Origin of the sequence: Citrifermentans bemidjiense Bem (assembly GCF_000020725.1) — a bacterium.
Lineage (GTDB): Bacteria > Desulfobacterota > Desulfuromonadia > Geobacterales > Geobacteraceae > Geomonas > Geomonas bemidjiensis.
Genome location: NC_011146.1, coordinates 3,818,625 through 3,905,000, shown reverse-complemented (window position 1 = coordinate 3,905,000; position 86,376 = coordinate 3,818,625). Strand labels below are relative to the sequence as shown.

Genomic DNA, 86,376 nt, shown 5'->3' with positions numbered 1-86,376 from the left:
GAAACCGTATGCCTACAAGCAGTGGGAGCACTATGGAGCAATCCAGTGTGACCGCGTGCCTTTTGCATAATGAGTCAGCGAGTTACCCTCAGCAGCGAGGTTAAGTTCATAGAACGGAGCCGCAGCGAAAGCGAGTCTTAATAGGGCGAATTAGTTGCTGGGGGTAGACCCGAAACCGGGTGATCTATCCATGTCCAGGGTGAAAGGAAGGTAACACTTCGTGGAGGCCCGAACCCACTGGCGTTGAAAAGCCAGGGGATGAGGTGTGGATAGGAGTGAAAGGCTAATCAAACTCGGAGATAGCTGGTTCTCCCCGAAATATATTTAGGTATAGCCTCGCAAAGTAAGTAACGGGGGTAGAGCACTGGATGGGCTAGGGGTCTTACCGGATTACCAAACCTAACCAAACTCCGAATACCGTTAACTGTTATTGCGGGAGTCAGACTGCGGGTGATAAGATCCGCGGTCGAAAGGGAAAGAGCCCAGACCGCCAGCTAAGGTCCCAAAATCTACGCTAAGTGGAAAACGATGTGGAAATGCCCAGACAACCAGGAGGTTGGCTTAGAAGCAGCCACCCTTTAAAGAAAGCGTAATAGCTCACTGGTCGAGTGGGTCTGCGCGGAAAATGTAACGGGGCTAAGCGTAGTACCGAAGCTGCGGATTGGATCCTTAAGGATCCAGTGGTAGGGGAGCATTGTGTAAGCCTGCGAAGGTCGACCGTGAGGACGGCTGGAGGTATCACAAGAGATTATGCTGACATGAGTAGCGAAAAACAAGGTGAGAAACCTTGTCACCGAAAACCCAAGGTTTCCTACGTAAAGGTAATCTGCGTAGGGTTAGTCGGTCCCTAAGGCGAGGCCGAAAGGCGTAGTTGATGGGAAACGGGTTAATATTCCCGTACCACCTGTTGTTGCGATGGGGGGACGGAGTAGGGTAGACGATCCAGGCGCTGGTAGTCCTGGTTTAAGGTCGTAGGCGGGAGAAGGAGGCAAATCCCTTTCTCCATTCAACGCTGAGAGCTGATGACGAGGGGGTATCCCCATAAAGTCGTTGATCCCATGCTTCCAAGAAAAGCCTCTAAGCTTCAGACAGCAGGTGACCGTACCGTAAACCGACTCAGGTGGGTGAGGATAAATGTCCTAAGGTGCTTGAGAGAACACTGGTTAAGGAACTCGGCAAAATGATACCGTAACTTCGGGAGAAGGTATGCCCTTTTGGGTGAAGAGACTTGCTCTCTTAGCTTGGGAGGGTCGCAGAGAAATGGCGGTAGCGACTGTTTACTAAAAACATAGGACTCTGCAAAGTCGCAAGACGACGTATAGGGTCTGACGCCTGCCCGGTGCCGGAAGGTTAAGGGGATTTGTTAGCCGCAAGGTGAAGCTTTGAACCGAAGCCCCGGTAAACGGCGGCCGTAACTATAACGGTCCTAAGGTGGCGAAATTCCTTGTCGGGTAAGTTCCGACCTGCACGAATGGCGTAACGATTTCCGCGCTGTCTCAACCAGTGGCTCAGCGAAATTGAATTCTCGGTGAAGATGCCGAGTACCCGCAGAAAGACGGAAAGACCCCGTGCACCTTTACTACAGTTTGACAGTGACATTCGAATAAGCTTGTGTAGGATAGGTGGGAGACTTTGAAGCTGGGACGCTAGTCTCGGTGGAGTCATCCTTGAAATACCACCCTGGTTTGTTTGGATGTCTAACCCAGGTCCGTCATCCGGATCGGGGACACTGTCTGATGGGTAGTTTGACTGGGGCGGTCGCCTCCCAAAGAGTAACGGAGGCGCGCGAAGGTTCCCTCAGGCTGATTGGAAACCAGCCGTAGAGTGTAAAGGCATAAGGGAGCTTGACTGCGAGACCAACAAGTCGAGCAGGTACGAAAGTAGGTCTTAGTGATCCGGCGGTTCTGTATGGAAGGGCCGTCGCTCAACGGATAAAAGGTACGCCGGGGATAACAGGCTGATCTCCCCCAAGAGTTCACATCGACGGGGAGGTTTGGCACCTCGATGTCGGCTCATCGCATCCTGGGGCTGAAGTAGGTCCCAAGGGTTTGGCTGTTCGCCAATTAAAGCGGTACGCGAGCTGGGTTTAAAACGTCGTGAGACAGTTTGGTCCCTATCTTCTGTGGGCGTAGGATACTTGAGAAGAGTTGACCTTAGTACGAGAGGACCGGGTTGAACGTACCTCTGGTGTTCCAGTTGTTCCGCCAGGAGCAGTCGCTGGGTAGCTATGTACGGAAAGGATAACCGCTGAAAGCATCTAAGCGGGAAGCCTCCTTCAAGATTAGGTATCCCTGGGAGCAATCCCCTAAAGGCCCGTTGTAGACCACAACGTTGATAGGCCGGGTGTGTAAGTGCAGTAATGCATTCAGCTTACCGGTACTAATCGGCCGTGAGGCTTGACCATGAAAAATTCTTAGAGAGGGGGGTGGGTCTCCCACCCCCCGATCATAAACTGCTAGCAACCAAAACCTACAAATCACGAAGATGCAATTGTGGAGAAATATATTGCTAGAGCCGTAAAGGTTCGAGCTAAGAGTTTCTCTGTGGCTATGCCGAGAGGGTCACACCCGTTCCCATCCCGAACACGGAAGTTAAGCCTCTCTGGGCCGATGGTACTGCACTGGTAACGGTGTGGGAGAGTAGGTCGCCGCAGGGAATTTAATAGAAAAGCCCCGTCAGAATTTCCTGACGGGGCTTTTTCGCGTCTGCTGCTCCCCAGCCGCTAACAGTCCTCTTCCTCCCGTTACTTCTGTCTGCGTTTTTCGAACCATACCAGTAACGACCGACTAGCACTACATATTGGATTGACACAATTTCATATTTAATGTACTCATAGGCATATTTATATGTATTGAGGCAATCAATCTATGTTTTTCCGAAAGTATCTTTCTTCACTGCGCAGTACGTATATCTTCATGGTCTGCTTCGGGCTTCTGATGGGAGTCGTTTTCCCTTTCTATTCCTGGCTGTTCTTTGGCGGTAACGCATTCGCGCCGCTGTACGTCTTTGGCTGCATCGCCGCGGGTTTCATCGTTGGCAGTTTTTGCTACCAGATCATAAAGGAAGCGCTGAGGGTATACGTCGAGCATCAGCTGCAAACACTTTATAAAATTACCAACGATGCGTCCGCAAAGGTCGATCTCGGCAAGGGAGACGAGCTAAAGCGACTGATGGAGTGTAACGAGGCACTGATGAACAGGGTGCTGGTAATGGTGGAAAACGTGTCATGCCTCGCTGCCGACATATCGGACAGACAGGGGCGCCTTACTTCCGACTTCAGCAGGACCGTGGACAACAACGTCCAGCAAGCCGCCAAAGAGAAAGAGACGATCAGAGCCATCGATGACATGAACGCCTTCTTTAAGGACCTGCTTCGGGAAATCAGAGACATCGCCTCCCGGACCGATGAACGCGCTTCCATTTCAACTCAAATGAGTGCAGCCACGGACGCCATTGCCCTCAGCATCCAGGAGTATTCCGCATCGGTCATGGAAACTTCAGGTTCGATCGAAGAAATGGCGGCAAGCATCAAAGGTACTTCCGCAAACATAGAGGCTCTCACTACATCGACAGAGCAGACCTTTAACTCAATCAATGGGATTGGCGACTCCATTGTGGGTATTCGTGACAGCGCCCGTCGCACTTCTGACTGCTCGGACAAGGTTCGTGTCCAGGCCGTTGAAGGCATGGCTGCCATGGCTGCTACCATTGCGGCAATGGGTGAGATTGAGGACCATAGCGACCGATCCGTGAATGCGATCAAACGGCTCTCCTCTCATTCATTGCGGGTGGGCGAGTTCCTTGATGTGATTAAGGAAGTCGTCTCACAGACGAACCTTCTGTCCTTAAATGCATCTATCATCGCAGCTCAGGCTGGCGACCGTGGCAAGGCGTTCGCGGTGGTAGCCGAGGAAGTGCGCGGTCTTGCACAGAGAACCTCTGCTTCGACTGAGGAAATCGAAGAACTGGTCCTCAACATTCAGAAAGAGACAGTGGCGGCGGAATCAGCGGCGCGATTGGGCAAGGAAAAAGTAGCCGAAGGTGTCAAGGTATCGGAAAAGGCCGATGCAGCTTTGCACAGGATAGAAGAAAGTGCGGCGGAGGCTTCGAGAATGGTGCAGCAGATTGCCGCGGCCACCGATGAGCAGGCGTCCGGAAGCAGGTTGATTACCGAGGAGGCCGAGAAGAACCTTTCGCGCGTGAAGCAGTTCAGTCGCGCCATTCAAGAGGAGGAGGCCGGCGCCCAGCTCATCGTTCGCAGCCTGGACCGGATGCGTGGCTTGTCTGAGAAGATTACCCTCTCTACCGACGAGCAGGCACGCGGCAACCGGCTCTATCTGATGAGCGTGCAGGACGACAATGACAAGGTCAAAAGGTTGAAAGAGACTTGCATGGAACAGATTGCCATAGGCGAGATGCTGCGCAATGAAGTAGCAGAGGTCGACCAACTCATAGAGGGCACCGCTGAAGAAGCCAAGCAAATGCTTGGAGAAATCGAGACGATCAACAACCTGATAAACGACATGCATCGTGAAATGGAGAGCTTCAGGAAGTTGTAATCCTCGCACCTGTTCCCAATCGATTTGGACGCCCCGTCAGACATCTCTGGCGGGGCTTTTTCGTCTGCTTCTGGCAGGGACAATGGGGCGTACTGTGTCTTGCAATACGGCTCGACTACTTCCCCGTGTGCCTTGACAAAGAAGCCGGTTCTTGTAGATTATTGAGTGTTAATAATCTAACCAGCCAGTCTCAATTCCCACTCTTTTTAGATTCCAGCCAAAATCAGCTATCTTGCAACAAGGCACAGTAGTCATTGTCGTGAGTGGAGGCGTTATGAATGCCAGGCGCCGAAATAGCGCAGCAAGCTGGCTTGCTGGGACAGTGTTGATCCTGTTGTCGCATATGCCTGTAACGGTAAGCGCAGCTACTGGCGATGTGGCTGATGCTGTAACAAAAATTGGCGGCATGGAGGGGAACTCCTTGTTTCTTTGGCGCGAACCTCAGTTCAAGTCTGAAATTCAGCTGGCACAGTTGTTAGGAGCGGATGCGTCGGAACCAAAAGGACAATTGAAGCCGGTGCTGTCCTGGGAAACGGGGGAGGGCAAAAGCTATCTTATTCCCGCGCTGGAGGTTCCTGGGTTCATCGTGCTGCTGAATGGATTCGATCGTCTGATCCTCAATGACAGCGAGAAGGATGGCAAAAAAGTTTATTCCACCAACTTCTCCACTATCTGGGATCACCTGCACCGACAGAACTGGAACTTCGACCAGGACTCTTTCAAGGTGAACCAGTTCGGCCACCCTTACGAGGGAGCCACAATGTACGGGCTGGCGCGCTCATCCGGCCTTAACTTCTGGCAATCGCTTGTGTACAGCAACGTTGGAAGCTTTCTGTGGGAGATGGCCGGGGAAACATCGCGCCCGTCGATCAACGACCAGATCACTACCGGCAACGCAGGGAGCCTTCTGGGGGAGGCGCTATTCCGCATGGCCGGGCTGGTGCTGGAGGATGCCGGTCCCAACCCGCCGCTGGGACATAAGCTTGCCGCGGCAGTCATATCGCCTTCGACGGCTTTCAACCGCATCGCTTTTGGAGACAGGTTCAAGGAGGTCTATCCCAATCACCAGCCGGCGACGCTCTGGCGCTGCATGGTTGGGGCGAGCGCCAACGTGCACTCACACAACCTCAGCCCCCTGGTTCGTCCATCGAGCCGGGACGGCAACGCCATTGCCGAGTTCGCCATGTCCTATGGTCTGCCGGGTAAACCCGGGTACACCTACAACCGTCCGCTTGATTACTTCGACTTCCAAATCTCCACTCGGGCAAGAACTCACAACCTGGTCGAGTCGCTTACTATCAGGGGGCTGCTCAAGGGGACCGATTACCACGTAGGTGATGACTACCGCGGAATCTGGGGCCTCTATGGAAGCTACGACTATATTTCGCCGTACCTGTTCCGCGTCTCCACCACTGCGTTGTCTCTGGGCACGACAGGGCAATATTGGGCCGCTCCAGGTATTGCCGTCCAAGGGACGGTGATGGGCGGAGTAGGCTTCGGAGCAACCGGCGTTGAGACGGACGTCGCCGAGGAAAGGGGATATCACTTTGGCGCCACTCCGCAGGTGCTGCTCGCGTTGAGCGTACTGTTTGGAGACAAAACGATCCTCGATGTCACCAGTCGAGGGTATTATGTGAGCGCGCTTGGGCCTGACAGATCAAAGGGGTCCGAGTTCGTATTCAGTGGGGACGCGGCATTAACGGTAAGAATATATGGTCACCATGCCATAGGCTTGCACTATTCGGAGTCGATCCGTGATACAAACTATGTTAATATTCCCGAGAAGTATCGGTCCGAAGGTACAGTCAGTCTTGTCTACACCTTCCTTAGTGACATTAATCTTGGCGCGGTTGAGTGGCGGGATGCCTCTCAGCGCTGACATAGAGTCTTCCACATCAATCCAAGAAGTGAGGTAACCCAGATGAAATTCCTAAAGTCATTCCTCATCGCTATCCTTATCACAGTGCCGCTGGTTTCAGGCTGCGCCATCAACAAGTCTTCAGTGGGCGGATTCAACCTTGTTTCGGTGGAAGAAGAGAAACAGCTGGGTGACAAGTTTGCAGTCGAGATAGAAAAACAGCACAAGGTGGTAAACGACCCGCAACTGCAGAGCTACATCGAAGGCGTTGGGCAAAAGCTGCTGACTGGGGTGCGGAAGGTTGAATTCCCTTACACCTTTCAGGTGGTGCAGGATGAGACTATCAACGCCTTTGCCATCCCCGGGGGGCACACCTACGTGAATACCGGCCTCATCAAGGCTGCCGGCAGTGAGACCGAATTGGCCGCAGTCATCGCGCACGAGATAAACCACGTGGTGGCAAGGCATTCCACGAAGCAGATGACGCAGCAGTACGGTTATCAGCTCATCGCCACCCTGCTGCTGGGCGGAAATCAGGGCGAGCTCTCCAAACTGGCCGCAGACATGTTCGGTAAAGCCGGCACCATGTACTACAGCCGTGAGATGGAGAGCCAGGCAGACTACCTGGGCGTAGAGACCATGTACAAGGCCGGGTACAACCCGAACGGGATGGTGACCTTCTTCCAGAAACTGGCTGCCGCAGGGGAGAAAAATCCAGGCAGCATAGCGCGCTTCTTCTCCTCCCACCCGGAGACGGTGGATAGGATAAAGGCGATCGAGGAGGAAATCTCGAAGCTGCCGCCTAAAACGTACCTGCCTGATTCGGCCGCGGCGTTCAGCCAGGCAAAGGCGAAAGCGCAGAAGTACTAGCCTGCCGCTGCTCGCTCACTTAAGCTCCAAAGATCCCCTGTAGAAGCTTGCGGGGGATTTGTTTTAGCCGCGTAGGCGGACTTTCACCGTGAACGGGAGACCAAATGTCTGATGCAATAAGTGGGTTGGAACCTGAATCGTTTTGGCGCTGTTTTGCAGAAATTGCCGGCATTCCGAGACCGTCGGGTCATGAGGCAAGAATAGGCGCTTTCATCCTGGACCGGGCGAAGCAACTGGGCCTGCAAGGGGCGCAGGACGCCTGCGGGAACATCGTGGTCAGGAAACCAGCGTCACCGGGTAAAGAGCGCGTAGCCGGCATCTGCCTGCAGTCCCACCTCGATATGGTGTGCGAGAAGAATGCGGACAAGGTGCACGATTTCCTCAACGACCCCATCGAATTGGTGCGCAGGGATCAGGTGGTGACCGCAAACGGCACCACCTTGGGGGCGGATAACGGAGTCGGTGTCGCCGCTTCCCTCGCGTTGATGGAATACCGGTCCCTTTCACACGGGCCGCTGGAATTCCTGTTCACGGTAGAGGAGGAGACTGGGCTGACCGGCGCCAAGAACCTGAGCCCAAGCCTGGTGCAAAGCAGAACCCTCCTCAACCTGGACTCGGAGGAAGAAGGGGCGCTCTACATCGGGTGTGCGGGCGGCAAGGATACGGTGGGATGCTGGAACTACGCAACTGAAGCGGCACCGGCGGACGCCGTTGCGCTCGTTGTAGCGGTCAAGGGGCTCAAGGGCGGGCATTCTGGCCTGGAGATAGACAAGGGTTTGGGAAACGCCATCAAGCTGTTGAACCGCGCGCTCTGCAGGCTGTCCGGAATCGGGGCTAGGGTTGCAGGTATCGACGGGGGAAACATGCGGAACGCTATCCCCCGTGAGGCGACTGCGCAGTTCTATCTGCCGGCAGCGAAGCTGACTGAGGCCGAGGCGCTGGTGCCGGAACTGGACCTGGTATTCAGGGCGGAATTGGGGAATGTCGACTCCGGCGTCGTGCTGGCTATGAGCCGGGATGATGCGGGGAGTGGCAAGGTGATGGATGCGACGGTTCAGGAGAAGCTTCTTAAGGCCATCTCCGCGCTTCCCAGCGGCGTCCAGCGCATGAGCCACGACATTACCGGACTGGTCGAGACCTCCACCAACGTTTCTGTCATCAGCACCAGCGAGAGTGGCGTCACCCTGGTCACCAGCCAGCGCAGTTCCTCCGCTTCGCGCCTCGGGGAAGTGGTCGAGGGCGTCGAGTCGATATTCCAACTGGGTGGTGCGGTGGTGGAAGTGAGCGAGGGGTATCCAGGGTGGCAGCCCAACGTCGATTCGGCCATCCTGAAGCTGGCGCTGCAGTGCTACCGTGCGCTTTATGACCGCGATGCGGAAGTGAAGGCAATTCACGCCGGACTCGAATGCGGCATCATCGGGGAGCGCATTCCCGGTATGGACATGATTTCGCTGGGGCCCAACATGGAAAAGGTGCACTCCCCGGAAGAGAAGGTGTACATAGACAGCGTCGCAAATTTCTGGAACTTCCTGCTGGAGATTTTAAAGACTGCACAGTGAAACTTTAATGACGTTTCTGGTCCGATCCGTCCCGGACCTCGCAGACGAACCCGATTACCAGTGGGACGATGGCGTTGGTCCCGGATATAAGCACACGTTGTGTCATCTCCCGGCATTTCTGCCCGATCTTACATTCTAAAGAAACGTCATGCAGACCGGCGCGGCACTGGAAAACCTTCAGTGTCCCGCCGGTTTTGTTTTCCCCCTGGTACAGTCCGTCGACTGAGACTCTTCCCTTGCGCAGACAGGAGACGGTGAAGAACTCCATGGTCACTCCCTTGAGCAGTGTGTTGGAAAAAATTAAGCTTCCAGTATTGCCTTGTGGGGCAAGAGTGCAAGGGGAGAAACCGGGGGCTGGGCTGGGCTGGCTGCTGCAACTACAGAATCTCGACCTTCAATCCTTCTCCGGGGGCTGAGCGATAGATGAAGGTGAGCTCTACCGCGGCTTTGCCCCAAGGGATGCTGCGATAATCCCTGGCGAACCTGCGCCGGTAGTACCTGACTCGTTCGGCGGGCTTGGCGGCGAGCCCGGCTGGCGCTCCTTGCTCGCTCTTTTCGACGTTGGCTGTGAAGAAACTGGGACACTGGCCACCGGGATAGCCGGTCATGCAGTGGTCGAAGCAAAGGGCGTCACGGAACAGCTCCAACTCTTCTCCCGCAAGCCGGCTGCAGGCAAAACGCCATACGGATTCGAACAAAAGTTGCAGCGAGACATTGGCCATGAGACCTTCGCTTTCGAAGAAGTCGGCGGCATCGGCGAAGACCTGCGCCAGTTCCTTGCCGTTGCCGAGCTGCCGCAGCGAGGCGGCAAACCTGCCGCTGTTGTAAATGAGGTCCAGGAGACGGCTGATGGTCTCTATGCGGCGGAGGTCCGGGAAGCTGAGCCAAGGGGTCTGCAGCACCTTGTAGGGCGCCGCTTCGGCATAGGCGTAACCTTCCTTGCGGGCGATGCCGCGCATGGCGGTCCCCTTTAGAACCTTGAGCGGTTCGACTTGGATGTGATTTCCCCCCAGCTCGAAAAGCCCCTGCAGTGAAGCCAGGAAACCCTCCAGCGATTCCCCGGGAAGACCCGCGACAAGATCCAGGTGGACCGTCACCTTGGTCCTCTCAATGACTGCCCTCACATTTTGATACAGCTTGTCCAGGCTCGACTTCCGCTGCACCTTGGCGAGCGTCTTTTCGCCGCCTGACTGGACGCCGATCTCGAAGCGGAACATCCCGGCCGGGACCTCCGCAAGCAGCGCCAGGTTCTCCTCGGTAAGAAGCTCGGCGGCAATCTCGAAGTGGAACTTGCTCGACTTGTTCTCCGTCAGGATCAAGCGCCAGATGGCGTTGGCCCTTTGTGTGTCGAAGTTGAAGGTCCGGTCCGCCAGCTTCACGGTCTTTACTCCCCTATCCATGAGCAGGCGCAGGTCGGCTTCGATCCGTTCCATGGAAAAGGAGCGGACGCCGTTTTCCAGAGAGGACATGCAGAAGGCGCAGGAGAAGGGGCAGCCGCGGGAAGTCTCGTAGTAGACAAGCGGCTTGTCGAGGTCCACCAGGCCTGCGGCAAAGGGGGAGGGAATGCTGTCCAGCTTTGTTATCGCTCCGCGCTCCGGATTGGCGACGACCTCGTCGTGGTCCCGGTAGGTGATGCCAGGTATATCGTCGAGGGGGACTCCGCCTGCCAGGGCCTGCAGCAACTCCCGGCAGGTCTCCTCTCCCTCTCCCCGCACGATGCAGTCGATGGCGGCGTTTCGCCCCATCATTTCGAAAGATCCGTATGAGACCTCCGGGCCGCCAAGGACGATGAAGGTGCCGGGAAGGAGCTGCTTCAGGTCGGAGGCAATCTTCAGGGTGAGATCGGTATTCCAGATGTAGCAGGAGAAGAGCAGGACGTCCGGCGCCTCGGCGAACAGTTTGCCGAGGAGTTGGTCCTGCTGCTCGTTCACCGTCAGTTCCAGGATGCGGAACTCCAACCCGGGCAAGTCGGCGCAGGCTGAGGCGAGATAGGGAAGGGCCAGTGAGGCATGGACGTACTTTGCGTGCAGCGTGGAAAGCAGGATCTTCATGGGCGGGATTGTAGCCGATACTGGAGATATTTGCCACGGAAAGTACGAAGAGAAAAGCGGCGCCCCCTTCTTCTTGCCGGGATAGGCGTTTTTTGCTACTGTGCCTGCTTGCACCAGATAAAAGACAACGGCGGTGTCAGCGCACTTCCATCGGGATAGAGATATGAAAACAAAACGACTTCCTAAACTCCTCTACGCAGACAGCCAGGGGAACATTTACGACCACCCGTACCTGACCATGGCCGGGATGAGCGCCAACGAGGCGGTGCTCCCGGAATCGGTGGAGCTGATTCCCCTGCCGGAAGACAGCCGCCTCTTCACTATCCCGGAGACCCCCCCTATCGCCTGGGACGAGCGCCAGGGTAGCTTCGTCACCGTGAGCCGAGTCAAGGAGGGAAGGCGCAGTATTCCCGTTCAGGCCGTATCCGCCTTCATGGCGCCGGGTTACATGCGGACGCTCTTGCCCGCCTGCGACTACAGCCAGAAGAAGGTACACCTGCCGCTTTGGTCCTACACCGCGGTCGGCTGGGATGAGGAGACCGAGCGCTTCGTGGTGGCAGCGACGCGGGTGGACGACAACGAGAACTGGCTTCCCAAAAACTACGACGACCGGAAGCTCGATCCCCTGGTCCGCCGCATGCTGGCGGAGTTCCCCGAGAACAGGCTCATCGAGCAGCTCTCCCGCTGTGCCGTGGACTACCACTGCTTTGCAGCCAAAAACCTCTTCTTCCGGAGATGGGAAGCGCCGATTCCGACCTCGCCGGTCTGCAATTCCAACTGCCTTGGCTGCATCAGCCTCCAGCCCTCCGACTGCTGCCCGTCGAACCACGAGCGGATTCCTTTCGTCCCGACGCCCGAGGAGATCGTGCAGTTGATGCTGCCGCACCTTATGGAGGCGCCCGACCCTATCGTTTCTTACGGGCAGGGGTGCGAGGGGGATCCCATCATGCAGGCGGATACGGTTGCCGAGGCGACCAGGAGGCTCAAGGCGGGGACGTCGCGGGGGACGGTGAACTTCAACTCCAACGGTTCCATGCCGGAGCGGGTCCGGATGCTCTGCGACGCCGGGATGGACTCCATGCGGTTTTCCATGAACTCGGTTCAGGAGAATTTTTATAACGGCTACTACCGCCCCAAGGGGTACCGGTTCGCAGACGTGGTCGAGTCGGTGAAGGCCGCCAAGCAGAAGGGGCTTTTCACTATGATCAACTACCTGGTCTCCCCTGGCGTGACCGACAGTCCTTCAGAGGTGGAGGCGTTGCTGAAATTCATCGAAGCGACCGGCGTAGACATGCTGCAGATGAGGAACCTCTCCATCGACCCCGCCTTTTACAACGAGCGCATGGGAGTGGAAGAGCGGGGGATCGGCATGTACCGCATGCTGCAGCAGGTGAAAAAGGCGTTCCCGAAGATCCAGTACGGCTATTTCAACAGGACCCGCGAGAACTTCTTCCCGGAGGGGTATGAGAAGGGGTGGCCTATTAAAGGCAATTGACAATTGACAATGGATAATTGACAACTAAAACCTGCCTGAATCTGTTCACTGGAGCCGCGGCTATTTCAGCAGCGGCTCCAGTTTTTTCAGGTCGAAGCCTTCTATGATCCTGCCGTAGATGACAAAGGTGGGGGTTGAGGTCATCTTGTTGGCACGGGCGATCTCTTCGTGCTCTTTTTGCAGTTTCTTCCCTTTGGCCGTGATCTGCGACAGCTTCTTGGTGTCGAAATCGTCGGACGTTACTTCACACATCGCTTTGACCTTGTCGCTTGCGGAAAGTATGTACTGCACCTTGCCCTTGGACGCGGGGTGCTTTGCCAGGGGTATGAAGAAGATGTAACGGGTGACGTCGTTTCTCTTCTGGAAGTACGCTTCGGCTTTCCTGCAGAAGGGACAGTCGGGATCGGTGAACTCTATCACCATGGTCTTTCCGGTCCCCACCTTCACTGCCTTGTCCAGATCCAGGTCGCTTTGAGCTAAAGCCGCGGTCGAAAAAAACGTCGCCACTGCCAGTACTGCCACTCCGGCCAATTGCTTAAGACTTTGCAAAATTCCCTTATTCATCGTCGCCCCTTATTTCGAAACCGGTGAACTCCCCGGCGTACTCCCCTTTCTGCTCGCTCAGTTCGTCGACCCGGGCCGACTCGGGCCCCCTGCGGCACCACTCAACCATCGCCTCGACGTCGTCCGCCTCGCCCTCGAAACATGCCTTGACGGAGCCGTCGGAGAGATTGGCAACCCACCCTGAAACCTGGTTGCGGGCTGCTGCGCGCGTTGTGTGGTAACGAAAGGAGACACCCTGAACCCTCCCCCGCACTATGACGGTCGACCTGGTTCTCACTTTTGCCCCAGTTCCTTCGATTTGGCCACGCAGACGTCGACGGCGTTGATGGTGGCGGCGCGGAAACCGTCCTGGTCGAGGGAGTGCATGGCGGCAATGGTGGTCCCGCCCGGGGAGGCTACGTTGCTCTTCAGCACCGCTGGATGCTCGTGCGTCTCAAGAAGAAGCTTCGCCGTACCGTACACGGTCTGGGTCGCCAACTGGGTCGCCACTTCCCGCGTCAGCCCGTGCTTCACCCCTGCGTCGCTTAGCGCCTCGATGAAGGTGAGGACGTAGGCGGGGCCGCTGCCGGAGACGCCGGTTACGGCATCGAGCAGCTTCTCGTCCACCACACAGGTGGTACCGATCAGGTCGAAGATCCTGCGTGCAAGGGTGAGGTCGTCTTCGGTGGCATTGTCGCCGCGGGATAGGGCGGATGCACCGCTTAGGACCAAGGCGGGGGTGTTCGGCATCACCCGGACCACCCGGGCGCCGGAACCGAGAATGCCCTCTATGGCGGCGCTCTTAACGCCGGCCATGATGGAGATGAACAGCTTGTCGACGAACCCGGTCCCTATCGCTCCCAGCACCTGGCCTGCTACCTGCGGCTTGACGGCGAGGACGATGGTGTCGCTCATCTGGATCAGTGCCTTGTTGTCGTTGATGGCCTTGACCCCGTACCTCTCGGCCAGCAGCTTCCTGCGCGGCTCCGAAGGTTCGGACACGGTCAATTCTCCTGCCGGGACTCCTCCGGCGACTAGGCCCTTGATGATCGCCTCGGCCATATTGCCGCCCCCGATGAAACCTGTTCTCTTGTCCATGCCAGTGCCTCCAGTTACTCAATAATTTCAGATCAGCGACTGTCTCCTGCGGCAGAGGATCTCTAACTCCTCTCGGGGGAGACCATTGCCGGACTATCTCCTGCTGCGGAATTCTTTTATCCCCTCACTGGGAAACGATAAAGGACTATCTCTCTGCCGCAGAGGTCCTCAATCCCCTCTCCCTCTGGGAGAGGGTTAGGGTGAGGGAAGATTTAGCTCAAAAGATAGGTAATAAATCCGGTACCAAATGTCAATAAAATTGATCTGTTCTAATTATATCTGTCCTGACGTTTGAAGTTGTCAGTGTGATTCCATCGGCTAGACTCAAAGCCTGGGGGGCACCATGTTCAAAGGCATTACCGGCAACGTTCTGATACTAGGGCTGGTCAGTTTCTTCACCGATGTCTCCAGCGAGATGATTTACCCGCTGCTACCCCTGTTTCTGACCGGGGTGCTGGGCGCGGGGCCTGCTTTTCTGGGCGCCATCGAAGGGGTCGCGGAGTCGACCTCCTCGCTTTTGAAGCTCCTCTCCGGTATTGTCTCCGACCGTGTCAGAAGGCGCAAACGGCTGGTGCTTATCGGGTACACTGTCTCTTCCTTCATGCGCCCGCTGATCGGCAGCGCCGGCTCAGCCTTAACTGTGCTGCTGATCCGTACCGGCGATCGGGTGGGCAAGGGAATCCGCACCTCCCCCAGGGATGCGCTCATTGCCGATTCCGTCGACCCCTCCTTGCGCGGCAAGGCCTACGGTTTCCACCGCTCCATGGACCATGCCGGTGCCCTGGTCGGCCCCCTGGTCGCGACGCTCCTCTTGAGTTACTTCGTCACCGATCTTAGGGTCGTCTTTTGGCTTGCCGCCATCCCAGGCCTTTTGGCTGTGCTCCTGATCGTTTGGAAAGTGAGGGATACCGAAAGGGTCCCGCTTGACAAGGAACGGTTGCAGCTCGCCCTGATTCCCGCCGGTCCGCTCCGCAGATACCTGCTGATCCTCTTCCTGTTCACCCTTGGCAACTCTTCCGACGCCTTTTTGTTGCTGAAGGCCGGTACCCTCGGCGTTCCGCCCCATAGGATCCCGCTCTTGTGGGCGTTTTTTCACCTGGTGAAGATGATGTCCAGCATGCCCTTCGGAGCGCTGTCGGATCGCATCGGCAGGAAATCGGTGATCGTGGCGGGGTGGTGCGTTTACTCGCTGGCCTACATCGGCTTCGGCCTGGCCGCGAACGAGATGCAGGTCTGGCTGCTCTTCGCCTTCTACGGCCTGTTTTTCGGCCTCACCGAGGGGGCGGAGAAGGCGTACCTGGTTGACATGTCCGATGCCACGATGCGCGGCGCCGCCTTTGGTTGGTACAACTTCGCCATCGGCGCCGGTGCGCTCCCTGCCAGCCTCTTGTTCGGCCTCATCTGGCAGCACGCAGGTCCCGTCGCCCCCTTCATCTTCGGAGCCGCGCTGTCGGCGCTGGCCATGCTGTTGCTGCTGGTGCTGGTGCGCCCCCCTATGGAACACGCACCGAAACTGCAACACTGACCCATCGTGACAAAGTTTGCCCCACAGTTCATTCCCCCCGCTCCAGCCATCCTTCCTCATCTTTCTTCCTGCTCCGCTCTCAGCTTTCGCATCTCAAGACACCAGTATGAGCTTTACAGTCATAAGTCCCGAAGAAAATGACATAAAATGGTCCCTATGCCAGTCATGATGGAGTCCTCTGTCTTTGAAAATCGTTCCGTGTCTAGCAGATACTTGGGATAAAAAAATGATCTTAGTCAAATTTTTCCTAAAGCTGTCACTGTGCTTGCCGAAGAAACAGACTATGACTTAGAACCAAACTAAATATGTCAATAAAACGGCTCGGATCGGTCAAAATATCAAGACTAATATGGTTTTTTTACTATGTATTGAGATCTATATATTGCCTACATTCAACACATTGTGAGTTTGGTCAGGAACTTGCTGTAGTGATAGGTGGTTACCACCGTTAGATGACCGCATATACAGAAGTTAAGCATTTCGAACTCCAATTAAATAGTATTAATTTTAAACCCTTCTGCTTTAAAAAATGAAATTGCTCTAATAGGCAAAATTTATTTGTACAAAAAATGTATCAAAATGGGGGACGCACTTGCACTACCAGATCTCTGTTGTACCTTTACCATGTCGTAACCAATTCAGTGCCATATCGTTACCATGTGTTGGCACTAATCTTTCCCTAGTTAAAGCGACTCTCACCGTGAATTTTCAAAAATAAACGCAGCTTAGTTAGGGGTGGGACACTCTTCTTCTAACGAGCTGCCGTAAGAATAATTCAAGCATAGCATTTTGACAGTGTAGAAAAATATTAATAGAACAGGCCGGCAGTTTCGTGCCCACAATCCAGATGTTCACAATATCTACGAGGAGGTCCAACCGCTTTTATGAAAGAAAAGAAGTCGAACGGTAGTAGATGCGATATCGAATAGAAAGGAGGTTGAATTAATGGGGATCAAACAGGTTCCACTATTGCTTCTGTGTCTCTCCATGCTCCCGGCCACCGCTGGCTGGGGCGCCGAGATCCATGGTAGAAGTTCCACCCAGTTCCAATCGTTCAACAATGAGTTGTTGGGTGACGAACGTCAGATCGAGCTGTCCGAATATCTGCGGTTATCGGTCACCAACATCGACAAGGCTGGAAAGTTCTCGATTCATGGCTACGGCAGGGGATCGCAGGATTTCACCAACGGTGAAGGGCTGAACGGCAGGCTCTACTACCTCTACGGCGACTACCGCGACCTGTTCGACAAGATCGATTTCAAGTTCGGTCGGCAGTTCGTGAACCTCGCAGCAGGCAGTGCCATCGTAGACGGCATCCAGGCAGACTTGAAAAACGTTGGGCCGGTTGCCTTCACTGTCATGGGGGGGCACGACGTCATCTTTGGCCTCAACGGGGAGACGGGGGACGCCGGCAATGCCGTAATCGGCATGAGCGCATACCTGGTAGGCCAGAAGGCAACTGATCTTGAGCTGAGCTGGTTCCGCAAGTACGACGGCGGCAATATCACGCGTGACATCGTCGGCGGGTCGTTCAAGCAGTACCTGCTCAACAGCCTCAAGGTGTACGGCAATGCCAAGTACGACACGACCGCCGAAGCTTTCAACGAGTTGCTGGGCGGGGTGAAATACTTCCCTAGATCGGATCTTGTCTTCACGGGCGAGTACTACAAGAGCTATGCGACCTTCGACACCACCTCGATCTACTCGGTCTTTGCCGTCAACGACTACACCGAAGGGGTGTTCAGGGTCGACTACAACCTGAACAACATGGTTTCGCTGAAGCTGGGCTATAACCGGCAGTGGTACGGCGACGATGGCCATGCCAACGTCTACGAGGCAGGCGCCTCGTTCCGCCCGATCGAACCGCTCAAGGTGAATGTCGAGTACGACAACCGCAACGGGTACTACGGCAACACCAACGGGTTTATCATCGATGCCAACTACGACCTCAATAAGGTTTCCCAGATAGGCGCTGGTTTCACCTACGACGTCTATCAACGCGACTCGCTTACGGGCGAAGAAACCGCACGCAGGTACTGGTTGGGGGGCAAGTACAAAGTTGCCAAAAACATCGCTGTCTCCGGCCGCATCCAGGACGATGTTAACGCACGATACGATAACAATGTCTCGGGCCGGCTTGCGTTCGATTACGACTTCTAGAAAGGGGGTGCTACTGTGAGGAATATGTTGTTTATCTGCATGCTGTGCTTGATGTCAGCCTTGTATGCCCAACAGGCGTTGGCCGAGAAACAGCAGCACAAGGAATACGCGGAGATGAAGATCTCCGAGTGCAACGACTGCCACAAAGGCGAGGGCGTTGCACTTAACCATGACGGTGACTGGACGCGCAATCACCGCACAGTGGCCAGCAAGGCCAACAATAACTGCGGCCAGTGCCACACCCAGTCTTTCTGCCTTGACTGCCACCAGGGCGGCGGCATCAATGCCGACCTTTCCCGGTCTAACTTCGGCCGCGACTATGTGCCCAAGAGCCACCGTAGCGACTTTGTCAATCTCCACCCGCTCAAGGCGCAGGACAACCCGCAGACCTGCTACCGCTGCCACGACCAGAAGTACTGCAACTCCTGCCATGCGCGCTTCCCTAAAGGGAGCCTGAGGATCAAGTCCCACCTGATGCTCGGCCCCAACAACCAGCAGTACGCACCGGCGCTTGGTGAGCATGCCATCGAGGCAAGGCGCAACCTGCAGTCTTGCCAGACCTGCCACCCGGAAGGGGACGTCTGCATCCAGTGCCATTCCAGCGGCAAGACCAATCCGCACCCGCGCAACTGGAAGGGGATCAGCTCGAACTACAAGGACAAGGCCGGCAGCAAGGTGTGCCTCAAGTGCCACGTGCCGGGAACTTTTTAACTGCTAGTTGGCCATCAACTAAGGAGGATTGAAAATGAGTAAAAAGGTATTTAAGTATTCGGCCGTAATCGCTTCACTACTGATGACCGCCGTCTTTGCCGGCTGCGGTACCAGTCACAAAGAGGGGAATCTCACGGCCGGCAACGTTGCCAAAGTAGACGAGACCCTCTGCGCCCAGTGCCACGGCAGCGCCCGCGAAAAGCTGACTGGCCGTGTCATCTATGACGACTACGCGCAATCCGTTCACGCCCTGCAGAACGTCGGCTGTCAGGACTGCCACGGCGGCGGCGCACAGCACAACGGCGTAGGCCCCATGCCCTACCCGAAACCGGGTCCGGACCAGTGCAAGACCTGCCACGACAGCAACAAGCTGGTGACCAATTACAAGGCATCTATTCACTTCAACGCCGTCACCGAAAACGGCGAAGAGAAGTGCAACCGCTGCCACACCCACGAAGGCGCAGTTCTTGCCGCGCAGTTCGGCTTCACCGGCGACAAGACGGTCATGGATGCTCTCGTCAACGCCCCGGGCACGGTAGCCAACGCCAGGGCTATCATGTGCAACACCTGCCACGTTACCCATAAACCGCAAGACCTGCGCTTCGACGCGAACTGGAACCCGAGCGTCACCTTAGGCGCACAGGTCCAGACCGGCAGCGATCAGTACAAGCTCTGCACCCAGTGCCACACTTATCTGAACCCGAACGGCACCCTGGTTGCCAGCGGCAGCAACGGCACCGCCAAGTTCTTCCACAACACCGCGTGGAACAGGGTTATTGCCTCCACCCACTTCGACGACCCGCTTACCGCGAAGGTGGAAGGCTACAACATCCGCACCAACAGCGCCGATCCGTGCTTTGACTGCCATGGCCACGAGTCCAAGACCAACACCAGCATCCTGTCGCGTACCGCAACCGGCACCTATGTCCGCACCACGCCTGAAGCCACTATCTACACCGACTGGGCTAAGTCCGGCCATGCGGGCGGACTGCTCGCCGTGAAGTACGCTGCTGTCGACGCATACCCGAAAAAAGCAGACGGCACCTACGACCGTTCGCAGGGGATGACCGATGCAGTCATGGCCGCCGGCATCACCGATACCGAGGCACAGGCCTGGACCCACTACAACTGGGATAAGACCAACGACACCGTCGCCGGCGACAGGACCGGCCGCGCGGCCTGCCAGAAATGCCATACTTCCACCGGTACTGCCAACTACATGACAGCCCCGACCACCTACAACCCGGCAAACAACGACTTCTCGCACCTGAGCGGTTGGACTGCAACCACGGGGTCCGTACAAAACGAGGTCCTCTACTGCTGGGGCTGCCACAAGAATGCGGGCACCGGCGAGCTGCGCGCACCGGGCGCCATCAAGGCCGACTACAACTTCCAGGGCGCAGTTGCTACCTATCCTGACGTGAAGGCTTCAAACGTCTGCATCGTCTGCCACGTCGGCCAGGCCAGCGGTAATTCCATCACAGACCTCACCGCCGCAGCCAACCCCTTCAACAACGTTAGCTTCGTGAACTCCCACTACATGGCAGCCGCAGGCCTCATGTACGTGAAGATCGGGTACACCAACTTCGTACCTGCCAACACCCAGGTTCCTGGCACCACCGGCACCGCCATCGTTTCCTACGGCCAGACCCTTACTTCTGACGCCGACAACACTGTCGATGTCAACAGCGCCGCCGTCAAGGGCAAGCTGACCTCTACCCACCGCAAACTCGGCACCAGCGCCATCAACGGCGACAGCCACAACACTGCCTTCTTCGTCGCCGGCAACCTCGACTCCGACGGCCCCTGCGTGACCTGCCACTATGCTGCCGGCGATCACACGCTTGTGTTGGGGCAGAAGACTATCGACAACGTTTGCTCCAAGTGTCACGATGTCAAAACCCCGGCCGACCTTGAGGCATTCATCGACGATGAAGGTGCTCTTCCGTTCGAGAACGCAATCGCTCTTGCACTGAAGTCGCTGAAGACCAACTACAACATCAGCTACAACCAGGCAGCCTACCCGTACTTCTACGACGACAACCTTGCCGCGGGAACCGCGGTGAAAGACTGGACCCGCGGTGGTGCTCTTACCGCTGCCGAGGCTGAGAAGCTGATGGGGGCCTGCTTCAACATCAACGTGCTGAAGCGCGATCCGGCGGCGCATGCCCACGCTCGCACCTACGCCCGCAGGCTGCTCTACGACAGCATCGACTTCCTCGACAACAAAACCATGGACCTCTCCACCGGAGCCACCGCGCTTGCCTCCGGCATGAAGGACGCCGCCGGCGCAGACATCTACACCAAGGGCGCCAACTCCAACACCGGGACTACGGAGAGCTTCAAGTACCTTGCCGGCTACAACCGCACCACCTTCGTATGGAACGCATCTGAACGTCCGTAAACCGGGCTTTCATGCAGCAACCTAAGCAGGACCTGCCCCGCCTCGTAAGAGGCGGGGCTTTTCACTTGGATGGCGGCGCCGCGCTCGGCATTGCCCAACACGAGGCTAAGGAAGCAAATTATGGTGCTCCCTCTCCACAAAAATCGCATCGGATCGTCCTGCATCGCCTTTTCGGTGCTGGTGCACCTGGCCTTTCTGTTCCCTGTCTGGAAGTACGGCAGGTATGACTTCGGGAACGCGGTTCTCCCGCTGCAGGCAGTTATGGTCGACTTGGCCCAGGCAACTCCCCCCGCCGTGCCGGTTACGAAACCAAAACTGCCGGAGGTAGCGAAGCCCATGCCGGTACGGTTGAAGGCACGGAGGAATGTGGTCGCAGCTGAGCCGACCACGCCCCCCCTCCCGCCACAGATCGGGAACAATGCCATCGAACCGGCGCGTCCCGCCGAGCCTGCGACGCCTCTTGTTCCTGAAACCGTCACAAAGAAGGAAAAGGAGGCGCCCAAGGCCTCCGCCTCACCCCTCCCGAAAAAGGGCACGATTCCCTTGGTCCACCCGCCGCTACGGCAGGCAGGCGAGTTCCTGGCGACGGCAAAGGAGCACCTCACCTACCAGATCAGCATGTTCAACCTGCCAGTGGGGAGCGCCGAACTTGAGGCGAAAAACGAGCAAGGGGAGGTGCGCATCTCCCTGAAGGTGAAGTCGGCTCCGGCTGTTTCCGGGATCTATCCGGTCGACGACCTGGTGGAGACACGCCACATCGGGGGCAACTTCATCCTGACCCGGATACGGCAGCAGGAAGGAAACTTCAGAAGCGACAGGGCCTTCACCCTGATGCTTCGCGACAAGAAGGTGTTTTGGATCGACCGACTCACCAACCGCAGCCTGAATGAAACCGTCCCCAATAGCGACGTCACCGACATCATCTCCGGGCTTTATTACCTGCGCAACCGCCCGCTGGAGCTGGGCAGGACGGAGACGCTCCACGTCTACGACAGCGACACCTACGCCGACCTCCCGATCGAGGTCCTGCGGCGCGAGCGGATCACACTGCCCGGCTTCAGGAAGGCGGACACCATCGTGATCAAGCCGGTGCTGAAGACCGATGGTATTTTCAAGAGGACGGGAGAGGTGACCATCTGGCTCACCGACGACGCTCATAAGGTGCCGGTGAAGGTGGAAACTCAAATCTCCCTGGGGAAGGTAACGGTCGAACTCATAGCGGCTGACACGGATACGGACAGCGCTCCCAGAGAGAGTGTCTCGGCCAAGGCTGAGACAGAATAATTAGATATTATCCGTGAACCTCCCACGCCTTTTTGCTACACTGTCGGCATGAGAGCCCCTCTAGCTGCCCTTCTGACAGTCATCCTTTTCGCAACTCCGTTACATGGAGCAGGCCACGGCACGCCGAAACTCTCCAGTCCGCTCGACTCACCGACCCTTTCCGAACCGTTGGCGACCGCCAATTTCTTCGATACCACACGTTTTCTGACCAATGCGGGTTTGAGCTATTCGGCCTCTTCGGCCCTGTCGCTGGAACCCGAACTCGGGGTGGACTACCGGGGCACCGGCGAGGAACTGCATGGCGGCTTCGAACAGTCGACCCACCGTCTGCACGCCCAGGCCGGGTGGCGGCTGTCGCTTGCCGAAAGCTTTTATCTCTCGGCTGGGGCCAAGCTTCCCATGGTGACCGTAGAGCAGAAGGGAGTTGTTGCCGGCGAGGAACTGGGCGTACGCCCCGAGGTCGGCTCGCACACCGGCTACGATTTCATCCGCCCCGGGCGCACCTCGGTACGTTGGACCGGGGAAGTCGGCATCCGCCTGTTGCCGCGGGCAGACCTCATGCTGTATTACGACCAGAACCCGCTTGACGGCTCTCCCTTCATGCGTCAGCACGAGGAGGAGCGGATCGGGACCAGGTTTATCATCAGGTTCCAATAGCCTGAAGGAGGAGATGTGGAATACCTCTTGTCCATAGATCAGGGGACCACCAGCAGCAGGGCGACCCTCTACGCCGCCTCGGGGGAATCGCTGGCGACGGCGTCCCGGCCGCTGGCGCAGCACTACCCGAACCCGGGATGGGTGGAACACGACCCGCAGGAGATCTGGGAAGGGCAACTGGCCTGCATCACCGAGGCCGTCGCCAAGGCTGGCATCGCGCCCTCCCAAATAGCCGGTGTCGGCATCACCAACCAGCGCGAGACCACCGTGGTCTGGGAGCGGGAAACGGGCCTGCCGTTGCACCGCGCCATCGTCTGGCAGGACCGCCGCACGGCTGAGCTGACCGAGTCCCTAAAAGAGCAGGGGCTGGAGGCGATGGTGCGCGAGCGGACCGGGCTCTTGCTCGACCCTTACTTCTCGGCGAGCAAGCTTTGCTGGCTTCTGGACCGGGTGGACGGGCTGCGCCAGCGTGCCGAGCGGGGGGAGGTCTGCTTCGGCACGGTCGACAGTTGGCTCATGTTCAAGCTGAGCGGCGGCAAAAGCCACCTGACCGACATCTCCAACGCAAGCCGCACCATGCTCTTCAACATCAACACCCTTGAGTGGGACGAAGAACTGCTGCGGCTTTTCCGCATCCCGCGCGGGATGCTTCCCGAGGTCAGGGGGAGTGCTGCGGGGTTTGGCCACACCTCGGGCGAGGTCGCCGGCGCCGAGATCCACATTGCCGGGGTAGCCGGCGACCAGCAGGCGGCGCTCTTCGGGCAGGGGTGCTTCGCCCCCGGCATGGCCAAGGCCACCTTCGGTACCGGGGCGTTCGTGGTCATGAACAGCGGGGCGCGCCCCGGCGTTGGCGACGGAGCTCTCTCCACCATCGCCTGGCAGCTCCCCGGCGAGGCCGTGCAGTACGCCCTGGAGGGCTCCATCTTCATCGCCGGTGCGGCGGTGCAGTGGCTGCAGGAAGGGCTGGGGCTGATCGGGAATGCGCGGGAGGTGGAGGTGCTCGCCGCGAGCGTACCGGACTCGGGCGGGGTTTATTTCGTTCCGGCGCTCTCCGGCCTTGGGACCCCCTACTGGGACCCCTACGCCAGGGGTGTGGTCGCCGGGCTAACCAGGGGGAGCACCAAGGCGCACCTGGCGCGTGCCGCGCTGGAGGCGATCGCCTTCCAGACGCTCGACGCCATCCGCGCCATGGAGCAGGCGAGCGGTATCGCGCTCAAAGAGCTGCGCGTGGACGGGGGGGCTGCTGCCAACAACCTGCTGTTGCAGATTCAGGCGGACCTTTTGGGTGTCCCGGTGCTTCGTCCGCGTTGTACCGAGAGCACCTCGCTCGGGGCGGCGTTTTTGGCCGGTATCGGGGCCGGAGTGCTGGATACCTCCGCCATAGCGGCGCAGTGGGCGCTGGACCGCCGCTTCGAGCCGCAGATGGAGCGAGAGCGGCGCGAGGAATTGCACCGGGGATGGCAGAAGTGCGTGCGGCTTTCGCTTGGATGGGAAAAGAACTAAAGGCGCTCACCACAGAGGAACACTGAGGGACACAGAGGAAAACAAAACCCTTTTAAACGTTGCACAGGGATGAAGGGGATACAGGGGATAACTGCAAAAACAAAGAACATATTGGTTAAACCAGAAGCTTTTGCATGGTTTTATCCCTTTCATCCGTTTTTATCCCTGTTAAACGCCTTTGCAGTTATGGTTTTCCTCTGTGAGCCTCTGTGTCCTCTGTGGTGCATGACTTTAATGTTTTGGAGGTTTAGGTGACTGACAGAAAAGAGCGTCTGGACAGGCTGAAATCGGGGGAGATCTTTGATCTTCTCGTGGTAGGCGGAGGCGCTACCGGCTGCGGTATCGCGCTCGACGCGGCAAGTCGGGGCCTCAAGGTGGCGCTGGCCGAGCGGCGGGATTTCGCCGGCGGCACCAGCGGCAGGAGCACGAAGCTTTTGCACGGAGGTGTGCGCTACCTGGAGGCTGCGGTCCTGCACCGGGACAGGGTTCAGTTCAACCTGGTGCGCGACGCGCTGCACGAACGCGGCGTGCTGTTGAAGATCGCGCCCCACCTGTGCCAGCGATTGACCCTGGTCACGCCGCTGTACCGGCTGGCACAAGTCCCGTACATGTGGGCCGGGCTCAAGTTTTACGACCTTTTGGCGCGCGGGGCGGGCCTCGGGCACAGCCGTTACCTTTCCCCTTCCGAGATGCTGCGGCGTTTTCCCCAGATCAAAGGGAAGGGGCTCAAAGGGGGAGTCCTCTACTACGACGGGCAGTTCAACGACGCCCGCATGAACGTCGCGCTGGCGCTGACCGCACTTAGGGAGGGAGCCGCCCTCAGCAATTATCTGGAGGTGGTCGGGCTGGTCCGGGAAAAGGGGAGGGTAGCCGGCGCACTGGTGCGGGACCCCTTGGGGGGGGCTTCCTGGCAGATCCGGGCCCGATGCGTGGTGAACGCCTGCGGCCCTTCCGCTGACCTCCTGCGCCGGATGGACGACCCTACGGCCGCGCCGCTTTTGCGGTTGAGCCGCGGCAGCCATATCGTGCTCCCAGGGAAGTTCGCCCCGGCAGACACCGGGATCATGATCCCCAAGACCGAGGACGGGCGCGTCGTCTTCATCCTCCCCTGGCAGGGGATGTGCCTGGTCGGCACCACGGAGGAACCTGCAACGGCCGGCACTACGCCGGTTGCCGACGACAAGGACGTTGATTACCTGCTGCGCCACCTGCGGCGCTATTTCAACCTCACCGTGGATGAGGGGGACATCATGGCGCGCTGGGCCGGGTTGAGGCCGCTGGTGCATGATCCTTACACGGCGGATACGGCGGAGCTTGCGCGCGACCACGTCATCAGCTGCTCCCCCACCGGGCTCATCACCATCGTCGGCGGGAAGTGGACCACCTACCGCAAGATGGCGCTCGACACGGTCGATTTTGCTGTCGCCAATATGGGACTCGCCCCCAGCGGGGCATGCCGCACCGACCGTATCATGCTGCATGGCGGCAAGGGGTTCGAGGCGCAGGGGGCTACCGTGTTGGCGAAGCGCTTTGCGCTTCCACCCGACGTCGCCCTGCATCTGCACGGCTCCTACGGGACATTGGCAACAGATGTGGCGCAGCTTTGCCAGGGAGAGCTGGGGGAGAGGCTGGTGCCGCCGCACCCCTACCTTAAGGGCGAGGTGCTTTACGCGGTACGGAACGAGATGGCGCTCTCTCCCTCGGATTTCCTGGAGCGGCGCATTCCTTTGGCGCTTTTGGACCAGAGGGGGGCGCAGATTGCGGCTCCGGTGGTGCTGGAGATGATGGCGCAGGAGTTGGGATGGAGTCAGGTGCGGGTGGCGCACGAGCGATCGGAACTGTCAAACCTGCTGGAACAGGGGTGATCACAGCAAAGGGGCTGAGGGAAAAAGGCCTTGGCTGCAAAAAGAGGGGGGCTCCCGGATCGGATCCGGGGCCCCCTTTTTGCTTGCTTCAGGAGTGCCGTGGCGTCAGAAATGGCACGCCGCGCAGGAGCGTCCCGTGTTGGCGACCTGGACCCTTGCGGTCCCTGTGGTGAACATGGCAAAGCCGGTGAATCCGGTCTGGCCGAAGTTCGGCGTGGTGAGCGTGGTCCCCGTTATCCTGGTGCTACCGGCGCCTACGTGTATGGTCTCGGGTGTGCCGGTACCGTGGCAGATAGGTATCGAGCACTCGGCGGGGCCGTAGGTCTCGACGTACACGCCGTGGGCAGGAAGGATGGTCGGGACGGGGAATCCTACCCTGGTGGTGAGTCTGGGCGGCAGCCAGCTTATCGGGTGGACCGAGAAGGCGTTGCCGATGTGGCAGCTGGAATCGACTACCCCCGGTTGGTCATCGAAGCAGGACGGGCCGGAATTTGCCACACCCCGGTAGTTGCTGCCGTGGCAGAAGGCGGTGGCGCAACTAGCAGTCACCTGGGTGGCCGGACCGATGAGCGTGGTGCCGAGGGTGCCGGACCCCAGGGTGCCGATATCCCCCAGTGTGCGCCCTGTTTGCAGCACTTGCTGCCGGATCCACTCGCCGTGCCGTGCGTAATCGTGCGCCCCCCACTCAAGCGGGTGCACGTCCGTTGGGCTGCCCAGATGGCAACCCGTGCAGGCGACCTTGGAGATGCCGCCGGTCAGATCCGTGCCGTGGCACGGGGTACAGTCCTGCAGGTGCCCGAAGGCGGCTGTCGCATGCCGGGCTGGAAGCCAGTCGTCGGGATGGGCACCCAGGTCGGGGTCGTAACTTGAGTGCGAGTTGTTGTCCCCGCAACCGGCGACTAGCAGGACCAAAAGGCACCAAAGCATGACAGCTTGAGCTGGTCTGGTTATCGATGGCATGTCTTGCACCTCTCGTTGTTTTCTCTCCCGTGGCACTTAACGCAGGAGGCGGGATTGATCCTGCCGTCGATCCTGTGCCGGCTGAGGTAATCGCCGCGGTGAGGCAGATTCAGCTCGGGCCTCTCCTTGTACTTGTCGTTGGGCTTGATTTCCTCTTTATGTGCATGGCAGTCGACACAGAAGGATTCCTTGTGGCAGGTTGAGCAGGCGGCCCGCTGCTGGGCGGCGTAGAATTTGTGCTTCAGGTAGAAGTCCTGTGCCTGGTGGTTCAGCGCGGTCCAGGTGTCGGTATGGCATTCCGCGCATCTGGGAAGTCCCTTTACCTCCTCGGGGTGCACCCGGGCTATGCTGCTGGTGTTGGCACAGGCGTAAAGAAACGACAGTGTCACTCCCATCAGGACCATCAACGATATCTTTTTCACTATTTCCCCTCCTTTCCGAAGCCAAATGCATAACTCAGCTTCACCAATCCGCGCAGCTCGTTGTCGAAGTCGGTGCTCCTCTGGTAGTCGATGTCCGCTGTGACTCTCAGGCTTCGGTTGAAGTTGTATCCCGCGGCCGCGGCCAGGGAGTAGGTGTTGGTTCTCCCGGTGATGCTGCTGTCGAAATCAACATCGAAGAAATCGAGGGTCAGGTCGGCCGGTCCGAATTTCTGAGTAGCCCAGGCCCGGTATTGGTTGTAGCGCAAAGGTCCAGTGTCGCCGTCCATGCGGTGGAAGGAGGCACCGGCGGTCAGGGCGGTAGGGGTCGTAAAGCTGGCGGTGACGCCGTAGTAGTCGGCGTCGCCGGCGATCTCGTACTCGTAGCGGTTGTACTCCAGCGCGACGTTCACGTTCTTCGTGGGGAGAAAACCGATGCTCCCCCCGACGTTCCAGAGTTCCTCGTTGGGATCGAGGATACCGTTGGTGAGGCTGAGGGCGCTGGTCGTGACATGGTAGAAGTAGTCCTTATAGTCGATGCGCTGCATCGATGCGCTCAGCCTCAACGCGTCCATCGGGGTCACACTGAGGGTGTAGGCGTGTTCGGCCCAGCCTTTACTGAGCGAGTTGTAGCTGGAGCGGCCGCTTATATCCAGCTGCGGTATCGGGTGCAGCCAGAGGTCCACCCCTTCCTCTTCGCGCAGGCCTTCAGCGTCGGTCTCGTTTCTTAGAGCCGAGAGGCCGATGGAATAGTACTTGGGCATTGTGTGGGCGATCCTGCCGCCGTAGATCAGCTCTCCCCCTTCGAAGTTGGGGTTGGTAGTGACGGGGGTGCCGACGAAGGTCGCCGCGGTAAAGCCGGCGACGAGATCGGTTCTCAGGTACAGGCCGTCCAGCCTCTCGGTGGCGACCCCCTCGACTACCCACTGGCGTCCGGCGTTGAACTGGAGGTTGTTCTTGTTGGCCCGGTAGCTCAGGAAGCCATACTGGATGTCTCCGTCGCTCCTTCTTTGGCTGCTTCTGTCCCCCAGGTCGATGCGTCCCCAGCCGCCCAACTGAACCGATATGGTCCCTTGGCTGCCGGTGTCGCTCGCTGAGAGGTTCAGGTACTCGTATAGCGGGAACAGTTGGTCATCCCGCTTGTTCTCCCTCAGGCGCAGGATGGTCAGGGAATCTCCGGAAATCGAGGTTGCGTAAGCCGCCGGGTGGTCGAAGGCAAGCAGGGAACAGGTAATCAATGCGGTTCCCGCTAGCTTCAAAACACAGGGACGGACGGCTCCCGTTATTTTCTTTTGGATTTTCAAGACATTTCCTCCTTTCTTGGTTCCGTCTCTGTTTGCTGGTGGGGAAATGCAGTTGCAAATAAAACCGGGGGCAGATGGGCCCCCGGTTCTGCAGGTGTTTTCGAGGAGCGATGGGCCGGGGCACGGTTATCGTGCCCCGGCTGGTTGTGGCGCTTATTGTTACCTCTGGTGAACCACTACGACGTCGGCTACCCGCCCTTCGCCGTGGCAGAGCGCGCATTGCTCGGTTGCGGACGGCAGGGTCGAGCGCGGGACGCCCATGTTGGTGTAGGACGGCCCTGCCAGGGCGGCGCCAAGCTGCGCGCCGTTGGCCTGCATGTGCGCCTTGGCCAGTGCGCTGTCGTGGCAGCTGACGCAGGAGGCGGTGATGGGGGCCACCACCAGGTCCTCGGGGTTGGGGACCGTGGTGCGTGCCGCGGTGATGTTGGCGGTGGTCGCGCCGGCCACGACGGCGGCGTTCCTAGTCACCTGGGTCGACGGCAGCACGTTGGGCGGCAGGTTCGCCTTGTAGGTCTGGCGGTTGGTGCCGGCGGGGGCGCTCAGGTGGCAGGCGTCGCAGTTGGAGAGCAGATTCGGGAAGGTGATCTCTTCGCCGGCGATGAGGGTGATGTTGGTGCCCGGGCCGTTACGTACGTCGCGGATGGGGTTGGTGCGGATACCGCCCTCTGCCGCGCTCCCGGCATGGATGCCGTGGATCAAGTCCTTGAAGTTGTTGGAGAACTCAGCGAAGCTGAGGGCGTATCCAGGGGTGGCCTTGTTGAAGGCCGGGTCCCAGGTGGTAAGGATGCCGAGCTGGATCGGCGTGAAGGCAAAGCCGGCGAGCTTGGCGTCGGAGATGGCACGGCCGCTGGTGCTCAGGTTGGGGTTATGGCAGGTTACGCAGAGCTGGGTCTGGTACACCCGCTGCCCGCCGTGGGCTTCGAAGAACTCGTGGCACCTGGCGCACTTGTCGGGATCGACTACCGTGCGGCGCGCTGTGTCGCCCGTGACAGGTATGATGACCGCCTTGGTGTGGCGGCCGGCGATCGAGGCGTCAAAACCGGTCTGGGTGAAGTAGCTCTGCATCCCGACTGCGCGCATACTCGCCCCTACCGGGAAGGCTGCCGCTGATTTGATGGTCGCCGTGTAGAAGCCGTTGCTGTCCGGGCCAGCGATGCTGCCAACAGCTGCGTTAGTCGTCGTATTGAGCAGCGCGGCGATGGATACCAAGGCAGGTTGCGCCTCCGCTTTGCCGAGGTTGTTGTAATCGGCCGGAACTGCTGTGCCGGTCTCCAACTGAGGGCTTGCGTAGGCCAGCAGGAAGGACGGGCTGCCGGTGAAGCCGGCAAGCGGCGCGGTGAGGCCGGGCGCGGCTGTGGCCAGCGTGATGGGGGTGCCATTGCCAAGGATGCGGAAGACGATGGTCAAGTCGTTGCTGGTCCCGTTGATGGTCGCGCTCTGCAGCTGGTATTCGAAGTTGGTCAGCCCTGCGATCGGCTGCGGGTTGAGTGGGCTGGCGAGCGCCCTTGCGTGCGAAGTCTGGATAGCCGTCGGGGTATGGCAGCCGGTGCAGGCCGTGTCGTTCGCCTGTGGCAGATTGCCGTCGTGGTTTAGGCCGGTCGAGAAGTGGACGTTGTCGTGGCAGGAGCCGCAGGCCTTGCGGCTGGGCATGGTGTTCCAGTTGTTACCCTGCGGCGTGACCGCCAGTTGCTGCGGCGTGTCGCCCCTGTGGCACTTGCGGCAAAGGGCGGGATCCTGGCTGTAGGCAATGGTGTTGAACGTGACACCGGCGTAGTTGTAGCCGGTTTCGGTCAGTCTGTTCCCCATGTGGATCTTGTGCACCATGGTCACGAACTCGCCCAACACCTGCACGTCGTCGGTATTCACGTCCGCGGTGGTGGTTTCGGCCGTGACGAAAGTGCCGTCGGTGAAGGCGCCGTTGGTGGCCACGGAGATGGCGTGTCCGTAGGCACGCTGGCTCGTATGGCAGATCGCGCAGTAGCGGGTGTCGACGCGGCCGGAATGAGGCGTGGTGATGCCCAAGCCGAAGCCCAGGTCGTTGAGGTTATTGGGATCGCCTGGGCTTCCGTGACACTCGTTGCAATACTTGGTGAACACGATGTTGCGCTCCTGTGCGTTAGAGGTCGAGGAGGTCACCACTTGGCCGGTAGCCGGGATGAAATCGTAGACGATGTTGAGTGCATTTTTGAAGGGAATCGACGGGGAGGTGTTCAGGATGGTCCCGCCGTACTGGATCACCAGGCGGTGGGTAAGGCTCGGCTGATAGGTCAAATCGCCCAGGTCGCTTCTGCGGTTGTTGCCGGTGAAGGTCATGGCGTTCACCTGGGTCTGGATCTGGGTGATGTCGCGGGCGAAGGTGTACTGGTAGGTGCCATCGCCGTTGTCTATCAAGGTCCCCTCACGGTCGCGCTCGGGTGGCCTGGCTGCAGCCGGTGTGCTGGAGCCCGGGGCAGGAACGGTGGTCACTAAGTAGTTCACCCAGTGAGACGGGCTGCCGTTGGTGCCGGGAACGAGTTTCGCGAGGGTGAAGCCGAGGTTTTGCAGCTGCCCAGTCGAGTTCCTGGCGCCGATGCCGATCACGGGGTTGCCGTTGCTGTCGAGGATCTTGAACTTGACGACCGGCGGACTGCTGATGGAGACGCTGGTAACCGTGCTGTTGGTCTGGTCGAAGGTGAGATTTGCCTGCTGTTGCGGGGTAAGGGAGCTTATATTGGTGAATGAGGTGGCGTTCTTGCCAGGTTCACCCCGATCACCCTTGTCCCCTTCGCAGCCGCCCAGAAACAGTGCGGCTGCAGCAGTTGAGGCAATCAAGAAAGTTGAAAACTTTTTCCATAGCGTGCCTTGCATAAATCCTCCTTGTCTCTGGTCAGATGCCTGTGTTGCCATTAAGGCTGCTGCTGAACTGGGAAGAGAGAGCCGTAGCGAGCGCTGCTTCAGGGGGGGACCTTGGGGAGGGGACGCTTTATGAGCTATCGTACTTTACGTCAATCATGTGACCACCTCCTGTTTTTATTAGACATTTCAAACATGGTACAGTAACTTAACAGTTATTCATGAAATGGCAAGGGTGATAACTTAGTTTTTTGGCCATTCTTAATGTGTAAGGTTAAGGTACTTTTTGGCTGTGCGAAGCGACGGTGGAGGGGGGACGCAGGATGGTTTGACTGGTTAGATCGCTGCTGCCGATAACTCGTATGGTTTTGACCAATATTGTCTTGAGCTAAGAGCGGAGCTAGGCTAGAATCGGCTTGATGGCTAGGCATGAGTTTTGAAACGGAGGTGAGTCCAAACTGGAAAGCAGCAGACAAGAGGTGAGTTTAGATGGGAATTCCGGTTATTTTCAATAACGGCGAAGAAAAGAACGTGCCGTCATATATGCTTGACTACCTGATCCGGGAAAAGAAGATTGTCGCTTTTCTGAGATCTTCGGGGTGGGTTCAGATCGGGCGCGATCCTATACGCAAGGCGCAGCAACCGCTGACCAGGTCCGGCGAGAGATGGAGTGATTTCCTTTTCAAGAGGAACCAGGCCTAGCAAAAGTAATTTCCTATCTGATTTAAAATCCTTTACACATAGGGCATCAGGCCAATGGTCACGTTACTATCGGCGCCGCGCTGGGAAGTTTCAGGCGAGTTTGACATTCAGGGGATGCTGCATAGAATCGTAAAGGGTTTTCATTGTAAGATAGAGATGACAGACAAGTCAGAGGACTGGGCGCTGTAGTAATTGAACGCGCAGGGGCTCTGTCGGCAACCCGCCCATACGCGAAGTCTCTTTGACTCTTTGGTGCGTTAGGGCGGCAGGAGGATGTCATGGGGACAAACATAGAGCATGACGAAAGCGGATTCACCTGTGAATGCGGTCTGCGTAATGATTATCCTAACTATGTACAGGCCCACTGGAGCGTGAAGCTGGCTTATACCTGTGCCTGCCACAGACAGTATATTCTTTACAAAGGGACCGTTGTGAAGACCTCGCGGGAAACCCCCGAGGTATACGACAGCGAAGCTTTCGGCGATTAGAACCGGCTGCAACTTGCTCCCTGCATCATAATTCGTCCTTTGATCACCTAACGGCGCCTTCTGCGGCGTTGTCTCCCCTTCAAGTAGAAAAGGGCCGGTGCCATCGTCTTCCGCAACGGCACCGGCCCTTCTTTTCTCTCTGAATTTCTCTTTTTTTGCTTCGTGCTCCTGTTGTTTGGCTACCCTTTTGCAGATTGCTGTTGCGGAGTGATTTAGCCAGCACCAGTCAGGCCGGCAGATGCCGTTTCAGCTACTTAGCTAACGGCACGGTGACGGTCCGTTGACATTTTGTCAAAATCACCACCACCAAAGGGTGGAAGTGAGCTAGGTAGCACCACAGGTGCCATAGGAAAGACACGATGAGCATTCAGCCTTTACAGGGGGCAATGACGCCCGCTACAGCTTCAGCGATACGCAGTGCCAACAAGCGGGGCGGCGGGAGATCCTCCTTCGACGCCCTGCTCGATGCGATAGACGGGCCTCGGGAGGGGGAAACGGTGGCGGCACCACAGGCCGCGGCCGAACTGCTCCGCATCGAGATGATGCAAAGCTCCCTCTCGTTATCGGGGGATGCTGCCGAGTCCCCCGGGGCCGAAACCCGGGCAGTGGAAAACTTTTTGGCGAATCTGCGCGGCGCCAAGGAATTCTCCCGTGGACAGGCATGTGCCGCTGCGGCCCCTTTTGCCGCACCCGTTGAGACGCAGCCCAAGGCCTCCATGTCCGTAGCGGGGGACGAACTTGACTCCATCGGCGCGACCGCGGCGCAGTACCTCGGCACCCCCTATCGCTTCGGCGGGGAAGGAACTGCGGGTATCGACTGTTCCAGCTTCGTGCAGCATGTCTACCGCGAGCACCAGGTCGATCTTCCCCGGACCGCCCGGGAGCAGATCAACGTCGGCGTCGACGTCGCCAAGGGTGACCTGCGCAAGGGTGACCTAGTCTTTTTCCAGACCTACGCCTCCTATCCCTCACATGTCGGGATCTATCTCGGGGACGGCAAGATGATCCATGCCTCGTCGGGGAAGGGGGAGGTTACCATTTCGGACATGAACAGCGGCTACTATCGTCCTCGTTATCTAGGCGCCAGGCGTGTCGTCTGATGGGCCCGTGCCGGCGCCTGCGGCCGGTGCCAGTTCCAGCTCTCCCCGTTTCCAGCAAACTCCCCTTTATGCTCTGCTGATTCCACGGGCATTCAGCAGGTAACGGTCCAAGCAGTCCAGGCTGTATCCGGCTCGGTTTCCAACCGATCCATCCCTAGCACGCAAAAAGGGGCGCACACCGCAAGGTGCCGCCCCTTCATTTCTTTGTGCTCCAGGATCGTCATGCCTATTCGGCGTGGCGCTTCACCCAAAGCACGTATCGATCCATCCACCCCTGCAGGAAACGAACGGTGTCCGCGCTGGTGATGTTGCCTGCCTCGTCGAAGAAGCCTTCCTTTACCTGGATGAACACCTCCGGCTGTCCCATCGTGGGGGCGTCGAGGTAGGCCAGGCAGTTGCGCAGGTGCTGTTGCGCCAACGCGGTACCGATGGTCCCGATGGACGCTCCCAACACCCCGGCGGGTTTGCCGGTCCAGGCGCTGTCCCCATACGGGCGCGAGGCGTTGTCGATGGCGTTCTTCAGAACCCCAGGGATCGAGCGGTTGTATTCAGGGGTGACGAAGATGACGCCCGAGGCGGCCCTGACCTCGTTTTTGAGCCGGACGACGGATGCAGCCTGGTTTGCGTCTTGGTCCTGGTTGTACAGCGGCAGGTCGCCTATCTCCAGTTGCTTGAAAGAGAACTCGCTCGGCCCCAACTTTATGAGCGCCTGGGCAAGCTTTCTGTTGATCGAGTCCTTGCGAAGGCTTCCTACAATAATTGCTATCTGGTACTGGCTCATGTCTGTCTCCTCTTATCGTTATAGTCTATGCGTTTGTTGCAGAAGATACGACTATACCAGTTCCAGATCGAAATGCTACCCAACCGCCTTCCCTACAAAGCATCCTGGATGAAGCCAAACAGAACTATCCCTTCGGAAGTGCGAACCTGAAGACAGTTCCTTGCTCTTGGCAGGAGTTAAAAGTCACACTGCCGCCGAGAAGTTTCTCGCCGATGAGCTTCATCGAATAGGTGCCGATGCCCCTGCCGTTTCCTTCCTTGGTGGTGAAGCTTCTCTGAAAGATCCTGTACCGGACTTCCTCCGGAATACAGGTGTCGTTCCAGACGCAGAAAGTGAGAGCATCGGCGCTTTCCACGAACCACGCCTTGACCTTGCCGAACGCATCCGTTGCCTCCAAGCCGTTGGTCACCATGTTGCACATCACCCGCAGCGCCAGAGAGACGTCGGTCCTGATGGACAGTTGAGGCAGTTCCCCAGTCAAATCGAGCGTTTTTCCGATTGCTGCCGAATGGCTGTCGAACATGTTCTTCAGTTCATCCCGCAGTTGCTGCGGTGTTGTTTCCTCCCGCGCCACCCGCAGTTCGCTGATGTCGTTCTTGAAGAGGCATCGCTGGACTTCCATTTCCTTGTACAGCCTCTGGGCCGACTGTTGCAGCACGTTCACCAGCATGGAGTCGTTGCCTTTGGCGTCAAGCAAACGGCTTACTCCCAAAAGCCCGGTCAACATGTTCCCCATGTCGTGGAAGAAGGTTCTCTCCAGCGCGGCTCTCAGTTCCTCAAGTGTTATATCCTGTAGGAAGAGCAGAACGAACTGTCTTCCTTCGATCGTTAGCGGGCTTGCCTTCACCAATAGTGAAAACTCAGCTAATCCACCCCCCCTGTTCGCCGTGACTGCGCATACCCTCTCCTCAGGCTTGTTGTGAGCCAGGGTCGCGGTGATGGCGATGGCGGCGCCGCAGGTAGAGCAGTACCTAGTGGTGCCGCATCCGGACGGCTCTTCGTTGCAATGGACGCAAGCCAACGCTTCGCCCGGGCGCAGTCCCAGCACTGCTCCCGGATCTTCGATCCCGATCACCCGAAGCAGGGAGTCGTTGAGCGCAACCACCTGTCGGTGTTCGTCGAGCACTGCAATCAGCCCGCCTATGCTGTTCAACAATTCATGAATGATCGGGTTACAGGCGACAGTTGCTATTTCTTTCTTCAAGGTGTCAGTGTCTGCCCGCTTTGCCGGAGCGAAATAAGTATCCACCGGTTCCTCCGTGTCATAGAACTGCTGCAGATCCCAATCAGAAGGGGGTTCGAAAAAGCTATGTGAGAAGACAAAAAAGAGTTGTTGTCATAAATCCGTTTCAATTTATTCTCCTTCATAACCATTGTCAATAATATCGCTGCAGGCTTCGACTTTCGCTTTGCAGAGGTCATGTCAATGCCGAAGCTTTTTCTTCTCGTCATCCTGCTCTTCTCTTTGATCCTGTCATCTACTGGCGTCGAACCGCGCCGGATCGGTACCGATGTCAGGGGGGTGATCTCCAGCGGCTACAACAGGCAGGAGGTGACCCGGAACTTTATCGGTAAGGATGTAGCAGGTTTAATCCAGAAGCCGTACATGTCTTGAGACATTGGGGAAGGTCCTGCAGAAGATCGTTGCCTTCGTCGGATTCTGACTGTTGAAGGCGAAGACCGTCACCGTAACGTTCAATCGCAAGGTCGTGCCGTTCAAGCCTGACCTGCCGGAGCGTCTAGACCCGGACAAGCTTCGATAGAAATTAGTATCCTCGCGGGATGCTCGCAGAATCTAATTGCAGCCCAGCAACTGACAGCTTTTGTCACAGGTTGTATTGAACACAACATTTGTGTTGGTGTCCTAGTGGCGAGGGCGTATATTATGGTTGAGCCGTTGAAACCGAGTAAAGCGAGTACGTAAACGGGAGTTGGCGGTACCGGGTTGAAACTCAGAAGATGGCGGTTGTCGTCACTTTCATTGGCGAAGACGAACTGATGATTGTGACTGCATGGAGAGAGAAGAGATGAGATGCCCTACTTGTGATCGAAGTGAACTCATTGAGTCTGTTGAGAACTATCATTATCGCGAATGTGGTCTTGAGAACATCACCCTGAGCGGGATTACCGTTCGGAAATGCCCCGAGTGTGGCGTTGTCATGCCCAAGATTCGCAACATCGAGGGCCTGCATGACTGTATCGCCAAGTTCCTTGTGAAGAAGGAAGAGCGGCTTTTGGCGCCCGAGATCGTGTTCCTCCGTAAGTCTCTGGGCTGGTCCAGTTCCGACCTCGCCAAAAATTTGCAAATCGACAAGACCCAGGTTAGCAAGTGGGAACATGGACGGGTCGAGATGAGTAAATCGAATGAGTTACTTTTCCGTGAAATCATAGCGCGTGGCAAAAAGATCATGGATTACCACCGAGAAGGCGCTGCTAGGAAAGCTGCAACCGTTCTACGACTGTTTGTGGAAATGGGTCAAGACAGAGAGTGGAAACTGGCGGCGTGATCAAGCAGATGTAGAAGCTGAAGAAGGGGCCTACAGGCCCCTTTTCTTTTTCTAAAGGCAGAGCGGAATGTCACATCCTCCCGCCTGAGGCTCTGTGCCTCGTTCTGGCGCAACCCCACCCTGAGCTGGGCTCAGGTTTAGGTCAAGTTCCAGCAGAACATCTCCCAGATATCCTTCCAGCTCTTCCCGATCTCTCCCACCACGGTCGGCTCGAAGCCGCAGTGCATCATGCACTGGGCGCAGCGCGGATCCTTGCCGACGCCGTACTTCTCCCACTGCGTCTTCTCCATCATCTCGGCAAAACTCCCGTAGTGCTCGTCGGTGATCAGGTAGCAGGGGGCCTTCCAGCCGCGCGGGTTCCTGGTCGGGTTCCCCCATGGGGTGCAGTCGAGTTCTTTCGCCCCTTTCAGGAAACGAAGGTACATGGGCGTGGAGAAGAACCGGAAACGCTTGCTCATCTCGAAGACTTCCTCGAACTTCTTCTGGATTTCCCGACGCTCCAGGAAAAGCTTTTCTCCCACCGCCTCGTAGCCGAATCCGGGCGCGACCAAGAAGCCGTCGACCCCGATATCCTTCAGGTGCGAGAAGAGCATCTCTATCTCGATCAGGTCGGTCTCTTTGAAGATGGTGGTGTTGGTGCAGAGCCTGAAGCCCAATTGCTTGGCTTTGCGGATGGCGGACATGGCGATCTTGAAGGTGCCGGGGCGTTCCAGTATCCGGTCGTGGGTCTCCTCCATGCCGTCCATGTGCACGTTGATGACCAGGTTCGGGTGCGGCTTCATGCTGTCCAGCGCCTTTTCTAGCAGCAGCGCATTGGTGCAGAGGTAGATGTGCTTGCCGCGCTCCAGTACCTTTTCGATGAGCTGGAAGATGTGCGGATAGAGAAAGGGTTCGCCGCCGGTTATGGTGACTACCGGCGCCGGGCATTCGTCAACCGAGTCGAGGCACTGCTTCAGTGACATCATCTCCTGAATGGTGTCGGCGTACTCCCTGATCCTGCCGCACCCGGAGCAGGCGAGGTTGCATAGGTGCGTAGGCTCAAGCATCAGTACCAGCGGGTACTTCTCTATCTTGTTCAGCTTGTTGGAAACGATGTACCTGGTCAGATCATAGTTCAATCGCATTGGAAAACGCATGGTAAGTAGGCTTCCTTTATGGCTCTGGATTTTACGGACGAACAAGGTTGCGGGACAAGCCGGAGAAAATCTTCCGCTCAGCCTGTCCCGCATCTGGTGACTCCCGGGGATTTTAAGCTATTTGACCACGGCAAGCTGCGGAGACGTTCCGCTCTCCCCTTTGAGGAATGTTTCGCAGGTGGCGGCGATGCCGGCGGCATCGAGACCAAGGTCCGCCCTCAACTGTGCCTGGGTCCCCTGCTCAATGAAGCGGTCGGGTATGCCGATCCTCTTGATCCGGACCGCGTTCAATCCCGCGTCGGAAAGGAGTTCGAGCACGGCGCTGCCGAAGCCGCCCAAAAGCGCGTTCTCTTCGACGGTGACGAGGCAGCCGGTCTTTTTGGCCTGGGCCAAGATCAGCTCGGAGTCGATCGGCTTTATGAAGCGCGCGTTGACCACGGCGGCGAAGATTCCCTTCTGCCTTAGCTGGGCCGCGGCCTCCAGTGCCGGATGGACGGTGGACCCTATGGCGACTATGGTGAGATCGCCGCCATCGATAAGGAGTTCGCCCTTGCCGATGGGAAGCTCCTGCAGCTCATGGTCCAGGGGGACGCCGAAACCGGCGCCGCGCGGGTAGCGCAGCGAGATGGGACGCCCCGAGTAAAGGGCGGTCTTCAGCATGTGCTGCAGTTCGTTCTCGTCTTTGGGCGCCATTACGGTCAGCTCGGGGAGGTGCCGGAGATACGAGATGTCGAAGCTGCCGTGGTGCGTCGGGCCGTCGTCGCCGACGAGGCCTGCGCGGTCGAGCGCGAGGGTGACCGGCAGCTTCTGCAGGCAGACGTCGTGGAAGATCTGGTCGTAAGCACGCTGGGTAAAGGTGGAGTAGATGGCGGCGACCGGGCGGAACCCTTCTACGGCGAGCCCCGCCGCGAAGGTGAGCGCGTGCTGCTCGGCTATTCCCACGTCGAAGAAACGGTCCGGGAAGCGCTCGGCGAACGGCGTCAAGCCGGTGCCGTCGGGCATGGCGGCGGTGATCGCCAGTATCTTCGGGTCTATCTCGCCCAGCTTCACCATGGTGTTGCCGAAGACGCTGGTGTAGGAAGGAGGGGGGAGCTTGGCCGGGGAGGCGCTCGCCGGCTTGGTGGGCGCCACACCGTGGAACTTGTCCGGCATGGTCTCGGCGGGCGGGTAGCCCTTTCCCTTCTTGGTCATCACGTGCAAAAGGATCGGCCCTTCGAGCCGTTTTACGTTTTCCAGCACACCCAGGAGGGTGGGGAGGTCGTGCCCGGCGATGGGGCCGACGTACTCGAAGCCGAGACCCTCGAAGAGGGTGCCGGGGGTGAGGAAACCCTTGAGCGAGTTCTCCGCCTTCTTCGCGAAGTGCAGGATGTTGCCGCCGATGGCAGGGATGTTGGCCATGAGCGCCTCCATCTCCTTCTTGAGGCTGCGGTAATAGCCGCCGGTCATCTTGCGCGAGATGAAGGAGGAGAGGGCGCCGACGTTTTTGGAGATGGACATCTCGTTGTCGTTCAAGACCACTATCAGGTTTTTCTTGAGATGACCCGCCTGGTTCAACGCCTCGAAGGCCATGCCGCCGGTAAGGGAGCCGTCGCCGATGACGGAGATGACGCGGGCCGCATCCTCCTTGAGCCCCTGCGCTACCGCCATGCCGAGCCCGGCGGAGATGGAGGTGGAGGAGTGACCTACGCCGAAGGCGTCGTGGGGGGATTCCGCGCGCTTGGGAAAGCCGCTGATCCCCTTGTAGCAGCGCTGGGTGTGGAAGCTGTCGCGGCGACCGGTGAGGATCTTGTGGGTGTAGGCCTGGTGCCCGACGTCCCAGATGATCTTGTCCTTGGGGGAATCGAAGCAGTAGTGCAGCGCGATGGTCAGCTCGACCGCTCCGAGGTTGGAGGCGAGGTGTCCGCCGGTCCTTGTCACCGTCTCCAGGAGAAAGGCGCGCACTTCTTCGGCAAGGGGAGTCAGTTCCTCGGCATCAAGCTTCTTCAGGTCGTCGGGACCGTTGATCTTGCTTAGCAGTTTGTACATGGATCTCCTTGAGAACCCGTAGCGATATCAATGCAAAAAAAGAAACTCAATGTCCAACGTCTACGGCTTTTGCTTCACCGGTTTACGTAGCCGTTGCTGCGGAACCATTCTACGGCTCGCTCCAGCGCGCCTTCCACGGGACAAAGCGGCAACCCCAACTCGCTCACCGCCTTCCCCGAATCGAAATACATGAACTTCGCTGCCATCTGCACTCCGGCAAGCGGTATCAGCGGCTCTTTCCCGGTCACGGCCGACAGTGCATGGTTCGCATAGGCGGCCATGAGTATCGGATAGTAGGGGAGCTTCACCCGCGGCGCCTTGAGACCGGTGATGCCGGAGAGAATCTCGAATATCTCGGCCAGGGTCAGGTTGCGGTTGCCAAGGATGTACTTTTCCCCGACTCGCCCCTTCTGCGCCGCCAGGATATGACCCCGGGCGCACGCCTCTACGTCTATCAGGTTCAGCCCGGTGTCCAGGTAGGCGGGCATCCGGCCGTTCAGGAAGTCGACTATGATCTTTCCCGTAGGCGTAGGCTTCACATCCATCGGCCCCACCGGGGTCGATGGGTTCACGATCACGAGCGGCAACCCCTTCTCCAGAAACGATTCCGCGGCCCGCTCGGCGAGGAACTTGCTCTTTTTGTAGTCCCCCACCATGTGGCAAAAATCCACCGGGGTGCCCTCGTCGCCGGGGGTGCCGTCGCCGGGGGTGCCCAGGGTCCCGACGCTGCTGGTGTAGACCACCTTCTCGATCCCCGCCGCGAGAGCCGCCGACAGTATGGCCCGGGTCCCTTTGACGTTGACATCGTACATGGCCTGCGGCGTGCGTGTCCAGAGCCGGTAGTCGGCGGCGGCGTGGAACAGCGCCTGACAGCCGCTGAGCGCCTGCACCAGCGCTTCGCGATCGCTCAGATCCCCTTCCCGGATCTCCACGTCGAGCCCGAAGAGGTTGCGGCGGTCCGAGCCGGGCCGGGCCAGCACCCGTACCTCCCAGCCGTCCTTCAACAATTCGCGCACGATGCTCGCGCCGATGAACCCGGTGGCGCCTGTGACGAATGCTTTCATCCGCGCGCTCCGGTCACGGCTGCGTCCTGGTCAGGGTGCGGTAGGTCCCCAGGGCCATGAGCGGGAAGCAGTTGCGGTAGATGTGGTACTTGATCATGAAGTACTTGGGGAACCCGGTCCCGGTGTACTGCTGCTCGTCCCAGGTCCCGTCGCTGTTCTGGGTCGAGATCAGGTACTGCACCCCACGCACCACGGTCGCCGAGTGCATCTCGCCGGCCGCCAGAAGGCTTAGGAGCGCCCATCCCGTCTGGGAAGGGGTGCTCTCGCCGACCCCTGCCAGGGTCCGGTCGTGGTACGACTGGCAGGTCTCGCCCCACCCGCCGTCGATGTTCTGGCGCGACTTGATCCAGTTCACCGCCTTGCGGATGTAAGGCTGATCCATGTCTTCGCCTATGGCGGCCAGCCCGCAAAGGACGGACCAGGTGCCGTAAAGGTAGTTGACCCCCCAGCGCCCCCACCAGGGCCCCTCCGGCTCCTGGTTCTTCTTCAGGAATTCGATGGCGCGCTGCGCCGCAGGGAAGGTGACAGGGTAGTCGAAGGTTCCCATCAGCTCCAGCATGCGGCCGGTCAGGTCCGCGGTTGGGGGATCGATGAGCGCCTCCAGATCGGCAAAGGGGATCTTGTTCAGTACGTGCTTGGTGTTGTCCTTGTCGAACGCCCCCCAGCCGCCGTTCTTGCTCTGCATCCCCAGGCACCAGTTGATGCCGCGCTTGATGGCGGCGTCCATGGCCTTGTGGTCCTTCACCTGGATCCCCTTCAGGGCGATCATGACGAAGCCGGAGTCGTCCACGTCCGGGTACCAGTCGTTCAGGAATTCGAAGGCCCAACCGCCGGCTTCCAGGTTGGGGGACTTGACGCGCCAGTCGCCTGCCCGGGTCACCTCCTTGTCCAGAAGCCACTGGGCCCCCTTCACCAGGGAGGGGTGGTCGGGAGGAACGCCCGCATCCAATAGCGCCTTTAACGCCAGCGCCGTGTCCCACACCGGGGAGACGCAGGACTGCAGCACCAGCTGGTCCTCGGTCTCGATGCAGAAGTTCGCCAGCGCCCTCAACCCCTGTTCCACCGCGGGGTGGTCGTTCCGGTACCCCAGCACGTTGAGCGCAAGGATGGCGTTCAGCATGGCAGGCTGGATGCCTCCCCAGTCGCCGGTCGGTTCCTGGTGCTCCAGCACCCACTCCTCCGCCTTGGCCAGCGCCGTCTTCTTGAACGGGCGCAGCGGGCTCTTCTCGTACACCTTGAGCACGCGGTCGAGACCTAGGAAAAATTTCTCCCAGGTGAAGAGGCCGTCGTTTTTGGCGAAGCTGTAGTCCGCCGCCGTGGGCTGCCGCACGAAGAGTTCCTGTACCCGCGCGGAAGGGGGGACGCGGCGCACCGGGCGGCTGTGCATCACCACGGAAAGCGGGACAATGGTCGCCCTGGCCCAACTGGAGAATTCGTAGATGTTGATGTAGGCCCAGTCCGGCAGGAGGTTCAGCTCAACCGGCATGCTCGGGATCCCCTGCCAGTCGAACTCGCCGAAGAGCGCCAGGAAGATCTTGGTGAAGACGCGGCTCTTGACGACCCCCCCCTGCTCCAGGATGAAGGCGCGCGCCTTCGCCAGGGCCGGGTGGTCCTCCGGGTAACCGGAGAGTTTCAGGGCGAAATAGGCCTCTATGGTGGTAGAGAGATCGCCAGGTCCGCCGTAATAGATGGTCCAGAAACCTTCTTCGGTCTGTTTAGAGAGCAGGTAGGTTGACATCTTGCGCTGGCGCTCAGGATCAACCAGCCCAAGGAAATGGAACAGCATGATGTATTCGGCGGTGATGGTGACATTGGATTCGAGTTCTGCCCACCAATAACCTTTGGGTAGCTGTTCCTGAAAGAAAAAATCGCGGCTTCCTTCAATGGCCACATCCAGGGGGCTCTTAGCCCTGCCCATCTTCCGCTTCCAGATTGAAGCAGGAAGGTGGTGCACCTTTGCTCCACTCTGTTGCTCGACGCTTTGCTCTGGCTCTGCAACGTTACCGTTGAATGAGGTGAGTGCGTTTGATATGGGGTGCTTGAAAGGGGAGGTCACAACGTACTCCTTTCTGTCAGATTGGCTAAAGCTAACAGAGTGTAGCCTCTTTCTCTAATTGTTACAAGTGCCGGAACTTAACACGGTTTTCCTAAAAGGTACACTATTTTTTTGATGGGGGAGAATTTATTTCTTAATGAAAACAATAGTTTGTTCCCTGGTGTTGATTGTGGTGGCTGTGTGTGCTAGGTTGCCTGGTCCTGAGCTTTTGTACACGAAACTGATGAGGTTCTATGAAAGAAACGGCAAAAAGAGGCAGCCTCCTCTTCTCCCTTTCCTCCCGCCGTCCCTGGCTGGTACTGGTTATAGCGTTGCTGCTGTCGGTGCTTTCCTTGTGGCTCACCTACCAGCGCATGGAATTCCTGACCGGCAGGGACGACCTGATGCCGCAGAACACCGCCTTCAATCGCGACTTCCGGGAATTCCGCGCCGACTTCGGCGACATGGAGGAAATAGCGGTCGTCATTGAGGGGAACGACCCCGAGCGGGTGGGCGCCTTCGGCAACCGGCTCTACGACACGCTCTCCAAGGAGCCCAGGTACTTCTCCGACGTCTTCTACCCGTACGCACTCCCCTTCTTCCAGAAAAACGGCCTGCTCTTCATGCCGCTTGAGGACATAAAGGAGCTGCGCAAAAACCTCTCTCTTGCTGCGCCGGCCTTGAAGGCACTCGCCGCATCCCCGTCGGTGCAGACGCTCTTCACCCACCTGACCCGGAGCATGGAGCGCTGTGCCGCAGGGGACGAGTCGCAGCTTCCGAGCGTACTGTTCATGCTGGACAAGCTCGGCGCAGGCTTCCAAAGCTTCGGCGGCGGCAAAGGCGCGCCCCCCTCCATGGAAACCGTCTTCATGAATCCGGACTCCTCCTTCGCCAAGGCGGGGAGGCAGCAGATCCTTACGGTGCTCCCGGTGAGGGATATGCAGGGATTCGTCCCGGCGGCGGGGGCGATACAAAAAGTGCGCGCCGAGGTGGCCAGGCTGAAGGCGCTTCCCGAATTCAAGGGGGTGACCGTCGGGCTCACCGGAACGCCGGTGCTGGAAAACGAGGAGATGGCGACGAGCCAAAACGACATCGCGCTCGCCACCGCGGTCTCCCTGGTGCTGACCGTGATCCTGTTGCTTTTGGCCTTTCGCGGCGTGCTCAACGTGCTGGCCGCAATGGCATCCCTGCTGGTGGCCATCTCGCTTTCCTTCGGCTTCGCCACGCTTGCCGTCGGCCATCTCAACATACTTTCCATGGTCTTCGCCGTGATGCTTATCGGCATCGGCATCGAGTACGGGATTCAGGTCGTGCTCCGTTACCAGGAGGAGTTGAACCTGGGGGCGGGGGAACTGCCGGCGATTAAGACCGGACTGGAAAGAAACGTCTGGGCCATCATCATGGCCGCGGCGACGGTGGCGGCCGCCTTCCTCACCTTCGTCCTCACCGACTTCAAGGGGATAGCGGAACTCGGCATCATCGCCGCGGGCGGGGTCGCCATCTGCGTTCTGGTCACCTTCACCGTCCTTCCCGCCATGCTGGTGCTCCTCTCCCGGCACAGAAAGCCGCACGCGCGGCAAGGGGTGACGCACTTCTCGGAGCACGGCGTCGTTGCGAGGATCGTCTATGGCCGCCCCAAGCTCGTCATCGCGGTCACCGCTTTTTGCTGCCTGGCATCCCTCTACCCCCTTTCCCGGATCGCCTTCGATTACAACCTGATGAACCTGCAGGCCGAGGGGCTTGAGTCGGTGACTTACGCCTACAAGCTGATGAAGAGCAAGGAAAACAGCGGCTATTTTGCCGTGGTCACCGCGAAGAACGAGGCGGAGGCGCGGGAGAAGAGCGCGCGGCTGGAAGCGCTGCCGACGGTGGATCACGTGGTGAGCCTGCATACCCTGGTGCCGGACCGCCAGCGGGAAAAGCTCGCCGAGCTGGCGGCCATAAGGAGCGAGCTTGCCGACGTCAAACCGGCCCCATACGAGGAAGAGCTCTCGCTCATGGAACTGCCGACCGTTTTCGAGAATTTCAGGAACGCGGCGGTAGCGCTCAAGGGGAAGCTGGAAAAGGAGCGCCGTCCCGAGGCGAAGCAGGTCTCCTCCTTCGTGGCCATACTGGACAAGTTCTTCGCGGGGCTGGAAAAGGAGCGGGACAAAAACGCCGTCGGCATGCTGCAGGAGTTCCAGGGGGGGATGTTCCGCGAGCTGCCGCAGAAGATAGAGGCATTGAAGCAGAGTCTGGACGCCTCGCCGGTCACCGAGGCCGACATCCCGGCGGAGCTCCGTTCGCGGTTCGTGGGGAAGAGCGGCAGGCTCTTGCTGCAGGTAGCGCCCAAGTGGGAAATCTTCAACCGCGAGCCGCTCGAAGCCTTCCTGAACCAGGTGAAGAGCGTCGATCCGCATGCGACCGGGCAGCCGGTGATGGTGTACGAGTCCATGACCATCATGCGCGACGCCTACCGGCTCGCCTTCATTTACGCCTTTGCCGCCATCGTAGTGATCCTGCTGGTCGCCTTCAGGAGCGTCAAGTTCGCCGCCATAGGTCTCATCCCGCTGATCGTCGGCGTCTTGTTCATGGTGAGCGGCATGTGGCTTTTCGGGATCGACTTCAACTCCGCCAACATCATAGTCATGCCCTTGGTGCTGGGGATCGCCGTCGACTCGGGGATCTACATCATCAACCGCTTCCGGCGCGAAGACGGGAGTGCCGCGGCGGTCGTTCTGAGCAGCACCGGGGTCGGGGTTCTGCTCAACACCCTCACCATCATGGCCAGCTTCGGCGCGCTCATGGTGGCGCATCATCAGGGGGTTTTCAGCATCGGCGCCGTCATGTCGCTGGGGATGGTCGCCTGCCAGCTGGCCTTTATGGTCACCTTACCGGCGGTGCTGACCCTAGCCGGTAAAAGATGATCAACATCAGTCAAAACCCCTCACAAGGAGACAATCTGAGGAAATCTGAGCAAAAGCGGGAGAGAAGCTAAAACCTAAAACCATTAGTCACGGAGAAAACCTGAGAGAAGCCAAGCTTAAGCATGGGATTGTGAGAACAACATCAGATGTTTTGGGTTTTGCTTTTCCCAAAAAAAAGTTTTCTCAGTGTTTGGCTTTTACTCAGATTTTCTCAGATGTCCTCCTTGCTAATGGTTTAAAGGTTTTTGACGTTCTCAGATTTTCTCCGTGGCTAATGCTTTTGAGGTTTGAATGGCAAAGAATGAATCATTACGCGGCGCGGTGCCTTTATCTCATTTTTACCTGAGACAGAGGGTGCGCCCGGGTGACCGGGCGCTGGACGCTACCTGCGGCAACGGGTTCGATACGCTGCTCCTGGCGGAGCTTGCCGGGGAGGGGGGAGAGGTCTGGGCTTTCGATGTCCAGCCCCGCGCCATCGCCGCCACGCGCGCGCTCCTGGAGCGGGAAGGGCGCCTGGCGACCGTTCACCTGTTGGAGGCGGGACACGAACGCGTATCGGAGTTCGTCCCTGTCGGGCTCGCGGCGGCTGTCTTCAACCTCGGGTACCTTCCCGGCGGCGAGACCTCTCTCGTCACGGACCCGGCGCGGACCGTGACGGCGCTTACGCAGGCGGCCAAGCTACTGAAGCCCGGAGGGGTCGTCACCATAGCTTTGTACACCGGCCACGAAGGGGGCCCCGAGGAGGCGCAAGCCGTGCACGAGTGGGGCGCTTCGCTCCCCCCCAGGGAGTACAACGTCTGGTGCAGCCGCCAGTTGAACCGCTCGCCGGTGGCGCCATACCTGGTCCTGGTCGAGAAAATACGAGGATGATCATGCTAAAAGAGCTGCTTCCATTCCTGGTTACCGCGCCGGCTCTAGGCTACGCCGCTTTCACGCTCTACTGCGGTCGCAGCTTCTTCGCAGGGCAAAGGCCCCTTCCCGACCACACCCCTCCCGTCTCCATCCTGAAGCCGGTCAAAGGGGTGGACGGCGACAGCTTCGAAAACTTCGCCTCGTTCTGCCGGCAGGAGTACCCAAAGTTTCAGATCGTCTTCGCCGCTGCCTCTCCTTCCGATCCCGTCATCCCCGTCATCGAGCGGCTCATCGCCGCTTTCCCGCAGGTCGATATCTCGCTGGTCGTGGACGGCGCCATCCACGGCGCGAACTACAAGGTGTGCAACCTGATGCATGTCTACGCGAAGGCCAAGTATCCCCTGCTTATCGTCTGCGACAGCGACATCCGGGTCGACAGCCACTATCTGCGCCGGGTGTGCGCGCCCTTCGCCGATTCCCAGGTGGGGCTGGTGACATCCCTTTACCGCAGCTCCAGCGTGAAAGGGGTCGGCTGCGCCATAGAGGCCCTCGGCTTTTGCAGCGAGATGGTCCCGAACGTCATGGCTGCCGTGAAACTGGAAGGGTTGAGCTTCGCTCTCGGCGCATCCATGGCGCTGCGCCGGGAGGCGCTGGAGCGGATCGGAGGCTTCGAGGCCCTGGTCGACTACCTGGCCGACGACTACCAACTGGGGAACATGATCCACAAAAACGGGTTCCGCCTGGAACTCTCCCCGCACTTCGTTGAGAGCGTCATGCGCGGCGACGAGACGGTATCCGAGGTGATGGCGCGGCAGTTGCGCTGGGGGAGGACCATGCGCGTTTCCCGCCCCGGCGGTTATCTTGCCTCGGGGATAACGCTCCCCTTCCCGGCGGCCCTCTTGGCGCTGCTGCTCTCCGGCTTCACCGCGTCGGGTTGGCTGGCCGCGGCGCTGCTCTACCTGGTGCGATCAGCCGTGTCCGTCAGTTATAGCCGAGCCTTGGTGCGGGACCGGCTGTTGCCGCGCTGGCTTTGGCTCCTGCCGCTGCGTGACGCGCTCGCCTTTGCGGTATGGGCGCTTTCGCTACTGGGAAATCGGGTGCGCTGGCGCGGGGAGCTGTTCCAGTTGGACAAGGGGGGGAAGATACGGCCTCTACGGAAAAGGGGACAGGCTACTTTTTGAAATCAAAAAGTAGCCTGTCCCCCTTTTAGTTTTTAGTTCGCTTTATCTGCGGAAAAGCCAGAGGATGAGCGAGAGTAGCAGCGAGATGATGATGCTGGTGGCGAGCGGAAAATAGAAGGTGAAGTTCTCCTTCTTCACGTAGATGTCGCCGGGGAGCCTCCCCAGCCAGGGGAAGCGGCCGGCGAAGGTGAAGAGCGCGCCGACCGCGGCGATGACGAGCCCGAGTATGATGAGCGATTTTCCCAGTGAAGGCATGTCGTCCCCAACTGTTGAAGGAGGATCGCCCCTCGCCCCATGAGATAGGGGAGGGGGGGAGGGCCACTAGCGACTCGGGGACTATAACTTATTTCCTGACGTACCTTTCCTTCTCGCTGTAGATGCAGCCGCAGTACTTCTGGCGGTACAGCCCCATCTCCTTGGAAAGGTCGATCCCTTCCTGCCAGCCGCTCCTGAAATCCTGGTAGTGGAATTTCACGCCGTAGCGCTCCGCGAGTTTATCACCGAACTCGCGGATCAGTTCCTGGTTTTGGTACCGGCTGTACAGCAAGGTGGACGAGAAGCTGGGGAAACCCATGAGGGCCGCTGTCTTGGCGGTCTCCTCAAGTCTCGACCGGTAACAGTAGGCGCAGCGGGCCTGCGGCTCGCCCGCCACCTGCGACAGGAACTCTTCCAGCCGGTACTCCTCGCGGTAGTGCACCTCCAACTGGACCATCTCGGCGTACTTTTTCAGCGCCGCCATCCGGAGCTTGTACTCGGTGTAGGGATGTATGTTGTGGTTGTAAAAAAAGCCGGTGACATCCACCCCGCTGGACCTAAGCTCCTTCACGGGGTAGATGGCGCACGGCCCGCAGCATATGTGCAGTAATAGTTTCATGGCTTCCTAGGGGCGCGCTCCGCCCGGTGCGCCCAAGAGGTACTTAATTGCGTCTGCCTTTACCTTGGCGAAGGCGGCGGCGTAGGCCGGGCCGTCTACCTGCTCGGGGATGTAGAACCCGCCCAGGATCGGGTTGCTGAGCGACACCTTCCCGGTCTTGCTGTTTACCGCGAGCGTGGCGTTGTTGATGGCGCTTTCCACGTCGCCGTCGAGGGCGCCGTTGCTGAGCCAGTCGATGGAATCATAAATGAGCCGCTTGGTGTAGACCCGGTTGTGGGCGAAGGCGCCGGGATCGTTTTGGAGCAGCCCCGAGTTGAAGAAGGCTCCCATTGTGTTGGCGCCTCCCCCGGGGAAGGCGGCGTTGTAATCCGAGTTCTTGTTCGCCAGGGGGCGCACCTTCGAGCGCGTCGGGTTCAGCGGGTCGACCGGCAGCGTCGCGTCGGTCTTCAGCACGTTGAGCATGGCGATCGCCGCGGCGAAACCTTCTTTCTCGGTCTGCAGGATGGCCGGGCTCAGCGCGTATTGGCCGACGTGGCACTGCGCGCAGGTCCGGCTGGTTATCTCGGCGATTTTACCGGTGCCGTCGAAAGCCACCGGCATGAAGAAGTGGCTGTTGCCGGAGTTCATGTGGCAGGCGACGCAGGGGCCGTCGTTCCCGGTGCCGTGTTCGTTGGCGACGCCGATTTTGTCGTGAAGGAAGTAGGTCGGCACGTAGTCTCGTCCCGCGAACTCGTACCCCCCTTTTCTGAAGAGGACGGCGCCGGCGGCGAAGTCATGCGCGCCGGGGCTATTGGTGTTGCTGAAATCGATCCCTGCGGCGACGGCGTCGTAGATCATGGCCCCTATGCCGCGACCGGTGTGGCAGGGAAGGCAGATGTTCGAGGGGCCGACGTTGGGGTAGGAGGTCGCTTTGTTGTTCAGCTTCACCGTGGGCGAGCTGTTCGAAGAGGAGAAGTTGTAGTAGATCGTCACCGGCGGCACCGCGCGCCTGGCCCAGCTGTAGGCACGGCCTGCGCCGTTGTCGTGGCAGACGTTGCAAGCGGTGACCTCTTTGGTCTTGTCCGGGGAGGGGGTGTCCGCCGGCTGCGCGGCACCCGCAGCGACGGTGCGCGGATAATTCTGCACCACCTCGTACCCCGGCCCGGCGAAGGGACGGACGTCCTGGAAGGCGCTGGTCACGAACTTCACGTAGCCGGTCGAGGTGTGGCAGCGGACGCAGTAGTACTGGAAGGTGGTGCTGGCGGGCTGGTAGCTGCCGCGCGTCTTGAAATCGTACCCGGTCCTCGCCCCGGCGAGGACGTCGGCATGGCCGGAAGCGGCCCAGTCGCGGTTCACGTTCATTGCGGAGCTGGGATCGTGGGGGTTGTGGCAGGCACGGCAGTTCCCCACGTAGTTGGAGCTTACATAGGAAGCGCGGTACTTGTTGTTGGCAAGGCTCGCGGTCATGTTGCCGAAGTGTTGCGGCGCCCGCGCCACCATGACGTCGCCCGGATGGGAGAGCCCGTGGCACTTGCCGCACTTGCCAGCCTGGTCCGGGTTCTTGGTCACGCCGAAGCCTCCGCCGCCGTGGCACTTGCTGCAGGTGTTGGGGTGTCCCGCGTCCGGTTCGTGGCAGTCGGCGCATCCGGCCCCGTTTTTCAAGTTGTGGGCGGAAGCACGCCATTCGTCGGCGATGACGGCCCCGGTCCCCGGGGAGGTCATGGTGCCGTGGCAGCTTAGGTTCATGCACCCCTGCGAGGCCGCCAGCTTGGAAATGGGGACCCCGTTGTCGCTGGTGCCGCCGCCGCAACCGGCGACCAGCACCGGAACAAGGAAGAGGAAAAGGAGACTTTTTAGCCGCATAGCATGACCTCCGGGAGATTTCGACGCTACCTTATAGCACTTCCCAAAGTAAAAATGTAGTTAAAAAATGAAGATCAGCTCACCAGAGGAAAGCAATTACTCTCACAGCCTTTTGTTAAGTTGACTTCACATCAGCAATATTGTAATAATCTACTCTCGTTTCTTCCTGCTCTTTCTATGCACTTTCTTGAATAGGGCGAATTGTTATTTATTAGTTTATTCTTATCGTAATGATGCTTTTTAATACTGCAGGAGACCACCATGTTCTTAAAGAAACAAACAGCAGCAGCCGTACTCACCCTGGGGTTTGTTCTTTCCCCTCTGCTTGCTCCCAACCGCGCAGAGGCGATACCGGCCTTCAGCCGGCAGCACAAGACGGAGTGCTCCACCTGCCACACCATTTACCCGGAATTGAACGAGTTCGGCGATGCCTTCCTGAAGAACAGCTACGTCTGGCCCGGCGCCAAAAAAGGCGCGCAGGCGGCTGCAGCACCGGCGCCTGAGGCGAAGCCCGGCAACGAGTGGTCACGGATCTCGGGGCTTCCCGAACAGATCCCCATCTCCTTGACCGGCACCGCTGACTTCGCCTACGACGACAAGGCCTTCGACGGCAACAAGACGGATCTTTCCACGAGGTCGCTCCGGCTCCATGCCGGCGGCTCCTTCCGGGAGCAGGTCGGCTTCTTTGGGACCTACAACCTGTACACCCAAGGGCAGCAGCGCAACAGTCCGGCCCCCGTCGCCGGCGACAACAGCAGTCCGGCAAACAGCGCCAACACCCCTCCCAACAACACGCCGAATATAAACGAGCTGTTCCTGGTCTGGCGCCATGCGCTCGACACGCCGATTAACCTAAAGATCGGGCGCTTCGAGCCGAAACTCTCTCTTTGGAAGAAGAGCAACCGCGTGGTCACCGTCCCCTCTTACGCCTCCACCACCTACCTGGTCGGGAACTCCCCCTTCAGCATCGACGTCCCCGAGGACGGGGTGGAGCTGAACGCGCTTTTGGGCAACCGCATCTTTGCCGCCGGCGGCCTGGTGGACAGAAACGGCCAGAACCAGAAGGACGGCTACGCCCATCTCTCCGTGAAGCTCGGCGGGACTGATTTCAAAGGGCACGAGCCCGAACTGGAGCTGGAGGGGGAGAGCATCTGGGACTACCTCACCATCACTACCGGCGTCTTCGGCTACTGGGGGCGCAACGGCAGGTTCGATAACCTGGGCGTGGCTGAGAACCTGAACAACTTTCGCCGCACCGGCGCGGAGATGGACATCCTTTACAAGCGTTTGCACCTCAAAGGGAGCGGCAGCTTCGGCCGTGACACGAATCCCATGCTGGACCTGACGAGGACCGCCGTGGACAGCCGCGCCTACACCTTCGAAGGGGAGTACTATCTGGGCGCGCCGATAAAGCTGATTCCGCTTCTGCGCTATGAGTACCAAAGAACCGCCGAGGGCGGGACCTCGCGTTACATCCCCGCCATAGCCTACGCGCCGCTGCAGAACACCAGGCTCACCCTGGAGTACCTGTTCACCGACGCCCCAGACGGCATCAGCAGGATCGCGTTCGCCTCGGTCGCCTTCAGCCTGTAGGCACCGAAAAGGCAGCAGCAATAGAGCAGCAGGCGGCGCCTGGCCGCCTTAACAAGCACCTGGAGGATTGTTTAAAAATGAAAAAGTTCCTCGTTACTTCGCTTCTTCTCGCAGCGACCGCAACCAGCGCCCATGCCGGGTTTAGAGTCGTCGGCAGGGGTGACGCCATGCGCCTTGACCCTTCTTCCTTCCCGCCGGCCATGAAAGCCAACTACGACATCATGAAAGTCAAATGTATCAAGTGCCACACCCTTGAGCGCACCATCGTTGCCATCCAGACCGGCGTGGCCCCGATCTCCGGCCAGCCTTTCGACCGTACCGCCACCAAGGCCTACGGCATCAAGATGCTGAGAAAGCCCGACTCCAACATGTCCAAGCCCGAAGTGAAGGCCACTGTCGACCTGATGAACTACCTGTTGAGCGAAGCGGGGCAATAACGCGATGAAAGACCTCACGCTGCGTAGCCGGCTGATATTAGCCTTCCTGATCATGGCTCTGCTGGTCGCGTTCACCGGCGGTTTCGGCGCTTTCGGGATGAAGAGGGTCGGCGGACAGATCCAGACCATCCTGGAGCAGCTCTCCAAGCAGCAGAAGCTGGTGCTGCTCATGGGGGTGACCCAGAAGTACTGCCACGTGAGCCTGATGCAGGCTGCGCTGGTGCGTACCGACCCGGACAAACTGGAGGAGTACATAGAGGATTACCGCATGAAGCGGGACACCCTCTTGAGCCAGGCCCAGATCATCCTGGAGGGTAACAAGAAGCTCGGCGTGCTTCCGGCAGCAAAGGGGAGCGTGATCGAGAAACGGACCAGGCAGTTCCTGGTGAGCTGGGCCGCGTTCGAGCAGGTGGCGGACGAGCTTATCGCCAAGAAGCAGGAGCTCTTCAAGGGGGTTTCCGCGGGGGTGCTGAACCAGGCTGCCAAGGACGCACTGGCGGACGAAAAGCTGAACCATCTGGCCAACGAGGAGATTACTGAGGCCAACGACGTCTCTAAGGCGGACCTCGACGACATCCTGGTGGAAGTCGGCAACCAGATGAACCAGGCCAACGCGCGGGTGACCGAGATCCAGAAATCGGCCGGGATCACCTTCGCCGTGGTCATCCTGCTGGCTGTCGCCGTCGCCGTCGGTCTGGGGATCCTGATCACTCGCAACATCGTCACCAGGGTTGGCGCCATCGGTGAGGCGGTCAACCGCGGGGCCGAGGGGGATCTGACCGCGACCACCACCATCGAGTCGCACGACGAGATCGGGAAGCTGGGAAGCGACTTCAACGAGATGGTCGACAAGCTCTCCGGCATGATCGGCAAGGTGCTCCGCTCCGCGGCGGAGCTGGCCGGGATCTCGGACACCATGGCACAGGCCTCGCACTCGGTGGTGGCCTCGGCGAAGACCCAGGCGGAAAGCGTCTCCAAGACCTCCGCAGCCATCGTGCAGATCAACACCTCGGTAAAGGGAGTCGCCCACGGCGTCGATTCCCTGTCCATCTCGGCGTCGGAGAGTTCCTCTTCCATCCTGGAGATGGCCTCAAGCGTCGAGGAGGTGGTCCAGAACATGGAGAACCTGGCCCTGTCGGTGAACGAGGTGAGCTCGTCCATCGTCGAGATGGGGGCTTCCATCAAGCAGGTGGGTAACGGCGTGGTGAGCCTCATGGAGGTCTCCACCGCTACCGCTTCCTCCGTGATGGAGATGGACAGCTCCATCAAGCAGGTGGAGCGAAACGCCAACGAGACGGCGGCCATCTCCAAGTCGGTGCGCGAGGATGCCGAGACCGGCCGCGAGGCGGTCGAGGCGGTGATCAACGGGATGCAGGAGATCAAGCGCGCTTCCAAGATCACCAGCGAGGTCATCGCCACCCTCTCCGAGCGCGCCGCCGACATCGGCGACATCCTCTCCGTCATCGACGAGGTGGCCGAGCAGACGAACCTCCTGGCGCTGAACGCGGCCATCATCGCGGCCCAGGCCGGTGAGCACGGCAAGGGTTTCGCCGTCGTCGCGGACGAGATCAAGGAACTCTCCGAGCGTACCTCCAGCTCCACCCGCGAGATCTCGCAGGTGATCCGCGGGGTCCAGGACGAGACCCGCCGCGCCGTCGAGGCCATCGACCAGGCGGAGCGCTCCATCGGCGACGGCGAACTTCTCTCCCAGAAATCGGGGGAGGCGCTGGCGAAGATCGTGGTCGGGGTCAACGAGGCTACCGCCCAGGTGGGCGAGATCGCCCGCACTACGGTCGAGCAGGCCAAGGGAAGCCAGATGATCCGGGAGGCGATGGAGCAGGTCTCCGAGATGGTGGCGCAGATCGCCAAGGCCACCAAGGAGCAGGGGCAGGGGAGCGAGCTGATCATGGGCGCGGTCGAGCACATGAAGGGGCTCACCTCTCAGGTGCTCTCCTCCACCCGCGAGCAGAACAAGGTCGGCAACCTGATCGCCCAGTCCACCGAGAGCATCACCGAGATGATCCGTCACATAAAGCGCGCCTGCGACGAGCAGACCCGCGGCAGCGAGCAGATCGTCGTTTCGGTGGAGGACATCCAGCAGGCAACCGACGCTAACCTTGAGGCGACGCGGGTCATGGACGAGGCGGTCTACAAGCTGTTCCGCCAGACCGAGCTCTTGAAAAAGGAAGTGGACGCGTTCAGGATCTGATCACCCTGCCAAGCAAACCGGCAACTTTCCCAGCCTCCCTTGCCGGGGGGCTGGGGATTTCTCCCGCCCAGAGCAGTCCCCCGCATCCCCCTTTTTTACCTGGGGGACTTTTTTGTTTTTGCAGTTTCTCCGTTTTTTCGTTACATAATCTGCTGTTCGGATGGTGCGCCGGGAGGCGCGGTTCCCGCCGTGCGACATTTAATAAATAAGGAGGGGCCTGATGAGCAGGATTTCAGATAGATTTGCCAGCCTGAAAGAACGTGGGGAAAAGGCGCTGGTCACCTTCGTCACCGCCGGCGACCCGGATCTGGCGACTACGGAAAAGGTGGTGCTCGAACTCGAACGGGCAGGGGCCGACCTGATCGAGCTGGGAGTTCCCTTCTCCGATCCCATGGCTGACGGCCCGACCATCCAGCTCTCCTCGGACCGGGCCCTGGCCTCCGGCACCACTCTCCCGGCAATACTGGAGCTGGTATCGAGGCTCAGGGAAAAGACCCAGGTCCCCATCGTGCTGATGGGTTACTTCAACCCCATCTTCGCCTACGGTTCCGAGCGCTTTGCCTTCGACGCGGCACAAGCCGGCGTCGACGCCCTGCTGGTGGTGGATCTCCCCCCCGAGGAGGCTGCGGAGCTAAAAGGAGCTACCGACAGCTGCGGACTCGACCTCATCTTCCTCCTCACCCCGACCTCAGACGGCTCCCGGATCGCTTCTGTCGCGCGCCAGGGAAGCGGCTTCATCTACTACGTCTCCGTCACCGGCGTCACCGGCGCGCGTAGCGCGGTCGCCGATGACCTGGCGGCCCGGGTCACCGAGGTGCGCGGCGCGCTGGAACTGCCGCTTGTGGTCGGCTTCGGCATCTCCACCCCGGAGCAGGCGGGGGAGGTGGCCCGGGCGGCCGACGGCGTGGTGGTGGGAAGCGCGCTGGTGAAGTACTTCGAGAAGTACCAGGGGGCCGAACTCCTGGAACAGCTGGGGGGATTCGTCTCGGCGCTAAAACAAGGAGTGCTGAAGGGCTCCCGGTAACCGCTTTTGTTCCGGCTGGTTAGCTTGGCGCGTAAACCGTTTTGTTTGACATAGACGGTGCGATCTGATAAGTATCAGCGCCGGATTTACGATTTTTAAAACAATAGGGGCATTTCCCCAGAAGAGGGCACATATGGCTTGGTTTAAAAGAGACAATCCGCCGCAGGCTAAGGGACCGGCTCACAGGGTGAAGGTTCCCGAGGGGCTCTGGACGAAGTGCGTCAGCTGCGGCGAGACGATCTACACGAAGGACATCGAGAACAATCTCAACGTCTGCCCCAAGTGCAACCACCATTACCGGGTCTCCTCCAAGAAGAGGCTGGAGCTTCTCCTCGACGAGGGGAGCTTCACCGAATTCGACGCAGGCGTCGTCTCGGTCGACTTCCTCGAGTTCAAGGATTCCAAGAGCTACCAGGACCGCATCGACCAAGCCCTCGCCAAGGGCGGCAGCAAGGACGCCATCATCTGCGGCTCCGGCCGCATCGAGGGGACCCCGGTGCAGATCTGCGTCTTCGACTTCTCCTTCATGGGAGGCTCCATGGGGAGCGTCGTGGGCGAGAAGATCACCCGCGGCATCGAGCGCGCGCTTTCCGACCGCACCCCCTGCATCATAGTCTCCGCTTCCGGCGGCGCGCGTATGCAGGAGAGCATCCTCTCGCTCATGCAGATGGCGAAGACCTCCGCGGCGCTGGCCAAGCTGCGCGAAGCGGGGCTTCCCTTCGTCTCCATCCTTACCGACCCCACCACCGGCGGGGTCACCGCCAGCTTCGCCATGCTGGGCGACATCAACATGGCTGAGCCCAAGGCCCTGATCGGCTTCGCCGGCCCGCGCGTCATCGAGCAGACCATCAGGCAGAAGCTCCCGCAGGGTTTCCAGCGCTCCGAGTACCTTTTGGACCACGGCATGGTCGACGTCATCGTGGAGAGGAGCAAGATGAAGTCGCAGCTCTCCAGCATCCTGACGATGCTCTATCGCCCCTAAAAAGGCGTCATCCGAACCACGGGCGCCGGATCAGCTGTTGGCTGGCCGGCGCTTTTTTTATTCGTTGCGTGGGGTGAAACCCTTTCCCGCTAGCAGTCTCGACGGCTGGAGCAATCCTCCCCAGTCGCCCCTATTTTATGGACTTTTTCATGCGCTTTCCCTATAATCCCGGCCTGTCATGACCTACGCCGAAACCCTCAGCCACATCTACGCCTTGGGGCGTTTCGGGATGAAGCCGGGGCTATCCCGGATCTCCCCGCTGCTTGCCGCGCTGGGCAATCCTCAGGAGCGGTTCCGGAGCGTCCACGTGGTCGGCACCAACGGCAAGGGATCGACCGCCTCCTTTCTCAGTTCCATACTCAGCGCCGGAGGGTACCGGACGGGGCTCTTCACCTCTCCGCACCTGATCTCCTTCACCGAGCGCATCCGCATAGACGGCAACGAAATATCCCAAGAGGACGTGGTGCTTGTGGCCGCGCGCGTTATGGCCGCCGCGCCGCCGGAGAGCACCTTCTTCGAGATAGTGACGGCCCTGGCCGTTTTGTACTTCGCCGAAAAAGGGGTCGAAGTAGCGGTCTTCGAGGCCGGCATGGGGGGGCGCCTCGACGCCACCAACGCTCTCGACGGCATCCTCTGCGCGGTCACCCCGATCTCGCTGGAGCATACCGAGTACCTGGGGGAAACCCTCGCGGAGATAGCTCAGGAGAAGGCCGGCATCTGCAAGCCCGGGGCGCCCCTGGTATCCGCCTCGCAGCACGCTGACGTCGAAGCGGCCATAGCAACCCGCGCCGACGAGATCGGCTCCCCCTTGTACCGCCAGCAGGAATCTTTCGACGCCTTCTGGCAGGGGGAGAGGCTTTGCTACCGCGGCATCGGGGTGACCCTGGATGACCTCAAGGTCGGGCTTTTCGGGCGCTACCAGCGCGGCAACGCGGCACTGGCACTGGCGGTTGCGGAACTACTGGGGGGGCTCGGCTTCCCCCTGCCGCCGCAGGCGATGGCGGCCGGCATGGCGCGCGCTTTTTGGCCGGGAAGGATGGAACTCTTCCCCGGGCCGCCGCGTGTGCTTTTGGACGGCGCCCACAACCCAGCCGGCGCCAACGCCCTTGCCGAGGCGCTCGCGGAGGTCCCGCGCGCGAGGCTTTTCATGGTGGTCGGCGTCATGGGGGACAAGGAACTCGGGGGGATACTCGGGCCGCTGCTCCCCATGGCCGATCAGGTATTCTGCGTGACCCCAGCCCTGGAACGGGCGCTGCCGGCGGAGGAGATCGCCCGCTTCTGCCTTGCCGCCGGGGTGCCGGCGCAGGAGGCCGGGAGCGTGACGCAGGGGGTGCAACAGGCGCAATCTGCCGCCGCCGATGAAGACCTCATACTCGTCTGCGGGTCCCTCTTTACCGTCGGGGAGGCGCGGGGATACCTGCTGTCGCGCAGCTTCGAGCCGTTCAGGGGTTGAATGGCACCTTCCCCACCCCTAGCCCCCACCCGCAAGGGGAGGGGGACGAAGAGTGAGGCATCTAGTTTTCTTTTTATTGGAGTGCAATGAAAGCTGCAAGAGCCGCCTGGCTTCTCACATACCTTCTGCTGTTGGCGATACCCGCCCAGGGAGAACTCGCGGTCCCCGTCGACAAAGAGGTCACCCTGAAAGCGAACGACCTCTCGGTGGACGTCCCGACGCAGAGCTACCGTGCCCAGGGCGAGGTCCATATCACCCAGGACGGCCTCTCCCTTTTGGCCGACAGCGTGGTCTACCGCCGGCTCACCGGCGAGGCCCAGGCGCAGGGGGGCGTTTTCATGGAGCGCAGCGGCGACACCATGAAGGGGGACAGCCTTTCTTTGAACCTGCTGTCCCAAAAAGGGGAACTCTTAAACGGAGAGCTTTTCGTCAAGAGGTCGAACTTCCGGTTGCGCGCCGAGCGCCTGGAGAAGACCGGCCCCGACGATTACAAGATGACCAAGGGAACCTTCACCACCTGCGACGGCGACAAGCCCAGCTGGAGGTTCGAGGCGAGGCAGGTGAAGGTGACCCTGGAGGACTTCGCCACGGCTAAGGACGCCGTCTTCTACGCCGGCGACGTCCCCATCTTCTATACCCCTTATCTAATTTTCCCCGCCAACATCGAAAGACAGTCGGGGCTGCTGCTCCCAAAGCTCGGCTACTCTTCCAAGAAAGGGTTCTACTACGACCAGCCTTACTACTGGGCCATCAACCCCAGCCAGGAGGCGACCTTCGACCTCGACCTAGAGAGTTCCCGGGGAGCCGGGGGCGGGGTGGACTACCGCTACCTGCGTCCACACGGCAGCTCTGGAAGGCTGCAGGCCTTCGGCATCTACGACACCCAGAAGTCGGAGTTCCGCGGCGAGGTGGACCAGCAGCACCTGGAACTCCTCACCCCCAGGCTCACCCTTGCCTCCAATATCCATCTCATCACCGACCGCCGCTACTTCCTTGATTACGGCGAGTTCTCTGGCGACTACAACCGGCAGTACCTGGAGTCGACGGTCTCCTTTGACCAGCGCTGGGAGCGCAGCGGCCTGTTCGGCGAGCTGCGCTACACCGACGACCTGGAGGCCCCCAACAACGACGCCACCTTGCAGCGGCTGCCCACTATCGGTTTCATCGCCGCAGGCGAGAAGGTGGGGCCCGCATTTTTCTCCATGGATAGCCGCTTCACCAACTTCCAGCGCGAGGCGGGAGCCACCGGGCAGCGCCTGCAACTGCATCCCCGGCTCGCCTGGTACGGCAAACCCGCTGGCCTTTTGGACCTTTCCCTTTACGGCGGGTACCAGCAGCGGATGTACAGCGCCCAAGGGAAGAGCAGCGAGAGCGGATGGCGGCAACTGGGGCAGGCGGACGCAGGCGGATCGCTCTCTTTGCCGCTGGAGCGCGTGTACGACGGCCGGTTGCGGCATCTGATGATCCCGGCTGTCGAGTACAGCTTCGTACAGCAACGGCGCGACGACGACCTCCCGTTTTTCGATTACGACGACCGCGTGCTGGGGCAAAATGCCGTCCGCTGGTCGCTCAGCAACGTGGTGACCCGGAAGTTCGCCGAAGCGGACGGAATTCCCGAGTACCGCGACCTCCTCTACCTGAAGCTCTCCCAGGGGTACTGGCTTTCGGGGCAGCGCCGCGACCTCCTCACCCTGGTGGATGAGGGACACCGGCTCACGGACCTGATGCTGGAGGGGGTGCTCACCCCGGTACAACGGCTCTCCGTGGCGTTCGATACACGCTACAACATGAGCGACAGCCAGTTTTCCACCGCGAACGTCGGGGTGGAGTTGAAGGGAGAGGGGCGCGACAAGGCGAAGCTAGGGTACCGCCACAGCCGTGGGGAAGTCGACTACGTCGAGGGGGGCTTCACCTTCCCGGTCACCAAGGACATCACCGCCGACCTCTTGGGGCGTTTTTCCGCGGATAGCGGGGAGTTTCTGGAATCCCGCTACGCCGTCGAGTACCGGCGCCAGTGCTGGAGCGTTGTCTTCTCCTACTCCGATCGGGTAGGGAGCCGCAACGTCGCCGGCGAGCAGCAGTTCAGCGTCAACTTCACCCTGGCAGGGCTCGGTTCGCTGGGTCCGCTGCGGGCATTTTAGCTTTTTCCCCCAATTGGCCCGTGCCGGTTGGGAAATGCTAGGAAGTTGACACGATTGTGTTTTCCGGTGTATCAAGGAAGGCGATTTGAATATTGCGGCAGTACAGGCTGACGCGGCAAACGGTTACGATCTGGAGGCTACATGCAGGACGCATTCACCCCGACCTCGCTTCTGGTGACAGGAGGTGCCGGGTTCATCGGTTCCAATTTCATCAACCACTTCATGGCCGGTAACCCCGGCTGCCGGGTCATCAACCTGGACCTTTTGACCTACGCCGGGAACCTGAAGAACCTGGCTGCCGTGGAGGAAAACCCCGACTACCGCTTCGTGAAAGGGGACATCTGCGACGCCGGCCTCGTGGCCGGACTCCTCGCCGAGGGAGAGGTGGACGCCGTGGTGCATTTCGCCGCCGAATCCCACGTGGACCGTTCCATCACCGGCCCCGACATCTTCGTGAGGACCAACGTCCTCGGGACCCAGACGCTGCTCGAAGCAAGCCGGCTGCACGCAGAGCGCGTTGCCGGTTTCCGGTTCCTGCAGGTCTCAACAGACGAGGTGTACGGCAGCCTCGGCGCCCAAGGGTACTTCACCGAAGAGACGCCGCTGGCGCCCAACTCCCCCTACTCGGCCAGCAAGGCGGGGGCGGACCTCCTGGTGCGCGCCTACTCCGAGACCTTCGGCCTCGCCACCCTGAACACCCGCTGCTCCAACAACTACGGCCCGTACCACTTCCCGGAGAAGCTGATTCCGCTCATGATCCACAACATCCTCAAGAAGAAGCCGCTGCCGGTGTACGGAGACGGACTGAACGTGCGGGACTGGCTGCACGTGAAGGATCACTCCGTCGCCATCGAGCGGGTGCTAAAGCTTGGAAAGCCGGGGGAGATCTTCAACGTCGGCGGCAACAACGAGTGGAAGAACATAGACATCGTGAACCTGGTCTGCGACCTGATGGACGAAAGGCTCGGGCGGCGCCCCGGCGAGAGCAGGGGACTGATCGCCTTCGTCAAGGACCGCAAGGGTCACGACCGCCGCTACGCCATAGACGCCTCCAAGCTGAAGCGGGAGCTTTCCTGGGAACCGAGCTACACCTTCGAGCGCGGCATCGCCGAGACCATCGACTGGTACCTGGCTAACCAGGGGTGGGTCGAGGAAGTTGTTTCCGGCGCCTACCGCGAATACTACGAGAAGCAGTACGGGCAGCACTAAAACCGAAGGGGACAGGCACCTGGCGGAGCCAGTCCCCTTTAAAGGGGCGGGGGAAGCGATGATATTAGTGGTGGGGAGCAAAGGGATGCTGGGGCAGGAACTGATGCAGGTGTTCGGCGACGCCGCCCGCGGGGTGGACCTCGACGACATCGACATCACCGACCTCGCTTCGGTGCAGCGGGTCCTTTTGACCCTCAAACCCCGCATCGTCATCAACGCCGCAGCCTACACCGACGTGGACGGCTGCCAGGCAGAGGTGGAAAAGGCGATGCAGGTCAACGGCGAAGGGGTCGCCTACCTGGCCCTGACCACCAAGGAGATCGGCGCCAAGCTGGTGCAGGTCAGCACCGACTACATCTTCGACGGCAAGAAGGGGTCGCCCTACGTAGAGGACGACCTGGCGTCTCCGCTTTCCATCTACGGCGAGTCGAAGCTGGCCGGCGAGATGAACGCCTGGTTCAACCCCGACCACCTGATCGTCCGGACCCAGTGGCTTTACGGCCACGGCGGCAAGAACTTCGTCGAGACGATGCTGAAGCTGGCGGGGGAGAGGAGCGAACTCTCCGTGGTGGACGACCAGACCGGCTCCCCCACCTGGGCCTACGATCTCGCCCTGGCCATCAAGGCGCTCTTGGACAAGGGGTGCGGTGGCACCTACCATGCCGCGAACGCCGGTTTCGTCTCTTGGAACGGTTTCGCTAAGGAGATCTTCCGCCTGGCGGGGATTGCCGACATCAAGGTCAATCCGATGAGCACGGCGGAGCTGAACCGCCCGGCGCCGCGCCCGCTCTACTCGACGCTCGATTGCAGCAAGCTCGCCCAGGATACCGGGTTCGCGCTGCAGCCCTGGCAGCAGGCCCTGGAGCGGTACCTGGAACTGCGGCCGGCACGATAGCAGAAACAACACTGGAGGAAATATGGAGCGCGGAGAGCGTCCCTGGGGAACATACACGGTACTGGACGAGAACAGCGGCTACAAGATCAAGCGCATCGAGGTCTTGCCGGGCCAGCGCCTGTCGCTGCAGAAGCACCACCACAGAAGCGAGCACTGGATCGTCGTTTCCGGCACCGCCAAGGTCACCTGCGGCGACAAGATCCGTGTAGTCAACATCAACGAGTCCACCTTCATCCCCATCGGGGCCAGCCACCGCCTGGAAAACCCGGGGGTGATTCCGCTGATCATCATCGAAGTGCAAAGCGGCGAGTACCTGGGCGAGGACGATATCGTCCGGTTCCAGGACGACTACCAGCGCGTCGAAACGACCGTCGATCCGAGCGTGGACCCGGCCCTTTAAATGAAGAAACAACTAAGCCTGTTGCAGGAATTCTCGATTCCTTTGGTGGCCGGCGTCATCCTTGCCCTCGCCTGGGCCAACCTGGCGCCGGAGCAGTACCACCATCTCCTGCACGACCCGGTCCTCGCCGGTCTTTCCCTCCACTTCATCACCAACGACCTGTTCATGACCTTCTTCTTCGGCATGGCCGCGGTCGAGATTACCCAGAGCTGCCTTCCCGGCGGCGACCTGCATCCGCTGAAACGCGCGGTGAACCCGCTTCTGGCGACGGCGGGAGGGGTGCTCGGCCCGGTCGCCGTCTACCTGCTTCTGAACGGCTGGTTCGGCGCCCCCGAGCTTGCCCGTGGGTGGGGCATTCCCACCGCCACCGACATCGCGCTTGCCTGGCTTGCCGCCCGCTTCATCTTCGGCAAGGGGCACCCCGCCATATCCTTTCTGTTGCTTCTGGCCATCGCCGACGACGCGGTGGGGCTTGCCATCATCGCCGTTTTCTACGGGGACCCGAACACTCCAGCCGCACCGGCCTGGCTCTTGCTCACCCTGGCGGGGATGGCCGCCTGCTACTGGTTCCGTTCCCGGCGGGTGACCAACTACTGGCCCTACCTCGTCGCAGGCGGGGTGCTGAGCTGGTCCGGCCTGTTCCTCGCCCATCTGCACCCGGCCCTGGCGCTGGTCTTCGTCATCCCTTTCCTGCCGCATCCCTCCAGTGAGACGGCGCACCTCTTCGAGCTCGACCCGGAGGACCACACCCCGCTCTCCCGCTTCGAGCACGACTGGAAGCTGTTCGTCGACCTGGGGCTGTTCGTCTTCGGGCTGGTGAACGCCGGCGTTTCCTTCGGCTCGGTCGGTCCCGCCACCTGGCTCGTCCTCGCGGCGTTGTTAGGCGGCAAGGCGGTGGGGATCGTGTCGTTCGCGCTGGCTGGGCGCGGCATCGGCTTTCCGCTGCCGGTCGGCATGGGGCTGCGCGAACTCGTCGCCACCGGCCTAATGGCAGGGATAGGGTTTACCGTTGCCCTCTTCGTGGCAGGCGAGGCGTTTTCCGACCCGAAGCTGAGCGGCGCCGCCAAGATGGGGGCGATGCTGAGCCTCTTCGCATTTGTGCCGGCTGCCGCGGTCGAGAGGATAGGCCGCCGGTTCGGCAAGGCCGGCCGGCGCTAAAGCCTTGCTCCTCCCCCCGGAGGGGGCGGACCAGTCGGACCAGTCTGACAGGTCTGACAGGCCTGACTGGTCTGACAGGTCTGACTGGCCTTCGTTGCGCCCAGCCGGAAGACATAAGTAGGTTAAGTTAAAGCTACAGGAGGAGAGCATGTACATAGTGGTACTTGCCGGCGGTTCCGGCACCAGGTTCTGGCCCCTTTCCCGCAAGAGCACGCCGAAGCAGCTCATGTCCGTCTTCGGTGGCAAATCGATGCTGCAAAGGACGGTGGAGCGGGTCCTGCCGCTGAAACCGAAACGGATACTGGTGGTGACCAACGCGCTGCAGGCGGCCGAGACCAGGAGCCAGCTCGCATACATCAAGGAGGTGGCGGTCGACGTGATCGAGGAGCCGGTGGGACGCAACACCGCACCCGCCATCGGCCTTGCCGCTTCCATCATCGCCCGCTTCGATCCCGATGGGGTCATGGCTGTCCTTCCTGCCGACCATTACATCCTGGACGAGGATACCTTCCGCGCCACCCTGGTAGAGGCAAGGGGCGTTGCCCAGGCGGGAAGCCTGGTGACGCTGGGGATCGCGCCGACGAGGCCCGAGACCGGTTACGGCTACATAGAGGCGGCCGCCGCAGGGGGCAGCGGTGTGGTAGACGTGCAGCGCTTCGTGGAAAAGCCGAACCTGGAGCGGGCCCTGGAGTTTCTCGCCACCGGCCGTTTCTATTGGAACTCCGGGATGTTCGTCTGGGGTGCCTGCACCATCCTGGACCGGATCGCGAGCCACATGCCGGAACTCTCGAATGCCTTGGCCAAACTCAGCTTCGACTCGGACGTATGGGAACTCGCCGACCTGAAGCCGCAGATAGCCGAGATCTACGGTTCAATCAAGGGTGAGTCCATCGACTTCGGCGTGATGGAAAAGGCCGAAAGCGTGCAGGTGATACCCACGTCCTTCGGCTGGAGCGACGTGGGGTCCTGGAGCGCGCTTCCGGAGGTGATGGAGGCAGGCGCGGACGGGCATGTCGTCATCGCCGCCGAAGGGTCCGTGTCCGTCGGCTCCAATGAGTGTCTTGCCTACGGCAACGGCAAAATGGTAGCCTTGGTGGGCGTTCAGGACCTGATCGTCGTGGACACGCCCGATGCGCTCCTGGTCTGCGCCAAGTCTGCGGCCCAGGACGTGAAGAAGGTGGTAGAGGAGCTGGAGCGCAGGGGCAAGACGGAACTGCTTTAACCCTAGGAACCCCGTTCAACGTTCAAGGTTCAAGGTTCGACATTTTCTTCCCTACGGGCAGAGCCGTTGCTACGGTCACCGTGCTCGGGAAGGTCTCAAGCTGTACGTGCCGCCACATGGCGGTTGGCCCCGGTGTGCGGACGTATCGAACGTAGAACGTTGAACGTTGAACGGACTTGAACCCCTGTTCAACGTTCAAGGTTCAAGGTTCGACATTTTCTTCCCTACGGGCAGAGTCGTTGCTACGGTCACCGTGCTCCGGAAGGTCTGTGCAGCCACATGACGGTTGACCCTGGTGTGGGGACGCATCGAACATTGAACGTAGAACGTTGAACGGACTTTGAGGTTTTTATGTACGGCTGGACCGGAAAATTACTGCATGTCGATTTAACCAGCGGCACCTGCGAGCGCAGGGAAATCCCGACCGAGATCCTGCACGCCTACCTGGGCGGACGCGGTCTCGGGGTCCGGCTGATGCGGGACTACTTCCGCCTCGACCCCTTCGACCCCCAGATGCCGCTCATCTTCGCCGTCGGCCCGCTCTGCGGCACCAATTCGCCCACCGCGGCCCGGCTTGCCTGCGTCTCCCGCTCGCCGCTCACCGGCACCATCTACGACTGCTCAGCCGGCGGGCGCTTTGCCTGGCGTCTGAAGGGGGCGGGGCTGGACGTCGTCTTCGTCACCGGCAAGAGCGCAACCCCGGTCGTCCTCGCCATCGACGGCGACCGCGCCGAGATCCTGGCCGCGGGTGAGCTCTGGGGCAAGGGTGTGAAGGAAACGGTAGCGGCGCTTAAAGGGCGCGGCAGCGTGACCGCCATCGGCCCTGCCGGGGAAAACGGCGTCCTTTTCGCCAACATCATGATGGGGGAGGGGAACTCCATCGGCCGGGGGGGGCTCGGTGCCGTCATGGGGGGGAAACTTCTCAAGGCCGTCACGGTGCAAGGGGAGGGTGTGACCGGGGTAGCGGACCGGGAGCGCTTCGACGCCGCCCGCGCCGACGTCATGCGCCTGTTCCGCGCTTCGCCCGTCATCTTTGGAGAGCTGGGTATCGCCGAGTACGGCACCCCGGCACTCGTCGACCTGATGGCCCAACGCCGCATGGCGCCGACGGAAAACTTCAAATCGACCTTCTTTGCCCAGTCGGCGAACTACTCCGGCCCCGCCATCCGCAAGGAGTGCGGCGCCAAAAAGGAAGGGTGCTACGGCTGCCCGATCCAGTGCAAGAAAGCGAGCGCCAAGGGGGAGCCGCTCCCCGAGTACGAGACGGTGAACCACTTCGGCGCGCTGAACGGCATCTCGGATCTCCACGCCATCGTAAGAGCAAATACCCTTTGCAACGAGCTGGGGCTCGATACCATCTCGGCCGCAGCGACCCTCTCCGCCTTTGGCGAGGCGAGGGGGCGCTTCCCCGACCCCGTCGAGGTGGACCGGCTCCTCACGGACATGGCCTTCAGGCGCGGCGACGGCGAACTCCTTTGCCAGGGGTCCCGCAGGGTGGCCGAGGCCTTGGGCAAGCCCGGGCTTTCCATGAGCGTCAAGTCGCTGGAGCTTCCCGCCTACGACCCGCGTGGCGCCTACGGCATGGCGCTCGCCTACGTCACCTCCAACCGAGGGGGGTGCCACCTGCGCGCCTACCCGATCTCCCACGAGATCCTGAGAAAGCCGGTCCCGACCGACCGCTTCTCCTTCTCCGGGAAGGCCCGCATCATCAAGATCGCCGAGGACGTGAACGCCGCGGTCGACTCGTTGGTCGCCTGCAAGTTCGCCTTTTTCGGGGCTACCCTGGAGGAGTACGGCGAACTCCTCTCCGCGGTGACCGGGGTCGAGTACGGCCCGGAGTCGCTCAAGGCGATAGGCGAGCGGATCTACCTCACCGAGCGCTTCTACAACTGCGCCAACGGCTTCAGCATGAAGGACGATCTCTTGCCGGAGCGGTTTTACAGTGAGCCCGGTTCGGCAGGGGAGGGGATCGAGATTCCGCCCCTTGACCGCGCGCGTTTCCAGGAAGAGCTGCAGAAGTATTACCGTATCCGCGGGCTCTCCCCTGACGGCACCTTTGACGATGCTTCTTTGCTCGAAAAGCTCCCCTGAACCGCGGGAAACCAAGAGACCTAAGGCCCAACCATGAGAGACCAGATCGATAAATACATAGGGAAGCTTTTGGCGGACCGCTCCGCTATTCCCGGCGCCATCGCCATCGCGGCGCAGGACGACGTGCTGATCGCGCAGGGGAGCCCGGAGCTTGCCAAGCTTGCCGGCGACACGCTGTCGCGCCTCAACTCCTTGGCGCTCGTAGCCGCGCGCCCCTCGCTTCCCTTTGCGGAGTTCCTGATCGCGCGGGCGGGGAAGGGGGAAACCTTCATCCTGCCCCAGGACACCGAGACCCGTACCTTCCTGCACGACATCCCGTTTCTGCGCCGCGAGGATCTAGCCGGGGACCCGGCGCCGGAACTCGCGCGGCTTCTGGGTAGTCGCAAGGGTGTCATCGTCGAGGGGGTGGGCATCATAGCTGTCGGCGCCATCACCGTGGAGCAGGCCTTCATCAACTACTCCTCCGTGTTCCATTCCACCTTCGTCAAATACCTGCAGGATTTGCTTACCGACGGCTTTAAGCTCCCCGGCGAGCGCGAGGCGTTCGAGAGTTTCCGCAAGCAGTGGCTTAAGCCGCTTTCGGCCGAGGGGCTGGAGTTCGTCGATGCCATCTCCCTGGATAAGGAAGAGATCCTCCTCGAGATCGAGCGGGTGGGGCGCTACACGGTCGAGCGGGGGCTGGTCGATTCCTTCTTCGGCAACATCTCCGCCTGCGCCGGGGATCTCATCTACATCTCCCAGACCGCCGCGAGCCTGGACGAGCTGAAGGGGTGCATCGACCCGGTGCCGACCGACAACTCCTCCACGACCGGGATCACCGCCTCCAGCGAACTCTTGGCCCACAGAAAGATCTTCGAAGAAACCGGGGCGCGGGTCATCCTGCACGGGCACCCGAAGTTCGCCGTCATCATGAGCATGCTCTGCGACAAGAAGAAGGAGTGCGCCATCAAGGACTGCTGGAAGGAGTGTCCCCACGTGCGGGACCTGGGCGGCACGCCGGTGGTGGCGGGCGAGATCGGCGCGGGAGGGTTAGCCAAGCGCGTTCCCCCCGTGATCGGCGCCAGCGGTTCCGCCATCGTCTACGGCCACGGCGTCTTCACGCTCGGGCGCGACGGGTTCGGGGAAGCCTTCAGGACCATGGTCGAGGTGGAGAACTTCTGCCGCGAAGAATACTTTAGGCTGTTAAAGGCGTAAACCGCGTTTTTTGGAGGTTTTTTTGTCGGAAAAGAAGAACATAGCCCGCGCCGCCGGCGTACTGGGCGCCGCGACCATGCTTTCGCGCATCATGGGAATGGTCCGCGACATGGTGGTATCCCGCCTCTTCGGCGCGGGGATGTACACGGACGCTTTCTTCGCCGCGTTCCAGATTCCCAACATGCTGCGCCGCTTCTTCGCAGAGGGGGCGCTCACCTCCGCGTTCGTGCCTACCTTCTCCGAGTGGCACTCGACCAAAGGGGAAGAAGAGACGCGCGCCCTGGCCAACGTCTGCTTCACAGCCCTTACCATGGTGATGGCGGCCATAACCGTCGTGGGGATCATCTTCTCTCCGCAGCTCGTTAAGCTGATGTTCCCGGGCTTCGCCTCCAACCCCGAAAAACTTTCGATGACCATCCTGCTGAACCGGCTCATGTTCCCCTACATCTTCTTCGTGAGCATAGTCGCCCTCTGCATGGGAATACTGAACACGCTGCGCCACTTCTTCACCCCGGCAATCTCTACGGTGTTCCTGAACATCGCCATGATCCTGTCGGCGGTGCTGCTGCATAACCAGTTCCATGTCCCCATCGTGGCGCTCGCCATAGGTGTGCTCATCGGCGGCGTGCTGCAACTGGTGCTGCAACTCCCAGTACTCTACCGGATGGGATTCTCCATCCGGCCCAACTTCAACTTCTCCCATCCGGCGCTCAAAAGGATCACACTCCTCATGGGCCCGTCGATCTTCGGCGTCGGGGTCTACTACCTCAACATAGCGGTCGGCTCGATACTCGCCTCGCTCCTTCCCGAGGGGAGCGTCTCTTATCTCTACTACGCGCAGCGTCTCTTCGAGTTCCCCCAGGGGATCTTCACGGTCTCGGTGGCGCAGGCCGTGCTCCCCTCCATGAGCAGGCAGGCTGCGGCGGGGGACATGGATGCGCTCAAAGAGTCGCTCTCCTACGGGGTGAGGCTCACCCTTTTCATCACCATCCCCGCCATGGTCGGGCTGATGATCTGCGCCACACCGATTTTCTCTCTGCTCTTCATGGGGGGCGCCTTCGACTACGCCAAGGCGGTCAACTGCGGCATCGCGCTTCTTTACTACTCCCTCGGCCTTGCCTTCGTGGCGCTGGTGCGGGTGCTGGTCCCTGCCTTCTATGCCCTGAAGGACACGAAGACGCCGGTTTACACCGCATTCTGCGCTTTCCTGCTCAACCTTCTCTTCAGCCTACTCCTCATGGGGCCGCTGAAGCATGGAGGGCTTGCACTCGCCTCTTCCCTCTCCGCGCTAGGGAACATGCTTCTATTGCTCTGGTTCTTGAGGAAGAAGATAGGTCCCTTCGGCGGGCGCGCGATTCTGGCCGCTGGCATCAAGGGGGTCCTCGCCTCGGTCCCCATGGCGGTCGTGTCCTACTGGATCGTGCACCTGATAGACTGGTCGCCGGTTGGAGGGCGGCTTTTGAAAGGAGGGGTACTCGGGGCCGCCGTCGCGGCAGGAATGGCCGTCTTCCTCGTAACCGCGCATGCGTTGCGCTGCGAGGAGGCGACAGACATCGTGGGACTGATCAGGAAAAAGGTACTGAGAAAATGAAAAAGAACCATGTAACGGCAATCGCCCGCTCCATCTACCAGGCCCCCTGCGGCTTCGGGGTGCTGGCGGCGAACGAAAACGGGCTAGTGGCCCATCATCTCCCCTTCGGCTCCGCCTGCGCCGGCGACGCCCTTGAGCTTGCCGCCGCACTGCATCCCGAGGCGACTAAAGAGAGCGCCCTGACCCGCGACGCGGCGGCGCTTATGGCACGTTATTTCGCCGGGGAAAAAGTCTCTTTCGACTTCCCCCTGGAACTTGAGGGGTTCACCCCGTTCCAGGTGGCGGTGTACCGGTTCGTCGCGAAGATCCCCTACGGCAAGGTCCTGAGCTATCTGGAAGTTGCAGCCGCCTGCGGTTCGCCTAAGGGGGCGCGGGCCGTCGGAGGCGCCATGGCGAGGAACGCACTCCCGATCCTGATACCCTGCCATCGGGTGGTGGGAGCATCCGGTGTGATGACCGGATTTACCGCTCCGGGGGGAGTCGCATCCAAGCGCGAACTCCTTGCGATGGAAGGTGCGGTTTTGAGCGACACAGGGGTGTTGCAGGGGCGTTGCGGCGGGGGTTTTGCACAGGCTTTCCACGGGGGCGATTGACTAATTAGGTCCGGCTCATCTAATTAGAGCGTAAACGCGTAGTATTTAATGTGAGCGCCTAAGTTGTTGATTTAACAATACATATGGCCATGGCCAATATTTATGCAGAACGCGGAAAGTGCTTAAAACGCGTGGGTTTATTTATTTGTCAACATCGTTTTCCACAGCTTATCCACAAAAAATGTGGATAAGCATGTGGTATCGAAAAAATATCAATTAGATTAGCGTTTTTCCAGTTTCTTCGCTTCTTCCCAGAGCTGGTCCATCTCTTCGAGAGTCGAATTCGGCAGCGTCTTGCCCCGGGCATGCAGCGTCTCCTCGACGTGGCTGAAGCGCTTGGTGAAGCGCTGGATCGTCTTTCTGAGTGCGTCCTCCGGATCGATGGAGAGAAAGCGCCCCAGGTTGACGATGGCGAAGAGCAGGTCGCCTAGTTCCGCCTCCATCTCCTTCTGGTCGCCGGCTACCATCGCCTCCTCGAATTCGTGCAACTCCTCCAACACCTTGGCGAAAACCTGGTCCGTGTGCTCCCAGTCGAAGCCGACCCGTGCCGCCTTCTCGGTGATCTTGTGCGCCTGCATCAGGGCCGGCAGATGGGGGGGGATCCCGGAGAGCGCCGATTTTCTCTCCACGCCCTTTTCCTGGCTCTTGATCTTCTCCCAGTTTTGCACCTGGGCCTCGCTGCTCTCGATCACCAGGTCCCCGAAGACGTGCGGGTGGCGGCGTACCAGCTTCTCGTTGATGGCGTCCAGCACCTCGTCCATGGTGAAATCGCCGTTTTCCTCGGCAATGGCGGCATGGAAGACCGGCTGCAAAAGGAGGTCGCCCAACTCCTCCTTGAGCAGGGCGCTGTTCTTGGCATCGATGGCCTCGATGACCTCGTACGCCTCTTCGAGAAGGTAGCGCTTGAGGGACTCGTGGCTTTGTTCCGCGTCCCAGGGGCAGCCGCCGGGGGCGCGCAGCTTGCGCATGATCTCCATGAGGCGTCCGAAACGGTCTTGCTGGTTGGCTTTTTCCATGTGTTGGTTCTCCGAGCGGGGTGTAGTAAAGGGGACAGGCTACTTTTTCGTTTGAAAAAGTAGCCTGTCCCCCTTTTTTAGCCTGTCCCCTTTTCTTGTGTGACGGCTGTTACTTAAGCGTGCCCAGGTAGTCGACCAGCGAATCGACCTGCTTTTCCGAGAAGCTGTCGAACGCGGGCATGACGGTGCCGGGAAAAACCTTCGACGGCTCCCGTATCACCTGCTTAAAAAAGCGGGCGTCGCGCTTGGCGCCCACAAGGGAAAGGTCCGGCCCCACAGTTCCCCCTTTTTCGCCGACCTTGTGGCAGGTCAGGCAGCGCTCGTTGAAGAGCGGTTCCCCGGTCAACTCCTCAGGAAAAGGGATGCTCTTTCTCCCTTCAGGGGGTTGTTGTTTCCCCTTGGAGCAGGAGGAGGCAAGAAGGGCGAGAAGCAGGAGCAGTATCAGGTGCAGGTTTCGGTTCATAACGGCTATTTCCCCTTGAGATAGGACGCCAGGAACGTTTCTTTGTACTCCTTGAAGCGCCCCTCCTCGATGGAGTTGCGGATCTCGGCCATCATGTTCAGGTAGAAATGCACGTTGTGGATGCTTGCCAGTATCGCCGAGAGCACCTCGTTCGCCGTGAAGAGGTGGTGCAGGTAGGCGCGGGTGAAGTTGCGGCAGGTGTAGCAGGTGCAGTTGGGCTCGATAGGGTAGAAGTCGCGCCGGTAGTTCTTGTTGGTGAGCCGGATACGGCCGCGATTGGTGAAGAGCGTGGCGCTCCTGGCGTAGCGGGTCGGTATCACGCAGTCGAACATGTCGATGCCGCGCTCGACGCTCTCCAGTATGTCCTCGGGAAGGCCGACCCCCATCAGGTAGCGCGGCTTGTCCTCGGGAAGGTGCGGTGCGGTGTACCCCACCACCTGCTTCAAAAGCTCAAGCCCCTCGCCTACCGAAACGCCGCCGATGGCGTAGCCGGGGAAGTCCATCTTCACCAGCTCCTTGGCGCAGCGCTTCCTCAGGTCCTCGAACACGCTCCCCTGCACGATGCCGAAGAGATACTGCTTCTCCCTTTTGTGCGCCTCCCGGCACTGCTTGGCCCAGCGGATGGTCTTCTCGGTGGAGCGCTCGGCGTAGGATTTCTCGCAGGGATACGGGATGCACTCGTCGAAGTTCATGATGATGTCGGCGCCCAAGGCCTCCTGGATGGCGACCGCCTTGGCCGGGTCGAGGAAGACCTCTTCGCCGGTGTCCTCGTGGCGGAAGAAAACCCCCTCCTCGGTGATCCGCTTCTTGGGGAGCGAGAAGACCTGGAATCCGCCGGAGTCGGTGAGGATGGGGCCGTCCCACCCCATGAACTGGTGCAGCCCGCCTGCTTTTTGCACCAGGGCCTCGCCGGGGTGCAGGTGCAGATGGTAGGTGTTGGAGAGGATGATCTGCGCGCCGGTGTCGTGCACCTGCGCGGGGGTCATGGCCTTCATGGCGGCGTGGGTCGCAACAGGCATGAAAATCGGGGTCTGGATCTCTCCGTGGGCGGTGGTCACCACGCCGCGGCGCGCTCCCGACTTGGGATCTTTCTTAAGCAGTTTGAAAATCATCGACCTTCCGTTCTATTTTCTGAATTTTTCCTTGCGGTAACTATCCTAATTAGCAGAGCGGGTGGGAAAAAGCAACAGCAAGGGGGCGTAAGCGGAATTTCAAAACATGGTTACTTCGCTTGGGAGGGGGCTAAGGTTGCCGATATATTAATTGTATGCTGTATACAAAAAACAGTTGCATTTTGGTATAACGGCATTTAATATGCGCCTCGAAGCATCCTCCCATTTATATGTTCTATCTCGCATCCGCTTGCAGATAAACCACGATTAATAAAGGAGAGATCAAATGCAGACACTTAGCACGTGGCGTGGTCCCCCTTAACTTTCCAGCGGAAACCGCGAGTCCATCCCCGATTGGGTTCCCGGGACTTGTAGCCCCTCCGGCGTACGCAAGCACTCAAACCATCGATCATCGAAAAAAACGCAAAAGGGACAAAAAACATGCGAATCTTAACTAGCTCTGTGGGAAGAAAGATCCTGATGTCCATCACGGGTCAGCTCCTGATCATCTTCGTGCTCATCCACCTGATCGGAAACTCCACCATATTCTTCGGACCCAACGGCATCAACGCCTATGCGGAACACCTGCATAGCCTGCCGCCTTTGGTCTGGGGCTTCCGCCTCTTCATGCTTGCCGCTGTCGCAGTCCACATCTGCTACGGCGTTATGCTCACACTGGAGAACAAGGCCGCCAACCCCGGCGCCTACGCAGTGAAAAAGAACCTGAAAAAGAGCTTCGCTTCCGAGAACATGATCTGGACCGGCCTGCTTCTGGCCACCTTCATCGTGTATCACCTGATCCAGTTCACCATCAAAGGGACCCCTGACATCGTGATCGGGCTTGACTCCCTCAACCGCCCCGACGTCTTCAAGATGGTGGTCACCAGCTTCGGCAACGCGCTGATCTCGCTGGTCTACATGGCCGCCATGGTGATGTTGTTCCTCCATCTCTCCCACGGCATCCCGAGCTTCCTGCAGACCATGGGGTGGAACAACGAGAAAACCATTCCCGCCTTCGCTACCGGGGGGAAGGTAATCTCGACCGTTCTCATGCTCGCATACATCTCGATTCCTGCCGTCATCTTAGCTGGCTTATTGAAACTTTAGGGGGTTCAAGTGATACTCGACGGAAAATGTCCGAAAGGACCGATTCAGACCTCGTGGGACCGGCACCGCTTCGACCTGAAGCTGGTCAACCCCGCAAACAAGCGTAAGTACAAGATCCTCGTTGTCGGCACCGGCCTGGCCGGCGGCGCAGCCGCAGCTTCCTTGGGCGAGCTCGGCTACAACGTCGAAGCCTTCTGCTACCAGGACAGCGCACGTCGCGCCCACTCCATCGCAGCGCAGGGCGGCATCAACGCCGCGAAAAACTACCCGAACGACGGCGACAGCATCTACCGCCTGTTCTACGACACCATCAAAGGCGGCGACTTCCGCGCCCGCGAGGCGGACGTGTGGCGTCTGGCCCAGGTGTCCAACAACATCATCGACCAGTGCGTGGCCCAGGGTGTCCCCTTCGCCCGCGACTACGCCGGCTACCTGGATAACCGCTCCTTCGGCGGCGCGCAGGTTTCCCGTACCTTCTACGCCCGTGGCCAAACGGGCCAGCAGCTCCTTCTGGGCGCCTACTCGGCACTCTCCCGCCAGGTGAAGGCTGGGACCGTGAAGCTCTTCGCCCGCACCGAGATGCTGGATCTTGTCGTCGTCGACGGCGAGGCCAAAGGGATCACCATACGCGACCTGATCACCGGCGAGATCCGCACCCACGTGGGTGACGCGGTCGTCCTCGCCACCGGCGGCTACGTGAACGTGTTCTACCTCTCCACCAACGCGATGGGGTGCTCCGTCACCGCCAACTGGCGCGCTCACAAAAAAGGCGCCTTCTTCGCCAACCCCTGCTACACGCAGATCCACCCGACCTGCATCCCGCAGTCCGGCGACCACCAGTCCAAGCTGACCCTCATGTCCGAGTCGCTCAGGAACGACGGCCGCTGCTGGGCTCCCAAGAAGAAGGGGGACAACCGTCACCCCAACGAGATCCCGGAAGACGAGCGCGACTACTACCTGGAGAGGAAGTATCCCTCCTTCGGCAACCTCGCTCCCCGCGACATCGCCTCGCGCGCTGCGAAAGAGCAGTGCGACGACGGGCGCGGCGTCGGCCCTGGCGGCCGCGGCGTGAATCTGGACTTCTCCGCTGCGATCCAGCGCGTCGGTGAGGACACCATCCGCGAGCGCTACGGCAACCTCTTCGAGATGTACGAGAAGATCACCGACGAGAACGCGTACAAACAGCCGATGCGCATGTACCCGGCACCGCACTACTCCATGGGCGGCCTCTGGGTCGACTACAACTGCGAGAGCAACGTCCCGGGCCTGTTCGTTTTGGGCGAGGCGAACTTCTCGGTCCACGGCGCTAACCGCCTGGGCGCCTCGGCACTGATGCAGGGCCTGGCCGACGGCTACTTCGTCATCCCCTACACCATCGCCAACTACCTCGCCAAGACCAAGCCGGGCGCCGTCAAGGCGGATCACCCGGAGTGCAAGAAGTCGATCGAGGACGTGAAGAGCTACAACAACCGCCTGCTCAACATCAACGGCAAGAAGACCGTTTCCGAGTTCCACCGCGAACTGGGCAAGATCATGTGGGAAAACGTCGGCATGGCGAGAAGCGAAGAGACCCTCAAGGACGCCATCAAGAAGATCCCGGTCCTGCGCGAGGAGTTCTGGAAGAACGTCAAGGTCACCGGCAAGGGCGAGGAACTGAACCAGCAGCTGGAGAACGCCGGCCGCGTGGCGGACTTCCTCGAGTTCGGCGAGCTGATGGCAAAGGACGCTCTGCACAGGAACGAGTCCTGCGGTGGCCACTTCCGCGTCGAGCACCAGATGCCGGACGGCGAGGCGAAGCGCGACGACGAGAACTACTGCTACGTCGGGGCCTGGGAGTTCAAAGGTGTCGACAAGGAGCCCGAACTGCACAAGGAGCCGTTGGCGTTCGATAACGTACATCTGGCGGTAAGGAGTTATAAATAATGAACCTCACACTACACGTATGGCGCCAAAGCGGCCCCAAAGAGCCGGGCAAGCTCGAGCAGTACGAGGCCAAGAACGTAAGTCCCGACCAGTCCTTCCTGGAGATGCTCGACGAGGTGAACGAGCACCTCATCAAGGAAGGAAAAGATCCGATCGTGTTCGACCACGACTGCCGCGAGGGGATCTGCGGCATGTGCTCGCAGGTCATCAACGGCGTGCCGCACGGCGGGCAGGAGCGCACCACCGTCTGCCAGCTGCACATGAGGCGCTTCAGCGACGGCGACACCATCTACATCGAGCCGTGGCGTGCCCTTGCCTTCCCGATCCTCAAGGACCTGATCGTGGACAGGGACGCCCTCGAGAAGATCATGCAGGCAGGCGGCTACACCTCCTGCCACACCGGCGGCGTCGCCGACGGCAACGCCCTTCTCGTTCCGAAGCCGGACGCGGACTACGCCATGGACGCGGCCGAGTGCATCGGTTGCGGCGCCTGCGTCGCTGCCTGCCCGAACGGCTCGGCCATGCTCTACACCTCCGCCAAGGTGGCACAGTTGGCCGCCCTGCCGCAGGGCAAAGCGGAAGCCGCCGAGCGCGTCTGCGCCATGACCGACGCGATGCAGGCCGCAGGTTTCGGCAACTGCTCGAACCACTACGAGTGCCAGGCAGCCTGCCCGAAAGGGATCAACGTCAAGTTCATCGCCAGGTTGAACCGCGAGTACCAGAAGGCGCTGTTTAAGTAATCGGACCTAAGCGCCGATAAATAAAAGCAGGGGCGGGAGGGTAACCTCTCGCCCCTTTTTTGTTCTTATGGCGCGTCAGCTTCAACTGCCACCCGGGATTTCCCGGAAAGCCGAAAGGAGAAAAGCATCCATGAAACGTGTCTTGCTAGCCGTAGCCGTCGTCCTTTGCTCCTTCCTCAACGCCAACGCGGATACCATCAAGATCGCAGGTTCCGGTCAGATGCTCCCGCTGGCGACCGCACTGGGAAAGGGATACATGAAGAAGCACCCGGGCGACGTGGTGGAAGTGAACCCGAAATCGCTGGGGCAGAAAAACGGCGTCGAGGCAGTGAGCGAGGGGTACATCGACATCGCCACCTCGGCGCGCAGGCTGGGGGAGGAAGAGAGAAGGCTTCAGGTAAAGCCGTATGAAGTCGCTACCGTGGCGGCCTTTTTCGCAGTGCACCCCTCCGTCCCCGTGCGCAACCTCACCAGCCACGAGATCTGCGACATCTACTCGGGCAAGACCACCAACTGGAAGCAGGTCGGCGGCAAGGACGCCAGGATCGTGGTCCTGACCCGGCCGGAGAAGGATTCCACCAAGATCGTGATGCGCCAGCAGGTCCCCGGCTTCGCCAAGGTCGAGGAGCCCCCGACGGTGCAGTCGAAGCTCCGCGCCAAGGACATGATGACCTCCCTCGCCGGCACCCCTGACGCCATCGGCATGGTCGACGCCGTGAACTATGCCGACGCCGCGGGTAAATTCATCGCGCTGAAGCTCGACGGCAAGGACATCACCTCCTCCATCACCGGCCCGATCCAGCACCACTACCAGTTCGTGCTCAACAAGAACCCTTCCCCGGCGGACCTGAGGTTCATCCAGTTCGTCCGCTCCGCGGAAGGGCAGGCGATCATCAGGCAGGAGAAGGCGAACCCGGTTAAGTTCTAGCCGCATGGTAATGACGCGTTTGGCAGCGGGCGGGAGGGAAACCTTCCGCCCGCTGTCGTATGGGGAAGGGTAGGGGTAACCATTCTCCTTGATTCGCGCTGCCATTTCCTTTAGATTCCGCACTGGACCAACAGGAGCCTAAAGGATGATCTTCACCTACATCTTCGTCGCCAACATCTTCCTCATTTTCATAGACGCCACCGTCGGCTACCATGCGGCTCCCTCGATCACCATGCTGGCCGGCGGGGGAGAGCAGGCCGGCGAGGGGGCGGTGCGCGGCGTGCGCAGGCTTCTGGCCTGGGTGGTCGCCCTTTACATGTTTTTCAACTGCCTGGCCTTCTTCGGCCAGAGATGGTGGCTTCTCTACTTCACCTCGGCCGTCCTCGTCGTCGACGTCGCGGCACAACTCCTCATCGTCCGCAAGATGATGAACCGAAGGGGGCGCTGACCCGCCGGGAGCCTCAATGGAAAAGCAGTACCTGACCCCAGCGGGGGATGCTTTGCAACTGGCTGGTCTGCCTCGCCGTCTTCATGGCCACCGCGGCACGGGACGTCACCGGGAAGCTCCTGGCCTGCTACCTCCCCATCATGGCCTTTGTGGCCAGCGGCTTCGAACACTCCATCGCCAACATGTACTTCATACCGACCGGTTTGCTCCTGGCGAGAGCCCAGGGGCGGGAGGTGCCGGGGCTCACCTGGACCGCCTGCTTTCGCGACAACCTGCTCCCGGTTACCTTGGGAAACATCCTGGGAGGCGTGCTCTTCGTGGCCTTCGCCTATTGGTACGTGCATCTGAAGGTGGACGGGCGGCGCAGCCGGTCGTCAAGGCAAAACGATGCATCTTCGCCGTCCGCGGCATCCTCTCCGGCTGGTTCTTCTCCATCTCCTCCAGAGCAATAACATGCAATAAAGTCTCGCTGCAGCATTCCCTTAGAATAAAAGCGTTAAAGTAACTTGCATAAGCACCGATAATTGTTGTCATGGAGCAGACAATATCCAGGCGCTATGAGTGAGCGCCGGTTCAAGGAGCGTGGCTTATGCTAGGGATGTCTTCCGACAAGTTGCTGAACAGCCTTTTCGACGGTCTTTACTGCGTCGATCTGGACCGGCGCATCTCCTTTTGGAACAGTGCCGCTCAGAGGATAACAGGGTACAGCGCCGAGGAAGTGCTCGGCTCCAACTGCCACGACTCCATCCTGCGCCGTGTCGAGGTCGACGGCTACGAATGCGAGGTGAAGTGCCCGCTGGCGGCGACCATTGCAGACGGCAAGGTACGGGAGGCTAACGTGCTGGTGCACCACAAGCACGGCTACCGACTCCCGGTGCAGGTGCGCACCTCTCCGGTGAGAAACGAAGAGGGCGCCATAGTCGGCGCCGTCGAAATATTCACCGACAACTCCAATTCGGTGCAGATCCTCGCGGCGCTGGAGCAACTGAAGCAGGACGTGCTGGTCGATCCGCTCACCGGGGTGGGGAACCGGAGGCTCGCGGACATGTCGCTGGAGTCGAGGCTGCATGACTGGCAGACGCACCGCAGGCCCTTCGGCGTGCTCTTCATGGATGTCGACCATTTTAAAAGCGTCAACGACCGCTACGGGCATAAGACCGGCGACGAGGTGTTGCGCATGTTAGGCAAGACCATATCCAACACGTTCAGGAAAGTGGATACCGTGGCGCGCTGGGGTGGGGAGGAATTCGTGGCCATTCTTCCCGCCATGAGGCTCCCTGCGCTCGCCTCCATAGCTGAACGAATCAGAAGTGCGGTCGCCGGCTCCTTCCTGATGGAGGACGGCCAAAGGGTCGGCGTCACCCTCTCCATCGGCGGGACCATAGCCGAGACGGGGGATAACGCCGAAAGCATCATCAGCAGGGCGGACGCGCAGATGTATCGGAGCAAGGCTGGCGGCCGGAACCTGGTCACCCTGCGCTAGCATGTTCGTTTTTTATTGAAGTTGGTCCCATTAAAATTTTTCTTTGTAAAGAACCGTTCATGTGCTAAGGTGTCGCCTTCTGATGTTCCTCGACCATGTTCCGCTCGAGTGAGGCCACACCGACCACCATGGGTTCTCTAGCTGTTAGGCTCAAAAGCTGTATCTGGAGGATAGACGACCAGGGCATGGAAATGCCCCTCTTCCGGCTGCTCTGTCTGCTTGCGACCGCCATCTGTTTTCTGGTCATCATCCCGACCAACTACCTGCATCACCGCCCCGCCGAGATAAACGCCGCCGTCTTCTGCTTTGGCCTCGGCACGCTCTGGCTCTTCCGCCGGGCCTGCCTGGGAAAGCACCACCTTAAGACCTTCTTCTTCCTGCTGCTTTTCCTGCTGAACCTGGTCTGGTTCCCAAGCGGCGGCACCAGCGGGAGCTCTGGCTACTTCTTTTACTGCCTCTTCCTCTACGCTCCCATTTTTTACCGGGGAAAGACACGCTGGCTGCTCCTTGTTCTTGCCGTTGCCGACGCGCTGGTCCTTTTGGCGGCGGAGATCGCTTTCCCGGGCTCTGTCACCTACTACGGAGTCGCATATGAAAGGAGTGAGGATCTGGCCGTCGGGCTGGTGATGAGCGCGTTTTGCTGTTCCATGATGTTGTGGCTGCTCTTGGAGCAGCACGACCGCGAGCAGCAGCGGCTTTTGTCGCTGAACCAGGAGCTGCGCATGAGCATGGACGACCGGGCCTGCGTCGAGAGCTCGATGCTGCAAGATCGCGAGCTGCTGCACGCGGTGATCGATGGGACGACGGACGCGGTTTTCGTGAAGAACCTGCAGGGGCAGTACCTCCTCTTCAACCGTGCCGCCGAGGTCATGACCGGGGTAAGCGCGGGCACGGCCCTGGGACACGACGATCTCGCCGTTTTCTCTCCGGATGTGGCGCGCAATGCGATGGCGAAGGACCGGCTCGTCCTGGATACGCGCGAGCCCCAGACTCTCGAGCTCCATACCCTCGCCCCCGATGGGGAAGAGAGGATCTTCGAGGCGATCAAGGGCCCGCTGCAAGACGGCAAGGGTAATTTGATAGGCGTCTTCGGGATCTCCAGGGACGTCACCGACAGGCGCCGCATGGCGCAGGAACTCAGGATGCTGAACGAGGAACTGGAGCTGCGCGTGGTCGAGCGGACGGCACGATTGGAGACCGCCATGCGGGAGCAGGAGAGCTTCAGCTATTCGGTGTCCCACGACCTGCGCGGTCCGTTGCGCCACATAAACAGTTACACGGCGATCATCGAGGAGGAATTCGGCGCCGAACTGCCGGCGGAGGCGAAAAGGTACATGGACCGCATCCGGAATTCCAGCCGGATCATGGGGGATCTGATCGACGACTTGCTGGAGCTCTCCCGGATCGGCAGGTTGGAATTGAATAAGGTCCCTGTCAGCCTGAGCGAGCTTGCCGGGTGCATCGGGCGCGAACTGCTGGAGAGCGACCCGGCGCGCCAGGCCGAGCTGGTGATCGAGCCTGGCCTTCAGGCGCATGGGGACCGGGTGCTTTTGAGGCAGCTTTTGGAGAACCTGCTCGACAACGCCTGGAAATATTCCCGGGACAGGGGATGCGCCCATATCGAAGTCGGGAAATCGAACTGGGGGGAGCAAAACGCGTTCTTCGTCCGCGACAACGGGGTGGGGTTCGACATGACCTACCAGGACAAGCTGTTCGGGGCCTTCCAGCGCCTGCACGGCTCGGAGTTCGAGGGGACCGGGATCGGCCTCGCCACCGTGAAGCGGATCGTGGAGCGTCATGGCGGAACTGTCTGGGCGCAGGGGGAGGTCGATGCCGGGGCCACCATCTACTTCACCCTCTCCTGAGAGACGGATGCTACGCATAGCGGTATTGCTGCTGGTCGCACTTTTGGCCCTGATACTCGTCGCGGCTACCTGGCAGCGGCGGCTGCTCTTTTTCCCCACCCATGAAAGCGGCAACAACGGCCTCTCCGAATGGCGTCACGGCCAGGAGCTGATCGGGTTTGCCCGCGAGGTCCCCGCGCCCCTAAACGTCTGGCTCATGCTGCACGGAAACGGCGGCCAGGCGAGCGACCGTGCCTATGCCCTCCCTTCCTTTTCGCGCAACGATTCCGTCTTCATCCTCGAGTACCCAGGCTACGGCGCGCGGCCGGGGGAACCGTCCCGTGCCAGCCTGGATGCCGCGGCCAGGCAGGCTTACCGTCTGCTCAGGGAGAGGTTCCCGCGCACGCCGGTCTGTGTCCTCGGGGAGTCGCTAGGGAGCGGGCCGGCCTCGGTCCTTTCCGGCGAACATCCGCCTCCGGACAAGATCGTACTGGTGGCGCCGTTCGATCAGCTGCACCGGGTCGCTGCTTACCACTACCCGTTTCTGCCGGTGCGCCTGCTGCTGTCCGACGACTGGGACAACGTCCAGTCACTGCGGGGATATGGGGGAAGGGTGGAGATCTTCGGGATGCGCGACGACGAGGTGATTCCGGACAGGTTCGCCAAGGCCCTGGCGGATAGCAAGCAGGGCGCGCTCTTCCGTGAGATCGAGGGGGGGCACAACGACTGGGCTGCAGGGGGGGAAGTGGCGATCAGGAACCCCTAAGGAGCAAAAGGGGACAGGCTACTTTTTCGAACGAAAAAGTAGCCTGTCCCCTAGTTTTAGCCGATCAGCGTGAAGCGCTCCTTCGGCACCAGGCAGACCTCGCATTTCTCCGGCGCGGCGTCGTACACCGTGTTGCCGCACACCTCGCAGACGTAGATGGGGCGGTCGGCCAGATCCTTTCCCCCCTCAACTGCGGCGAGCGCCTGCTGGTACAGGCCGTGGTGCACCTCCTCCACTGCCAGGGCGAACTTGAAGGAGTTTTCCGCGGCGCGGTCCCCCTCCGCCTTCGCCTGCTCCAGGAACGGGGGATACATCTTCTGGAATTCGAACCCTTCCCCTTCGACGGCCTCCTTGAGGTTATCGGCCGTGCTCTTGATCCCCCCCATAGCGCGCAGGTGGGCGTGGGCGTGCACCGTCTCGGCGTGCGCCGCGGCGCGGAACAGCTTTGCCACCTGCGGCAGGCCGTCGGCCTCCGCCTTTTTGGCAAAGGCCAGATATTTGCGGTTGGCCTGGCTTTCCCCTGCGAACGCCTCGGCGAGATTCTCTTTCGTAGGCATCTGATTCCTCCTAGGACGATTTTTTTTTGATGCTTGAATATAACGGCTGGGCCGTACCAGTCAAGCCTGCTTTCATATTATATTTATTTGATATGTATACGTTTTTTGTATCGGGAGGGGACGTTTCGGAGAGCGATGAGTCTTGACTTGAATAGGTTCTAATGTACCCTTCCGTGGTGCTGCCGGCGGCGAGACGAAGCAAACGCAGATGTCCTAGAGGCCACCAATGACCCAGGAGATCAACACCTTGGAGGAGATGCTGGATCGCATCGGGGAGTCCTCCGATGACGAGGGGCGTGTCACCTTGGGGAGCATCGTGGAGTCGGTAGGGGGAAGGTCGTTCGGGCCCCTGCTGCTCCTGGTCGGGGTCATCATGACCTCGCCTTTGAGCGGCATGCCGGGTATCCCGACGACGATGGGGATATTGGTGGTGCTGATCGCGGGGCAGCTCCTCTTCGGCAAGGACCATTTCTGGCTGCCGCGCTGGGTGCTTAAGCGCTCTTTGGAACAGCAAAAGATCTGCAAGGCGATCGACTGGCTGCGGCCGCCGGCGCGATTCGTCGACCGCTGGCTCAGGCCGCGGCTTCCCGCTTTCATCAAGGGGTGGAGGATCCACCTCATTTCCTTTTTCTGCGTCGCCATCGGGGCCGTGATGCCGATCATGGAAGTAGTCCCTTTTTCGGCGCATGCCGCAGGACTGGCTCTTACCGCTTTCGGTCTGGCCTTGATCGCCCGGGATGGGCTCCTTGCCTTGATCTCCTTCCTGGTAATCGGGTTAAGCTTCGCCATGTTCGCCTACAACATGATCTGAAAGAAAGCGGTCAGGGGAGGTAATCCTCGCGCACCGGAGAGAAGACCTCGACCGCAACCGAGTCCTCGACAACCTCAGCGCCATGCTCCTCCCACTTCGCCACGCACCAGCTGTCGCCCGGCAGCAACTCGCGTGTATTCCCGCCTATGGTAAGCCTCATCCTCCCTTTCACCAGGTAGCCCGTCTGTTCATGCGGGTGGGAGTGCAGCGGAAGACGCGCCCCCCCGCTCAGCAGGAACTCCACCATCAGGGTTTCATCGCCGTAGACCAGCGTCTTGCGCCGGATACCTTCAAGCACTTCCAGGTAACCTTCTTCGCTGCCGTTTGCAAACATGCGGACTCCTTTTCATGCACCTTCGACTGCACCGGTCTGACGCAAGGCCTCGTAAAGAACGATCCCGGCCGAGGTGGAGAGGTTGAGGCTGCGGACCTTGCCGGGAATGGGGATGCGGACCGACGTCTGCGCGTTCGCCTCGATCAGTTCTTCGGGAAGCCCCTTGGTCTCTTTGCCGAAGACGATGAAGTCGCCGTAAAGGAAAGTGAAGGCCAGGTAGCTTTTCTCCGCCTTCTTGCTGGTATAGACGAACCTTGAGCCGGGATAGGCCTGCTTTAGTGCCGGGAGGTCGGGCCAGTAATGAATCTCCACTTCGCTCCAGTAATCGAGCCCCGCCCTTTTGAGGTAGCGGTCGTCCGTCGAGAAACCAAGTTTTCCCACCAGGTGCAGTACGGTACCGGTTGCTCCGCAGAGCCTGGCGATGTTGCCAGTGTTAGGCGGTATCTCCGGCTCGACGAGCACTATGTGAAAAGGTTTCATCTCTGACATCACGCTCCCTCTATGACAGTGCAGTTCATCGCTTTCTCAGCAGACGAAACCAGGGGCAAACTCAACAGCAAATATTGCCCAATTTGGAGACGGAATGAGAGCTTCGAAAGCGATGGATATATGTATCTCAAAGCGTAAAATAAGGCAAAGATAAACGGCTAAAAGCCAGTAACCCCGGGGGCTTGACAGAGGGTCCGATTCTGTAAGCTTGCAATTTATCGACAGATAGTCTATAGTGCCCCCTCCAAACACCTACTGGAGGCCAACTTGAGCACGCCTGACACTAGTGGACATTTCGGCCGTTTCGGCGGCAGATACGTCTCCGAAACCCTGATGCCGGCGCTCCTCGAACTTGAGGAAGCGTACAACCATTACCGGACCGACAAGGGGTTCAAGGAGGAGTACGCGTACTACATGCGGCAGTACGTCGGACGCCCCAACCCGCTCTACTTTGCCGAGAAACTGACCCGGAAGCTTGGGGGCGCCAAGGTCTACCTGAAGCGCGAGGACCTGAACCACACCGGCGCCCACAAGGTGAACAACGCCATCGGCCAGGCGCTGCTCGCCAGGAAGATGGGGAAAAAGAGAGTGATCGCCGAGACGGGCGCCGGGCAGCACGGCGTGGCGACCGCGACGGTGGCGGCTTTGTTCGGCATGGAGTGCGAAGTGTTCATGGGGGAGGAGGACATCCGGCGCCAGTCCCTCAACGTGTTCAGGATGAAACTCCTGGGGGCGAAAGTGACCCCGGTCACCTCCGGCACGGCGACCCTCAAGGACGCCATGAACGAGGCCATGCGCCACTGGGTCACCTATGTCACCGACACCTTCTACATCATCGGCACCGTGGCGGGACCTCACCCGTACCCGGCGATGGTGCGCGACTTCCAGGCCATCATCGGCGACGAGGCGAGGGCGCAGCACCTGGAGGCGGAAGGAAAACTCCCTGACTACCTGGTGGCGGCGGTCGGAGGGGGGAGTAACGCCATCGGCCTCTTCCACGCTTTCAGCGACGA

Annotated in this window: 72 protein-coding genes and 2 rRNA genes (2 of these 74 running past the window's edge); 50 read left to right on the top strand and 24 right to left on the bottom strand. The window is 60.0% G+C overall.

Translation table 11 applies throughout. From position 1 onward, the window contains the following. From GBEM_RS16935 to GBEM_RS16910, 6 genes are all read left to right on the top strand, one after another. Nucleotides 1–2,404, top strand: a 23S ribosomal RNA gene (locus tag GBEM_RS16935); it begins 554 nt to the left of the window's first position. 135 nt (nt 2,405–2,539) lie between these two features. Then, nucleotides 2,540–2,656 (top strand): 5S ribosomal RNA (rrf, locus tag GBEM_RS16930). Between the two features lie 211 nt (nt 2,657–2,867). Next, the gene (locus GBEM_RS16925; protein ID WP_012531819.1) at nt 2,868–4,559 is read left to right on the top strand and encodes a methyl-accepting chemotaxis protein; all 1,692 of its coding nucleotides are present in this window, start codon (nt 2,868–2,870) and stop codon (nt 4,557–4,559) included. Between the two features lie 274 nt (nt 4,560–4,833). Then, on the top strand, nt 4,834–6,438 hold the full coding sequence (locus GBEM_RS16920) for a DUF3943 domain-containing protein (RefSeq protein WP_012531818.1): 1,605 nt from the start codon (nt 4,834–4,836) through the stop codon (nt 6,436–6,438). Between the two features lie 42 nt (nt 6,439–6,480). Next, nucleotides 6,481–7,287 (top strand): M48 family metallopeptidase, encoded by an 807-nt coding sequence (locus GBEM_RS16915; RefSeq protein ID WP_012531817.1) that lies wholly within the window; start codon nt 6,481–6,483, stop codon nt 7,285–7,287. Between the two features lie 104 nt (nt 7,288–7,391). Beyond that, nucleotides 7,392–8,846, top strand: coding sequence for an aminoacyl-histidine dipeptidase (locus tag GBEM_RS16910; protein WP_012531816.1), 1,455 nt, complete (start codon nt 7,392–7,394; stop codon nt 8,844–8,846). Between the two features lie 4 nt (nt 8,847–8,850). On the opposite strand, the gene GBEM_RS16905 is transcribed toward GBEM_RS16910, so the two are convergent. Together GBEM_RS16905 and GBEM_RS16900 are read right to left on the bottom strand one after the other, a co-directional pair. Beyond that, nucleotides 8,851–9,114, bottom strand: a complete 264-nt coding sequence (locus tag GBEM_RS16905) for a hypothetical protein (RefSeq protein ID WP_012531815.1) — start codon at nt 9,112–9,114, stop codon at nt 8,851–8,853. A 109-nt stretch (nt 9,115–9,223) separates the two neighbouring features. Continuing rightward, nucleotides 9,224–10,897: a B12-binding domain-containing radical SAM protein gene (locus GBEM_RS16900; protein ID WP_012531814.1), complete on the bottom strand. Its 1,674-nt coding sequence runs from the start codon at nt 10,895–10,897 to the stop codon at nt 9,224–9,226. 163 nt (nt 10,898–11,060) lie between these two features. Between GBEM_RS16900 and GBEM_RS16895 the strand changes: the two genes are divergently transcribed. Then, the gene (locus tag GBEM_RS16895) at nt 11,061–12,392 is read left to right on the top strand and encodes a radical SAM protein (protein ID WP_012531813.1); all 1,332 of its coding nucleotides are present in this window, start codon (nt 11,061–11,063) and stop codon (nt 12,390–12,392) included. A gap of 60 nt (nt 12,393–12,452) precedes the next feature. Here GBEM_RS16895 and GBEM_RS16890 read toward each other — a convergent pair whose 3' ends face one another. The 3 genes from GBEM_RS16890 to proC are packed head-to-tail and all read right to left on the bottom strand — an operon-like array spanning nt 12,453 to nt 14,033. Further along, nucleotides 12,453–12,956 (bottom strand): thioredoxin fold domain-containing protein, encoded by a 504-nt coding sequence (locus GBEM_RS16890; RefSeq protein WP_012531812.1) that lies wholly within the window; start codon nt 12,954–12,956, stop codon nt 12,453–12,455. After that, nucleotides 12,949–13,233 (bottom strand): acylphosphatase, encoded by a 285-nt coding sequence (locus GBEM_RS16885; RefSeq protein ID WP_012531811.1) that lies wholly within the window; start codon nt 13,231–13,233, stop codon nt 12,949–12,951. Before GBEM_RS16885 ends, GBEM_RS16890 begins: the two co-directional genes overlap by 8 nt. After that, nucleotides 13,230–14,033 carry a pyrroline-5-carboxylate reductase gene (proC, locus tag GBEM_RS16880; protein WP_012531810.1) on the bottom strand — a complete coding sequence of 268 codons (804 nt, stop codon included), beginning with the start codon at nt 14,031–14,033 and terminating at the stop codon, nt 13,230–13,232. The genes GBEM_RS16885 and proC overlap by 4 nt, the downstream gene beginning before the upstream one ends. A 343-nt stretch (nt 14,034–14,376) precedes the next feature. Here proC and GBEM_RS16875 point away from each other — a divergent pair, with 343 nt between their 5' ends. The 8 genes from GBEM_RS16875 to GBEM_RS16840 all read left to right on the top strand — a co-directional run bounded on the left by GBEM_RS16875 (nt 14,377) and on the right by GBEM_RS16840 (nt 26,142). Continuing rightward, nucleotides 14,377–15,558, top strand: a complete 1,182-nt coding sequence (locus tag GBEM_RS16875) for an MFS transporter (protein WP_012531809.1) — start codon at nt 14,377–14,379, stop codon at nt 15,556–15,558. A gap of 945 nt (nt 15,559–16,503) precedes the next feature. Then, the gene (locus GBEM_RS16870) at nt 16,504–17,718 is read left to right on the top strand and encodes a hypothetical protein (RefSeq protein ID WP_012531808.1); all 1,215 of its coding nucleotides are present in this window, start codon (nt 16,504–16,506) and stop codon (nt 17,716–17,718) included. 15 nt (nt 17,719–17,733) lie between these two features. Beyond that, nucleotides 17,734–18,429 (top strand): cytochrome c3 family protein, encoded by a 696-nt coding sequence (locus GBEM_RS16865; protein ID WP_012531807.1) that lies wholly within the window; start codon nt 17,734–17,736, stop codon nt 18,427–18,429. A gap of 34 nt (nt 18,430–18,463) precedes the next feature. Continuing rightward, entirely contained in the window at nt 18,464–20,833 is a 2,370-nt protein-coding gene (locus GBEM_RS16860; protein ID WP_012531806.1) for a cytochrome c, read from the top strand. 120 nt (nt 20,834–20,953) lie between these two features. After that, nucleotides 20,954–22,117 (top strand): DUF3108 domain-containing protein, encoded by a 1,164-nt coding sequence (locus GBEM_RS16855; RefSeq protein ID WP_012531805.1) that lies wholly within the window; start codon nt 20,954–20,956, stop codon nt 22,115–22,117. A gap of 48 nt (nt 22,118–22,165) precedes the next feature. Beyond that, nucleotides 22,166–22,774, top strand: coding sequence for a hypothetical protein (locus GBEM_RS16850; RefSeq protein ID WP_012531804.1), 609 nt, complete (start codon nt 22,166–22,168; stop codon nt 22,772–22,774). 15 nt (nt 22,775–22,789) lie between these two features. Beyond that, nucleotides 22,790–24,277 carry a glycerol kinase GlpK gene (gene glpK / locus GBEM_RS16845; protein ID WP_012531803.1) on the top strand — a complete coding sequence of 496 codons (1,488 nt, stop codon included), beginning with the start codon at nt 22,790–22,792 and terminating at the stop codon, nt 24,275–24,277. 251 nt (nt 24,278–24,528) lie between these two features. Beyond that, complete coding sequence (locus GBEM_RS16840) at nt 24,529–26,142, top strand: glycerol-3-phosphate dehydrogenase/oxidase (protein ID WP_012531802.1); 1,614 nt, start codon at nt 24,529–24,531, stop codon at nt 26,140–26,142. Between the two features lie 105 nt (nt 26,143–26,247). Here GBEM_RS16840 and GBEM_RS16835 read toward each other — a convergent pair whose 3' ends face one another. From GBEM_RS16835 to GBEM_RS16820, 4 genes are all read right to left on the bottom strand, one after another. Further along, nucleotides 26,248–27,102, bottom strand: a complete 855-nt coding sequence (locus GBEM_RS16835; RefSeq protein WP_012531801.1) for a hypothetical protein — start codon at nt 27,100–27,102, stop codon at nt 26,248–26,250. Next, nucleotides 27,090–27,524: a hypothetical protein gene (locus tag GBEM_RS16830; RefSeq protein WP_012531800.1), complete on the bottom strand. Its 435-nt coding sequence runs from the start codon at nt 27,522–27,524 to the stop codon at nt 27,090–27,092. The genes GBEM_RS16835 and GBEM_RS16830 overlap by 13 nt, the downstream gene beginning before the upstream one ends. Then, nucleotides 27,524–28,825: a porin family protein gene (locus tag GBEM_RS16825; RefSeq protein ID WP_012531799.1), complete on the bottom strand. Its 1,302-nt coding sequence runs from the start codon at nt 28,823–28,825 to the stop codon at nt 27,524–27,526. The genes GBEM_RS16830 and GBEM_RS16825 overlap by 1 nt, the downstream gene beginning before the upstream one ends. A gap of 159 nt (nt 28,826–28,984) precedes the next feature. After that, complete coding sequence (locus GBEM_RS16820; protein ID WP_012531798.1) at nt 28,985–31,672, bottom strand: OmcA/MtrC family decaheme c-type cytochrome; 2,688 nt, start codon at nt 31,670–31,672, stop codon at nt 28,985–28,987. Nucleotides 31,673–32,146: 474 nt separating this feature from the next. Between GBEM_RS16820 and GBEM_RS16815 the strand changes: the two genes are divergently transcribed. The 3 genes from GBEM_RS16815 to GBEM_RS16805 all read left to right on the top strand — a co-directional run bounded on the left by GBEM_RS16815 (nt 32,147) and on the right by GBEM_RS16805 (nt 33,947). Then, on the top strand, nt 32,147–32,359 hold the full coding sequence (locus tag GBEM_RS16815; protein ID WP_012531797.1) for a GSU3473 family protein: 213 nt from the start codon (nt 32,147–32,149) through the stop codon (nt 32,357–32,359). Nucleotides 32,360–32,637: 278 nt separating this feature from the next. Next, complete coding sequence (locus GBEM_RS16810; protein WP_012531796.1) at nt 32,638–32,847, top strand: hypothetical protein; 210 nt, start codon at nt 32,638–32,640, stop codon at nt 32,845–32,847. Nucleotides 32,848–33,206: 359 nt separating this feature from the next. Next, a complete protein-coding gene (locus GBEM_RS16805) occupies nt 33,207–33,947 on the top strand; it encodes a C40 family peptidase (RefSeq protein WP_012531795.1) in 741 nt (246 codons plus the stop codon). A gap of 226 nt (nt 33,948–34,173) precedes the next feature. Here the strand turns inward: GBEM_RS16805 and GBEM_RS16800 are convergent, their stop codons facing one another. Together GBEM_RS16800 and GBEM_RS16795 are read right to left on the bottom strand one after the other, a co-directional pair. Next, entirely contained in the window at nt 34,174–34,728 is a 555-nt protein-coding gene (locus GBEM_RS16800; protein ID WP_012531794.1) for an NADPH-dependent FMN reductase, read from the bottom strand. Nucleotides 34,729–34,852: 124 nt separating this feature from the next. Then, complete coding sequence (locus GBEM_RS16795) at nt 34,853–35,977, bottom strand: sensor histidine kinase (protein WP_012531793.1); 1,125 nt, start codon at nt 35,975–35,977, stop codon at nt 34,853–34,855. A gap of 177 nt (nt 35,978–36,154) precedes the next feature. Between GBEM_RS16795 and GBEM_RS16790 the strand changes: the two genes are divergently transcribed. Both GBEM_RS16790 and GBEM_RS16785 read left to right on the top strand, forming a co-directional pair. Further along, entirely contained in the window at nt 36,155–36,343 is a 189-nt protein-coding gene (locus tag GBEM_RS16790; RefSeq protein ID WP_041262840.1) for a hypothetical protein, read from the top strand. A 397-nt stretch (nt 36,344–36,740) separates the two neighbouring features. Further along, nucleotides 36,741–37,235, top strand: coding sequence for a type II toxin-antitoxin system MqsA family antitoxin (locus GBEM_RS16785; protein ID WP_083770276.1), 495 nt, complete (start codon nt 36,741–36,743; stop codon nt 37,233–37,235). A 137-nt stretch (nt 37,236–37,372) separates the two neighbouring features. Here GBEM_RS16785 and hpnH read toward each other — a convergent pair whose 3' ends face one another. The 4 genes from hpnH to shc all read right to left on the bottom strand — a co-directional run bounded on the left by hpnH (nt 37,373) and on the right by shc (nt 43,516). After that, nucleotides 37,373–38,371 carry an adenosyl-hopene transferase HpnH gene (hpnH, locus tag GBEM_RS16780; protein ID WP_012531791.1) on the bottom strand — a complete coding sequence of 333 codons (999 nt, stop codon included), beginning with the start codon at nt 38,369–38,371 and terminating at the stop codon, nt 37,373–37,375. A gap of 117 nt (nt 38,372–38,488) precedes the next feature. Further along, nucleotides 38,489–40,396, bottom strand: a complete 1,908-nt coding sequence (dxs, locus tag GBEM_RS16775) for a 1-deoxy-D-xylulose-5-phosphate synthase (RefSeq protein WP_012531790.1) — start codon at nt 40,394–40,396, stop codon at nt 38,489–38,491. A gap of 74 nt (nt 40,397–40,470) precedes the next feature. Then, the gene (gene hpnA / locus GBEM_RS16770; RefSeq protein ID WP_012531789.1) at nt 40,471–41,460 is read right to left on the bottom strand and encodes a hopanoid-associated sugar epimerase; all 990 of its coding nucleotides are present in this window, start codon (nt 41,458–41,460) and stop codon (nt 40,471–40,473) included. A 13-nt stretch (nt 41,461–41,473) separates the two neighbouring features. Continuing rightward, the gene (gene shc, locus GBEM_RS16765; RefSeq protein ID WP_012531788.1) at nt 41,474–43,516 is read right to left on the bottom strand and encodes a squalene--hopene cyclase; all 2,043 of its coding nucleotides are present in this window, start codon (nt 43,514–43,516) and stop codon (nt 41,474–41,476) included. A gap of 233 nt (nt 43,517–43,749) precedes the next feature. Here shc and GBEM_RS16760 point away from each other — a divergent pair, with 233 nt between their 5' ends. The 3 genes from GBEM_RS16760 (at nt 43,750) to hpnI (ending at nt 48,434) form a co-directional block, all read left to right on the top strand. Then, nucleotides 43,750–46,401: an MMPL family transporter gene (locus GBEM_RS16760; protein WP_012531787.1), complete on the top strand. Its 2,652-nt coding sequence runs from the start codon at nt 43,750–43,752 to the stop codon at nt 46,399–46,401. Nucleotides 46,402–46,692: 291 nt separating this feature from the next. Beyond that, complete coding sequence (locus GBEM_RS16755; protein ID WP_012531786.1) at nt 46,693–47,271, top strand: class I SAM-dependent methyltransferase; 579 nt, start codon at nt 46,693–46,695, stop codon at nt 47,269–47,271. A gap of 2 nt (nt 47,272–47,273) precedes the next feature. Next, nucleotides 47,274–48,434, top strand: a complete 1,161-nt coding sequence (gene hpnI / locus GBEM_RS16750; RefSeq protein WP_012531785.1) for a bacteriohopanetetrol glucosamine biosynthesis glycosyltransferase HpnI — start codon at nt 47,274–47,276, stop codon at nt 48,432–48,434. A gap of 42 nt (nt 48,435–48,476) precedes the next feature. On the opposite strand, the gene GBEM_RS16745 is transcribed toward hpnI, so the two are convergent. The 3 genes from GBEM_RS16745 to GBEM_RS16735 all read right to left on the bottom strand — a co-directional run bounded on the left by GBEM_RS16745 (nt 48,477) and on the right by GBEM_RS16735 (nt 51,150). Then, nucleotides 48,477–48,689 (bottom strand): DUF2905 domain-containing protein, encoded by a 213-nt coding sequence (locus GBEM_RS16745; RefSeq protein ID WP_012531784.1) that lies wholly within the window; start codon nt 48,687–48,689, stop codon nt 48,477–48,479. An 88-nt stretch (nt 48,690–48,777) separates the two neighbouring features. Next, a complete protein-coding gene (locus tag GBEM_RS16740; protein WP_012531783.1) occupies nt 48,778–49,308 on the bottom strand; it encodes an epoxyqueuosine reductase QueH in 531 nt (176 codons plus the stop codon). 6 nt (nt 49,309–49,314) lie between these two features. After that, nucleotides 49,315–51,150, bottom strand: a complete 1,836-nt coding sequence (locus GBEM_RS16735) for a cytochrome c3 family protein (protein WP_012531782.1) — start codon at nt 51,148–51,150, stop codon at nt 49,315–49,317. A 261-nt stretch (nt 51,151–51,411) separates the two neighbouring features. Here GBEM_RS16735 and GBEM_RS16730 point away from each other — a divergent pair, with 261 nt between their 5' ends. The 16 genes from GBEM_RS16730 to GBEM_RS16655 all read left to right on the top strand — a co-directional run bounded on the left by GBEM_RS16730 (nt 51,412) and on the right by GBEM_RS16655 (nt 71,342). Next, nucleotides 51,412–52,743 carry a cytochrome c gene (locus GBEM_RS16730; RefSeq protein ID WP_012531781.1) on the top strand — a complete coding sequence of 444 codons (1,332 nt, stop codon included), beginning with the start codon at nt 51,412–51,414 and terminating at the stop codon, nt 52,741–52,743. Between the two features lie 77 nt (nt 52,744–52,820). Further along, a complete protein-coding gene (locus tag GBEM_RS16725) occupies nt 52,821–53,180 on the top strand; it encodes a hypothetical protein (RefSeq protein ID WP_012531780.1) in 360 nt (119 codons plus the stop codon). 4 nt (nt 53,181–53,184) lie between these two features. Then, the gene (locus GBEM_RS16720) at nt 53,185–55,389 is read left to right on the top strand and encodes a methyl-accepting chemotaxis protein (protein WP_012531779.1); all 2,205 of its coding nucleotides are present in this window, start codon (nt 53,185–53,187) and stop codon (nt 55,387–55,389) included. Between the two features lie 220 nt (nt 55,390–55,609). Then, on the top strand, nt 55,610–56,413 hold the full coding sequence (gene trpA / locus GBEM_RS16715; protein WP_012531778.1) for a tryptophan synthase subunit alpha: 804 nt from the start codon (nt 55,610–55,612) through the stop codon (nt 56,411–56,413). A gap of 133 nt (nt 56,414–56,546) precedes the next feature. Further along, nucleotides 56,547–57,395, top strand: coding sequence for an acetyl-CoA carboxylase, carboxyltransferase subunit beta (accD, locus tag GBEM_RS16710; protein ID WP_012531777.1), 849 nt, complete (start codon nt 56,547–56,549; stop codon nt 57,393–57,395). A 178-nt stretch (nt 57,396–57,573) separates the two neighbouring features. Continuing rightward, nucleotides 57,574–58,848: a bifunctional folylpolyglutamate synthase/dihydrofolate synthase gene (locus GBEM_RS16705; RefSeq protein WP_012531776.1), complete on the top strand. Its 1,275-nt coding sequence runs from the start codon at nt 57,574–57,576 to the stop codon at nt 58,846–58,848. Nucleotides 58,849–58,934: 86 nt separating this feature from the next. Next, nucleotides 58,935–60,989 (top strand): LPS-assembly protein LptD, encoded by a 2,055-nt coding sequence (locus GBEM_RS16700; protein WP_012531775.1) that lies wholly within the window; start codon nt 58,935–58,937, stop codon nt 60,987–60,989. 141 nt (nt 60,990–61,130) lie between these two features. Further along, entirely contained in the window at nt 61,131–62,198 is a 1,068-nt protein-coding gene (gene rfbB, locus GBEM_RS16695) for a dTDP-glucose 4,6-dehydratase (protein WP_012531774.1), read from the top strand. A gap of 58 nt (nt 62,199–62,256) precedes the next feature. Beyond that, the gene (gene rfbD / locus GBEM_RS16690; protein ID WP_012531773.1) at nt 62,257–63,093 is read left to right on the top strand and encodes a dTDP-4-dehydrorhamnose reductase; all 837 of its coding nucleotides are present in this window, start codon (nt 62,257–62,259) and stop codon (nt 63,091–63,093) included. A gap of 22 nt (nt 63,094–63,115) precedes the next feature. Beyond that, nucleotides 63,116–63,493: a phosphomannose isomerase type II C-terminal cupin domain gene (locus GBEM_RS16685; protein ID WP_012531772.1), complete on the top strand. Its 378-nt coding sequence runs from the start codon at nt 63,116–63,118 to the stop codon at nt 63,491–63,493. Next, nucleotides 63,494–64,651 carry a Na+/H+ antiporter NhaA gene (locus GBEM_RS16680; RefSeq protein WP_012531771.1) on the top strand — a complete coding sequence of 386 codons (1,158 nt, stop codon included), beginning with the start codon at nt 63,494–63,496 and terminating at the stop codon, nt 64,649–64,651. Between the two features lie 148 nt (nt 64,652–64,799). After that, the gene (locus tag GBEM_RS16675) at nt 64,800–65,873 is read left to right on the top strand and encodes a mannose-1-phosphate guanylyltransferase (protein WP_012531770.1); all 1,074 of its coding nucleotides are present in this window, start codon (nt 64,800–64,802) and stop codon (nt 65,871–65,873) included. 351 nt (nt 65,874–66,224) lie between these two features. Next, entirely contained in the window at nt 66,225–67,964 is a 1,740-nt protein-coding gene (locus GBEM_RS16670; protein ID WP_012531769.1) for an aldehyde ferredoxin oxidoreductase family protein, read from the top strand. Nucleotides 67,965–67,997: 33 nt separating this feature from the next. Next, on the top strand, nt 67,998–69,158 hold the full coding sequence (locus GBEM_RS16665) for a class II aldolase/adducin family protein (RefSeq protein ID WP_012531768.1): 1,161 nt from the start codon (nt 67,998–68,000) through the stop codon (nt 69,156–69,158). Nucleotides 69,159–69,180: 22 nt separating this feature from the next. After that, nucleotides 69,181–70,749: a murein biosynthesis integral membrane protein MurJ gene (gene murJ, locus GBEM_RS16660; RefSeq protein WP_012531767.1), complete on the top strand. Its 1,569-nt coding sequence runs from the start codon at nt 69,181–69,183 to the stop codon at nt 70,747–70,749. After that, nucleotides 70,746–71,342 carry a methylated-DNA--[protein]-cysteine S-methyltransferase gene (locus GBEM_RS16655; RefSeq protein WP_012531766.1) on the top strand — a complete coding sequence of 199 codons (597 nt, stop codon included), beginning with the start codon at nt 70,746–70,748 and terminating at the stop codon, nt 71,340–71,342. The genes murJ and GBEM_RS16655 overlap by 4 nt, the downstream gene beginning before the upstream one ends. A 221-nt stretch (nt 71,343–71,563) precedes the next feature. On the opposite strand, the gene mazG is transcribed toward GBEM_RS16655, so the two are convergent. The 3 genes from mazG to tgt all read right to left on the bottom strand — a co-directional run bounded on the left by mazG (nt 71,564) and on the right by tgt (nt 73,933). Next, nucleotides 71,564–72,358, bottom strand: a complete 795-nt coding sequence (mazG, locus tag GBEM_RS16650) for a nucleoside triphosphate pyrophosphohydrolase (RefSeq protein ID WP_012531765.1) — start codon at nt 72,356–72,358, stop codon at nt 71,564–71,566. A 109-nt stretch (nt 72,359–72,467) separates the two neighbouring features. After that, entirely contained in the window at nt 72,468–72,821 is a 354-nt protein-coding gene (locus GBEM_RS16645) for a c-type cytochrome (protein ID WP_012531764.1), read from the bottom strand. 5 nt (nt 72,822–72,826) lie between these two features. Beyond that, nucleotides 72,827–73,933 carry a tRNA guanosine(34) transglycosylase Tgt gene (tgt, locus tag GBEM_RS16640; protein WP_012531763.1) on the bottom strand — a complete coding sequence of 369 codons (1,107 nt, stop codon included), beginning with the start codon at nt 73,931–73,933 and terminating at the stop codon, nt 72,827–72,829. 441 nt (nt 73,934–74,374) lie between these two features. Here tgt and GBEM_RS16635 point away from each other — a divergent pair, with 441 nt between their 5' ends. The 9 genes from GBEM_RS16635 to GBEM_RS16595 all read left to right on the top strand — a co-directional run bounded on the left by GBEM_RS16635 (nt 74,375) and on the right by GBEM_RS16595 (nt 83,172). After that, a complete protein-coding gene (locus GBEM_RS16635; protein WP_012531762.1) occupies nt 74,375–75,040 on the top strand; it encodes a succinate dehydrogenase cytochrome b subunit in 666 nt (221 codons plus the stop codon). A 9-nt stretch (nt 75,041–75,049) separates the two neighbouring features. Further along, entirely contained in the window at nt 75,050–76,963 is a 1,914-nt protein-coding gene (locus GBEM_RS16630) for a fumarate reductase/succinate dehydrogenase flavoprotein subunit (protein WP_012531761.1), read from the top strand. Beyond that, the gene (locus tag GBEM_RS16625) at nt 76,963–77,703 is read left to right on the top strand and encodes a succinate dehydrogenase/fumarate reductase iron-sulfur subunit (RefSeq protein ID WP_012531760.1); all 741 of its coding nucleotides are present in this window, start codon (nt 76,963–76,965) and stop codon (nt 77,701–77,703) included. Before GBEM_RS16630 ends, GBEM_RS16625 begins: the two co-directional genes overlap by 1 nt. A gap of 130 nt (nt 77,704–77,833) precedes the next feature. Further along, nucleotides 77,834–78,631 carry a substrate-binding domain-containing protein gene (locus GBEM_RS16620; protein WP_012531759.1) on the top strand — a complete coding sequence of 266 codons (798 nt, stop codon included), beginning with the start codon at nt 77,834–77,836 and terminating at the stop codon, nt 78,629–78,631. Between the two features lie 145 nt (nt 78,632–78,776). Further along, nucleotides 78,777–79,079: a hypothetical protein gene (locus tag GBEM_RS16615; protein ID WP_012531758.1), complete on the top strand. Its 303-nt coding sequence runs from the start codon at nt 78,777–78,779 to the stop codon at nt 79,077–79,079. Nucleotides 79,080–79,126: 47 nt separating this feature from the next. Continuing rightward, nucleotides 79,127–79,531 (top strand): formate/nitrite transporter family protein, encoded by a 405-nt coding sequence (locus GBEM_RS16610; RefSeq protein WP_226373885.1) that lies wholly within the window; start codon nt 79,127–79,129, stop codon nt 79,529–79,531. 137 nt (nt 79,532–79,668) lie between these two features. After that, complete coding sequence (locus tag GBEM_RS16605) at nt 79,669–80,562, top strand: sensor domain-containing diguanylate cyclase (RefSeq protein WP_012531757.1); 894 nt, start codon at nt 79,669–79,671, stop codon at nt 80,560–80,562. A gap of 185 nt (nt 80,563–80,747) precedes the next feature. Continuing rightward, on the top strand, nt 80,748–82,427 hold the full coding sequence (locus GBEM_RS16600) for a sensor histidine kinase (protein WP_012531756.1): 1,680 nt from the start codon (nt 80,748–80,750) through the stop codon (nt 82,425–82,427). A 7-nt stretch (nt 82,428–82,434) separates the two neighbouring features. Continuing rightward, nucleotides 82,435–83,172, top strand: coding sequence for an alpha/beta hydrolase (locus tag GBEM_RS16595; RefSeq protein ID WP_012531755.1), 738 nt, complete (start codon nt 82,435–82,437; stop codon nt 83,170–83,172). 56 nt (nt 83,173–83,228) lie between these two features. On the opposite strand, the gene GBEM_RS16590 is transcribed toward GBEM_RS16595, so the two are convergent. After that, nucleotides 83,229–83,729: a rubrerythrin family protein gene (locus GBEM_RS16590; protein ID WP_012531754.1), complete on the bottom strand. Its 501-nt coding sequence runs from the start codon at nt 83,727–83,729 to the stop codon at nt 83,229–83,231. A 226-nt stretch (nt 83,730–83,955) separates the two neighbouring features. Here GBEM_RS16590 and GBEM_RS16585 point away from each other — a divergent pair, with 226 nt between their 5' ends. Then, complete coding sequence (locus GBEM_RS16585) at nt 83,956–84,540, top strand: exopolysaccharide biosynthesis protein (protein WP_012531753.1); 585 nt, start codon at nt 83,956–83,958, stop codon at nt 84,538–84,540. Nucleotides 84,541–84,550: 10 nt separating this feature from the next. Here the strand turns inward: GBEM_RS16585 and GBEM_RS16580 are convergent, their stop codons facing one another. Both GBEM_RS16580 and GBEM_RS16575 read right to left on the bottom strand, forming a co-directional pair. Further along, entirely contained in the window at nt 84,551–84,874 is a 324-nt protein-coding gene (locus GBEM_RS16580; protein WP_012531752.1) for a cupin domain-containing protein, read from the bottom strand. Between the two features lie 12 nt (nt 84,875–84,886). Next, a complete protein-coding gene (locus GBEM_RS16575; RefSeq protein ID WP_012531751.1) occupies nt 84,887–85,363 on the bottom strand; it encodes a tRNA (cytidine(34)-2'-O)-methyltransferase in 477 nt (158 codons plus the stop codon). Between the two features lie 267 nt (nt 85,364–85,630). Here GBEM_RS16575 and trpB point away from each other — a divergent pair, with 267 nt between their 5' ends. Further along, nucleotides 85,631–86,376, top strand: partial view of a tryptophan synthase subunit beta gene (trpB, locus tag GBEM_RS16570; RefSeq protein ID WP_012531750.1) — the 5' portion only. 445 nt of this gene lie beyond the right edge of the window; 746 of the gene's 1,191 nt are visible here — the first part of the coding sequence; its start codon is at nt 85,631–85,633; its stop codon lies beyond the right edge, outside the window.

What these genes read in the sequence shown, in the direction of transcription:
- GBEM_RS16925 (WP_012531819.1), top strand. Translation starts at nt 2,868, where the DNA reads ATGTTTTTCCGAAAGTATCTTTCTTCACTGCGCAGTACGTATATCTTC.
- GBEM_RS16920 (WP_012531818.1), top strand. Translation starts at nt 4,834, where the DNA reads ATGAATGCCAGGCGCCGAAATAGCGCAGCAAGCTGGCTTGCTGGGACA.
- GBEM_RS16915 (WP_012531817.1), top strand. Translation starts at nt 6,481, where the DNA reads ATGAAATTCCTAAAGTCATTCCTCATCGCTATCCTTATCACAGTGCCG.
- GBEM_RS16910 (WP_012531816.1), top strand. Translation starts at nt 7,392, where the DNA reads ATGTCTGATGCAATAAGTGGGTTGGAACCTGAATCGTTTTGGCGCTGT.
- GBEM_RS16905 (WP_012531815.1), bottom strand. Translation starts at nt 9,114, where the DNA reads ATGGAGTTCTTCACCGTCTCCTGTCTGCGCAAGGGAAGAGTCTCAGTC.
- GBEM_RS16900 (WP_012531814.1), bottom strand. Translation starts at nt 10,897, where the DNA reads ATGAAGATCCTGCTTTCCACGCTGCACGCAAAGTACGTCCATGCCTCA.
- GBEM_RS16895 (WP_012531813.1), top strand. Translation starts at nt 11,061, where the DNA reads ATGAAAACAAAACGACTTCCTAAACTCCTCTACGCAGACAGCCAGGGG.
- GBEM_RS16890 (WP_012531812.1), bottom strand. Translation starts at nt 12,956, where the DNA reads ATGAATAAGGGAATTTTGCAAAGTCTTAAGCAATTGGCCGGAGTGGCA.
- proC (WP_012531810.1), bottom strand. Translation starts at nt 14,033, where the DNA reads ATGGACAAGAGAACAGGTTTCATCGGGGGCGGCAATATGGCCGAGGCG.
- GBEM_RS16875 (WP_012531809.1), top strand. Translation starts at nt 14,377, where the DNA reads ATGTTCAAAGGCATTACCGGCAACGTTCTGATACTAGGGCTGGTCAGT.
- GBEM_RS16870 (WP_012531808.1), top strand. Translation starts at nt 16,504, where the DNA reads ATGGGGATCAAACAGGTTCCACTATTGCTTCTGTGTCTCTCCATGCTC.
- GBEM_RS16860 (WP_012531806.1), top strand. Translation starts at nt 18,464, where the DNA reads ATGAGTAAAAAGGTATTTAAGTATTCGGCCGTAATCGCTTCACTACTG.
- GBEM_RS16855 (WP_012531805.1), top strand. Translation starts at nt 20,954, where the DNA reads ATGGTGCTCCCTCTCCACAAAAATCGCATCGGATCGTCCTGCATCGCC.
- GBEM_RS16850 (WP_012531804.1), top strand. Translation starts at nt 22,166, where the DNA reads ATGAGAGCCCCTCTAGCTGCCCTTCTGACAGTCATCCTTTTCGCAACT.
- GBEM_RS16835 (WP_012531801.1), bottom strand. Translation starts at nt 27,102, where the DNA reads ATGCCATCGATAACCAGACCAGCTCAAGCTGTCATGCTTTGGTGCCTT.
- GBEM_RS16820 (WP_012531798.1), bottom strand. Translation starts at nt 31,672, where the DNA reads ATGCAAGGCACGCTATGGAAAAAGTTTTCAACTTTCTTGATTGCCTCA.
- GBEM_RS16815 (WP_012531797.1), top strand. Translation starts at nt 32,147, where the DNA reads ATGGGAATTCCGGTTATTTTCAATAACGGCGAAGAAAAGAACGTGCCG.
- GBEM_RS16810 (WP_012531796.1), top strand. Translation starts at nt 32,638, where the DNA reads ATGGGGACAAACATAGAGCATGACGAAAGCGGATTCACCTGTGAATGC.
- GBEM_RS16805 (WP_012531795.1), top strand. Translation starts at nt 33,207, where the DNA reads ATGAGCATTCAGCCTTTACAGGGGGCAATGACGCCCGCTACAGCTTCA.
- GBEM_RS16800 (WP_012531794.1), bottom strand. Translation starts at nt 34,728, where the DNA reads ATGAGCCAGTACCAGATAGCAATTATTGTAGGAAGCCTTCGCAAGGAC.
- GBEM_RS16790 (WP_041262840.1), top strand. Translation starts at nt 36,155, where the DNA reads ATGCCGAAGCTTTTTCTTCTCGTCATCCTGCTCTTCTCTTTGATCCTG.
- GBEM_RS16785 (WP_083770276.1), top strand. Translation starts at nt 36,741, where the DNA reads ATGGAGAGAGAAGAGATGAGATGCCCTACTTGTGATCGAAGTGAACTC.
- hpnH (WP_012531791.1), bottom strand. Translation starts at nt 38,371, where the DNA reads ATGCGTTTTCCAATGCGATTGAACTATGATCTGACCAGGTACATCGTT.
- dxs (WP_012531790.1), bottom strand. Translation starts at nt 40,396, where the DNA reads ATGTACAAACTGCTAAGCAAGATCAACGGTCCCGACGACCTGAAGAAG.
- hpnA (WP_012531789.1), bottom strand. Translation starts at nt 41,460, where the DNA reads ATGAAAGCATTCGTCACAGGCGCCACCGGGTTCATCGGCGCGAGCATC.
- GBEM_RS16760 (WP_012531787.1), top strand. Translation starts at nt 43,750, where the DNA reads ATGAAAGAAACGGCAAAAAGAGGCAGCCTCCTCTTCTCCCTTTCCTCC.
- GBEM_RS16755 (WP_012531786.1), top strand. Translation starts at nt 46,693, where the DNA reads ATGGCAAAGAATGAATCATTACGCGGCGCGGTGCCTTTATCTCATTTT.
- hpnI (WP_012531785.1), top strand. Translation starts at nt 47,274, where the DNA reads ATGCTAAAAGAGCTGCTTCCATTCCTGGTTACCGCGCCGGCTCTAGGC.
- GBEM_RS16745 (WP_012531784.1), bottom strand. Translation starts at nt 48,689, where the DNA reads ATGCCTTCACTGGGAAAATCGCTCATCATACTCGGGCTCGTCATCGCC.
- GBEM_RS16740 (WP_012531783.1), bottom strand. Translation starts at nt 49,308, where the DNA reads ATGAAACTATTACTGCACATATGCTGCGGGCCGTGCGCCATCTACCCC.
- GBEM_RS16735 (WP_012531782.1), bottom strand. Translation starts at nt 51,150, where the DNA reads ATGCGGCTAAAAAGTCTCCTTTTCCTCTTCCTTGTTCCGGTGCTGGTC.
- GBEM_RS16730 (WP_012531781.1), top strand. Translation starts at nt 51,412, where the DNA reads ATGTTCTTAAAGAAACAAACAGCAGCAGCCGTACTCACCCTGGGGTTT.
- GBEM_RS16725 (WP_012531780.1), top strand. Translation starts at nt 52,821, where the DNA reads ATGAAAAAGTTCCTCGTTACTTCGCTTCTTCTCGCAGCGACCGCAACC.
- GBEM_RS16720 (WP_012531779.1), top strand. Translation starts at nt 53,185, where the DNA reads ATGAAAGACCTCACGCTGCGTAGCCGGCTGATATTAGCCTTCCTGATC.
- trpA (WP_012531778.1), top strand. Translation starts at nt 55,610, where the DNA reads ATGAGCAGGATTTCAGATAGATTTGCCAGCCTGAAAGAACGTGGGGAA.
- accD (WP_012531777.1), top strand. Translation starts at nt 56,547, where the DNA reads ATGGCTTGGTTTAAAAGAGACAATCCGCCGCAGGCTAAGGGACCGGCT.
- GBEM_RS16705 (WP_012531776.1), top strand. Translation starts at nt 57,574, where the DNA reads ATGACCTACGCCGAAACCCTCAGCCACATCTACGCCTTGGGGCGTTTC.
- GBEM_RS16700 (WP_012531775.1), top strand. Translation starts at nt 58,935, where the DNA reads ATGAAAGCTGCAAGAGCCGCCTGGCTTCTCACATACCTTCTGCTGTTG.
- rfbB (WP_012531774.1), top strand. Translation starts at nt 61,131, where the DNA reads ATGCAGGACGCATTCACCCCGACCTCGCTTCTGGTGACAGGAGGTGCC.
- rfbD (WP_012531773.1), top strand. Translation starts at nt 62,257, where the DNA reads ATGATATTAGTGGTGGGGAGCAAAGGGATGCTGGGGCAGGAACTGATG.
- GBEM_RS16685 (WP_012531772.1), top strand. Translation starts at nt 63,116, where the DNA reads ATGGAGCGCGGAGAGCGTCCCTGGGGAACATACACGGTACTGGACGAG.
- GBEM_RS16680 (WP_012531771.1), top strand. Translation starts at nt 63,494, where the DNA reads ATGAAGAAACAACTAAGCCTGTTGCAGGAATTCTCGATTCCTTTGGTG.
- GBEM_RS16675 (WP_012531770.1), top strand. Translation starts at nt 64,800, where the DNA reads ATGTACATAGTGGTACTTGCCGGCGGTTCCGGCACCAGGTTCTGGCCC.
- GBEM_RS16670 (WP_012531769.1), top strand. Translation starts at nt 66,225, where the DNA reads ATGTACGGCTGGACCGGAAAATTACTGCATGTCGATTTAACCAGCGGC.
- GBEM_RS16665 (WP_012531768.1), top strand. Translation starts at nt 67,998, where the DNA reads ATGAGAGACCAGATCGATAAATACATAGGGAAGCTTTTGGCGGACCGC.
- GBEM_RS16655 (WP_012531766.1), top strand. Translation starts at nt 70,746, where the DNA reads ATGAAAAAGAACCATGTAACGGCAATCGCCCGCTCCATCTACCAGGCC.
- mazG (WP_012531765.1), bottom strand. Translation starts at nt 72,358, where the DNA reads ATGGAAAAAGCCAACCAGCAAGACCGTTTCGGACGCCTCATGGAGATC.
- GBEM_RS16645 (WP_012531764.1), bottom strand. Translation starts at nt 72,821, where the DNA reads ATGAACCGAAACCTGCACCTGATACTGCTCCTGCTTCTCGCCCTTCTT.
- tgt (WP_012531763.1), bottom strand. Translation starts at nt 73,933, where the DNA reads ATGATTTTCAAACTGCTTAAGAAAGATCCCAAGTCGGGAGCGCGCCGC.
- GBEM_RS16635 (WP_012531762.1), top strand. Translation starts at nt 74,375, where the DNA reads ATGCGAATCTTAACTAGCTCTGTGGGAAGAAAGATCCTGATGTCCATC.
- GBEM_RS16625 (WP_012531760.1), top strand. Translation starts at nt 76,963, where the DNA reads ATGAACCTCACACTACACGTATGGCGCCAAAGCGGCCCCAAAGAGCCG.
- GBEM_RS16620 (WP_012531759.1), top strand. Translation starts at nt 77,834, where the DNA reads ATGAAACGTGTCTTGCTAGCCGTAGCCGTCGTCCTTTGCTCCTTCCTC.
- GBEM_RS16615 (WP_012531758.1), top strand. Translation starts at nt 78,777, where the DNA reads ATGATCTTCACCTACATCTTCGTCGCCAACATCTTCCTCATTTTCATA.
- GBEM_RS16610 (WP_226373885.1), top strand. Translation starts at nt 79,127, where the DNA reads ATGCTTTGCAACTGGCTGGTCTGCCTCGCCGTCTTCATGGCCACCGCG.
- GBEM_RS16605 (WP_012531757.1), top strand. Translation starts at nt 79,669, where the DNA reads ATGCTAGGGATGTCTTCCGACAAGTTGCTGAACAGCCTTTTCGACGGT.
- GBEM_RS16600 (WP_012531756.1), top strand. Translation starts at nt 80,748, where the DNA reads ATGGAAATGCCCCTCTTCCGGCTGCTCTGTCTGCTTGCGACCGCCATC.
- GBEM_RS16595 (WP_012531755.1), top strand. Translation starts at nt 82,435, where the DNA reads ATGCTACGCATAGCGGTATTGCTGCTGGTCGCACTTTTGGCCCTGATA.
- GBEM_RS16590 (WP_012531754.1), bottom strand. Translation starts at nt 83,729, where the DNA reads ATGCCTACGAAAGAGAATCTCGCCGAGGCGTTCGCAGGGGAAAGCCAG.
- GBEM_RS16585 (WP_012531753.1), top strand. Translation starts at nt 83,956, where the DNA reads ATGACCCAGGAGATCAACACCTTGGAGGAGATGCTGGATCGCATCGGG.
- GBEM_RS16580 (WP_012531752.1), bottom strand. Translation starts at nt 84,874, where the DNA reads ATGTTTGCAAACGGCAGCGAAGAAGGTTACCTGGAAGTGCTTGAAGGT.
- GBEM_RS16575 (WP_012531751.1), bottom strand. Translation starts at nt 85,363, where the DNA reads ATGTCAGAGATGAAACCTTTTCACATAGTGCTCGTCGAGCCGGAGATA.